The organism is Catenulispora sp. EB89, assembly GCF_041261445.1.
In the GTDB taxonomy this organism is placed as follows: domain Bacteria; phylum Actinomycetota; class Actinomycetes; order Streptomycetales; family Catenulisporaceae; genus Catenulispora.
Genome location: NZ_JBGCCU010000038.1, coordinates 1 through 96,078, shown reverse-complemented (window position 1 = coordinate 96,078; position 96,078 = coordinate 1). Strand labels below are relative to the sequence as shown.

The 96,078-nt window shown below is 70.3% G+C and carries 79 protein-coding genes; 33 read left to right on the top strand and 46 right to left on the bottom strand.

Going from position 1 to position 96,078, the window contains the following annotated elements:
* Positions 1–221: 221 nt before the first annotated feature.
* Complete coding sequence (locus tag ABH920_RS46090; RefSeq protein WP_370355702.1) at positions 222–1,439, top strand: low temperature requirement protein A; 1,218 nt, start codon at positions 222–224, stop codon at positions 1,437–1,439.
* Here the strand turns inward: ABH920_RS46090 and ABH920_RS46085 are convergent.
* Positions 1,436–1,966 (bottom strand): carboxymuconolactone decarboxylase family protein, encoded by a 531-nt coding sequence (locus ABH920_RS46085; protein WP_370355701.1) that lies wholly within the window; start codon positions 1,964–1,966, stop codon positions 1,436–1,438. The two genes, ABH920_RS46090 and ABH920_RS46085, sit on opposite strands and share 4 nt — an antisense overlap.
* Entirely contained in the window at positions 1,966–2,532 is a 567-nt protein-coding gene (locus tag ABH920_RS46080) for a peroxiredoxin (protein ID WP_370355700.1), read from the bottom strand. The genes ABH920_RS46085 and ABH920_RS46080 overlap by 1 nt, the downstream gene beginning before the upstream one ends.
* Positions 2,533–2,855: 323 nt before the next feature.
* Between ABH920_RS46080 and ABH920_RS46075 the strand changes: the two genes are divergently transcribed.
* Together ABH920_RS46075 and ABH920_RS46070 are read left to right on the top strand one after the other, a co-directional pair.
* Positions 2,856–3,905 carry a hypothetical protein gene (locus tag ABH920_RS46075; RefSeq protein ID WP_370355699.1) on the top strand — a complete coding sequence of 350 codons (1,050 nt, stop codon included), beginning with the start codon at positions 2,856–2,858 and terminating at the stop codon, positions 3,903–3,905.
* 368 nt (positions 3,906–4,273) lie between these two features.
* On the top strand, positions 4,274–7,231 hold the full coding sequence (locus ABH920_RS46070) for a BTAD domain-containing putative transcriptional regulator (RefSeq protein WP_370355698.1): 2,958 nt from the start codon (positions 4,274–4,276) through the stop codon (positions 7,229–7,231).
* A gap of 29 nt (positions 7,232–7,260) precedes the next feature.
* Here ABH920_RS46070 and ABH920_RS46065 read toward each other — a convergent pair whose 3' ends face one another.
* A complete protein-coding gene (locus ABH920_RS46065; RefSeq protein WP_370355697.1) occupies positions 7,261–7,875 on the bottom strand; it encodes a winged helix-turn-helix transcriptional regulator in 615 nt (204 codons plus the stop codon).
* A gap of 237 nt (positions 7,876–8,112) precedes the next feature.
* On the opposite strand from ABH920_RS46065, the gene ABH920_RS46060 reads away from it, so the two are divergent.
* From ABH920_RS46060 to ABH920_RS46050, 3 genes are all read left to right on the top strand, one after another.
* On the top strand, positions 8,113–9,339 hold the full coding sequence (locus tag ABH920_RS46060) for an MFS transporter (protein WP_370355696.1): 1,227 nt from the start codon (positions 8,113–8,115) through the stop codon (positions 9,337–9,339).
* 623 nt (positions 9,340–9,962) lie between these two features.
* Entirely contained in the window at positions 9,963–10,817 is an 855-nt protein-coding gene (locus ABH920_RS46055) for a helix-turn-helix domain-containing protein (protein WP_370355695.1), read from the top strand.
* Positions 10,818–11,123: 306 nt separating this feature from the next.
* Complete coding sequence (locus ABH920_RS46050; protein ID WP_370355694.1) at positions 11,124–11,474, top strand: hypothetical protein; 351 nt, start codon at positions 11,124–11,126, stop codon at positions 11,472–11,474.
* Positions 11,475–11,479: 5 nt separating this feature from the next.
* Here ABH920_RS46050 and ABH920_RS46045 read toward each other — a convergent pair whose 3' ends face one another.
* From ABH920_RS46045 to ABH920_RS46010, 8 genes are all read right to left on the bottom strand, one after another.
* Positions 11,480–11,794 (bottom strand): hypothetical protein, encoded by a 315-nt coding sequence (locus ABH920_RS46045; protein WP_370355693.1) that lies wholly within the window; start codon positions 11,792–11,794, stop codon positions 11,480–11,482.
* A gap of 166 nt (positions 11,795–11,960) precedes the next feature.
* Positions 11,961–12,185 carry a DUF397 domain-containing protein gene (locus ABH920_RS46040; protein WP_370355692.1) on the bottom strand — a complete coding sequence of 75 codons (225 nt, stop codon included), beginning with the start codon at positions 12,183–12,185 and terminating at the stop codon, positions 11,961–11,963.
* 482 nt (positions 12,186–12,667) lie between these two features.
* Positions 12,668–13,357, bottom strand: a complete 690-nt coding sequence (locus ABH920_RS46035; protein WP_370355691.1) for a hypothetical protein — start codon at positions 13,355–13,357, stop codon at positions 12,668–12,670.
* A 151-nt stretch (positions 13,358–13,508) separates the two neighbouring features.
* Positions 13,509–14,192, bottom strand: coding sequence for an SDR family oxidoreductase (locus tag ABH920_RS46030; RefSeq protein WP_370355690.1), 684 nt, complete (start codon positions 14,190–14,192; stop codon positions 13,509–13,511).
* A gap of 27 nt (positions 14,193–14,219) precedes the next feature.
* A complete protein-coding gene (locus ABH920_RS46025; RefSeq protein WP_370355689.1) occupies positions 14,220–15,281 on the bottom strand; it encodes an alpha/beta hydrolase family protein in 1,062 nt (353 codons plus the stop codon).
* A gap of 305 nt (positions 15,282–15,586) precedes the next feature.
* Positions 15,587–15,997, bottom strand: a complete 411-nt coding sequence (locus ABH920_RS46020; RefSeq protein ID WP_370355688.1) for a RidA family protein — start codon at positions 15,995–15,997, stop codon at positions 15,587–15,589.
* Positions 15,998–16,057: 60 nt separating this feature from the next.
* The gene (locus ABH920_RS46015) at positions 16,058–16,798 is read right to left on the bottom strand and encodes an IclR family transcriptional regulator (RefSeq protein WP_370355687.1); all 741 of its coding nucleotides are present in this window, start codon (positions 16,796–16,798) and stop codon (positions 16,058–16,060) included.
* Between the two features lie 76 nt (positions 16,799–16,874).
* The gene (locus ABH920_RS46010; protein ID WP_370355686.1) at positions 16,875–17,999 is read right to left on the bottom strand and encodes a sugar kinase; all 1,125 of its coding nucleotides are present in this window, start codon (positions 17,997–17,999) and stop codon (positions 16,875–16,877) included.
* Between the two features lie 163 nt (positions 18,000–18,162).
* On the opposite strand from ABH920_RS46010, the gene ABH920_RS46005 reads away from it, so the two are divergent.
* From ABH920_RS46005 to ABH920_RS45975, 7 genes are all read left to right on the top strand, one after another.
* Entirely contained in the window at positions 18,163–19,464 is a 1,302-nt protein-coding gene (locus ABH920_RS46005; RefSeq protein WP_370355685.1) for an amino acid deaminase, read from the top strand.
* The gene (locus ABH920_RS46000; RefSeq protein WP_370355684.1) at positions 19,464–21,089 is read left to right on the top strand and encodes an amidohydrolase family protein; all 1,626 of its coding nucleotides are present in this window, start codon (positions 19,464–19,466) and stop codon (positions 21,087–21,089) included. The genes ABH920_RS46005 and ABH920_RS46000 overlap by 1 nt, the downstream gene beginning before the upstream one ends.
* Positions 21,086–21,730 carry a bifunctional 4-hydroxy-2-oxoglutarate aldolase/2-dehydro-3-deoxy-phosphogluconate aldolase gene (locus ABH920_RS45995; RefSeq protein ID WP_370355683.1) on the top strand — a complete coding sequence of 215 codons (645 nt, stop codon included), beginning with the start codon at positions 21,086–21,088 and terminating at the stop codon, positions 21,728–21,730. Before ABH920_RS46000 ends, ABH920_RS45995 begins: the two co-directional genes overlap by 4 nt.
* 113 nt (positions 21,731–21,843) lie before the next feature.
* Positions 21,844–22,875 (top strand): LysR substrate-binding domain-containing protein, encoded by a 1,032-nt coding sequence (locus ABH920_RS45990; RefSeq protein ID WP_370355706.1) that lies wholly within the window; start codon positions 21,844–21,846, stop codon positions 22,873–22,875.
* A 202-nt stretch (positions 22,876–23,077) separates the two neighbouring features.
* The gene (locus tag ABH920_RS45985) at positions 23,078–23,803 is read left to right on the top strand and encodes a hypothetical protein (protein WP_370355682.1); all 726 of its coding nucleotides are present in this window, start codon (positions 23,078–23,080) and stop codon (positions 23,801–23,803) included.
* Between the two features lie 71 nt (positions 23,804–23,874).
* Positions 23,875–26,022, top strand: a complete 2,148-nt coding sequence (locus ABH920_RS45980; protein WP_370355681.1) for a hypothetical protein — start codon at positions 23,875–23,877, stop codon at positions 26,020–26,022.
* A gap of 128 nt (positions 26,023–26,150) precedes the next feature.
* On the top strand, positions 26,151–26,663 hold the full coding sequence (locus ABH920_RS45975) for a hypothetical protein (RefSeq protein WP_370355680.1): 513 nt from the start codon (positions 26,151–26,153) through the stop codon (positions 26,661–26,663).
* A gap of 253 nt (positions 26,664–26,916) precedes the next feature.
* Here ABH920_RS45975 and ABH920_RS45970 read toward each other — a convergent pair whose 3' ends face one another.
* Both ABH920_RS45970 and ABH920_RS45965 read right to left on the bottom strand, forming a co-directional pair.
* Complete coding sequence (locus tag ABH920_RS45970; protein ID WP_370355679.1) at positions 26,917–27,423, bottom strand: hypothetical protein; 507 nt, start codon at positions 27,421–27,423, stop codon at positions 26,917–26,919.
* A 29-nt stretch (positions 27,424–27,452) separates the two neighbouring features.
* Positions 27,453–29,105, bottom strand: coding sequence for a fumarate hydratase (locus tag ABH920_RS45965; RefSeq protein WP_370355678.1), 1,653 nt, complete (start codon positions 29,103–29,105; stop codon positions 27,453–27,455).
* Between the two features lie 113 nt (positions 29,106–29,218).
* Between ABH920_RS45965 and ABH920_RS45960 the strand changes: the two genes are divergently transcribed.
* From ABH920_RS45960 to ABH920_RS45950, 3 genes are read left to right on the top strand one after another with little or no spacing between them, the layout of a single operon-like run.
* The gene (locus ABH920_RS45960) at positions 29,219–30,586 is read left to right on the top strand and encodes a CynX/NimT family MFS transporter (RefSeq protein WP_370355677.1); all 1,368 of its coding nucleotides are present in this window, start codon (positions 29,219–29,221) and stop codon (positions 30,584–30,586) included.
* A gap of 13 nt (positions 30,587–30,599) precedes the next feature.
* The gene (locus tag ABH920_RS45955) at positions 30,600–31,304 is read left to right on the top strand and encodes a FadR/GntR family transcriptional regulator (RefSeq protein ID WP_370355676.1); all 705 of its coding nucleotides are present in this window, start codon (positions 30,600–30,602) and stop codon (positions 31,302–31,304) included.
* 36 nt (positions 31,305–31,340) lie between these two features.
* On the top strand, positions 31,341–31,991 hold the full coding sequence (locus ABH920_RS45950; protein ID WP_370355675.1) for a DUF1707 domain-containing protein: 651 nt from the start codon (positions 31,341–31,343) through the stop codon (positions 31,989–31,991).
* 8 nt (positions 31,992–31,999) lie between these two features.
* Here ABH920_RS45950 and ABH920_RS45945 read toward each other — a convergent pair whose 3' ends face one another.
* From ABH920_RS45945 to ABH920_RS45935, 3 genes are all read right to left on the bottom strand, one after another.
* Positions 32,000–32,368 (bottom strand): YbjQ family protein, encoded by a 369-nt coding sequence (locus ABH920_RS45945; RefSeq protein ID WP_370355674.1) that lies wholly within the window; start codon positions 32,366–32,368, stop codon positions 32,000–32,002.
* Between the two features lie 36 nt (positions 32,369–32,404).
* Positions 32,405–33,460 (bottom strand): NAD-dependent epimerase/dehydratase family protein, encoded by a 1,056-nt coding sequence (locus ABH920_RS45940; RefSeq protein WP_370355673.1) that lies wholly within the window; start codon positions 33,458–33,460, stop codon positions 32,405–32,407.
* Positions 33,461–33,545: 85 nt separating this feature from the next.
* Positions 33,546–34,106 carry a hypothetical protein gene (locus tag ABH920_RS45935; protein WP_370355672.1) on the bottom strand — a complete coding sequence of 187 codons (561 nt, stop codon included), beginning with the start codon at positions 34,104–34,106 and terminating at the stop codon, positions 33,546–33,548.
* A 674-nt stretch (positions 34,107–34,780) separates the two neighbouring features.
* Here ABH920_RS45935 and ABH920_RS45930 point away from each other — a divergent pair.
* Together ABH920_RS45930 and ABH920_RS45925 are read left to right on the top strand one after the other, a co-directional pair.
* Positions 34,781–35,281 carry a SigE family RNA polymerase sigma factor gene (locus ABH920_RS45930; protein ID WP_370355671.1) on the top strand — a complete coding sequence of 167 codons (501 nt, stop codon included), beginning with the start codon at positions 34,781–34,783 and terminating at the stop codon, positions 35,279–35,281.
* Positions 35,282–35,318: 37 nt separating this feature from the next.
* On the top strand, positions 35,319–36,257 hold the full coding sequence (locus ABH920_RS45925; RefSeq protein ID WP_370355670.1) for a hypothetical protein: 939 nt from the start codon (positions 35,319–35,321) through the stop codon (positions 36,255–36,257).
* Here ABH920_RS45925 and ABH920_RS45920 read toward each other — a convergent pair.
* On the bottom strand, positions 36,254–38,356 hold the full coding sequence (locus ABH920_RS45920) for a thioredoxin domain-containing protein (RefSeq protein WP_370355669.1): 2,103 nt from the start codon (positions 38,354–38,356) through the stop codon (positions 36,254–36,256). The genes ABH920_RS45925 and ABH920_RS45920 overlap by 4 nt on opposite strands.
* A 176-nt stretch (positions 38,357–38,532) precedes the next feature.
* Positions 38,533–38,979 (bottom strand): MarR family winged helix-turn-helix transcriptional regulator, encoded by a 447-nt coding sequence (locus tag ABH920_RS45915; RefSeq protein WP_370355668.1) that lies wholly within the window; start codon positions 38,977–38,979, stop codon positions 38,533–38,535.
* A gap of 139 nt (positions 38,980–39,118) precedes the next feature.
* Between ABH920_RS45915 and ABH920_RS45910 the strand changes: the two genes are divergently transcribed.
* The 3 genes from ABH920_RS45910 (at position 39,119) to ABH920_RS45900 (ending at position 41,081) form a co-directional block, all read left to right on the top strand.
* Positions 39,119–40,063 (top strand): alpha/beta hydrolase, encoded by a 945-nt coding sequence (locus ABH920_RS45910; RefSeq protein ID WP_370355667.1) that lies wholly within the window; start codon positions 39,119–39,121, stop codon positions 40,061–40,063.
* Positions 40,064–40,158: 95 nt separating this feature from the next.
* The gene (locus ABH920_RS45905) at positions 40,159–40,521 is read left to right on the top strand and encodes a DUF1304 domain-containing protein (RefSeq protein WP_370355666.1); all 363 of its coding nucleotides are present in this window, start codon (positions 40,159–40,161) and stop codon (positions 40,519–40,521) included.
* Entirely contained in the window at positions 40,518–41,081 is a 564-nt protein-coding gene (locus ABH920_RS45900) for a TetR/AcrR family transcriptional regulator (RefSeq protein ID WP_370355665.1), read from the top strand. The genes ABH920_RS45905 and ABH920_RS45900 overlap by 4 nt, the downstream gene beginning before the upstream one ends.
* 53 nt (positions 41,082–41,134) lie before the next feature.
* On the opposite strand, the gene ABH920_RS45895 is transcribed toward ABH920_RS45900, so the two are convergent.
* Both ABH920_RS45895 and ABH920_RS45890 read right to left on the bottom strand, forming a co-directional pair.
* Positions 41,135–41,458, bottom strand: coding sequence for a hypothetical protein (locus tag ABH920_RS45895; protein WP_370355664.1), 324 nt, complete (start codon positions 41,456–41,458; stop codon positions 41,135–41,137).
* Positions 41,459–41,610: 152 nt separating this feature from the next.
* On the bottom strand, positions 41,611–44,112 hold the full coding sequence (locus ABH920_RS45890) for an SdrD B-like domain-containing protein (protein ID WP_370355705.1): 2,502 nt from the start codon (positions 44,110–44,112) through the stop codon (positions 41,611–41,613).
* 435 nt (positions 44,113–44,547) lie between these two features.
* On the opposite strand from ABH920_RS45890, the gene ABH920_RS45885 reads away from it, so the two are divergent.
* Positions 44,548–45,288 (top strand): hypothetical protein, encoded by a 741-nt coding sequence (locus ABH920_RS45885; RefSeq protein WP_370355663.1) that lies wholly within the window; start codon positions 44,548–44,550, stop codon positions 45,286–45,288.
* On the opposite strand, the gene ABH920_RS45880 is transcribed toward ABH920_RS45885, so the two are convergent.
* On the bottom strand, positions 45,263–46,606 hold the full coding sequence (locus tag ABH920_RS45880) for a right-handed parallel beta-helix repeat-containing protein (protein WP_370355704.1): 1,344 nt from the start codon (positions 46,604–46,606) through the stop codon (positions 45,263–45,265). The genes ABH920_RS45885 and ABH920_RS45880 overlap by 26 nt on opposite strands.
* Positions 46,607–46,682: 76 nt before the next feature.
* Here ABH920_RS45880 and ABH920_RS45875 point away from each other — a divergent pair, with 76 nt between their 5' ends.
* Both ABH920_RS45875 and ABH920_RS45870 read left to right on the top strand, forming a co-directional pair.
* Positions 46,683–47,903, top strand: coding sequence for a Dyp-type peroxidase (locus ABH920_RS45875; protein WP_370355662.1), 1,221 nt, complete (start codon positions 46,683–46,685; stop codon positions 47,901–47,903).
* 121 nt (positions 47,904–48,024) lie between these two features.
* Complete coding sequence (locus ABH920_RS45870; RefSeq protein ID WP_370355661.1) at positions 48,025–49,011, top strand: phosphoribosylaminoimidazolesuccinocarboxamide synthase; 987 nt, start codon at positions 48,025–48,027, stop codon at positions 49,009–49,011.
* A 188-nt stretch (positions 49,012–49,199) separates the two neighbouring features.
* Here the strand turns inward: ABH920_RS45870 and ABH920_RS45865 are convergent, their stop codons facing one another.
* From ABH920_RS45865 to ABH920_RS45805, 13 genes are all read right to left on the bottom strand, one after another.
* Positions 49,200–51,218 carry a cell wall-binding repeat-containing protein gene (locus ABH920_RS45865; RefSeq protein WP_370355660.1) on the bottom strand — a complete coding sequence of 673 codons (2,019 nt, stop codon included), beginning with the start codon at positions 51,216–51,218 and terminating at the stop codon, positions 49,200–49,202.
* A 177-nt stretch (positions 51,219–51,395) separates the two neighbouring features.
* Complete coding sequence (locus ABH920_RS45860; protein ID WP_370355659.1) at positions 51,396–52,433, bottom strand: NAD(P)-dependent alcohol dehydrogenase; 1,038 nt, start codon at positions 52,431–52,433, stop codon at positions 51,396–51,398.
* Positions 52,434–52,437: 4 nt separating this feature from the next.
* Complete coding sequence (locus ABH920_RS45855; protein ID WP_370355658.1) at positions 52,438–54,630, bottom strand: alpha-galactosidase; 2,193 nt, start codon at positions 54,628–54,630, stop codon at positions 52,438–52,440.
* A gap of 9 nt (positions 54,631–54,639) precedes the next feature.
* Positions 54,640–55,437, bottom strand: coding sequence for a carbohydrate ABC transporter permease (locus tag ABH920_RS45850; RefSeq protein WP_370355703.1), 798 nt, complete (start codon positions 55,435–55,437; stop codon positions 54,640–54,642).
* 83 nt (positions 55,438–55,520) lie between these two features.
* Positions 55,521–56,468 carry a carbohydrate ABC transporter permease gene (locus tag ABH920_RS45845; protein ID WP_370355657.1) on the bottom strand — a complete coding sequence of 316 codons (948 nt, stop codon included), beginning with the start codon at positions 56,466–56,468 and terminating at the stop codon, positions 55,521–55,523.
* Positions 56,465–58,918 carry a glycoside hydrolase family 95-like protein gene (locus tag ABH920_RS45840; protein ID WP_370355656.1) on the bottom strand — a complete coding sequence of 818 codons (2,454 nt, stop codon included), beginning with the start codon at positions 58,916–58,918 and terminating at the stop codon, positions 56,465–56,467. The genes ABH920_RS45845 and ABH920_RS45840 overlap by 4 nt, the downstream gene beginning before the upstream one ends.
* A complete protein-coding gene (locus ABH920_RS45835) occupies positions 58,908–61,292 on the bottom strand; it encodes a hypothetical protein (protein ID WP_370355655.1) in 2,385 nt (794 codons plus the stop codon). The genes ABH920_RS45840 and ABH920_RS45835 overlap by 11 nt, the downstream gene beginning before the upstream one ends.
* Positions 61,293–61,325: 33 nt before the next feature.
* Complete coding sequence (locus ABH920_RS45830) at positions 61,326–62,375, bottom strand: Gfo/Idh/MocA family protein (protein WP_370355654.1); 1,050 nt, start codon at positions 62,373–62,375, stop codon at positions 61,326–61,328.
* Positions 62,372–63,124, bottom strand: a complete 753-nt coding sequence (locus ABH920_RS45825) for a ThuA domain-containing protein (protein ID WP_370355653.1) — start codon at positions 63,122–63,124, stop codon at positions 62,372–62,374. The genes ABH920_RS45830 and ABH920_RS45825 overlap by 4 nt, the downstream gene beginning before the upstream one ends.
* Complete coding sequence (locus tag ABH920_RS45820; RefSeq protein ID WP_370355651.1) at positions 63,100–64,413, bottom strand: ABC transporter substrate-binding protein; 1,314 nt, start codon at positions 64,411–64,413, stop codon at positions 63,100–63,102. The genes ABH920_RS45825 and ABH920_RS45820 overlap by 25 nt, the downstream gene beginning before the upstream one ends.
* A 160-nt stretch (positions 64,414–64,573) precedes the next feature.
* A complete protein-coding gene (locus ABH920_RS45815) occupies positions 64,574–65,572 on the bottom strand; it encodes a LacI family DNA-binding transcriptional regulator (RefSeq protein WP_370355650.1) in 999 nt (332 codons plus the stop codon).
* 197 nt (positions 65,573–65,769) lie between these two features.
* Entirely contained in the window at positions 65,770–66,621 is an 852-nt protein-coding gene (locus ABH920_RS45810; protein ID WP_370355649.1) for a hypothetical protein, read from the bottom strand.
* A gap of 94 nt (positions 66,622–66,715) precedes the next feature.
* Positions 66,716–67,084, bottom strand: a complete 369-nt coding sequence (locus ABH920_RS45805; RefSeq protein ID WP_370355648.1) for a MerR family transcriptional regulator — start codon at positions 67,082–67,084, stop codon at positions 66,716–66,718.
* A gap of 94 nt (positions 67,085–67,178) precedes the next feature.
* Between ABH920_RS45805 and ABH920_RS45800 the strand changes: the two genes are divergently transcribed.
* Positions 67,179–68,000: an SDR family oxidoreductase gene (locus tag ABH920_RS45800; protein WP_370355647.1), complete on the top strand. Its 822-nt coding sequence runs from the start codon at positions 67,179–67,181 to the stop codon at positions 67,998–68,000.
* 58 nt (positions 68,001–68,058) lie between these two features.
* Positions 68,059–70,008: a DNA helicase RecQ gene (recQ, locus tag ABH920_RS45795; RefSeq protein ID WP_370355646.1), complete on the top strand. Its 1,950-nt coding sequence runs from the start codon at positions 68,059–68,061 to the stop codon at positions 70,006–70,008.
* 43 nt (positions 70,009–70,051) lie between these two features.
* On the opposite strand, the gene ABH920_RS45790 is transcribed toward recQ, so the two are convergent.
* Both ABH920_RS45790 and ABH920_RS45785 read right to left on the bottom strand, forming a co-directional pair.
* Positions 70,052–71,551 carry a glycoside hydrolase gene (locus tag ABH920_RS45790; protein WP_370355645.1) on the bottom strand — a complete coding sequence of 500 codons (1,500 nt, stop codon included), beginning with the start codon at positions 71,549–71,551 and terminating at the stop codon, positions 70,052–70,054.
* Positions 71,552–71,607: 56 nt separating this feature from the next.
* Complete coding sequence (locus ABH920_RS45785; protein WP_370355644.1) at positions 71,608–72,117, bottom strand: hypothetical protein; 510 nt, start codon at positions 72,115–72,117, stop codon at positions 71,608–71,610.
* 291 nt (positions 72,118–72,408) lie between these two features.
* Between ABH920_RS45785 and ABH920_RS45780 the strand changes: the two genes are divergently transcribed.
* From ABH920_RS45780 to ABH920_RS45770, 3 genes are read left to right on the top strand one after another with little or no spacing between them, the layout of a single operon-like run.
* Positions 72,409–73,503, top strand: a complete 1,095-nt coding sequence (locus tag ABH920_RS45780; protein ID WP_370355643.1) for a hypothetical protein — start codon at positions 72,409–72,411, stop codon at positions 73,501–73,503.
* Between the two features lie 10 nt (positions 73,504–73,513).
* A complete protein-coding gene (locus tag ABH920_RS45775) occupies positions 73,514–75,394 on the top strand; it encodes an HSP90 family protein (RefSeq protein ID WP_370355642.1) in 1,881 nt (626 codons plus the stop codon).
* The gene (locus ABH920_RS45770; RefSeq protein ID WP_370355641.1) at positions 75,391–79,170 is read left to right on the top strand and encodes a hypothetical protein; all 3,780 of its coding nucleotides are present in this window, start codon (positions 75,391–75,393) and stop codon (positions 79,168–79,170) included. Before ABH920_RS45775 ends, ABH920_RS45770 begins: the two co-directional genes overlap by 4 nt.
* A gap of 61 nt (positions 79,171–79,231) precedes the next feature.
* Here the strand turns inward: ABH920_RS45770 and ABH920_RS45765 are convergent, their stop codons facing one another.
* A complete protein-coding gene (locus ABH920_RS45765; RefSeq protein WP_370355640.1) occupies positions 79,232–81,736 on the bottom strand; it encodes an FtsX-like permease family protein in 2,505 nt (834 codons plus the stop codon).
* Positions 81,736–82,491, bottom strand: coding sequence for an ABC transporter ATP-binding protein (locus tag ABH920_RS45760; protein WP_370355639.1), 756 nt, complete (start codon positions 82,489–82,491; stop codon positions 81,736–81,738). The genes ABH920_RS45765 and ABH920_RS45760 overlap by 1 nt, the downstream gene beginning before the upstream one ends.
* 86 nt (positions 82,492–82,577) lie before the next feature.
* On the opposite strand from ABH920_RS45760, the gene ABH920_RS45755 reads away from it, so the two are divergent.
* The gene (locus ABH920_RS45755) at positions 82,578–83,186 is read left to right on the top strand and encodes a DNA-binding response regulator (protein ID WP_370355638.1); all 609 of its coding nucleotides are present in this window, start codon (positions 82,578–82,580) and stop codon (positions 83,184–83,186) included.
* 9 nt (positions 83,187–83,195) lie between these two features.
* On the opposite strand, the gene ABH920_RS45750 is transcribed toward ABH920_RS45755, so the two are convergent.
* Positions 83,196–84,020, bottom strand: coding sequence for an LLM class F420-dependent oxidoreductase (locus ABH920_RS45750; RefSeq protein ID WP_370355637.1), 825 nt, complete (start codon positions 84,018–84,020; stop codon positions 83,196–83,198).
* 70 nt (positions 84,021–84,090) lie between these two features.
* The gene (locus tag ABH920_RS45745; protein WP_370355636.1) at positions 84,091–86,190 is read right to left on the bottom strand and encodes a histidine kinase; all 2,100 of its coding nucleotides are present in this window, start codon (positions 86,188–86,190) and stop codon (positions 84,091–84,093) included.
* A gap of 158 nt (positions 86,191–86,348) precedes the next feature.
* On the opposite strand from ABH920_RS45745, the gene ABH920_RS45740 reads away from it, so the two are divergent.
* Positions 86,349–87,611: an MFS transporter gene (locus ABH920_RS45740; protein WP_370355635.1), complete on the top strand. Its 1,263-nt coding sequence runs from the start codon at positions 86,349–86,351 to the stop codon at positions 87,609–87,611.
* Between the two features lie 140 nt (positions 87,612–87,751).
* Here the strand turns inward: ABH920_RS45740 and ABH920_RS45735 are convergent, their stop codons facing one another.
* The 6 genes from ABH920_RS45735 to ABH920_RS45710 form a co-directional block, all read right to left on the bottom strand.
* Positions 87,752–88,999: a hypothetical protein gene (locus ABH920_RS45735; RefSeq protein WP_370355634.1), complete on the bottom strand. Its 1,248-nt coding sequence runs from the start codon at positions 88,997–88,999 to the stop codon at positions 87,752–87,754.
* Positions 88,996–89,601 (bottom strand): RNA polymerase sigma factor, encoded by a 606-nt coding sequence (locus tag ABH920_RS45730; RefSeq protein WP_370355633.1) that lies wholly within the window; start codon positions 89,599–89,601, stop codon positions 88,996–88,998. Before ABH920_RS45730 ends, ABH920_RS45735 begins: the two co-directional genes overlap by 4 nt.
* 54 nt (positions 89,602–89,655) lie before the next feature.
* Positions 89,656–90,384 (bottom strand): HD domain-containing protein, encoded by a 729-nt coding sequence (locus tag ABH920_RS45725; RefSeq protein ID WP_370355632.1) that lies wholly within the window; start codon positions 90,382–90,384, stop codon positions 89,656–89,658.
* A 116-nt stretch (positions 90,385–90,500) separates the two neighbouring features.
* Positions 90,501–90,722 carry a 50S ribosomal protein L28 gene (gene rpmB / locus ABH920_RS45720; protein ID WP_370355631.1) on the bottom strand — a complete coding sequence of 74 codons (222 nt, stop codon included), beginning with the start codon at positions 90,720–90,722 and terminating at the stop codon, positions 90,501–90,503.
* 295 nt (positions 90,723–91,017) lie between these two features.
* Positions 91,018–91,368 carry a UBP-type zinc finger domain-containing protein gene (locus ABH920_RS45715; RefSeq protein WP_370355630.1) on the bottom strand — a complete coding sequence of 117 codons (351 nt, stop codon included), beginning with the start codon at positions 91,366–91,368 and terminating at the stop codon, positions 91,018–91,020.
* Positions 91,369–91,405: 37 nt separating this feature from the next.
* Entirely contained in the window at positions 91,406–92,143 is a 738-nt protein-coding gene (locus tag ABH920_RS45710; RefSeq protein WP_370355629.1) for a Type 1 glutamine amidotransferase-like domain-containing protein, read from the bottom strand.
* A gap of 62 nt (positions 92,144–92,205) precedes the next feature.
* On the opposite strand from ABH920_RS45710, the gene ABH920_RS45705 reads away from it, so the two are divergent.
* Positions 92,206–92,931, top strand: a complete 726-nt coding sequence (locus tag ABH920_RS45705) for a hypothetical protein (RefSeq protein WP_370355628.1) — start codon at positions 92,206–92,208, stop codon at positions 92,929–92,931.
* Between the two features lie 66 nt (positions 92,932–92,997).
* The gene (locus tag ABH920_RS45700; protein WP_370355627.1) at positions 92,998–95,493 is read left to right on the top strand and encodes an ATP-dependent Clp protease ATP-binding subunit; all 2,496 of its coding nucleotides are present in this window, start codon (positions 92,998–93,000) and stop codon (positions 95,491–95,493) included.
* Positions 95,494–96,078: the final 585 nt, after the last annotated feature.

Sequence of the window (96,078 nt, the reverse complement as noted above, 5' to 3'; positions counted from 1 at the left end):
GCTCACCAGTCCACTCACCCTGCATAACAGCAGTCTGACCCCGCCGACCAAACGACGAGGTCAGAACGCATGATTTTCATCGGCCTTCTAGGCCGACCGGCACTCGTTTGACAACGCGGCGCTGATGCAGCGCTGATCCGGCACGCCCAAAAACACCGGGCCCCGTCCATGTCGCAGGACAATTGCGACTGGACGGGGCTCCGGTGTTCTTTAATGCACCTATGCCGTCCACCCCCGTCGCCATCATCCGCCCGATCCGGCTCCGCGACCCCAACGAGGAGGGCCGCACCTCCACCACCCTGGAGCTGTTCTTCGACCTGGTCTTCGTGGTCACGATCAGCGCCATCGCGCAGCAGTGGCACCACGCCGTGACCACCGGGCACCTGGAGCACGGCGCCATCTCGTTCGTCGAGATGATGTTCGGCGTCTGGTGGGCGTGGATGGGCTTCACCTGGTTCGCGAACTTCTTCGACCCCGACGACGTGCCGTACCGCCTGATGGTGCTGGTCCAGCTGCTGGCCTCGCTGGGGCTGGCGACCGGCATCCCGTACGTGTTCCAGCACGACGACTTCCGCATCCTCGTGGGCTGCTACGTCGTGATCCGCCTGGTGATGTCGGCCCAGTGGTTCCGCGCCGCCCACGCCAACCCGCCGCTGCGCCAGTTCTGTAACCGCTGGGCCTACGGCATCCTCCTGGTCCAGATCGGCTGGATCGCATTCGGCTTCGGCCTGCGCCACCTGACCCCGGTGCAGACGATCCCGTTCTTCATCCTGGGCGGGGCCGTCGAACTCCTGATCCCCTGGTGGGCCCAGCGTGCCGAGGAACCGGCCGTCCCGCACTCCGAGCACGTCGAGGAGCGCTACGGGCTGTTCACGCTCATCATCCTCGGCGAGATGGTCCTGGTCGCCTCAGAGGCCTTCAACACGGCGCTGACGGACCACAAGCACCTGGCGACCCTGATGGTCGGCGCGATCAGCGCCGGAATCCTGGCGTTCTGCCTCTGGTGGCTCTACTTCGGCTTCCTCGGCGAGTACGACCTGACCCGCCTGCGCACATCGTTCATCTGGGGCTACGGCCACTACTTCATCTACGGAACCCTGACCGCCATCGGCGGCGCGATGGCCGCCCTGCTGGAGCAGGTGGCACGCGACGACGGCGCACTGGGCCGCACCGTCATGGCCCTGATGCTGGCGGCCCCGGTGGCGGGCTTCCTGGCCACCATCGCCTTCCTCCGCACAGTGAGCGAATGGGCCAACTGCACCCGCTGGCTCCTGGCCGCCGCAGCCATCCTCGCGATCGGCACCGCCGCGGGCGCCGCGTGGGGCGCGATGGCGACGCTGCTGGCCGTATGCGTCGCGACCGCCGCCTTCCTGGCTTCGGAGATCGTCACGAAGTGGAAAGCGGCGGTCAGACGCCGGCAAAACCAGGGTGCTGCTTAAGCCAGCGAGTCTTCCGCCTCCAGCGTCACGGAGACACTGTTGACGATGGCAGCAATCTTAACGGCTTCCTGGACCGTCTCGCGGGAGGCACCGGCCTTCACAAGAACTTGCTCATGCGACTCCAGACACCGCTGGCACCCGTTGATGGCGGAGACGGCGAGCGACCACAGCTCGAAGTCGAGCTTGTCGACCCCATGGTTCGCCATGAAGTTCATCCGCAAACCAGCACGCAGATTCTGGTACTCCGGATCGCCCAACAGGTGCATACCCCGGTAGTAGACGTTGTTCATGGCCATGATCGCCGCAGCACCCTTAGCCGCGACATAAGCGACGTCCGACAGGTGCCCCTTGGCCTCCGCCGACAGCTCAGCGATGACCTTGGCGTTCCGCGAGGCGATAGCCGTCCCGAGAATCGCACCCCACAACTGCTGCTCAGTCAGTTTTGAGGTATTGACCATCGAGCTGAGGTTCAGCTTGATGTCCTTCGCATACTCGGGCAGCTGCTCCTTCAGAACCTCGTACCCCATCAGGCGTTCAACAGCTCACGAACAACCAGCGTCTCATCGCCGGCCTTCCAGTTGCACGGGCACAGCTCATCAGTCTGCAGCGCATCAAGCACCCGCAGCACCTCGTCCACGTTCCGACCGACCGAGCCTGCGGTCACCATGACGAACTGAACCTCATTGTTCGGGTCAACGATGAACGTGGCCCGGTCCGCGACGCCATCGGCGTTCAGCACACCACACGCAGCGGACAGTTCCCGCTTCACGTCGGCCATCATCGGAAAGGGCAGCTCCCGCAGATCCTTGTGGTCCAGCCGCCAAGCCCGATGCACGAACTCGTTGTCCACCGAAACCCCCAACACCTGCGTGTCCCGGTCCTGGAACTCGCCGTTGAGCTTGCCGAAGGCGGCGATCTCGGTCGGACAGACGAAGGTGAAGTCCTTGGGCCAGAAGAAGACGACCCGCCACTTCCCCTCGTAGGACTTGTCCGTGATCTGAACGAACGCGTCCTCGGGATTGGCCTGGTCGATGTCCACGACCGACGTCAGGTCGTAGGACGGGAACTGGTCACCGATGGTCAGCACGGCCACGGGGGATCTCCTAGCGGTGAGGGGTTGCCTTTCGGGGCGCGCCGCAGGCCTGGCTTCATGAGCCGGCGCGGCACGTCGTGATCAAGGCTGTCAGACCGGGATTGATCAGTGAAATAGGCGCGAGCGCAAGTCGCGATAGGCAGACCCGATCAATCACAGTGCGCTGGCCGCACGGCAGGGGGCCGGTGTCCTGCGGAACGCCAGCCGTGTCACTCAAAGTCCGGCGCGCGACGAATCCGCTCCATTGAATGAGCCTCCGATCGCGCCACGTTCCACGCTAGTCTGCTGGCCGCTCACAACGAGCACGCCGAACAAGGAGCGCCGTGTCCATTTTCCGCAGAGCCAAGCCGACGGCAGTTGCCAGCCCGGCCGAACCGTTCGACGCGACCCGCTACGGAATGGTTGACTACCGGGACGTCGCGGTCAACGAGTCCCTGGGCGACGTAGCACTGGCCGGAGCGGCATACGCTGCGCGGTGCGGCGACTGGAAGCCGGCGGCTGAGGCCTTGGCCGGCACCGGCACCGACTGGGACCGCCGGATGCTGCGCGTCGCCGTCTTGTCCACGGTTTCCCTCCAGACTGACGCATGGCTCGAATCATGGCTCTCCGCCGAGCCCGATTCACCGCACGCCGCCGCCGTCCATGCCGCATCGCTGATGGGGCAGGCAGGCAGGGCCCGAGGAACCGCGCGCGCCAAGGCAACGTCGCGCGAACAGTTCGAAGGCTTCTTCAAGCTCGCGCGACAGAGCGACGAGGAAGCGCTAAGGGCCATCGATCTGTCGCCCGAGGACCCGACACCCTGGGTCTTCCGCATGCAGGCCGCTCTCGGTCGGCAAATACCGAACGACGAGTTCACCGTCCTGTGGAACGAGGCTTTCGCCCGCGCACCGATGCACCGGCGCGCGCATTCGTACGCCCACACCTACTGGCTGGCCAAGTGGTTCGGCTCTGAAGAGTGGTCCGCACAATTCGTCGAAGACGCGGTGGCTCGTGCGCCACGCACAGCCCTCGCCTTCGAGCTCAAGATCCACCGCCTCCAAGAAGCCTGGCTGACCGTGCGAGATGCGACTCCAAGCCCTGGTTCCGCTGCTGACTTCTACCGCGGGGCCGGCCGCCCGCTGCTCGATGAAGCCCTCGGCCAATGGGACGGCACAATGCCGACCGGCGGCGCGCTGGAGATAGTGGACCGGAATCTGCTGGCCTGGGCACTGACAATGGCTGAACGCTACGACGAAGCCTGCGACGTCTTCCAAGCAGTCGGCGCAGACGTCTGCATGGGATACCCATGGCTCTACTACCGCGACCCACGAAGGGGCTTCGGGAGCGTACGAAAAGAAGCGATCGAGAATTCATCCCGCCAGCCGACGCGCTGATCACACCTCGTCTGGGGCGCTATCGGTGAAGTCGCCGCCAGCTTCAGCCAGCCGCCGAATACGCGCACCGCTTGAGGCAGTTCGCGCGGCCTCCGAGATCCCCACGGACCCAGTCTCCCGGGTCGCATGGACGCGTCAGCGCGCCGCACCCAAGATCCCGACGGTCAAGGAAAGGATAAGAGCCCCAACCGAGCATCATCCCCAGCCCAGCTCCTCCAGCTCAACGGTCTGGTAGATTTCCGCAAGGTCCACAACCGGATCCAGGGTGCGCCGACGTGAGCCAGATCGCGGTCGCGCACGGCCCTGGATGCCATCGGCGGCCGGGCTCCGACCGCCCCCGCCGCCCGGGTCTTCGACGGGACACGTTCATGCGCTTCGACGTGCTGGGACCGCTGGCCGTCACCGACGACGCCGGTCGTCCGCTCCAGGTGACCGGCGCGTACCCGCGCGGCGTGCTCGCGGTGCTGCTCCTGAACGCCAACCAGCCGGTGTCCGTCGACCGGTTGAGCCATCTGCTGTGGGGCGACCGGCCGCCGAACTCCGTGGTGGCGACGCTTCGCAACCACGTCCTGCGGCTGCGCAAGGCTCTGCAGGACCCCGACGCCCTCCGCGTCCAGACCGACGCCGCCGCCTACCGCATCCGCGTGGAGCCCGGCGAGCTCGACGCCGACGACTTCGCCCGGTGGTGCGCCGAGGGGCACCGGGCCGTCGGCGAGCGCCGGTGGCCGGACGCCGCGGCTTCGCTGGCCCGCGCGCTGGAGTTGTGGCGCGGCGAGCCGCTGGCCGACCTCCCCGCGCTCAGCGGCCTGGAAGCCCATGTCCGCAAGCTCAGCGAAGACCGGCTGCTCGCCTACGAGGGACGGATCGAAGCGGACCTGCACCTGGGCCGGCACCGGAGCCTCACCACCGAACTGCGAGAGCTGACATCCGCGCACCCGCTCCACGAGACCTTCCACCGGCAGCTGATGCTCGCGCTCTACCGGTCGGGACGGCGCGCGGACGCCCTGGAGGCCTACCGGACGCTGCGCCGGATCCTGATCCACGAGCTGGGTGTCGAGCCGTCCGGCGACGTTCGGCGCCTCCAGCAGCGGATGCTCGATGTCGATCCCGCACTCGACCTCGAACCAGCCGATCCCGGCACGGCCACGATCACGGCCGCGACCACGACCGCTTCCACGACCACGACCGCGACCACGCCCGCAAGCCCGACCGCGCCCGCAACCGGGACCACCACCACCGCGACGACAGCCGCGCCCCCACCCACAGCCACGCCCACAACCACAGCCGCGCCCCCAACCACCCCAGCACCCGTACCCGTACCCGTCCCAGGAGTCTTCCGCCAACTCCCAGCCGACCTCTCCACCTTCACCGGCCGAGACAAAGAAGTCGAGCGCCTGATCGACGCCGCCACCGGAGCACACGAAGCGGCAACGAACGGCCCCCTCTCCCCGACCGTCATCGTCTCGGCGATCGGCGGAATGGCCGGCGTCGGCAAAACCCGCCTCGCCGTCCACACAGCGCACCGCCTGGTCCGAACAGGCCGCTTCGACGAGATCCAGCTCTACGCCAACCTGCACGGCTTCCACCCGGACCGTCCCCCGGCCGACCCCTCCGCCGTCCTGGACTCCTTCCTCCGCCAGCTCGAAGTACCAGCCCAGCAGATCCCGCTGTCCCTGGAAGAGCGCGCCGCGATGTTCCGCGACCGGCTGCACGGCCGGCGCTCGCTGATCCTGCTGGACAACGCCGTCGACGAGGAGCAAGTCCGAAGCCTGATACCGGCCGAGTCCCAGTGCCTGGTCCTGCTCACCAGCCGCCGGACCCTGGCCGGCCTGGACGGCGCCGAACTGCACCTGCTGGACGTCTTCGACCCCGCCGAGGCCGTCGAGCTGCTGGCCCGCATCGCCGGCCGCGACCGCGTCGCCGCCGAGCCCGACGTCGCCGCCGACATCGTCCAGGCCTGCGGCTACCTGCCCCTGGCGGTGTCCCTCGCAGCCAGCCGGCTGCGCGCCCGCCCGGCCTGGACGCTCGTCGACCTCGCCGCCCGCCTCGAGGACACCCTGACCGCCACCGGTGTCGGCGGACGCAGCCTGAGCGGCGTGTTCGAGCTCTCCTACCGCGGCCTGACGGAGAGCGCCGCGCGCGCGTTCCGCCTCCTCGGCGTGCAGCCCGGCCTGGATTTCACGGCTCCCGCACTGGCCGCGCTGATGGACGTCGCGGAGGCCGAGGCGGCGTCGATCCTGGAGTCCCTGCTCGACGAGAACCTTCTGCAACAGCGGACCGCGGGCCGTTACGAGTTCCACGACCTGATCCGCGCCTTCGCCCGGCAGCGCGGGCTGCGCGACGAACCCGCCGCCGAACGCGACGCGGCGTTCGGGCGCCTGATGCTGTGGTTCGCGCACTCGGCGAACAACTCCCTCGCGGCCATCTCGCCGTCGGCCGCCCGTCCGCCGCTGGACCCGACGTCGCACAGCCGCACCTTCCGCTCCCGCGACGAGGCCATGCAATGGTGCCGGCAGGAGCTGGCGAACATGCTCGCCTGCGTCACGGTGGCGGGGCAGAGCGGATGGCCGAAGCTCGCCTGGCAGACCGTGACCGGCTTCTGGGCCTACTTCCGGGTCGCGACGGACTGGGACGCCTGGCTGGACGCCTACACCGCCGGGCTGGCGGCGGCCGAGGCGTCGCACGACCTGGCGGGCCAGTCCACCATGTACGAGGGCCTCGGGACCCGGTGCATGCAGCTCGGGGACTTCGAGCAGGCGCTGCGGCACTTCCAGATGGAGTACGGCGTCAACATCGAGCGCGGCAACCCCAGGAGCCTGGCCGTCGCCCTCAACAACATCGGCAGCCTGTACTTCCACCTGGAGCAGTACGAGACGGCTCTGGACCACTTCACCCGCGCCCGAGCCATGAAGGCCGACGACGACATGGACAGCCTCCTCGCCATGAACATCGGCGAGACGCTCGGCCTGTTGGGCCGCACGGAGGAAGCGGTCCGAAGCCTGCACGAGGCCGAAGAATGGTTCCTCGCCAAGGACGACCAGTACCTCGCCGCCAGCACCTACGCGGCCCTCGGCCCGATCCACCTGCGCGCCGGCGAACCGGCGGAGGCCGAAGCCGCGCTTCGCCGGGCCATCGAGATCCGGACGACGATCGGCTACCGGCGCGGCGTCGCCTCCGCGCTCCTGGATCTGGGCGAGACATACCTGCAGACCGATCGGCGCGCCCTGGCTCGCGAAAGCTGGCAGCGCGCGTTGGCCGTCTTCACCGAGCTCGACGATCAGGCGGGCATGGCGCAGGCACGTGAGCGGCTGGATTCCGCCCTCTGAGCAGTGCGGCTCAGGAGATTTCGCTCAGTTCATCGCACAGCCAGTTCGTCGGACGGCCACGGATCGGCGACCGCGTACAGCAGCCTGCCGATGGCCGAGCGATCTCCCACGATCGCGGCTTCGCCTTCCGCACACACCGCATCGAGCGTTGCAGGATCGGCCAGAAGGCCGCTGAAGGTCTGCGGCATGACGCGGAGCGAGACGTCTGCCGTCGCCGTCTCACCGGGTTGCACCTGAACCCGCCCGGACACGAAGCGAACGGTCCAGACGCGTCCGTCGAGTTCGAGCCGGCACGTCGTGGGCGCCGCCGTAGGGTCGGCGCGAGCAGCGTCCTGCAGGAAGATCAGCACGGACGTCGCGCTGAGCGCGCTGGGCTCCGGGGGTTGCGGGGCGTCGATGCCCCAGACGCCCAGATCTCGCAGGATCGGCTCCAGCTTCCGACCCCGTTCGGTCAGCTCGTACGCCTGCTGCCCTGCCGCCGGTGCGGGTGCGCGGCGGATCACGCCGTTCTGCTCAAGTTCGCGGAGTCTGTCGGCGAGCACGTTCGAGCTGACGTTGGGCAGCGCATGCCGCAGCTCTGAGAAGCGCTGCGGCGTCAGGAGCAGTTCGCGGACGACGAGCAGGGACCATCGCTCCCCGACCACGTCGAGGGCACGCGCGATCCCGCATGAGTCCCGGTAGCTACGGCTGGTTGGCATGGCGACCCTCCTTGTTCCGCTCGATCTTAAACCACCACGACCTCAGCTTGCTATTCAAAACTCATATCACTTGTTTTTAACAACTAGACAGGACTAGCGTGTGCGCTCGACGGCCGCACCAGGCGGCGTCCAACAGGGCCCTGCGACAACTCGTCGCAGCGTAGCAAAAGGGGAAGAACGCCCATGAGTGCCCAAAAGACCGCACTGAGTCCAGGCAGAACCAACCTGGCCCTGGCCACACTGTTCTTGGGGATGTTCGTGCTCGGCAGCGGCGAACTACTCGTGGTCGGTGTGCTGAACCGGATCGCCACGGACTTCCACGTGTCCATCTCGTCAGCCGGCCACATGGTCACCGTGTACGCACTCGGACTCGCCATCGGCGGCCCGCTCCTGACCGCGGCGACGATCAGGCTGGAGAAGAAGCTCGTCCTCGTCGCCGCGGTCACGGTGTTCATCGCGTGCAACCTGCTCGCGGTACTGACCCACGCCTACGGCCTGTTCCTGGTGCTGCGCTTCGGCATCGGCGCACTGCAGGGCCTGTTCATCGCGGCTGCGTTCACGGCGGTCATGACTGTCGTCCCCCCGGAGCGCATCGGTCAGGCGATCGGGATCGTCATCTCCGGCGTCGCACTGTCGGGCGCACTCGGCCTGCCGCTGGGCACCCTGGTCGGCCAGACCCTCGGCTGGCGCGGCTCATTCCTGGCGATCGTGGTCGGGGCCGCGGTGGTGCTGATCGGCACGGTGGCACTGATCCCGACCACTCCCCCCACCACCGCCGGCGCCGCACACCAGGCCAGACACGCCTTCGCGCCCAGAGTCCTCGCCGTGCTGTTCCTGAACTTCATCGTGTTCTCCGCGGTTTTCGCACCGCTGACCTACCTCGTGCCCTTCCTGCAACACGTCACCGGCATCTCCGGAGCAATGCTGAGCGTCTTCCTCCTGGCCTACGGCGCGGCCACCGCAGTCGGCTCATTCGGCGGCGGCACATTCGCCGACCGGAACGCCAGCCGCACCCTGATCATCGGATCCGCCGGCATAGCAGCCTCCCTGCTGGCACTCTCCATCGTCGGCTCGATCCCCTGGCTGGTCCCGATCGCACTACTCGCCCTGGGCCTGTCCTTCTACAGCTGCGTACCCTCACTACAGGTGCGAGTCATCGCCCTGGCAGGCCCCGGCGGCGAGTTGGCCCAATCCCTGCCAGTCTCCGCAGCCAACATCGGCATCGCCTTCGGCTCCTTCGCCGGCGGCATCGCCATCACCAACCACAGCGCCTCCGCCACCGTGCTCACCGGCCTGCTTTTCGCGTTGGTGACGAGCGCGGTCGCTTGGGGAACCAGCTTTTTGCAGCCGCCGGCGCTGATTGAGGAGTCCTCGGCGGCGGTCGACCGATCCGTACACGAACTCGCATAGCACCGTCGGCCGAGTCGCTTCCGTCGCCGTCAACACCAGGACGGATACTCGACCCCGCTGAAACGATCTCCGCCGCGAGATCGGTGGCGCGCCAGGCGCGTGCCACCGCCTCCATCAGCGTTTCTTATGAAGGTTTGCCTTTCGAGGCACGAGCTTCTGACGCGTGCGCTGACGTCTGATCAGGCCGGTGTTGTGCGGCGGAGCCGTCCGCCATCGAGATATGTCGGTAGACGTCGATAGGCTCACAACGACGTGGGCTACCAGGCACCGCATTCAGGATCTTGATGCGACCGGGAACACACGTCGGCGCCGATTCGTTGTGGTGGTGGACGCGGCCATACCCGACCAAGGGGTGCGGTCGGCTTCTTGCATTTGGCAAACAAAGCGACAGGTGCGATCGGCTTCGCAGACCACCCACTGCGGAAAATCGAAGCCTTGCTGACGATCCGTCAGTTCCGCCACATGGCGTTTTGCTAGGTTGCGGATCGGCAGGTGCTATTCGCTCGGTCACATAGCAGACGGCACCTGACGCCGCTGATGTTAGGCTGACAACACGAGTGCCTGTGCGCACAACGGCTGCGCCAAGCCGAATCGAAGAATCACAGCGCCACGGAAGGGGTCACGTGAGCAGCACGGCGGTCAACCCGAACTACGACAAGCGCAAGCTGCGCCGTGAACTGAAGCGCATGCGCGAGGAAGCCGGGTTGCTCCAGCGCGAAGTGGCGGACGCGATGGACTGGTCCCCCACCAAGGTGATCCGTATCGAGTCCGGAGCCGTCAACATCTCGACGAACGACCTGAAGGCGCTGATGAACCTCTACGGGGTCACCGCCGCATCAAAGGTCGACGAGATCCTCGCCGCGTCTCGCGCCAGCCGACGCCCGCCGTGGTGGAGCGAGTACAGCGACTTCGTGAGTCCCAACTTCGCACAACGCCTTGGGTATGAAGCCTCCGCTGCGGAACTGTTCATCGCCCATCCTGCGGTGGTCCCAGCGCTGCTTCAGACCCCGGACTACGCAAGGAGCGTCATCACCAGCTTCTTCCAGGACGACGTCGACCGGCGAACCGAGCTCCGCATGCGGCGTCAGAGTATTTTCGAGCGCACCGAACCGCCCCAGGCCAACTTCGTGGTGGGCGAGGCCGCGCTCCACATTCAGGTCGGTGGCCGGCAGGTCATGCGGGCTCAGCTGGAGCGCCTACTTGAAGTCGCAGACCGTGATCACGTCAACCTCGGGATCATCCGGTTCGAGATGGGGTCTCACCCAGGGATGATCGGCCCCTTCGACGTCATGGCCTACGACGACGGCGACGGTGATGTCGTGTCCTTTGAGACACCGCTCGGCCTCACGCTCATCCGCGAAGAAGCCGGCATCGTCTCGAAGTACCGGAGGACCTTCAGCGACCTGAAGCGAATCGCGACATACGGCAATGAAGCAACGGATCTTATCAAGGGACTGATACGGAACACCGCCCGTTAAGGCGACGGCCGATCCGGCGACTGGCTCAGCATAGGTACCAGCTTCACCCGCGCATCATCCCTGTCTCGTTACCACAGGTAAGAGGTCATCCCGGTGTCAGGCAACTCCCAAACTGGACGTCGGACGGAAGGCGCTCCTTCGCAACCCACGTCCGCCGAAAGGCCGGGTACGCCTGCCCCCAAGCAGGGCTCGAACAGGGTCAAGTCGGCGCCGCCGACCAAAAAGACCGAGCGACATGCCAATGGATTTCGCCGCCCGACGACGGTCGACGCGGCCGAACGTCCCGAGACCCACGACCCTGTCAGCTTGAACATCAAGGCAAGGCTGATCGCGGGAATCGAAAGGATCAACCCTGGCGAAGACGTGACGATCCAAGGGCCGCGAGTTCGCCGATACCTGATGGTCATCGCGTGCTTCGAATGGCTGGGTCCGTACTTCGTACCGACCGTGACAGTCTTCGCCGGGCTGGCGTCAACCATAGTGGTCGGCCACCACGGGCTGCACGGCCTGGAAAGCGGAAAAGGCCTCGCCGTAGGTTTCATCGCCACCAGCGGCCTGATCCTCTGGACCGGACTGACCGCCGCGAAGAAGATCAAATCTTCTCGCCGCAAGGTGTCCGCCGCGCCGTCCGATGACAACTCGACAGCCGATCTTTGACTCGATCAGTCGACAAATCTGTCCGCCGACAGGCCGACAACAGTGCACAGCACGAAAGCAAGACCGATCCAGACCGGAACCGACCACGAATCCGGAACGATGAACGCCGCAAAGGCACTGACCAAGACCGCCAGCGATCCGCCTGTCGCGGCGTAGACCGGCAACGAGAGCGACGGCCAGCGTTCCCGACCGGGGACCTCCGTCGTGGCCAGCAAAATCCGCAGCCTGTTCGCCGGGCTCAGCGACGTCGGAAAATCGACCCTCGAAGCAGGGACTTCAACCGTCGACGACGGTTCGTCGCCAGTGGTGCTGTGAGCCACAGGAAGTCTCTCAACCTGGTCGCCGCGGTAACCGACACGATGCACTGTGTGTGCATGCGACCCAGCGTAGTCAACCTTGCGCGTTATGCCACTCATATCGAGACAACCACTCCGAACGTGTCCGTTTTAGTTTGCCATGTTCTGCATCTGCCTATGACGGCACAGCTCATGCGTCTGCCCCGCCTGAAAGCGGTGGGGCGTCGAACTCGTGGTTGCGAACTCCCAGCACGAAGGCTTCCCACTCATTGAAGTCAAACACCATCGGCTCTTGAGCGCGTCTTCTGGAGTTGCGGACGTATACCCGCCCAGCGCCAATCGCGACCTCTACGCAGCTGTCCTCACCACAGAACGAGGCGGTTCGCCACGTGAGCACAGGATCATGATCCGACATCTGTCCCTCCCCCTGCCGGCTCCTGCAACAGGCGCGACCAAGACGCGGCTCGCCGCCTGTCCCCGGAACGCAAAGCCATGGTGATCAAAGCGCACAAAGCTGCGCTCTGATCGTGCACGGTTACGCTGCGGCTACGCACAGAGTGTAAGTGGGCAAAACCGCGCCCGTCCATGGAATCGGGGACTCTTGGCAAAAAATCAGGGTCCTGTGATGACGCGCCAGCTTGAATAAACTACCTGACAAAACCTTGCTATTATTCGACCGCCGTAGACATAGAGAGCACCCTAACCTGTGCTTGAAATTGACCGAGAGCCCAAGAGGCTGTGCTTCGCCGACGCAAGCCAGATCTTGTCAGAGCGTAGTCAATTGGGGATGCATTCCGAAGGGTGCAGTTTGGTTCTACAGCCACCTGCTGAGCTGCACACTCGATCCACCCGACGCATCCGCTCCCAGGCTCAGGACACACGTACGACCGATACCGCCTAGCTCATCGAGTTCCAAGCCGTGTCCACCAAAGCCGCCGCCTGCTGCGGCGAGTGCATCAGGTCGCCGTCGCCGCCGAAGCGGAGGCGGATGGTCAGGTGGGCGGAGGTGCGCTCGCAGGTGACGGCGCTGCTGCTGCCTGGCTGCTCCTGTTGTCCTGCGGGGACGGGGGTGTTCGCGACGAGGCAGTTGACGTGGCCGAAGGTGTCGACCTCCTGCGTGGGCTTGTCCATGCCGATCGATGCGGCGTCCACGTACGGCAGGAACGGCGTGGGGCTCTGCGCGCGGACCGCTTCCAACTCGACGAAGTTCTCGAGGCCGGCGTCGGAGTACTGCTGCACTGTCGTCGCGGCTCCGCCGTAGGCGGCCGAGAGGTTCTTGGCGCTGATCGGGTCCGAGGTCTGGATGCGCTTGGCGGTCGCCGCGTCGGTCTTGGGGTTTTGCGCTAGGGGGACGTACGCGCCGATGGATGCCGGTGCCTTCAGAGCGCCGCTCTCCGCGCCGAAGGCCGTTCCGGAGCCGGACGTCGCCCACGGGATGCCCACCGCCAGTGCGCCGACCACCAGCCCGACGACGCCGACCGCTAGAGAGCGGGACGAAAGCGCAGGCTTGGAGGGCGGCACAGGCGGTACGGGCGGCGTCGAACCCATCGACGGATCCACAGGATTCGGGACGGTCGGGTCGGCCATGAAAGTCCTCCGTCGAGTCGACGACCGGTACAAAGCTACGTGTCTTTGGCCCCACACCGTAGCCAGCCCGACCCGGACAAAAGCCCCTCGCAACCGCCCCGAACCCAAACAGCAGTAACGAATTACGTGTTTCTACGCACCCCCGAGCGCATCAAGCCCCTGAGTCAGCAGCCAACGCCGCGAACTCCGCCGACCAATCCGGCACCGCATCGCCCGCGTCGTAAATCTCGAACGTCTTCCCCGCCGCATCCTGCGACACCAGCGCCGCGACGGCAGCCGCCGCCACCGAAGCCCGGCTGATCCGTCCGTCTCCGGCGTCGCCCTGCTCCAGCCGCACCCCGGACGCCGGCCCCGATGTCAGCCACGCCGGCCGCACGATCGTGTACGCCGCCCTGCTGGCCCGCAGCGCCTCCTCACCCCGGCCGCGGGCGGTGACGATCCCTGACATGTCCGGGTGCTCCGCGGCCCGGGTGATGTAGATCTGCGAGACCAGCACCACCCGTGCGCCGCTTCGGGCGGCGGCCTTGGCGACCGCCGCCACGCCGTGGTGCATCACCGCCTCGGCGCCGTGGTCGTCCGTCGGCGGTTCGACCGAGATCACCACTCCGTCGTAGCCGTCGAGCTGCGCCGCGTCGAAGCCGGACGCCAGGTCGACCACGACGGTGTCGGCAGTGCTAACGGTGCCAGCGGCGCCCGCGACGCCACGCGGACGCCGCCCCGCGACCGTCACCCGCGCACCCCGCTCCAGCAGCAGCGACGTCACGAGCGAGCCGGTCCGGCCCGAACCGCCGAGCACCAAGTACCTGCCATCAGCCACAGAATCACGAACCGTCATAAGGCCATTCTCCGATCAACGGCCCGTCTACGGCTGTTCCGCCACCTCCGGATACGCCGCCGAGTTGCCTGCCATCAGCGGCGACGACTCGCCCTTCAGAGTCTTGTCGAAGAACGCTGCGACGTAGTCCCGAGTGATCTGAATGCCGCGGATGCCGTCCAGGGTCTGCCCCGGGACCGGCATCCCCACCTCCTCCGCCAGCACCGCGATGTCGGTGAACGACGCGTGCGCCTCGCCCGAAACCGCGAACCACCGCTTGTAGCCGGTCAGATCGGCCCAGGTGGCGCCCCAGGTGGGATCCAGGTACGGCGCGTCCCCCTCGACGTGGTCGCTCTGCTTGCCGAACAGCATGAACGCCCGGTCGCCGAGCGCCCCGGCCGGAACCGCGGGCAGGAAGGTGCCGTCCAGGTTCACGCCGGCCTTGATCCGCGGGTCGGCCTCCATCGCCGCCGCAGCCGCCGCGCCGCCGGCCGAGTGCCCGGCCATGCCGATGCTGTGCTTGTCTATCAGGTGGCTGAGATCCCAGGCGTGACCCCGGGTCAGCTGGTCGACGACGAACTTCACGTCCACGCCACGGCTGGCGACCAACTGATCGTCACTGGCCGGATCGCTCCCGTTCTGGCTGCACCACAAGCACGGTGCGATACTCCCGTCCGCCAACTGCTCGCCGCTGTCCTCGTACGGATGCCCGACCAGCGCCACGACGTAGCCGCGGCTGGCCAGATCGGTCGCCACCGAGGTCAGAGTCGCCCGCGGGTTCTCCAACCCGGGCGACAGCACGACCAGCGGGAACTTGCCGTGCGCAGCGGAAGCGCCGGTGAAAGCGTGAGTCTGCAACGCCGCGACAGCATCAGCGGTGATGCCGAACCCCGGCGGCACCCGCTGAGCCACGAAGTTCTGCGCCTCGCCAGCGCTCATATAGGCCGCGGGCCGACCGGTGCCCTGACGCGCAGGGTAGAACATTGAGACAGTCAGTTGGCGATGGCCGGCCGAGGGGTTCCACGGGTCGAGGCGGCTGGTGTCGGTCAGGTGCAGAACGTCCTCGCCGACCGCGTAGCGACCGGTCGGCGCCGGCAGCGCGAGATGCACGGCGGCCGGAAGAGCGGCAGAGCCCGCAGACGCAGAAACCGAGGACGGTCGCGCAGCCAGAGCCGAAGCCGGAACCGAAGCCGAAGCGGCACCGGACCCGACAAAAGTGATAGCGGAGACAGACAGGGCAACGATCGCGGAGGCCGCCAGACGGCGTCGGTTGATTTCCATACCTCGACGTTATGAGCCACGCCCCTCATCGTGGATCAGCCCACAGATGGTACTTCCGCGCAGGTCATCCCCCAGATCCAGGGGCCTCATCCCGCAGGATGAAGCCCCTGTCATGAGCGACGCCGACCCGCAGGTCAGCCGACGACAGCCAGCGCGTCGATCTCCACCAGCATCGACGCCTTCGGCAGCTCCACGAAGATGGTCGTCCGGCCCGGCTTCACACCGTCCGCGCCGATGTTCGCCTCGATGAACTCCGCGTACGCCTCGTTCATCGCCGCGAAGTGGTCCCGCGTCGTGAGGTAGACGCGGAACATCACGACGTCGTCGACGGTGCCGCCGCCGGCCTCGACGATCGCCTTCACGTTCTCCAGCGTCCGCGCGGTCTGCGCCTTCACGTCGCCTGGCGCCACGTACTCACCGGTCGCCGGGTCCTCCCCGCCCTGACCGGACACCTGCAGGATGGGGCCCTTCCGCACACCCTGGGAGAACATCGGCATCGGGGCCGGGGCGCCGTCGGTACGGATCTCAGTCTTGGCGGAGGTCATCAGAGGGCTCACTTTCTTTCGGGGATGTCAAGGAGAGACAAACGAATCAGGATCCGAATTTCACGGCGCGCCGGCGTCCGCCGAAATCGCACGCACGGTATCCAGCAGCTGCGGCAACAGCTCCAGCACCTGCTCGTACGGAAGCACCACGTCCGGCACGGAGATCGACACCGCGGCCACCGCCCGCCCGGACGCGTCCCGCACCGGCGCCCCGACGCAGTTGATGAACGTCTCGTGCTCGGCGTGGTCCTGCGCCCACCCCTGCGCGGCCACCGCGTCGAGCTCCGCGAGCAGCTGGGGCGCGGAGGTGATGGTGTTCGGCGTGTGCGGCACGAACTCGATCCCCGCCACCACCCGCCGCCGCTCCGCCACCGGCAGGTCCGCGAGCAGCACCTTCGCCACCGCCGTGTTGTGCAGTCCGGCGCGCAGCCCGACGCGCGAGTACATGCGCACCTTGTGCCGCGAGTCGTACTTGTCGATGTAGACGACCTCGCCGCCCTCGTACGCGGCCAGGTGCACGGTCTGCCCGGTCGCGGCGTTCAGCGCGGCCAGATGCGGTGCCGCGATCCGGCGGACGCCGCGCTGCTCCATCGCCAGGTTCGCCAACGCGAACAGCCCGGCCCCGAGGTGGTAGCGGTAGTCGGCGTCCCGGTAGACGAACCGGTCCTCCTCCAGCGACTGGAGCAGCCGCAGCACGGTGGTCTTGTGCACGCCGACCACCTCGGCCAGCTGGTCGAGCGAGCGCTCGCCGTCGCCGAGCTCGGCGAGCAGGCGCAGGGCGCGGGTGACGGTCTGGCTCATGGCACCCTCACTTTCTCGCGGACGACGCCGCCGGCGCGACCCACGCTGCGGTGAACGGATGATGGCTGACGACGGATCACGGACGCACAGTCTCCGGTCCGCCGACCGCGATACCACCGACCACGACGCCGCCAGCCGAAATCCGCGTCGCCCGCCACTCCTCCGCCGAAGCGTCCAGCAGCGCGGCGATCGTCGCCGCCGACCACTGACCGTCGTGCTCAACAGCGACAGAACGGCCAGCACCATCGCCACGATCGGCAGCCAGCCGACTCAAGTCGCCCAACTCCCCCACATCCCCGTGCGCCACCAACGCCGAAGCAGCCGCCAAATGCCCGAGCCGCAACCGCCGCCGCTGATCGAACCCGTGCAGCGTCCCGGCCAGGTAGCCGGCCGCGAACGCGTCGCCGGCGCCAGTCGGCTCGACCACGTCCACCGTCAGCGCCGGCTCGGACACGGCACCGTCCGCCGTCAGCGCCGTGACCACCCGCTCGGCGTCCTTAACCACGATCGTCGACGGCCCGGGAAACAGTTCCCTGAGTTCGGCCGGAACGCCGGTACCGAATGCGGCCTCGGCCTCGTCGGCACCCAGCAGTGCGATGTCCGCCGCGTTCACGAACTCCTGCAGCACTTCCGCGTCGCGGTCCCGCCACAGCACCGGCCGCCAGTTCAGATCGAAGCTGACCAGCCGCTGCCCGCGCGGCGCGTCCAGCAACGCCCGCACCATCGCCAGGCACGTCTCCGACAACGCCGGCGTGATCCCCGTGAGATGCACCAGCCTCGCGCCCTCGACCAAACCCGCGACCGCCGGCTCGCTCAACGTCGCCGGCGACATCGCCGACGCGGCCGAACCCGCGCGGTAGTAATGCAGCCTGCTGCGACCCGCGCCGAGATCGCCGTCGCGATCGGATCCGCCGGTCTCCTTCAGGTACAACCCCGTCGGCCGCACGGAATCGACGGCCACGCCCGAGGTGTCCACGCCCCGCCGCGCCACCTCGCCGACCAGCCGGCGTCCGAACCCGTCGTCCCCGACGCGGCTCACCCAAGCGCTCGGCACCCCCAGCGCCCGCAGCGCGCACGCCACGTTCGACTCCGCGCCGCCGGTCGACACCGCGAACGACTCGACCCCGTCCAGCGGCCCGGGCCGGTCCGGCAGCAGCGCCGCCATCGACTCGCCGACACACACCGCCCACGGCGTCACCATGCGGCCTCCCCAGCCATCCGTCGTTCCCGTCCTCACCGCTTCGCCAGGCCCGCCACGAGTGCCGCAGCGTTGACCGCCCTTCGGCTCGAATGCTAGAACCGAAGCACAGCATATGCAACGAGCGTTGCACATAGTGCAACGCTCCAGGAAGCGGAGGTGCCGCATGGTCCACCAGACGTTCGGCAGCCGCACCGCGTCCACCGGCATCGACCGGGCGGCGGTCGCCGCGCTCGCCGAGGAGCGCCTGGACTGGCGGTTCAAGGCCCTGCCCCCGCAGGCCTGGGGACGGACCGCGCACGCCTGGCTCGCCTCGGCCCCGCACCTGTCCGACCTCGGCACCCCGCTCCTCACTCTCGACGCCGGCGCGCTGGACCACAACCTGCTCACGATGGCCGCCTGGTGCCGCGATGCCGGCGTCGCCCTCGCCCCGCACGGCAAGACCACGATGGCCCCGGAGCTGTGGCAGGCCCAACTGGACGCCGGCGCGGTCGGCATCACGCTCGCCAACCTCCCGCAGCTGCACGTCGCCCGGGCCTTCGGCGTCCAGCGCCTGATGCTCGCCAACGCCCTGCTCGACCCGGCCGGCCTGGCGTGGATCGCCGCCGAACTGGCCGCCGACCCGGACTTCGCGTTCGTCTCGTGGGTCGACTCCGTGGCCTCCGTGGCCCAGATGGACGCCGCCCTGCGCGCCGCGGGCGTCGGCAGCGGCGCCGATCCCGAGACGGACCGCCCGGTCGAGGTGCTCGTCGAGCTCGGCGGCACCGGCGGCCGGACCGGGGCGCGCAGCATCACAGAGGCCGAAGACATCGCGAACGCCGTCCGAGCGGCACCGACGCTGAGGCTCGCGGGTATCGCAGGGTACGAAGGCTGTCTGGCTCACGACGCCTCGCTCGAAAGCCTGAAGACAGTCCGCAGCTACCTTCGCGACCTCGCCGAGCTGCACCTCCGCCTCGCCGCCGCCTACGAGAGCGAGCACCCGATCGTCACCGCGGGCGGCAGCGCCTACTTCGACGACGTCGCCGAGATCCTGAAGCCGGCAGCCGTCGAATCAGGGGCCGAAGTCGTCCTGCGTTCCGGTGCCTACGTCATCCATGACGACGGGCACTACCGAGAGATCTCTCCGCTCTCTCGCGACGCCTCAAAGACCTCCTTCCGAGCAGCGATGCACGGCTGGGCCCGCGTCGTCTCCCACCCCGAGCCGCAGCTCTCGCTGCTGGACGCCGGCAAGCGCGACTTCCCCTTCGACGAAGGCCTGCCGATGCCGGCCGTCGGCACCGTCACCGCGCTGAACGACCAGCACACGTTCCTGCGCGACGCCGGCGAGACCGCTCCCGTCGGCACCGTGCTCCGCTTCGGCCTCTCGCATCCGTGCACGGCGTTCGACAAATGGACGCTCATCCCCGTCCTGGACGACGCCGACAGCGCCGACCCGCTGATCGTCGATCTGGTGAGGACGTTCTTCTGATGGCAGACCTGGTTTTCCGTGGCGCCACGATCATCGACGGCACCGGGGCCGACCGCTTCCGCGCCGATGTCACCGTCACGGACGGGGTGATCGCCGCCGTGGACAGCGAGCCGGGACGACCGCCCGCCGCCCGCACGACCGCCGCCCGCACCATCGACGCCGACGGCCTCGTCCTGGCCCCCGGCTTCATCGACATGCACGCGCACTCCGACCTGCGCACCCTCGTCGAACGCGACCACCCCTCGCGCGTCACCCAGGGCGTGACCTGCGAAGTCCTCGGCCAGGACGGCCTGTCCTACGCCCCGGTGGACGACACCACGCTGCCGGCCCTGCGCCGCCAGATCGCCGGCTGGAACGGCGACCCCGACGGCTTCGACTGGTCCTGGCGCACCGTCGGCGAATACCTCGACCGGCTGGATCAGGGTATTGCCGTCAACGCCTGCTACCTCGTCCCGCACGGCTCGGTCCGCATGCTCGCGATGGGCTGGGACAACCGCGAACCGGACCGCGCCGAGCTGAACCGCATGCGCGAGCTGGTCGCGCAGGGCATGCGCGAAGGCGCCGTCGGCATGTCCAGCGGACTGTCCTACACGCCGGGCATGTACGCCGGCACCGACGAGCTGATCGAACTCTGCGAAGTCGTCGCCGCGTTCGGCGGCTACCACTCCCCGCACCAGCGCTCCTACGGCGCCGGCGCCCTCGGCGGCTACGCCGAGATGATCGAGATCTCGCGCCGCTCCGGCTGCCCGCTGCACCTCGCGCACGCCACGATGAACTTCGGTGTCAACGCCGGCCGGGCCGCCGAGCTCCTGGAGCTGGTCGACGCCGGCCTGGCAGAGGGCTGCGACATCAGCCTGGACACCTACCCCTACCTGCCGGGCTCCACGACCCTGGCCGCCCTGCTGCCGAGCTGGTCGGCCGAGGGCGGCCCGGACGCGACGCTGGCCCGGCTCGCGGATCCGGCGTCCCGGGAACGGATCCGGCGCGACGTCGAGGACCGCGGCAGCGACGGCAACCACGGCATGGTCGTCGACTGGCAGACCATCCAGATCTCCGGCGTCCAGGATCCGTCGCTGGCCGACGCCGTCGGCCGCACCGTCGCCGAGATCGCCGCCGCGCGCGCCGTGACCGGCACCGAGGCGTTCGTCGACCTGCTGCGCACCGACCGCCTGGGGACCACGATCCTGCACCACGTCGGCAACGAGGAGAACGTGCGCGCCATCATGCGGCACCGCGCGCACACCGTCGGCAGCGACGGGCTGCTGGTCGGCGCGCGTCCGCATCCACGCGCCTGGGGCACGTTCCCGCGCTATCTCGGCCACTACAGCCGGGATCTCAAAGTCCTGACGCTGGAGGAGACGGTCGCGCGGATGACCGGACGGCCGGCCCGGCGCCTGCGCCTGGACCGGCGCGGCCTGGTCCGCGTCGGCCACCACGCCGATCTGGTGCTGTTCGATCCGCGGACCGTCACCGACACCGCGACCTTCGAGCAGCCCCGCCAGGCCGCCGACGGCATCGTCGAAGTGCTGGTCAACGGCGTTTCGGTACTAACCGACGGTACGCCCACCGGGGCCCTCCCGGGCCGGGCGCTGCGACGTACAGAGCAGGGGGTATCAGCCTTATGACGTTCGACCTTCCGCATCCGGACTTCCGCGCGGCACTGGCCGCCGAACCGGTGATAGCCGTGGTGCGCGCACCTTCGATCCCTGATTCGGCGGCGCTGTGCGCGGCGCTGGCCGCCGGCGGCATCACCTGCACCGAGCTCACGTTCAGCACGCCCGACGTGGTGCCGCACCTGCGGGCCGCCGTCGCCGCCGGGCACCGCATCGGCGCCGGGACGGTGATGAACGCGCAGCAGGCGAAGGACGCGATCGACGCCGGGGTCTCGTTCCTCGTCACCCCCGGGCTGCGGCCCGAGGTCGCCGCGGCCGCGCACGAGGCGGGCGTCCCGATCGTGCTGGGAGCGCTGACGCCGACCGAGGTCGCGCAGGCGGTGGATCTCGGCACGGCGGCCGTGAAGATCTTCCCCGCCAAGGCTTTCGGCCCCGGCTACTTCAAGGACCTCAACGGCCCGTACCCGGGTCTGCCGCTGGTCGCCTCCGGCGGCGTCAACGCCGGCAACGCCGCGGACTTCCTGGCGCAGGGAGCGCTCGCGGTGTGTGCGGGCACTGATGTGGTGCCGCCGGATGTCGTGGCGGCGGGAGACTGGCCCGAGATCACCCGGCGCGCCCGGGTGTTCATGGCGGCCTTCAAGCCATCGGCCTGACACCCGAGAGATCGATCACCTGGCATCACCTGGTAGCACGTGGCACCCGGCGTCTCCCATACGGCGATAAACTGGATCTATCACTAGCGAGCGCGCACGCCGGGAGCACCACCATCGCCACGTCCCTCCGTACCCCGACCATCGCGCAGCTCAAAGCCTTCGCCACGGTCGCCGAACATCTGCACTTCCGGGACTCGGCGGCGGTGCTCGGGATGAGTCAGCCGGCGCTGTCCGGGGCGATCGCGGCCCTGGAGGAGAGCCTCGGGACGCGGCTGGTCGAGCGCACCACGCGCAAGGTGCTGCTGACGTCGTCCGGCGAGCGGGTGGCGCGGCACGCACAGCGCGTCCTGGCGGCGATGGACGACCTGGTCCAGGAGGCCGCGGCGGCGCGGCAGCCGTTCACCGGGACGGTGAAGGTCGGCGTGATCCCGACGCTGGCCCCGTACCTGCTGCCGGCGTTGCTGCGGCCGTTGAAGAAGCGGTTCCCGGACCTGGACCTGTTCGTCCACGAGGAACAGACCGCGGTGCTGCTGGAGGGCATAGCGTCCGGACGGCTCGACCTCGGGCTGCTCGCGTTGCCGGCCGGCGCCCCGGGCGTCGACGAGCTGGCGCTGTATGACGAGGACTTCCTGGTCGTGGCACCCGAGCACACGCTCCCGGTCGGGACCGGCCCGGTCTCCCGGAAGGTGCTCAAGCAGCACGACATCCTGCTGCTGGAAGAGGGCCACTGCCTGCGGGACCAGGCGCTGGACGTCTGCGCCGAGGTGGGTGCCGCCGGCTCCGGGGCGACGCGCGCCGCGTCGCTGTCGACGCTGGTCCAGCTGGTCGCCGGCGGCATAGGGGTGACGTTGCTGCCAGAGACGGCGGTCGCCGTTGACGCGCGCGCCGGGTCGGGCCTGGAGGCTCGCAGGTTCGACGGGACGGCGCCGTCGCGGCGGATCGGGCTGGTGTACCGGTCGTCGTCGGCGCGGGCCGAAGAGTTCGGCGGCCTGGCGGCGGCGATGCGCGAGGCGGTCGCGGCGGCCCGGCTGCCGGTGCGGCTGGTCTCTCAGGCCCCACAGGTCCCGCAGGTCCCGGCGGTCCCGTTGGCCGCGCCGGTCCCACTGGCCCCGCTGGTCACGGCGCAGGCCGGTGACCGGAGCTGACTCTTCATCTGTCCCCGCCGCAGGTGAAGCGGCAGCTCCGGCCCACCAGCAAATCATGCTGAGAATTGAGTGAAACGCCAAGAGTTGTTGCCGATCGGTTATCAACTTTTGCTCGGTGATGACCGATTCGTGATGCTACCGCCACGTACCGCACAGTTGATCATCCGCTCCGCAGTCCCGGCCGCCCTGCTTCAATAGCGCCATGACGCCCCGTGAGACTCCCGTGCCGCCCGCAGTAGCCGCCCTGCCGCACGATCCGCGCGGCTACCCCATCCCCGCGATCACGCCGCGTGACGCCGAGGGACACCCGGCGTTCGCGATCACCGGCGCGGCCCGCACGCTGATCTGCGCGATCGAGCGCCGCTGCTCGATCTGCGGGACGCCGATGGCCGAAGGGCCGGTCTACCGCGTCATCGCGGCGGCCGAGACGGAGGCGCTGACCGCGGCACACAAGGCCGGACGGACCGCGACCAACAAGGCGCCGTCCCCCGAGCCGCCGGGGCACCGCGCCTGCATGCTCTTCGCCGCCTTCACCTGCCCCTTCCTGGCCCGCCCCAACGCGCGCCGGGGCCAAGACGCGGACGTGATGGGCTCGGCGCTGACCCGCGGCACGGCGCGGGGCAGTTCGACCGAGTCCGGAACCGAGATCGGCGGCGCGGTCGCGGGCTTCGCAGACTACGAATTCCGGTACACGCCGGGCGCCAACCAGGTGGCGTTCGTCTTCAGCGGTCTGACCGAGCTCCGGACGCATCAGCTTGGCGCGGACCAGATTCCCGAGCTCATCAATGCACTGACTGACGCCGAACCGCCTGTCGGGACGTGCCCGCCGTACCTGCTCGACGACGAGGAAGCCGCGACGGCGTACGCCCGCGCGCTGCTGGAGGAGGCGATGGCGCGGAGCCGGGGATCCGGCGTTACCGAAGCGTGATAATCGGCGGCAAACCCCGGGGCCGATGGGACGTCTACAGGGCGACACCGTTTCGGGGAAAGGACCTCATCGTGAGTCGCTCTTCTTCACGCCGCCTGCTCGTGAGTGCCGCTGCTGCGACCTCGGTCGCGCTGCTGGCTTCGGCCTGCGGCGGCTCGACGGAACATCCGAAGGTCGCGCCGGTCGCCGCGGGGGCGACCCGGACGGCTTCGGCGCCGCCGGCTTCGCAGCCTTCGCAGCCTTCGCAGCCTTCGACGTCCGCCACGCCGTCGGCCTCATCCTCGTCCGCACAGGGTTCGACCGGCTCGGCGCCGTCCGGGGCGGGTCCGCAGTACGCCGTCGGCACGCCGCTGATCTCCGACGGCTCCGCGACGGTGAACATCGGCGGGGCGCAAGTGCGGTTCCCGACGACGGTCTCCGAGGCGTCCTGGTCGCCGGACGGCAGCCGGATCGCGTTCATCGACGGCTCCGGGAACCTGGCCACCGCGCGGCCGGACGGCAGCGACGTGATCGTACTGGTGCAGCCGAGTCAGGGGTCGAAGTTGTCCGCGCCGTCATGGCAGGGCGGGACCGTGCTGTACACGGAGCTGAACGCGGCCGGGACACACGTCGTGGAGCAGGCGTCGGTCGCGGGGCAGCACAACCACGCCAGCAGCGAGCTGTACCTGATGGGCCCGAGCGGCACGCACGACGTGGCGGACACCTCGAACCCGGTCAGCGTCGAGAACCAGACCCTGTCCGGGACCTCGTCGGAGCTGGTCTTCCAGTCGCACGACGCCAACGGCCCGGACCTGTGGATCCACTGGCTGGACAGCAACGCGCGCGGCGGCGCCGACCCCGCCACACCGATGGGCCCGGGCAGCTGGCCGGCGTTGAGCCCGAGCGAGCAGCTGGCGTTCGTGGGGAGCAACGGCGGGATCGACGTCATCCCCGCGCACACGCCGTTCAAGAACGCCGCGACCACGCAGGAGGCGACGAAGGTCGCCGACGCGAGCGGCGCCACGCACCTGGCGTGGACGCCCGACGGCGCGTCGCTCGCCTACTCGACGCCGAACGGCATCATGGAGGTGGCGGTCGGCAAGCCGGGGGCCGGCCCGACTCAGCTTTCTGCGAAGCCCGGCGTCGTGTCCTTCCTGCCGAAGTCCGCGGACCAGGTCGTGACGCTGGCCGGAAACACGCCAAACGACCTGGTCGGCGCGTCCGTCGCGGTCTCGCGGCACCGCTGGGAGACGCAGACCGGCAGCACGCCGGCCCCCGCCGGCGGCGGCCCGCACGGCCCGTTCGCGATGTCGGTGACGATCGTCGCGGCCGACGACCCGGCGACCGCGCAGAAGGAGCTCGGGTGGGCCGGGCTGTACGGCCCGACGCTGCTCACCACCGGCGACAACCTCGACCCGCGCCTGGTCGCCGAGGCCAAGCGGGTCCTGGGCACGCCGAACACCCGCGACCCCTTCGACGGCATGGACACCGTCAACCTGGTCGGCGCCCCCGGCGCGATCCCGGCCGGCACCGACGCGGCGTTCACCAGGCTCGGCTACAAGGTGGTCCACATCACCGAAGCCCCGAAGCCGAACCCGGCCGACGCCGCCATGGCGGCGCACCCGACGATCGCGGTCGTCGACCCCACCGACACCGCGGCCCTGGCCGAGGCACAGGCGGAAGGCACGCACGTGCTACGGCTGACCGGCGGCAAGCTCTCGACCGCGGACGCCGCCTACCTGACCGGCCTGGACGCGAACTACGAAGTCGCCGCCCCGCAGATCGTGGCCTTCGGCGACCAGGCGTTCGCGGCCGCGACGGCGCTGACGTACAAGCGCCTCCCGGTGCCCACGGAGGCGCTGGGCACGACCCACGCGGACTGGCTCGCGGCCACCGCCATGGGCACGGCGACGAACACCCTGACCCTGGTCGCGGGCAACAGCCCGGCCGACGTCCTGCTCGCCGACCTCAGCAGCCCGCAGCAGGGCTACTTCGACTACACCACGTCGACGGTGACGATCGACCCCGCGCAGGGCATCTCGCCGACGCTCAAGGCACTACTGCAGGCCCGGTCGGCCGACATCAACGAGCTGGACGTCATCGACACCTCCGGCAAGCTCGCAACGGGGGCGCTGGACCAGCTCGGGACGCTGGTCAGCGGCCCGCTCGGGTTCCAGACGCAGGCGAATCAGACGGCTGACGCGCTGGCGAAGAGCCAGCCGGTGACGCGCGGGTGGTGACGGAGTAACGGGGGCGGCAGACAGGGGGACTGGTAACACCATTCGCACTGGTCACAGGCGTTTCAGGCGTACGGGACCGCTCCGGCGGAGCCGTAAACTGACCGCCCCCTAGTACGAAGGCCACATCCGTGAACGACGTGATCCGGTTCCACTACTCCGCCAGGCTGCGATACGGGTACACAGCAGCTGCCGCCCTCATTCTGGCGACGGGCCTGGTACTCACCGTCACCCATCACGCGATCAAGCACTATCCGGCCTGGTACTTCGTTCTGATGGGACTGATCGGCACCACGACGGCGGTGCGGATGTGCCTGGCACCCAGCGCGACCCTGACACCGCAGGGAATCGCCATCCGGACACGCAACTTCAAGACGACCCAGCTGGCCTGGCACGAGATCGCCGACGTCGAGATCAGGACGGTCGGCACGGGCCGCGACGAGCGGGAAGTCGCCGTGCTGGTTCTGGCGGACGGAACGAGGACGCCTCTGGTGACGGTGCAGAACCCGGTCCGCCCGCATTCGCCGCTCGTGCGCTACCTGGCTTGGCGCCCGAGCCGAGACAAAGCCTTCCCGACGAAGGTCGATGCCATCAGGACCCGGATCGAGGTCTACGGGCACGACACGGCCAAAGTCGGTACGTGAGCTGAAGCCCCGGCGCTCGATCGTGGGTGCCGGGGCTGGCAGGCATGATCGCTCTTGCCCCTACTGCGCCTCGTCTTTAGCGGTCTCCGGGCAACCAGAAGGCTCCGCAACAGCGCCGGCATGCTGTCGCAACCCGGGCCCAGAGCATTGGCCTGCGAAAAGTGGCGGATGACCCAATGCTCCGGCGGGCTCTTCATGGCTTGATCGTAGAGCTCGACGACTTACACGGCCGGCGGCTTACTCCCAATCCGCATCACCGGACCAGTCGAGTCCTGGAAGAAGCCATTCCCCTCCCCTCCACAATCTCGCTACGAGAAAATTCCAAGCGCGCCCGCAAGTCGCGAACTCGCGCACCCAGGTCGTCGTCCCGCCCCCACGACGCGTTCATCGGCGCGGGAAGCGCCCGCCGGCTTCCGGAACGAGTGACCAGCACGACTCGACTGACGTCGCCGTCTCCCGACTCCCTGTCCTCGAACGAATCAACGTCGCCCCAGCCCACGGTTCGCCGGCGCAGCGGACGCCACAGAGTGATGCCCACATCGCTGACGACCGTGCGGCCGAATGCGCTGTCACCGAGGACGACCGCGTTCACCAGCGCGACCACTCCCAGCAGCGGCACGGTGAATTGCGATCGTCCACCGTTGAAGACGTGCAGAAAGCTGAGGACGGCGCACACCGCCGCGGCGAGGACACACCCTGAGGCGCAGGCCAGGAGCCTCCTTCGCTGCCCTCGCCGCAACACCAAAACGAACGGCTCCATCGTCACGTCCTCAGACGTCGTCTCAACGTCTACGCCGTCGGCGGCTTACTCCCGATCCGCATCACCGGACCAGTCGTGTCTTGGAAGAAGTCATTCCCCTTGTCATCCACCACGATGAAAGCCGGGAAGTCCTCCACCTCGATCCGCCACACGGCCTCCATCCCCAGCTCGGCGTACTCCAGCACCTCGACCTTCTTGATGCAGTCCTGCGCCAGCCGCGCCGCGGGGCCGCCGATCGAGCCGAGGTAGAAGCCGCCGTGCTCCGCGCAGGCGTCGGTGACCTGCTTCGAGCGGTTGCCCTTGGCCAGCATCACCATCGAGCCGCCGGCGGCCTGGAACTGGGCGACGTAGGAGTCCATGCGGCCGGCGGTGGTCGGGCCGAAGGAGCCGGAGGCGTAGCCTTCGGGGGTCTTGGCCGGGCCCGCGTAGTAGACCGGGTGGTCCTTCATGTACTGCGGCATCGGTTCGCCCGCGTCGAGGCGCTCCTTGATCTTCGCGTGCGCGATGTCGCGGGCCACGACCAGGGTGCCGGTCAGGGCCAGGCGGGTCTTCACCGGGTACTTCGACAGTTCCGAGCGGATCTCGGTCATCGGGCGCGACAGGTCGACGCGCACGACGTCGTCGTCCAGGTGGTCGTCGGTGGTCTCTGGGAGGAAGTGGCCGGGTTCGAACTCCAGCTGCTCCAGGAAGACGCCGTCGCGGGTGATCTTGCCCAGGGCCTGGCGGTCCGCCGAGCAGGACACGGCCATCGCCACCGGGAGGGAGGCGCCGTGCCGGGGCAGGCGGATCACGCGGACGTCGTGGCAGAAGTACTTGCCGCCGAACTGCGCGCCGATGCCGATGCGGCGGGTCAGCTCCAGGACCTCGGCCTCCAGCTCCAGGTCGCGGAAGCCGTGGGCGGTGATCGAGCCCTGCTTCGGCATCGTGTCCAGGTAGCGCGCCGAGGCGTACTTGGCGGTCTTGAGCGCGAACTCCGCCGAGGTGCCGCCGATCACGATCGCCAGGTGGTACGGCGGGCAGGCCGCGGTGCCCAGGGAGCGGATCTTCTCCTCCAGGAACTTCAGCATCGCCTTGGGGTTCAGGATCGCCTTCGTCTCCTGATACAGGTACGACTTGTTCGCCGACCCGCCGCCCTTGGCCATGAACAGGAACTTGTACGCGTCCCCGTCCGTGGCATACAGCTCCACCTGCGCCGGCAGGTTCGAGCCGGTGTTCTTCTCGTCCCACATCGTCAGCGGTGCCATCTGCGAGTAGCGCAGGTTCAGCCGGGTGTAGGCGTCGTACACGCCGCGCGCGATGTGCGCCTCGTCGCCGCCGGCGGTCAGCACCTGCTGGCCGCGCTTGCCCATCACGATCGCGGTGCCGGTGTCCTGGCACATCGGCAGGATGCCGCCGGCCGAGATGTTGACGTTCTTCAGCAGGTCCAGCGCCACGAACCGGTCGTTCGGCGAGGCCTCCGGGTCGTCCAGGATGTTGCGCAGTTGCTGCAGGTGCCCAGGACGCAGGTAGTGCGCGATGTCGTGCATCGCGGTCTCGGTGAGCAGCCGCAGCGCCTCCGGCTCGACCTGCAGGAACGTGCGCCCGCCGGCCTCCACGGTGCTGACGCCCTCGCTGGTGAGCAGGCGGTTCGGGGTCTCGTCCGGCCCCGTCGGGAGGAGGTCGGCGTACTCGAAGTCAGGCATGCCGCCAGCGTACTCGCGAGCCGCGGAGGCCCCGGAAGCCCTGCTTGTGCGGTGTGCCACACCGGGTCCCGGGCACTTGAAACTCAAACATCATACGTCTTACCATCGGACGCATGACGATATCGCTCGACCGGCCCGGCAGCCGCGAAACGGACCTCCTGGAAACGGACCTCCTGGAACGCGTCGAGCGCCTCACCGAACCCAGCACGCCGGCCGAGCCCGAGGAACGCCGCCAGCAGCAGGTCGCCGGCGGCGCCCTGATCCTGGCCGGCATCATCCTGGTCGCGGCCAACCTGCGGCTCGGCGTCTCCTCCACCGGCCCGCTGCTCGACCAGCTGCGCGACCGCCTGCACCTCGGCGCCGGCGTGGTCACCCTGCTGCCCACGCTCTGGGTCGTGATCTTCGCCTTCGCCGGCCCGGCCGGCTCCTGGCTGGCGCGCCGGCACGGCGCCGGCTCGGTCCTGGCCGCGAGCCTGGCGGTCCTGGTCGCGGGCTCCGCGGTGCGCGGCATCCCGGACGTCCCCGGCCTGCTGGCCGGCTCGGTGCTGGCCGGTATCGGCATCGCGCTGGGCAACGTCCTGCTGCCGGTCGTGGTGCGCACCTACTTCCCGCACCGCATCGGCGCCATCACCGGCATCTACTCCACGATGATCGCCCTGGGCTCGACGGTCGCCGCGGGCATCGCGGTCCCGCTGTCCAACACCCTCGGCGGCCCCTCCGCCGGACTGGAGTTCTGGACCATCCCGGCCCTGGCCGGCCTCGCGCTGTGGCTGGTCAGCCACCCGCACCGGCGCCGCCACGACCGCGGCGTCGCGGCCGCGGCCGCCACCTCCGGCGTCGCGCAGCGGCCGCACATCCCGCTGAAGTCCCTGGCCAAGAACAAGCTCGCCTGGGCCATGACCTTCGCCTTCGGCCTGCAGAGCATGTCCGGGTACGTGGTCATGGGCTGGATCCCGACCGTCCTGCACGACCACGGCATGTCCGCCGCGGCCGCCGGCACCGTGCTGAGCGTGACGTTCGCGGTCAACGCGCCGCTGTCCTTCGTCGTGCCGCTGACCGCCGCGCGCCTGCGCAGCCAGCGCCTGCTGGCCATGGCCCTCGGCGTGGTCTTCGGGCTCGGCTTCGTCACCCTGATCATCGCCCCGGTCTCGCTGGCCTACCTGGCCGCGGTCCTGATCGGCGTCGGCATGGCCGCCTTCCCGCTGGTCCTGACGATGATCGGGCTGCGCGGCGGCACGCCGGAGGGCACCGCGGCCCTGTCCGCGTTCTCCCAGTCCGCCGGCTACCTGATCGCCGCGACGGGCCCGATCATGTTCGGCATCCTCGGCCACGCCCTGCACAGCTGGACCATCCCGCTGGGCATCATGGTCGCCGTGGTCCTGGCCCAGGGAGTCGTCGCTTCCTACGTGGGGTCACCCAAGCGCGGCACGTTGACAGCGTCTGGCGGGGACTCCGGCTCGGCCACCGCGGCCGCGAACTGAAAGACTGCCGTCTGTGGCGAACGGACTCACCGGCATCCAGCGCGGCTCACTGGTCGACGAAGTCATCGACAAGCTCCGCGAACAGATCAGCAGCGGCGCGTGGGCAGTGGACGCCCGCATCCCCACCGAGCCGGAGCTCGTCGAGGCTCTGAACGTGGGCCGCGGCACGGTCCGCGAGGCGGTGCGGGCCCTGGCCCACGCCGGCCTGCTGGAAGTGCGGCGCGGCGACGGGACGTACGTCCGGGCCCGCAGTGAGCTCTCCGGCGCGCTGCGGCGCGAGATCCTGGCGACGACGCACGACCACGTCCAGGAGGTCCGCCGCGCGATCGAGGTCGAGGCGGCCCGGCTGGCCGCCCGCCGGGCCACCCCCGCCGACCTCGAAGCGTGCGACGCCGCGCTGGCCGCCCGGGACGTCGCGGCGCGCAAGGTCGAGAAGGCCGATCCGAGCGACACGTCCTGGGTCGACGAGTGGGTCGAGGCCGACGCGCACTTCCACACCGCGATGGTCGCCGCCGCCGGCAACCCGCTGCTGCTCGACCTCTACCTGGAGATCGGCAGCGCACTGCGCACCGTGCTGACAGAGCGCGCGCTGCGCACCGACTTCGACCGGTTCCTGGTCGCCGGCCACAGCACCCTGCTGGACGCGGTGCGCGCCGGGGACCCCGAGGCTGCGGTACGCGAGGCCTCGCTGAACGTGGAGACCAGCGCGGAAGAGTAAGTCCCTCCCACGATCGCCGCGCGTATAGTGCACAAGGTGAGCGTGCCCGCAGCCTTTCCGGCCAACGACCCCCACAGCACCATGCGCGCTTCCGACGCCGACCGGGACCGTGTGGCGGACGCCCTGAGAGAGGCCTACGCGGAGGGCCGCCTCGACGTCGAAGAGCACAACGAGCGCATCGATCTCGCCTACAAGGCCAAGACCCTCGGCGAGCTGTCGCCGTTGCTGTCGGACCTGCCGCAGCGGCACGCCGCGACCCTGGCCGCCCCGGCCTCCCCGATTCCGCCGATGCCCGCGGACTACGCGCCGGGATCGAAAATCACAGCAGTTTTCGCCGAACAGAAGCGCGGCGGGCGCTGGGTCGTGCCGTCGCAGACCACCGCCGCGGCTGTCTTCGGCTCGGTCGTCATCGACCTGCGCGAGGCCGTGCTGACCCAGCGCGAGGTGGTCATCATCGCCAACGCGGTGTTCGGCTCGATCGAGATCAAGGTGCCGCACGGCGTCATCGTGCGCGACGAGGGCACCGCGGTGTTCGGCTCGCGCAGCGGTTCGGACCGGAACGCCGCCGGGGACGTGCCGATCACGCCGGACTCGCCGGTCGTGGTGGTGCGCGGGATGGCGCTGTTCGGCGAGGTGTCGGTGCGGTATCCCAAGCCGAAGAAGCTCGGCAAGTTCCTCGGGCGCTAGCGCCTCGGTTAACTCTGATTAAGCGGCGTCGCCACGCACGCCGTCCCGTAGGCGCAGATCTCCGTGCCGAGCTCGCCGGGCGACGTCTCGAACCGCATCGCCAGCACCGCGTTCCCGCCCCGCCGCGTCGCCTCCTCGGTCAGCCGGGCCATCGCCTCCATCCGGCTGTCGACGAGCATCTTCGTCTGGCCCTTCAGCTCGCCGCCCTTCAGCGACTTCATCGCCGACCCGAACGAGCTGCCGATGTTGCGCGCGCGGACCGTCAGTCCGAAGCACTCGCCCAACACGCGTTCGATGCGGAACCCCGGCAGGTCGTTCATCGTGCTCACCATCACGGTGTTCGCAGGATCCTGGCCGCCGCTGTAGTCAGTGCTCATACCGACAGCTTGGGCACCGCGAGCTCGATCGGCGCGCTACGTGAGCGAATGGGTTAGCGCGAACTCCGCCATCCCGTCGGCGAACTCCACGCGCGGCCGCCAGCCGAGCTCGTCGCGGATCCGGGCGCTGGAGGCGGTGATGTGCCGCACGTCCCCGAGGCGGTAGCCGCCGGTCACCACCGGCGGCGGGCCGTCCATCGCGCGCGCCAGTTCGGCGGCCATCTCGCCGACGGTGCGCGGGGTTCCGCTGCCGACGTTGTAGGCGCGCAGCTCGCCCGACTCGCGTCCGGCGGCACTGGCGGCATCGGTTGCACTGGCAGCGCCGGCGGCACCGGTAGCACCGGCGGCCCACTCCAGCGCGGCGACGTTCGCGGTCGCGATGTCGCGCACGTGCACGAAATCGCGCCGCTGGCCACCGTCCTCGAACACGGCCGGCGCCTCGCCGCGCATCAGCGCCGACCTGAACAGCGCCGCGACGCCCGCGTAGGGCGTGTCGCGCGGCAGCCGCGGGCCGTAGACGTTGTGGTAGCGCAGGGCCACGGCGCGGACGCCGTCGGCCAGCCGGGCCCACGAGCCGGCCAGGTGCTCGGTCATCAGCTTCGAGGCGGCGTAGACGTTGCGCGGATCCAGCGGCGCGTCCTCGCCGACCAGCCCCGGGGCCAACGGCTCCGCGCAGATCGGGCACGGGGGTTCGAAGGACCCTGAGATCAGGTCCGGCTCGCGTCGCGGACCGGGACGCACCCAGCCGTGCTCGGCACACTCGTACCGGCCCTCGCCGTAGACGACCATCGACGAGGCGAAGGCCAGCGCCCGCACCCCCGCCCCGGCCATCTCCGCCAGCAGGACCGACGTGCCGAAGTCGTTGTGCGACACGTAGTCCGGCGCGTCGGCGACCGTGCGGTCCAGGCCGACCTTCGCCGCCTGGTGACAGACGGCGTCCACCCCTCGCAGGGCCCTGCGAACGTCCGCGGCGTCCCGGACGTCGGCGCCGTCCACCAGGTCCAATCGCACGACCTCGTGCCCGGCGGCCTCCAGCGCCTCGACGACATGCGACCCGATGAACCCGGCGGAACCGGTGACGAGAACCCTCATGCCGCCGACGCTAGACGCCGACAGCGGCGCCGCACCCCAGGCGACGCCGCTGTTCAGCGAACCGTAATCAGTTCCGGTTCTCGTTCTAGCTCTCGTTCTCGTCCGCGCTCGCGCTTTCGCTCTCACGGTCGGGTCCGGCCTCCCGGACCTCCTCCACCTTGCGCATCGCGTCCCGCAGGTCGCCGACCCAGTCGCCGGCGTGCTTCTCGACGAGCCGCACGCACCAGGCCAGCGCCTCGCTCCGGCTGCGGGCGACGCCGCCGTCCACCAGCGTGTCCAGCAGCGCGCGCTCTGGCTGCTTCAGCCGAGTCATCACCGGCACGGACAGGTGCGTGAACAAACGCCCCTGGTCACCGCACCGCACGCCCCAGGAGACCTTGCGCCCGAACTTGTGCTCCGCGTCCCGGGCCACGGCCATGCGCGCGTCGCGCGTGCGCTCCCGGAACTCCTTGATCCGGCCCTCGACGGTCGCGGCCTTCTCGGCCTCCGAAGCGCCCTCGGTGTACGCCGGCTCCGGTATCCGTCCGACGACCGTGATCTCCTCGCGGTCGACCGTGACCTCCGGCGCGCCTTCGAACAGGTCCTCCGGCAGCCGTCCTGTGAACCATCCTCGTGTCTTCTCGATCAGCTCTTCACGTGTAGCCATGTATCCACGATTACACGATTACAACGTCTACGACAGCTTCGCGGGCGCACGAATAAAGGCGGGGCGTTCGCCTTGAGCGAACGCCCCGCCTCGCCCCCTGGTCCCCCCAGGGAGGTCTGCACGACCTGTCACCATCAACGCACGCTCACCGCGTGCGGTTCACCGCGATCTCCAGTCCTTCAACAGCCGTCGCTGGTACCGGCGCACGTCCACACAACGTGGTGCCGTTGACCCGCACGGCGACTTTGCCCTGTAACCGTCCCTGTGTCCGTCTCTCTTGTGAAATCTCTCGGGAAGTCTCTTCTGAAGTTGTGTCTGAAGTTGTGCAGCGTGCCGAACCGGGCCACACCCCGGGACCACACGGCGGAGTTCTTCTTGCGGTACGTACCTGAACGCGTTCGGCGGCTCCAGCTGCCTGTCTGGCGCCGGGCTTCAGCGTAGGCGCGAGGCGGCAGAAGCCTGATCCGTCAGGCGACGTAGAAATGCGCACCGAAGTGACTAGGGCGGCACCGGCGCCCACCGGGCCGAAGACGTAGGCTCGGCGTCGGATCCACAGATCGCGACGGCAGATCGCGACGGCAGATCGCGACGGCCGCCGGCACCGCGTCTGTAACACCGGCACCTGACCCCGCGTCGGTACGGGTGGAATGTTCGACGAAGGAAGCGCGGTGGCCATGGCGAAGCACGATGACGAGTTCTTGGAGTTCGCTTCAGCGCGGACCCAGCACCTGTTCCGTACCGCGTATCTGATGTGCGGGGACTGGCACCAAGCCGAGGACCTCGTCCAGGAGACGCTCGGCAAGGTCTACGCGGTCTGGGGACGCAAGCGGCGTATCGAGAACCCCGACGCCTATGCGCAGACCGTGCTGACACGGACGTTCATTTCGGCGCGGAGGAAGCGCAGCTCGCGGGAGCTGCCCTCCTCAAGCCTGCCCGAGGCCGAGTTCCACGAGGCGGACGCGTCCCTGCGCATGACCTTGCTGGAGGGCCTGGCGGCCCTGCCTGCGAAGGACCGCGCCGTGCTGGTTCTGCGGTTCTGGGAGGACCGCAGTGTCGAGGAGGTGGCGCACATCATGGGCGCCAGCTCGGGCGCGGTGCGGACGCGGACGAACCGGGCCCTGACCCGGCTGCGCGGCACGCTCGGGGATCTGCTTCCGGACCTCGCCCTCACCTGAACACCACACTGTGGATCCGACGAAGAAGGAAGCTGACATGCCCGACAACCTCAACGGTGTCATGCGGAGCGCGACGGAGAACCTGAACCCGAACATCGGCAAGCTCACCGCCGGCGGCATCGAGCGCGGCGTGCGCAAGCGCCGCAACCGGCGCGTCGCGCAGATCGCCGGCGCCGCGGCCAGCGTGACCGCGGTGTTCGGCGTGGTGGCGATGGTCGGCACGCCCGGCCACGGGAGCCCGGCGACCGTCTCGGCCGGCTCCAGCGGCACGCCCACCGCCCCGCACTCCACGACGGCCGCCGGCGCCACCGGCCCGGCCGCGACGCCGACGCCGACCACGAGCACGACCAACACCCCGGCCGTCCCGCCGGTGAGCGGCGACCAGATGGCCGGCTGGCTGGAGCAGGCGCTGGCGCCGTACCACTTCACCGGCGAGAAGGTGCTGTACTCGGAGGGCTCGGACGGGCCCGCCGGTCCGTACGCCACCCTGCGCATCGGCTACGACGGCCAGGCCGGCAGCGTCTCGCTGAACGTCGTCCGCGCTAGCTACCAGGACCAGGGCGGCGGCTCACTGCCGCCGTACTTCACGCAGCGGACCCTGCCGGACGGAAGCCACCTGCAGGTGTTCGACGGTCCGGAGTGGCCGGCCGGCAACGGCGACCCGTCCGCGAAGCGGATCGACATCGAGTGGTACCGCACGGACGGCATCGCGATCGAGATCCAGGTGCTCAACGCGGTGCAGGAGAAGGGCACCACCACCGCGAGCAAGCTCGGACTGACCACGGACCAGGCGACGGCGGTCGTGCAGTCGCCGGTGTGGGACAAGGCGATCCAGGCGGTGTGGGCCAAGCCGCTGCCGACCGCTCCGAAGGTTCCGAGCGGTGAGAAGTCGAAGCTGCTGCAGCAGAAGAACCCCGGTGGCAGCACCACGGGGTCCAGCTGGCCGTCGAGCCCGGCTTCCAGCCCGGCCGGCTAACGCAGCTGTGCTGTCAGCTCACTGATGTCAGTTGTAGGGGTCTGACAAACGAAGCCCCGGCAGACGTACGCGGCCGGTTCACCGGCGATGGTGGGCCGGTCGTGGAGGAGCTCGGGGAGGGTGGCGGGGGCCGTTCGGATCCCCGCCGCTTCTGCCGTTTCTGCTGCTGCCGTTTCTGCCGGCGGGGTCACGGCGATGACGAGACCGGGGGCGGTGCTGCGCAGGGCTGCTTGGTGGAGGGCTCGGAAGGCGTCCTCATCTCCGTCCATATCTCCTTCCATCGCCACCTCCCCGCTCCACTCGCCGACGATCGCCACTTCCCGCGGCCCGTCCGCTAGCGCCTCGGCCGCGGCCAGTCCCCAGCCCGCGAACCTCGGCGCCTTCTCGGCCAGCGCGCCGGTGAAGCGCAGCGCCTGCTCCGCGGCCTCGCGGTGGCGTCCCGAGCCGGTGAGCGCGGCGTAGGTGAGCAGGGCTCCGGCCGCCGCGGAGGTGCCGCCGGGGGTGGCGTTGTCGGTCGGATCGGCCGGGCGGAAGATCAGGGTCTCGGCGTCGTCGGCGGTGTCGTAGAAGAGGCCTGATTCATCGCGGAAGTGGTCGAGCACCACGTCCAACACCTTGCCCGCGAAGGCGAACCAGCGCGGCTCTCCGGTGACGGCGTACAGGGCCAGAAGACCCTCGGCGACGTCGGCGTAGTCCTCCAGGACGCCCGGATTCTGTGCGCCGGCGACACCGTCGCGCGAGGTGCGCGTCAGGCGCTTCGCCTTGTCGTCCCAGTGCACGCGCTCAAGCATCTCAGCGGTCTGACGCGCCGCCGTCACGAGCTCGGGACGTCCGGTCAGCGCCCCGGCCTCGGCCAGCGCCGCCACCGCCAGGCCGTTCCACGCCGCCACGGCCTTGTCGTCGCGGCCCGGGGCGGTGCGCTCGTCGCGGCGGGCATCGAACAGGCGGCCGCGTACGCGCGCGAAGCGCTCGGCGTCATCAGGGTCCTGCAACAGCTGGAGGACGGACAGCCCGTGCTCGAAGGTGCCTTCGGCGGTGACGGTGAAGACCGTCGCGGCCCAGGCGGCGTCCTCCTCCCCGAGGACGGCTTCGAGCTGGTCGGCGTCCCAGGCGTAGAACTTGCCCTCGACACCATCCGTGTCCGCGTCCAGCGACGAGGCGAACCCGCCGGCCCCGTCGAGCCACAGCTCGCGCAGCATCCAGTCGGCGGTCTCGTTGACGACGCGCAGCGCCAGGGTGTCCCCGGTCGCGCGCCACAGGTGCACGTAGTCGCGCAGGAGCAGCGCGTTGTCGTAGAGCATCTTCTCGAAGTGCGGCACCACCCACGCGTCATCGACGGAGTAGCGCGCAAAACCGCCGCCGAGCTGGTCGTACATACCACCGCGCGCCATCGCCTCGCACGTCTCCCGAACCATCACGAGCGCATCGGCGTCGCCAGTGCGCGCGTGGTGACGAAGCAGCTGCTCCAGCGTCATGGACGGCGGGAACTTCGGCGCACCACCGAACCCACCGCGCTCACCATCGAACTCCCGCCGCAAAGCGCCGACAGCAGCCCCCAACGCCGCAGCATCCGGCACCCCCTCGGCACCCGCGACAACCCGCGCATGATGCGCCAGCTCCGCAACCAGCCCATCCCCGGCCCGCAGCACGTCGTCCCGAATGTCCCCCCAGGCGCGATCAACGGCGACCAGCAACTGCTGAAAAGCCGGCAACCCATGCCGAGCCACCGGCGGGTAGTACGTCCCGGCCTGGAACGGCTTGCCATCCGGCGTGGCGAAGACCGTCATCGGCCACCCACCACCACCGGTCATGGCCTGCGTAGCCGCCATGTAGACGGCATCAACGTCAGGCCGCTCCTCCCGATCAACCTTCACGCAGACGTACTTCTCGTTCATGAGCGCGGCGGTCGCCTCGTCCTCGAAGCTCTCGTGCGCCATGACATGGCACCAGTGGCAGGCGGCGTAGCCGATGGAAATCAGAACCGGAACATCGCGGCGACGCGCTTCTTCGAAGGCTTCCTCGCCCCACTGCCACCAGTCGACCGGATTGTCGGCGTGCTGGAGGAGGTACGGGGAGGTCGCGCTGGCGAGGCGGTTCATGGCTTCATCCTCGCACGGCTACCTGCCGGGTTCCCGACATCGGCGTGACCGTTCACCCGGTTCGCCCGGTGCCATCCTGGGCGGCCCTCGATCGTGGCGTTCAACGCCGACGCCAGGCTCCAAGTTGCGATCCATGAGCCTCCCTCCCGAATTTACACAAAACGCCGCAACCCCGCTCACCCCGCCTGCCCATAAGACCCCGCCTCAAGACTCGCCCGCAGCGCGGCCAGGATCTCGGCGAGGCGCGTCAGGTCGGTGTCGGAGAGGGTCGCGGTCAGCGCCGCGAGTTCGTTCTCGACGACGGGGCGGGCTGCGGCCAGGGTCTTCTCGCCTTCGGGGGTGAGGCGGAGGACGGATGAGCGGCGGTCTTGGGGGTGGGGTTCGCGGGTGCACCAGCCGGCGGCTACCAGGCGGTCTACTGCTTTGCTGACCGCGCCTACGGTGATCGCCACTTCGTTGACGATGTCGATGACGCGGCAGGCGGGGATGCGGTCGATGATCTCCAGGAACTCGAATTGGCCGAGGCCTGTGCCGTGCTCGGTGCGGAGGGTGGTGGTGGCTGCGTTGTAGAGGCGGGTCTCGACGCGGACGAGGTCGGTGAAGGTGGGTGTGACGCGGCTCACGGTGGCTCCGATTGATTCCTTGGAATCATCTTCCTTGGAATGTGGTTAGCTGGATGCAGATGGATTCCTGGGAATCCATCTTGGCAGACCGAGTGCGGCGGCCGCAGCCGTCGTCCCCTTACCAGCCACGGAGGCGACCATGTCCCGACAGCAGCGTGAAGCCATCGACGCCCTGCTCCGCTCCGCTCCGCGGCCCGAGACGCCGCCGAGTGTCGAGGAGCAGCGCAGCGGCTTCGCGGCGGCCATCGCCCGGCACGCGCCGGAGGACGTCGCCATGCGCCGGACCGTGCTCGGCGGGCGGCCGGCGCTGGAGCTGACGCCGAAGGGCGCCGCCGGCCACGGGCACCTGCTCTACCTGCACGGCGGCGGTTACGTCATCGGCTCGCCGGACACGCACGCCGGGTTGGTCGGCGAGCTGGCGCGCCGAGCCGGGCTGCGCGCCACGTCCCTCGACTACCGCCTGGCGCCGGAGGACCCGTTCCCCGCGGCTGTCGAGGACGGGCTCGCCGCGTACCGGGAGCTGCTGGCGACCGGTGTTGACGCGCGGGGGCTCGTCGTGGCCGGGGACTCCGCCGGCGGCGGCCTGACCCTCGCCACGCTCCTCGCGGCCCGCGATGCCGGGCTGCCGCTGCCTGTTGCCGCGGCCGTCCTCTCGCCGTGGGTCGACCTCACGGCGAGCGGCGACAGCATGCGCAGCAAGCACGGCGCCGACCCGATCTTCGTCGAGGCCGACATCCACGCCTACGCAGACCTCTACATCAGCACGGGAGACCGCGCGCAGCCCCTGGCCAGCCCGCTGTTCGCGGACCTGACCGGCCTCCCGCCGCTGCTCATCCAGGTCGGGACGAACGAGCTCCTGCTCGACGACGCGGTCCGCCTGGCCGGCCGCGCGGGCGCCGCCAACCTGGAGGTGACGCTGGAGATCGGCAGCGACCTCCCGCACGTCTACCAGCACCACTACGGCCGGCTCGACGAAGCGGACGCCGCGCTCGACAGCGCCGCCCGGTTCTTCACGACGCGGATCAGTGCCGCGCACGCTGCGACGGACGCCGACGCCGACCATCTCGAAGCGGCAGCTCGGTGATGCGACGACACGCGCGACCAAGCAAGAGAAGCAGCAGACTAGCTTTCTAGACACTCGTCCATCTATTCTGGACACTCGTCTAGAAAGGTGGACCCGTGCAAACCACAGCGAACATCCTCACCGGCCTGGTCGCAGCCCTCCACGCCTACATCCTGATCCTGGAGATGTTCCTGTGGCAGAAGAAGCCGGGCCGCGAACTCTCCGGCTTCGACCCCGACATGGCCCGCGCCACCGCCCCGCTGGCCGCGAATCAGGGCCTCTACAACGGATTCCTGGCCGCCGGCCTGGTGTGGGGCCTCGTCGCCGACTCCCCCACGGCCTTCTCCGCGAAGGTGTTCTTCCTGAGCTGCGTCGTGATCGCGGGCCTCTACGGAGCGGCCACGGCGAACCGCCGCATCCTCGTGGCCCAGGCGCTGCCCGGAGCCCTGGCGTTGGCGGCAGTACTGTTGGCTCGGTGAGCGCCGTCCAAGATCCCCGCGCCGCACGGACCCGGGAGCGACTGCGTGCGGCGCTCTTCGAAGCCTGCGCCGAGCAGCCGCTGAGCGACGTCAGCGTCGCCGACGTGGTCCACCGCGCACACGTCGGCCGAGCCACGTTCTACCTGCACTACCAAGGGCTGGAGGAACTAGCCGTCGACGCCTGCGCGGACATCGTCCGCGAAGCGGTCGACGCGCTGCACGCCTGGCGCGGAATCCCGGATCCCGAGTCCCCGCCGCCGGCGCTTGAGGAGTTCTTCACCGGATTGGATCGGCACCGCACGGTCTACACCGCGCTCCTCACCCCGGGAGGTGGCGGCCCACTCGGCATGGTCCTGCACCGGGATCTCAGGGAACGAAGTCGCACAGAACGCGAGCTCGCGGGGGCACCGGAAGCGGAACTGGTCGCGGCAGCAGTGGCCGGGACGTTCACGGGAGTGCTGGCCGACTGGATGCACGGACTCGTGCCTGGCACGGCGCCCGAGGTGGCGGCGCGGATCTGGCGTCTGCTCATCGCGCTGCACCGCACGCGGCTCAGTTGAAGCCGGGCAAAGGCTCAGCTGTAGCACCTTGAGGGAGCGAAGCCGGCGCGGCATCAGGCCACAGCATCAGGCCACACCTCGGTTCGCATGGCCGACAACGCAGAACCCACGATCCCGGTCAACCGCCCCCGATCAACGCCGGCCGCGACCGCATCCGCGACCGCCCGCTGCGCCGCCGCCAGCACCTTCGCGCCTTCCGCAAGCGGATCGACATGCGTCTTGCACCGACCACCGCCGGTCGGCACCTGGCACTGCCGGCCGGACCACGTCGGCACTCCGCACTGGACCGCCGGATCGTGGACATGGCACAAGCCAGAGGGCCGCGCGTCGACCGGACACGGCTTGCCCGTCTTGGTCGTGGCTGAGCACTTGGTCATGACATCAGGGTATTCAGTCCCTCCGACAATCCCGGACGAAAAGACCAAGCGCCGCCCGCACAACCCTCGTGCGGACGGCGCCTGCCGATCCCATCAGCGGCTACCTGCCCCGAGCCTCACCCCCGGGCAAGCAGGTCGAGCTATCGCCTACCTCAGTGCCGCCCGGCGCGCCGGTGCCGGCTGCCCCAGGCGATCGCGCCGCCCGCGCTGAGCAGCAGCACGCTGATCATCGCCAACTCCGGCAGCGCCGAGGACATACCGGTGTGCGCCAGCCCGCCCGAGCCTGACGTCTCCGTCGTCGGCGGAGTGGTCGGCGGCGGGGTCGGGGTGGTGGACCGCGACGTCGACGGGGTCGTCGACGGCTTGCTCGTCGGCGTCGTCGTCGGAGTGGACGACGGCGAAGTCGGCGGCGGTGCCGGCGCCGGGATGTAGACCCCCGCGTCGATCGTGTGGTCCACGCCGCCAGGGTTGGCGGGCGCGGTGACCGGCGCGAACCCGTCGCACAACTGCCCGGTGGTGGGTGGCACCACGTTGGAGTCGTGCGTCCGGTCGGTGCCCACCAACGGCAACGTGAAGCGCAGCGCTGTCGCCGCCGGTTGGCTCGGCACGTTGTCCGTCTTCGCGGTGCACACGTTGAACTCCACGGTGTACTTAGCGCCCGGGGTCAGCTGGTACTTCGCCCCGACGCCGCCGAAGTAGTACTCCCCGGCCGCGTCGGTGGTGGTGCTGGCGACCTGCTTTCCGCCGGCGTCCAGCAGGTTCACCGTGGCGCCGGCGAGCGGGACCTCGTTGGTGCTGTGCGCGTCCTGGACGCCGTTGTGGTCGCCGTCGAACCAGACGTAGTTGCCGATCTGGATCGGGGCGTTGGCCGCGGTGTAGGCGATGTCGCCGAGCCCGCCGGCCTTGCCGAAGGCGTTGTCGCTCGGACTCACGAACTGGTAGCCGTTCGCCGGGTCGTCCTGGCCGGGACCGAGACCGGTCTTCACGTCGTAGTAGCCGAGACCGTCGGAGCTGACCTGCAGGGCCGGATCGAGCTCGGTGCTGACGACGAACTGCTGTTGCGGGACGTAAGCAGCAGAACCCTGCGACGCGTCCTCGTGCGCTCCCTGACCCGTGTGGCCCGGGTCGAAGAAGTCACCGGGGAAGTACTGCACCACGCCGGCCGGCTTGTGGCCGTCGTTGGCGTACGTGGCGTTGTTGGGGCAGTCGCCGGTGCCTTCCCAGTCGTAGGTGTTGCCCGGCGCGGAGCAGGCCATGTCGATGGCGCCGCCGGACATCCCCTGTTCCGGAGTGTTGTTCCCCGGACGCGGGTCGAGCCCGCCGGCGCCGATCACGTCCATGAACCGGTCGCGGAACCCGAGGATCATCGAGCCGTCACGGGTGAAGGCCAGGCTGGCCAGCTCCGGTTGCGGATCGATGTAGACGTCGGAGTATCCATAGCGCTGGTCCCACGTCGACAGACTGGTTTCCCAGGGGTTCCAGTGGTCAGACAACGGAGTGGTGACCCCGTTGATGACCCAGCCGCGCTGGTAGTCGAGCGGCTGCGACAGGATCTGCGTGAAGTTCTTGCCGTCGTACACGTAGACGACGGCTCGCAGGTCGCTGCGCTGGTTGGTGCTCTCCGCGTCGCACACGCCGCCCACGTACACCTTGGCGTCGTGGACCGTGACCGCGAAGGGCCGCCAGTCGCTGTCCGCCGCGCAGGCCGAACCGGCGGCGGTGGGGGCGGGGATCGTCACGGAGTCCTTGAACGCCCCCGTGCCGCCGGTCGCGTCGAACGTCGCCAGGGACCGGGTCGCCAGGTCCACCGCGTAGAGGGTCTTGCCGTCCTCGGACAGCGCGATACCGCCGACGCCCTCCTTGCCCGGCACATCCACGAAGTTCGGGTCCTTGCGCATGTCGACCAGCAGTCCGTGCCCGGTCGGCGCGGCGTCGAGGAGGTCCGCGAACAGCTTCGGCGCCGACGAACCGTCGGCCGGCGTGGTGTAGATCGCACCGCCGCCGGCAGGCCCGTAGGTGGTGTAGCGCTTTGCGAAAGCGCTTTGGAAGATCCGGTTCTGGTACTTGTCGTACGCCAGGCCCCACGTGGTCCCGACCTCACCTTGCGTGTTGAGCACGGTGGGGCAGTTCGTCGGCGGGGTGCAGGTACCGCGTGCGGCGGGATCGACGGCCACCAGCGCCCGGCCCTGGGGATCGGCGGGGGTGCCGCTGGTACTGACAGCCGGTGTCTGCACCGGGACGTAGTACTTGTGGTCCGGGTTCGTGTAGTCCGCCGGGTTCCACACACCGGTGATGACCGAGGCGTCCTTGCCCGCGGCCAGGTCCACGAACGACGTGAAGCTGTCGAAGTGGTTGGCCGCCGTCGAGGCCGGCGCGGCCTGCAGGTAGCCGGCGTACGCCGCCGGGACCGTCACGTCGACGCGGTACTGGCCGCCGGCGAGGACCGTCGAGGACGACATCACGAACTTGCCGGTCGCGTCGGTCACCCCCTGGACCTCGTGGCCCGCGGCGTCGCTCACGCCGACCGCCATGCCCTGCTGCGGGGTGTCCATGGTCGCGTTGATGACGCCGGTGCCGAAGAAGTCGCGCAGGACCTGGACGGTCAGTGTGCCGTCTCCGGCCGCCGCGTGCGCCGCCCCCGTCCCGCTCGCCATCGCTCCGGTGGCGCCACCCACCGCGAGCGCGGTCGCCAGTCCCACCCGGGCCAGCCGCCCGACTCTTCTCCCGGCTGGCCGTACCCGTTTTCTGCCGGCTTGGTTCATGCCGATTTCCTTTTGTCAGGGAACAGATACAGCGGTTCGAGGGGCGCCCGGAGCCGAGGCCGAGGAGGGCGTGCCGGGAGGCCGGCCGGGGTCACTGAACCGCCGCAGTGAATCAGAGCATTGTATCGTCGAACCCTGAAAAAGTGTTACGAACAGGTGTTTCATTCGCGAACCGGACGCCGCGGACACGCGGGGAGCCGTAAGGTACCAGCCATGCCGAAACCGCGTCAGCGCCCGTCGCGCGAAACGAGCCGCCGACCTCGGCCGCGCTCTCGGTGGATTATCGCAGGGTCCTGTGTTGTCGGGCTAGCCGGGGTCGGCGTCGCGGTGGCGGCGGCCGGCGGATCCGGCGGCGGGAGCGGTAGCAGAGCCCTGACCTCGGACGAGGCCAACCGGCTGGCCATCACGCGCTTTCGCAACTACGAGACCGGCGGCCGCGCGGTGACGATCACCGTGCCCGGCACCGGCGGCAGCCTGGTCATCACCGGATCCGTCGACTACCGCACGAGACTCGGCTACGGCGTCGTGCGCGGAACCGGCCGCGATACCTCAAGTGACGGTTTGATCGAGTGGACCGCTACATCAGTGCTCGTCGATCCGATGACGAACGCCCCGGCCGTCGCGCCGGCGGCGCCACCGACGTCCGGCTGGTACAGCCGCACGCTCCAGAAGACCGGCAGCACGCTGGACAGCTCCCTGGCCATCGCGCTCGCCCTGGGCAGCGACCGACCGGACAACGCACAGCTGCTGCCGCAGGACGGCGCCGCCTGGGTCGGCAAGGACCAGGTGGCCGGGCACCAGGTGGACGTCATGACCGGACCGGCCGCCCTGAGCGCCGGTGTCGGTGCCGGTTCCGGTGCCGGATCCGAAGCCACGTCCGGAGCCGCGCCTGGCTCCGGATCGGGACCCGCAGGAACCGTCCGCTACTGGATCGGCGCGGACGGCGCCATGTACCGAGTCCAGGCCGCGGTCGCCTCGGAGACTCAGCCCACTGTCATCGACTTCGACACGCACCAGTACACGCCGGTCCCCTCAGCGGCCGTCACGACGTCTGCACCAGGGCAGTAGCCGCCAGCAGCGAAGCCGTCGGCACCTGGACGCCCGCCGTGTCCGGCACCGCCGGCACGGCCGGGACCACGGTGGCCGGCGCCCCCGCGGCGTTCGGGAACTGCGGCTGCACCGGCGGCACGGCCACGGTGCTGAACGGGATCCCGGCTGGCGGGGTCGGCGCGGTCCACGTCCCGGACGGCGACGCCGTCTGGTGCGCGGCCGGGCAGGCCGCGCTCGCGCCGAGGCCGCTGGGGACCGTGCGCAGGCCCGCGCCGCGCACGCAGTTGCCGTGGCCGGCGGTCGCGTTCGGGAACGTCCAGCCGAGGTCGATCCCGTTGCCGGAGAAGGTGTTGTCCAGGATCTGGTTGTCGTCCGGCGGGATGTCCTGGGTCGCGGTGATCACCACGCCGGCGTCGGTGTTGCCGGTGACGCGGTTGTGGACGAACTGGTTGGAGCTGCCGCCGTCGATGCCGATGCCGATGCCCCAGCCGCCGTCGGCCTGTTCCGGCGTCGCAGACTGCTGATTGGCCGCGACCAGGTTGCCGGCCACGACCGCGCCCTGCTGCGGCAGCAGCTTCTCCTGGTGGTCGGAGTCCGTGGTCAGGCCGACCCGGTTGCCGACCAGGCGGTTGCCGACGACGTACATGTCGGTGCTGGCGTTGGTGCCCTCGTAGCCGACCGCGTTGAGCTCGGCGATGTCGTCCCGCACCACGATGTGGCACGGCTTGCACTGCCCGACGTAGATTCCCGAGTCGGCGCCGCCGGAGGTATATGAGTGCTCGATGACGCCGTTCTGCGCCGAGAACGCGTAGATGCCGTAGAGGCCGTTGCGGGTCGAGGTAACGTAGGAAACGAGGAACGAGTCGAGGAACGTGACCGGCTCGCTGCCGGTGTCGTAGTCGCCGCCCGACCCGGTCTGGCCGGCGGCGGCCTTCGCCGAGCCGGTGACCAGGATCCCGTTCTGGGTGTTGTCCTGCACCGTCAGGTTCTCCACCGCCACGCCCGGCGCGGTGACCACGACGCCGTCGGGCTGCTGCAACCGGCCGTCGATGACCACCTTGTCCCGCGATTCGCCGCGCAGCGTGATCCGGGGCGTCTTGATCTTCACCATCTCGTGGTAGACACCCGGGGCGACCAGCACGAGATCGCCAGGTTTCGCCAGGGCCACGGCGTCCGAGATGGTCGGGGCGTCGGCGGGAACGTGGATTGTCACGGAGGTTCCAGCCGGGCGTTTGCCTTGACTGGACGAGTGGCTCGAACCGCCACTGCTGCAACCAGCTATTGGCAACGTCAGGACACCCAGTATCGCGCACACGCGAGAACCCAAATGCGGCATGGCACAGTTTGACATGTACGGGTGATTCAGGACTCGGATTCACTAAAGGGCGTCACCTTGTGGCACTCTCTACGATGTGCGCCGAGCCGACCCGCAGCCGACCCGCCGCGTGTTCCTCGGTACAGCCGGCGCCGTGATGGCCGCCGGTGGCGCCGCGGGATGCGATTCGCATTCCGAGCAGGCGTCTGAGCAGCCACGGAGCGCGGCGGCCGCGACTTCGACGGCAACGTCGACCGGGACCTCGACCGGGGCTGCGGCCGACACCCCGGTGCCGCCGACCGGACGGTACCAGGCGGGCGTCATCATTCCGCAGCCCGCGCAGCCCAACCTGCTGGCGGTCGTCGCAGACATCGACGATACGGCCGCGCCGGGCCCGCTGCTCGCCGAACTCGGCCAGATCGTGCTCGCCCTCACGGCGGGAACCGAGCCGCGATTGCTGGGACTTCCGCCGGGCGACCTGACGATCACGATCGGCATCGGGCCTCGCATCGTGCAGAAGACACCGGCGGCGAAGACGGCCGGCGTCACACTGCCCGGCACAACCGACCTCCCGCAGTTCTCCCGCGAGCAGATCGCACCGCAGGCACGCGGCGGAGACCTGCTGATCCAGCTCTGCGCGAGCGACGCGTTGGTCCTGCCGGTCGCCGCCGCCGCGCTGTTGGACCAGGCCGGTGCACGCGTCACCGAACGCTGGCGGCAGTCCGCGCGCCGCGGACCGAACACTCCGGTGGCTCCGGGGCGGACCGCGCCGCGGAACCTGCTCGGCTTCCTCGACGGCATCATCGGCCCGACCACGACCCCGGAGCAGCACAACGATCTGTGGCTGGCCGCTCCGGCGCAGGTCCTCGGCGGCACCATCGCGGTCGTCCGGCGAATGGAACTGGATCTGCAGAAGTTCGCCAAGCTGTCCGTCCCGGACCAGGAAGCGGTCTTCGGCCGACAACGCGCCACCGGCGTCCCACTCTCCGGCGGCACCATCGCGACGAACCCCGACCTCGGCGCCAAGACCCCCGACGGCCGCTACCTCATCCCGGCCGACGCGCACGCGCGCCGCGCGCACGCCGACGTGGTCGGCGTCGGGCTCATGCTGCGGCGCTCGTACAGCATCGACGATCCGAGCCCCGGCCTGCTGTTCATCAGCTTCCAGAACGACCTGCGGACGTTCACCGCCACGCTCACGCACATGGACGCCTCCGACGCGCTGCTGGCGTTCACCACGACCACCGCGAGCGCGACGTTCCTGATCCTGCCGGGCTTCGACCGGACGCATCCGCTGGCGTCGACGCTGTTCGGCTAGGGCAGAACGCGGCTATTGGCCTTGGCGGGTCGGTATGCGACGTCGATCAGGCGCCTTCAACGAAAAAGGCGTCAGTAGCATGATCGGCAGTCCGACAGACCGCCTACCCGAAGGCAGCCCGATGGCAGACTCCACCGACAACGCCCGCATGATCGCTCACTGCTTGACAGATGCCGAGTTCGAAGGCGTGCCCGGGTTCTATCGCAACAAGGTTCGTGATGCCTACCAGTTGCCCGGCCGACGCCGACTGCTGATCTCGACCGACCGGCAGTCCGCGTTCGACCACGTTCTGGCCGCGATCCCGCACAAGGGCCAGGTGCTCACCCAGACCGCGCGGTACTGGTTCGACGTCACCGCGGACGTGTGTCCCAACCACGTGCTGTCCTACCCCGACCCCAATGTGGTCCTGGTGAAGGACCTCCACATGCTGCCCGTGGAGATGGTGGTGCGCGCCTACCTCACGGGGTCCACCAACACCAGCCCCTGGCCGATGTACGCCCGCGGCGAGCGAGGGCTCTACGGTCACCGCTTCCCCGAGGGGATGAAGAAGAACCAACCCCTCCCCGAGCCGGTCATCACCCCGACGACGAAGTCGTCCCAGGGCGGTCACGACGTGCCGACCACCGAGGCCGAGATCCTCAGCGCCCAGCTCGTCACCACCGAGCAGTGGCACGAGATGGCGCGCAAGAGCCTGGCGCTGTTCGCCCGCGGCCGGCAGGTCGCAGCGGAGAAGGGCCTGATCCTGGTGGACACCAAGTACGAGTTCGGTCTCGATGAGGACGGAATCGTGGTCGTCGCCGACGAGATCCACACCCCTGACTCCAGCCGCTACTGGATCGCAGACTCCTACGAGGATCGGTTCGCAGCCGGCGAGGAGCCGGACAGCCTCGACAAGGAATTCCTCCGGCTCTGGATCACCAGCCGATGCGACCCCTACACCGAGCCGATCCCGCCGATCCCGGACGACACCGTCATCGAGTTCAGCAACAAGTACATCGCGCTCTTTGAACGGGTGACCGGCCAGACCTTCGAGCGCCCGGACCCGGCGCTCTCGGTCCGCGCCCGCATCCGCGAGGCGCTGGCCCGGGAGTCCCCCGAGCTCTTCTAGGCGCCGTGGCTCGCAGCCGGGGACGCATTCGGCGAAGAGGCTTCGTCACCTGAACAGGCCTCACCTTCGAACCACAACAGCCCTGACATCGACCCGCGACGCGCAGCACGCGCCACGCCGGAACCATCCCGGCGTGGCGCGACCATCACAGCAGTCTGTCAAAGCGGCCTGTCACAGCCGCCCTCTCCCTACTGCAGGGCGTTCGTCCAAGCAGCGCCCCAGGCGTCCGAAGCCACGCCCTTCGCGGCGCTGCCCGGCACCGCGTTGACGCCGCCGAAGACCGTCAGGCCGGTCAGCTGCGCGCCGTGGGCCTTCGCCCACGCCGCCACGCCGGGCGGCACGTTCGGGCCGTCGACCAGCAGCAGCGGGCCGTGCTCGGTGGCGATGAACGCGCCGCCGGACAGGGCGTCGGGCCAGGTGCGGCCGGTGGCCACGCCGATTGCGGTGACCTTCGGGAACAGGGTGGTGTTCGAGGCCACCGCGAGGTCGGTCGCGTAGCGGTCGCCGCCGGCCAGCGGGGTGACGTGCGCGGCCAGGGACGGCAGGGTCTTCAGGGCCGCGACGCCCTGGCGGCCCACGCCGTAGAGCGCGGTGGTGGCCGGGTTCACGGTGGCCAGGTAGGCCTTGGTCGCCGCCGGCAGGACGCCGTCCTGCGACAGCAGCACCACGCCGCCGGCCGGGTCCTGCGCCGCGGCCGCGCCGGCGGCCAGGGCGTCGGGGGCGTTCAGGCCGGTCGCGACCAGCACGGTGTGCGGGTGCGCCGACACCGCCTTGGCCACCGCGACCGAGGTGTCGAAGCGGGTCGGGCCGGACAGCCGGGAGACCGAGTAGTGCAGCGCCGTCAGGTCCTTCACGACCTGCGGGCTCAGCGCGGCCTCGCCGCCGAGGACGTACACCGGCGAGCCGGCGGGCAGGATCTTCTTCAGCTCGCCGGCGACCCGGGTGTCCAGGCCCGTGGTGCCGGTCAGCAGCAGCGGTCCGCCCTTCTGCGCGGCCAGCGCGTTGCCGGACAAGGCGTCCGCGTAGTTGTCGTCCCGCGACAGCACGGCGACCTTCGCCTTGTTCAGCGACTTGCTCTGCGGGCCGTAGGCGGCGTCCGCGACCGCGATCGCGGTGCCGACCCGGTCCGCGCCGCCGAGGCGGGTGGCGACCGGCCAGGCCGCGGGCGGCGGCGTGGTGACCGGGACCGGGATCAGCGCGCCGTTCTGCCAGGAGATGGTGTTCATCGGGTCGGTGACGACGCTGCTCGCCGCCGCGCCGGCGGTCGGGGCCTGCACGTGCAGGGTCATCGGCGTCGCCTGGCCGGTGATCGGCAGGTCCACGGCGCCGGTCGAGTAGGCGATCTTCGTGCCGTCCGGCGACCAGGTCGGGGCGAGCCACGGCGAGACGTTGCCCGCCGCGGTGATCTTCGTCAGCTTCCAGCCGGAGGCCGAGTCGGCGATGTAGAGGTCGGTGGGGACCATCCCGCTCTTCGGGTCCGCGGGGCCGCTGTCCATCACCACGGCCAGCTTGGTCCCGTCCGGGGACAGGACCCCGGAGGCCTGCTCGCCGAAGGTGGTGCCGTCGATCGTGGTCAGCGTGTGGCCGGTGGAGTCCGCGACGATCTCACTCGTCCCGGTCAGGTAGGCCAGGTCGCCGTTCGACGCGATGCTGACGTAGGTTCCGGACAGGCCGGCGAACGGCGCCTCCGAACCGGGCGCGGCGGACACCTGGACCGACTCGATGGCATAGGTCAGCGGCGTGACAGTGTCGTCCTCGCGGGAGAAGTACACGGTCTTGCCGTCCGGGGACCATGCCGGGCCCTTGTCCGTCCAGGTGCTGCGGCCGTCCTTGCCCTTCGGCGCGGCGGCGGTCAGCGGGTGCACGTCGGTGCCGTCGGCATTGGCCTCGTAGATCCGGCCGTCCTGGCTGTCGAAGGCCAGCTTGCTCCCGTCCGGGCTGACGCGCACGGTACCCATCGCCGAGGTATTCGGGTCGTACCCGGTGCCGGTCAGCTTCACCGCGTGCCGGCCGGTGCCGTCGGGGTTGACCGCGTACAGCGTGCCTTGCCAGCTCATCGTCTGGAAGGACTTGTAGAAGATCGGACCGTCCTGCACCGTCGAGACGGCGGCGTGCGCCGTGACGGCGGTGAGGCCGCCGGACAGCACCGCGGCGGCGGCCAGACCCGCGCCAGCTATCCGCCGGGCCCCCGTGAACACAGACCTCATTGGTTCCCCTCCATGCGCACCGTCGCCCCGGCGCGGTGGACGGCCGAAGGACTAGCGACGTGCAGGCTGAGATTAGGTCTCAGGACCCTCCTTTAAGATCCGCCGACACGAGTAGTGCGGGCTACGCCGATCATGGGACTGACCTCAGTGGATGCACGACTATTGGCGTATTTCCGTCTAGGCTCCCGGCACCAGGACCGCCCGGCCGCCGACGCGTCCGGCGGCCACCGCCGCCATCGCCTCGGCCGCCGCCTCCAACGGGAACGTCTCCGTGCCCAGCGTCACGCGTCCGGCGGCGGCCAGGGCCATCAGCTCGCCGAGTTCCGCGTGCGTGCCGATCTGGTTGCCAAGGATGGTCAGCTCCCTGTTGATCATGTCCAGGTGCTCGATGCGCGCACCGCCGCCGTAGCCGACGATCGAGTAGACGGCGCCCTTCGCGAGCATCCGCAGTGCCTGCTGCGGAACGTCGCCCTCGCCGACCAGGTCGAGCACCGCCTGGGCACCGCGGCCGGCGGTCAGGTCGAGGACGGCGTCGGCGGCTGCTTCGGCGGGGAGGGCGATGACTTGGTCGGCTCCCAGTTCGCGGGCGGTCTGAGCGCGCGCCTCGTCCGGCTCCACGACGACCACGCGGGCCGGCGTCAGGATCCTCAACAGCTGCACCGCGATCTGCCCCACGCCGCCGGAGCCGAGACAGACCACTGTCGTCCCGACGCCGGCGAACGGCATCAGCCGCTGCACCGCGTGCATCGCCGTCAGCCCCGCGTCGGCGAACGGCGCCAGGCAGGCCGGGGACGCCTCGGGTGCCAGCTTCACCACCGCGCGCGCCGAGGTGCGCATCAGCTCCGCGTAGCCGCCGGGCCAGCCGTCGACGCCGGGGAAGCGCCAGGTCGCGCAGTGCATGTCGGCGCCGCGGCGGCAGGCGTCGCAGAACCCGCAGGTGACCGCCGGGTGCACGATCACCGGGTCGCCGACCGCCAGGTGCGACACCCCGCCGCCGACGGCCTCGACCCAGCCCGCGTTCTCGTGCCCCAAGGTCAGCGGCAACCGCTGCCGGAAGGCCGCTTCCAGGCCGCCCTCGACGATGTGCAGGTCGGTCCGGCAGATCCCCGCCCCCGCGATGCGGACGACCACGTCCTGCGGCCCTTCGACCACGGGCTCCGGCCGGTCGACGACCTCGACCGGCCGCCCGAATCCGACCACTTGTACCGCGCGCATCCCCTCATCCCTCCCGCACCAGGTGCACCATCGTGCTGACCGGATCCCCGCCGCCGAGCGCCATCGGCAGTCCCCGGCTCAGCAACACCGCGCCGTGGTGGACGATCCCGCTGCCGACGTCGCGGTACCGCCCGGCGGCGTCGACGCCGCGCAGCACCACCGGCCGCTCCATCTGCGCGAAGCGCCGCTCGCGCCGGTAGACGAACACCACCGCCTCCGAACGGTCCGCGGCCACGTACTCGGCGCCGCTCAGGTCCCCGGAAGCGTTGCCGTGCGCGTATCGCACGCCGTGCTGCACGACGGGACGGATCCGCTTGTAGGCGGCCACCATCTCGCGCGCTGTGGCCAGTTCCTCCTCGCTCCACTCCGCGAGGTCGCCGCCGATCCCCAGCACGCCGGACATCGCGACGTGGAACCGGAACTCCAACGGGATCCGCCGGCCGGTGTGCGGGTTCGGCGAGTCCGTCACCCACGCCGACATCACCCGCGCCGGGTACACCTGCGCGAAGCCCTCCTGGATCGCCAGCCGGTCCAGCGCGTCGGTGTTGTCCGACGTCCAGACCTGGTCGACGCGCGCCAGCATCCCGGCGTCGAGCCGTCCGCCGCCGCCGCTGCACGACTCGATCCGCAGGGCCGGGTGGTCGGCGCGCAGCTTGTCCAGCAAGGCGTACAGGTTCTCGACGTACCTCCGCCAGACGAGATCGCCGCCGCCGGCGCCGGCCTCAGGCCATCCGACCTCCGTGAACGGCCGGTTCATGTCCCACTTCAGGAACCCGATGTCGTTCTCGGCGACCAGCCGGTCCAGCCATTCGTGGACCCAGGCGGCCACGTCCGGCCGCGCCAGGTTCAGCACCAGCTGGTTGCGGTGCTCGCTGCGCTGCCGAAAGGGCTGGTGCAGCACCCAGTCGGGATGCTCGCGGTACAGATCGGAGTCCGGATTCACCATCTCCGGCTCGACCCACAGCCCGAAGTCCATCCCGAGTTCGCGGACACCCTTGACGAGCGGCGCGAGGCCGTCGGGGAAGCGGTCCGGATTGGGCCACCAGTCCCCCAGGCCGGTCCGGTCCGAGGTCCGGGAGCCGAACCAGCCGTCGTCCATGACGAACAGCTCGACGCCGATCTCCGCGGCCTGCCGGGCCAGCGCCAGCTGTCCCTCCAGGGAGACGTCGAATCCCGTCGCCTCCCACGAGTTGTAGACGACCGGCCGCAGCTCTTCCGGATGCGGCAGCACGTGGTCCAGCACGTACGTGTGCCAGGCCTGCGAGGCCGCGTCGAAGCCGCCGTCGGTCCAGATCCCCGCGCTGACCGGCGTGGTCAGCGCCGCGCCGGGGGCCAGCGGCCACACCGCGCCGTCGGGCCCGAAGCCCGCCGCGACGACGGTCCGGTCGGCGGAGGTGCGCTCGACCGTGAGCTGCCAGCTGCCGCTCCAGGCCAGCGCGCATCCGAAGACCTGGCCGTGTGTCGCGCCGGCGGTGCCGTCGTCGACCATGACCCAGGGGTTCGCGTGGTGGCCGGTGATGCCGCGACGGCTGGTGAGCAGCGTTTCGCCGAACGGAGGCGAGGACCGGTGCAGCCGGGTTTCGGCGGCCCACCGGCCGCGCACCTGGCTCAGCCGGTAGTCGGCCAGCGGCGGCAGCGTCCACGACGCGGAGTCGGCTCTCAGGATGCTGATGGGCTCCTCACCCGCCGATCCCGTGTGCCGCAGGACCAGCCGCCGCTCGATCACCGGGCTGCCCCTGCGAACCCGGTGCCGGCTTTCCACAGCCAGTGGATAGTGACGGTCGGCGAAGCTCAGGACGAGCTCGGCCGTGTCCTCGGTATCAGGGGTATCAGAGTTCTCAATGAGCGCCGAGACGAACTCCAACTCCAGTTCCCGCGTCCCGTCCGCGAAACGTACCGCCAGCTGAGCGTGCCCGAACTGGAACGCCGCGCCGACCGCCAGTTCCAGCGGTCCCTCCACGTCCTCCTCGAAGGGCCAGGCGCCGCCGTGCCCGACGGCCCCGAACCCGGGCGCCGCCGCGCCGGCGGGCACCGGAACCGAGACCCCGACCAACGCCGCGGCCTGCTCCAGCCCCAACTCGCGTCCCCAATGCGCCGACAGCAGCCGGTCGCGGTCGTCCAACCGCAGCACCGCGCACGACCGGCCGGCGGTCACCACCCAGGCCCGAGCCCCGGGAATCGACCGAATGAGCGTCATGATTCCCTTTCAGCCCTTGACCGCGCCGCCGGTCAGGCCCTTGACGAAGTGCTTCTGCAACAGGAAGTAGAAGACGACCACCGGCAGCGCCGCCAGGAACATCAGGCCGAACAGCTGGCCGTAGTTCGACTGGTGCTCGCCGAGGGCCCGGTAGACGCCGACGGTGACCGTGGTCCCGCCGACCGGCCCGAGGATGATCAGCGGATCCAGGAAGTCGTTCCAGATCCACACCCCGAGGAAGATCAGCACGCTCGCCGTCGCCGGCCGCAGCAGCGGGAAGACGACGGTCCAGAACGTGCGCCAGCGTCCGGCGCCGTCCAGCGCGGCGGCCTCCTCCAGCTCGATCGGGATCGAGCGGATGAAGCCGGCGAACACGAACACGCCGAAGGGGATGTAGTACCCGACGTTGAACGCGACCATCCCGGTCAGCGTCGTCATCAGGTGGGTCAGCCGCAGGATCCGCACCACCGGGACCAGGATCACCTGCGGCGGGACCATCAGCCCGGCCAGCAGCACCAGCAGTGTCACGCGGGCGAACCGGCTCCGGGTGCGGGCCAGGTAGTGGCCGAGCATCGCGGACAGGACGGCGAGCACGACGATCGAGACCGTGGTGATCTCGGCGCTGTTGACCAGGCCGTCCCAGTAGAGGTTGTCCGGCCGGTCCAGCGCCGCCTTCAGGTTGTCCAGGGTCGGCGGCCACGGCACCGACGCCGGGGAGCCGGTGATGTGGCCGCCGGGCTTGAACACGTTCACCACGACCAGGTACAGCGGCACCGCGAACACCGCCGTGACGACCAGCGCGACCAGCGGCCGCACCCACGGCGCGCGGGACTCGTCGCGGCGGGCGGAGGCCTCCCGCACAGTGCGCTCTGCTTTCTCGACCACCGCCGTCACAGCTCCACCTCCCGACGTTGCAGAAGCCGCAGCGCCACGCTCGACACCACCGCGACGACGAGCAGCATCAGCACCGCCATCGCCGAGGCCATCCCGGTCTTGTTCTCGGTGAACCCGGTCTGGATCACGCCGTACGCGACCGTCGCCGTGGTCCCGGTCCCGGGGCCGCCGTGCGTGATCACCTGGATGTAGTCGTAGGTCTTGAAGCCGGTGATCAGCAGCATCACGGTATTGATGGTCAGGGCCGGCGCCAGCATCGGCCAGGTGACCCGCCGGAACCGGGTCCAGCGGCCGGCCCCGTCGATCGCCGCCGCCTCCAGCAGTTCGTCCGGCACGCCTTGCAGCCCGGCGAGGTACACGACGGTGCAGAAGCCCAGCAGCTGCCAGCTCGCGATCGACCCCACCGAGTACAGCGCGATCGACGGGTCGGACAGCCAGCCCGGCGGATGCTGGACCCCCATCGAGCCCAGCACCGTGTCGAGCAGCCCGCCGTCGGTGAGCATGGCCTGCCACACCACCGACACCACCACGGAGCTCAGCACGACCGGTACGAAGAACACCGTCCGCAGCGCGCGGTAGAGCCGGCCGTTGCGGTTCAGCAGCACGGCGATCGCCAGGCCCGCGACGTTCGGCACGATCACGATGATCAGCGTCAGGATCGTGGTGACCCGCAGCTGCATCCGGAAGTCCGGATCGCCGAGCAGCTTCACGTAGTTGTGCAGGCCGGTGAACTTCGTGTGGGGCAGGAACGCGTCGGCGTTGGTGAAGCTGTAGCCGACGCTCAGCACCAGTGGCGCGAACACGAAGCACGCGTAGAACAGGAGCCCCGGCGCGCCGAACCCGAGGAAGTACCCCAGGTTCGCGCGCCGGTTCCGTGCGGACTTCCGTGCAGACTGCGGCGAACCGTGCGGTGTGCCTGGTAACGAGCCTTGCAGTGCTGTCATGGGGTGACCTTGTACGTGGTGCCCGCCGTGGTGGCGAATGTGGCCCGACCACCGGAGACCGTGACGGGGACAGAGGATCCGTTCGCGGTGACGGTCGCCGAGCCGGTGTTCCACGGAAGCACCAGCGTCGCGCTCCCGCCGGTCTGGCTGGTGATGCCGACCGAGGCCACCGTGCCGCCGCTGATCGCGCTGCTCACCAGGAACGCGCCCTTGGCCAGCAGCGTGAACGACGCGTCGCGCGCGGTCGGCCAGCACGGGAAGACCCGGATCGCGCCGGCCTCGCTCTGCATCAGCATCGAGTTCAGCGTCTCGATCGTCCCGGACGTCTCGATGCCGCCGCCGCCCTGGAAGTCGGTGTCGTTGCTCGACCGCCACAGGTGCGCGATCGAGGCCTTGACCTTCTGCACCAGGTCCTCGGCCGGCCAGCCGACGCGGGCCGCGATGGTGAACTCCTTGCAGAAGCCGTTGTTGGAGTTGCCTCCCGACGTGACGCCCCAGGAGTTCATCTGGGTCAGGGAATTGATCGCGTACTGCAGGAGGGTGGCGTCCCCGCCGATCGAGCACTGCTCGCCGGGGAAGATCACGCCTTCCATGTTGATCGGCTGGTTCCCGGGTTCGAACTTGTCCGGCAGGCTCGGGTTGTTGATGACCTCGGCGGTGTAGAAGACCGTGACGCCGTTGTAGGTCCCGGTCGGATAGGCGCTGAGCTTGGCCAGGAAGCTCTGCCAGGTGGACTGCATGTTCGCGTCCACGCCGAGGATCGCCGAGGTCTCCAGCAGGGTGTTGATGACCTTGCGCGCGAACCCGAGGTCCAGGTTCGGGTTGGTGTCGTCGCCGCCTTCGTGGGCCGACGAGTGCTGGAACACGTAGCGCTTGCCGTCGAAGACCGCGAAGTCGCGCCAGAACGCGTCCAGCTCCTTCAGCAGCGGATACAGCTGGGTCTGGAGGTAGGTGGTGTCGCGGGTGTACTCCCAGTGCCAGATCAGCGGCAACGCCGCGAAGGTGCCGTTGGACTTCTGGTCGGCGGGCAGCTTCGTGTAGTCCTTCTTGGACGCGACCGGGACTGTCGAGGGCTGGGTCTCGTACAGGTGGAACGGAGTCATGCTGCGTTGGAACGCCGTGCCCTGATATCCCGCGCCGTGCGTCGTGTTCCGCTGCCAGGGGACTTCGTTGTAGATCAGGCGGCGGTAGGGCTCGGAGAGTTCGGCGTGGTTCGAGGAGAAGGCGCCGTAGTACAGGGCTTCCTGGTTGTAGTTCAGGAAGTAGCGGCCACCCCAGCTCGGGGTGTCGTTGGTGAGCCACTGGGCCCAGAGCGACGGCGGGTTGTGCACGCCGGATCGGGTCGCGCTGCCCAGGACGTACTGCGCGTTGAAATAGAAGGCTTCCAGCTGCGAATCGCCGACGACGATGCTGGAACGTGTCCAGAAGTCCTGCCAGAACGCCGCGTGCGTGCTCGCGGCGCCGGTGATCCACGTCGCGTCGATGGCCGTGGAGGCGGTGACCGCTTGGTCGCGCAGCTGCGTCGGCGTCGGCGCGGTGGACGAGTCGGAGACGTCCTGCGCGTGCGAGCGGAAGGCGGTCACGAGCGTGGCCGTCGCTCCGCCGGCGAGGGTGAAGGTGCCGGTCGCAGAGGTCTGCGAGGACGTCTTCGAGGTGCTGGTCTTGGTGAACTTGGCACCCACGAGCTGCGTCGCGGAGGCCGCGGTGGCCTGCATGCTGACGTTGCCGTTGCCGGAGGTGTTGTTCTGCCGGGTCAGCCACAGCTGGGTGCCGTTGAGCGCGCCCGCGCCGGACGGAAAGGCCGAGTCGACCGGCAGCGTGACGGTCGCCGTCAGGCTGACCGACGAGCTGCCCGCCTTGGACGACAGCTGGGTGATCAGGACGTTGTCGTTGTCGGCGGTCCACGACTTCAGCGTGACCGTGGCGTTCGACAGCGCGAGCACGCTCGTGACCGTCGCCCCGGCCAGATCCGTGGTCATCGAGTAGCCGCTGGACGCCGCGCTCGCGCCGGACGCCGCCACGGTCAGCTTCCCGACCGGCAGGATCGACGGCTGCCAGACGAGCGGGCTCGTCGTCTTGCGGTCGCTGCCCCAGAAGTCGCTCTTGCCGAAGGAGAAGGTCTGCTGGGTCGCCGAGGAGTCGCCGACGACCACGCCGAGATCACCGTTGCCCAGCAGCATGCCCGGCGTGTACTTGCTCGTGACGACGCCCGATATCGGCTTGGTGACGTGCGGGTTCACGGCGGCGAGCTGGGCCTGGACGGCGGGCCAGCTGATGCCGGTGGCGGTCGCGGCGGCCGTGGCGGCCGTGGCGGCGGCCTCGGCGCCGGCGCGAGAGCCGGTCGCGCGCGCCACTTCGGCGCCGGCCCCGACCAGGACCGCGCCGACTCCGGCCGCCGCACCCCCGAGCACCGCGCGCCGACCGACGAGCGGGTACTTGTCACTGCGCATCTTCGTCCCACCTTCCCTTCGGAGTGATGTTGTAGGTGCGGCCGGCAACGGTGCGGAACGTGACCCGTCCGCCCGATCCGGACTTCCACGGCAGCTGGAGCGTGACGTCGCCGCCGGCCTGGCTGTGCAGCCGGATGTGCTCGACCACTCCCCCGCGCTGCTCGGCACTGACCAGGAACCCGCCCTTGGCCAACAGCGTGAACGACGCGTCGCGGGCCGCGGGCCAGCACGGGAAGACCCGGATCACGCCGTCCTCGCTCTGCAGCAGCATCGAGTTCAGCGCCTCGGTGGTGCCGGTGGTCTCGATCCCGCCGCCGCCCTGGAAGACCGTGTTGTTGGTGGGCCGCCACAGGTAGGCGATGGACGCCTTGAGCTTCTGCAGCAGGTCCTCGACCGGCCAGCCGACGCGCGCGGCGATGACGAACTCCTTGCAGAAGCCGTTGTTGGAGTTGCCGCCGGGGGTCACGCCCCAGGAGTTCATCTGTGTCAGGGAATTGACGGCGTACTGGAGCAGCATCGGGTCGCCGCCGATGGAGCACTGCTCGCCGGGGAAGATGACGCCTTCCATGTTGATCGGCTGGTTGCCGGGCTCGAACGTGTCCGGCACGCCCGGGTTGTTGATGACCTCGCCGGTGTAGAAGACCGTGACGCCGTTGTACGTGCCGGTCGGGTAGGCGCTCAGTTTGGCGAGGAAGTCCCGCCAGACCGGACGCAGGTCGGCATCGACGCCGAGGACGACGGAGGTGTCCAGCAGGGTGTTGACGACCTTGCGCGCGAAGCCGAGGTCCAGGTTGGGGTTGGTGTCGTCGCCGCCTTCATGCGCGGAGGTGTGCTGGAAGACCCAACGCGTGCCGTCCCACACCGCGAAGTCGCGCCAGAACGCGTCGAGTTCCTTCAGCAGCGGGTAGAGCTCGTCGCGGAGGTAGGCCCGGTCGCGGGTGTACTCCCAGTGCCAGATCAGCGGGAGCGCGCCGAACGTGCCGTTGGACTTCTGGTCGGCGGGGAGCTTCTTGTAGTCCTTGGCCGCCGCGACCGGGACCGGCGCCGGAGGCGTCTGGTAGAGGTGGAACGGCGGCAGGCTGCGCTGGAACGCTGTGCCCTGATACCCGGCGCCGTGAGTCGTGTTCCGCTGCCAGGCGACCTCGTTGAGGATCATCCGCCGGTAGGGCTCGGACAGGTCGGCGTGGTTCGAGGAGAAGGCGCCGTAGTAGAGGGCTTCCTCGTTGTAGTTCAGGAAGTAGCGGCCGCCCCAGTTCGGGGTGTCGTTGGTGGTCCAGGCGGCCCACAGCGACGGCGGGTTGTGGACGCCGACTCGGGTGGCGCTGCCCAGGACGTACTGCGCGTTGAAATAGAAGGCTTCCAGCTGCGAGTCGCCGAGCACGACGCTGGAACGGGTCCAGAAGTCGGTCCAGAAAGCATGGTGCTCGGCGCGTACTTCGCGCAGCCGGCGTTCGCTGATCGCCGTCGCGGCTGCTATCGCCTGGTCGCGGAGGTCGTCCGGGGTCGGCGCGGGGCTCGGGTCGGAGAGGTCCTGGCCGTGCGAGCGGAATGCGGTCAGCAGGACCGCTTTGCCGCCGCCGGGAAGGACGAAGGTGCCGTTCGCGGTCGTGGTCGTGGTCGTCGAGCTGGTGGCAGCGAACGAGCGGTTCATGACGACCGTGGCCGAGGCGACTGACGCCTTGTAGCTGACGTCGCCGTAGCCGACCGCGTTGTTCTGCCGCGTCAGCCACAGGGCGTTTCCCGTGGCGCCGGCCGCCGAGGGGTAGGCCGGATCGTCCGGCAGCACCACGCCGGCGCTCAGCGTCAGGTCGGGGTCGCCGTGCGCCGAGGAGATCTCGGTGATCAGGACGTTGTCGTCGTCGGCGGTCCAGGAGGTGAGGGTCAGCGTGCCGTTCGTGAGCGGCAGCACCGACGTGACCTGCGCGGTGGCGATGTCGGTGACCATCAAGTAGCCGGTGGCCGCCGCGGCGGCGCCGGGCACCGAGACGGTGAGCGCGCCGACCGGCAGGATCGAGTTCTGCCAGACGAGCGGGCTCGTGGTCTTGCGGTTGTTGCCCCAGAAGTCGCTCTTGCCGAAGTGGAAGGTCTGCTGCGCGGCCGAGGAGTCGCCGACGACCACGCCGATGTCGCCGTTGCCCAGCAGCATGCCCGGCGAGTACTTGTTCGTGACGACCTTCTGGATCGGCGCGCTCACCCGCGGGTTCACCGCGGCCAGTTGGCGCTGCACGTCCGGCCAGCGGACTCCGGTCCCGGAGGTCCCGGGCCGGCAGTCGGCGGCTGCGGAAGCAGGAGAGGCGAAGGTGACGCCGGCGATGGTGGACGCACCGGCCCCGGCGGTAGCGGCGAGCACGGCGCGTCGGCTGATGGAGGTCATGGCTGTTCTCCCTTCAAAGCGCGTTGCGGGATCTCAGTTCTCGACGACGACGGGTTGGGCGAACTGCGAGGAGGCGACGGCCGCCTCGACCATGGCCAGGCTGCGCAGGTTGTCGTGGCACTCGCCGTCCGGGGCCTCGCCGGTGCGCAGGGCGTGGACGAATCCGGCGAGCACCTCGGCCAGGCCGGGGAACTCAGGGGACTGCGGTTCGACCGGCAGCGTCTCGGAGGCGGGCTCGGGCTCCCCCTCGTCGCGCGCCGGGGTGAGCACCGGCGCGCCGAGACCGTCCCAGCTCGCCGAGCCGCCGGCGCCTTCCAGGTACCAGCGGCCGGTCCAGGACGTGAAGTCCGAGCGCGCGGTCCAGCAGCCGGTGAAGGCGAAGTGCAGGCCGTCGTCCATCTGGAACAGGGCCTCGGCGGAGTCGTTGCCGGGGTACCAGGACCACGGCGTGCGGTAGGCGGTGCAGAACACCGATCGCGCGTCGGCGCCGGTGACGGCGCGCGCCGCGTCGAACAGGTGGATGGCCATCTCGCGTAGCAGCGGCTCGTCCCACAGATGGACGTAGGGGCCGGCGCGGTGCGGGAGACGGAAGTCGATTTCGAGGCGGGTGAGCGGGGCCAGGCGGCGGGCCGCGTCCTTCAGCGCGCGGGTGCCGGAGAGCTGGCGCCGGTCCTGGGTCACGGCGAGCAGCCGGCCGGTGCGTTCCGAGACGGCGACCAGCTGGCGGGCCTCGGCGAGCGTCATGGCCATCGGCTTCTCGGACAGGACCGCGCAGCCGTGTTCGAGGGCTGATGTGGTGACCGTGCGGTGCGCGGCCGGCGGGGCGCTGTTGAAGACGATGTCCGGGGCGAGTCCGGTGAGCATCGCGACCAGATCGGTGCCGGTCGCGATGCTGCCGGCGGCTTCCGGACCGGCTTCCTTCACCGCCTCGGCCAGCGCCGCCGGGTCCAGGTCGACCCAGCCGACGAGCTCGGTGTCGGGCTGCCGGGCGATCTCGCGGGCCCAGTTCCGGCCCATGAAGCCGGCGCCGACGATGACCGCGCGCAGCGGTCCGGGCGTGCTGACCGTGGCGAACCCGCTCACCGCTCCCACCACCCGACCGGCGAGGGCGCGTCCACGAAGTGCCCGCCGATCGGGCCGGTCGGGGCCGCCCAGCGCACGGCGTTGGCGATCACGTCCTGGACCTCCTTCTGGTGGTAGACCGGGCATTCCTGGTCGCCGGCACCGAAGTAGAAGATCCGGCCGGCGCCGCGGGTGAAGCAGGCGCCGCTGCGGAACACCTCGCCGCCGCTGAAGGAGGACACGAAGACCAGTTCGTCCGGATCGGGGATGTCGAAGGGTTCGCCGTACATCTCGTCGTGCGGGATCACCAGCGGCTGCGGGATGCCGGCCGCGACCGGGTGGCCGGGCTTGACCGTCCACACCAGGTGCCGGTCCTCGCCGTGCCGCCAGCGGCGGTCGCAGCTGGTGCCCATGAGCGACGTGAACAGCTTCGAGCCGGCGCCGGAGTGCAGGACCACCAGGCCCATGCCGTCCAGGACGCCGCGGCGGACGCGGTCGATCGTCTCGTCGTCCATCTCGGCGTGCAGCAGGTGGCTCCACCAGATGAGGACGTCGGTGTCCTCGACGGCCGCCGGCGTCAGGCCGTAGCCGGGCTGGTCCTGGGTCGCGGTGGTGATGTCGGCCGCGGGGCCCAGACGGTCTTCGAGCGCGGCGGCGACGGTGCCGTGGATGCCGAGCGGGTAGCGTTCGGCGATCTCGGGGCGGGTGAGTTCGTGGTGGTTCTCGTTGAAGACCAGGACGCGCATCAGCTCGACGCCTGCTTCGCCCACTCGGAGTCCAGGTACGACGCGGCGTCCTTGGCGGACTTCCGGCCGAGCATCACGTCCTCGACGGCGCCGTAGACGACGTCGACCATGCCGGGCAGCAGCGCGTCGTCGCCGGACTCCCAGCTGAAGGCCTTCACGACCGTGCCGGTCTGCTGCGCCTGCTGGTAGAGCTGGTAGGACTCGTTGAACACCGGGCCGGTCGTGGTCGGCGGGGTGTAGCCCTTGATCGCCGGGAAGAGCGCGTCGCTGAGCACGTTGTTGTCCAGGTTCGCCTTGTCCAGCTGGAAGGCCAGGGCGAACTTCTTGGCCAGGTCCAGGTTCTTGGCGTGCGCGCTGACCTCCAGGCCGCCGCCGGTGTAGGCGGGCATGACGACCTTGCCGTCGTCGGTGGGCCAGGCGAACACGCCGATGTCGTCCTTGATCGGGCTGGCGTCGGCGGCCGAGGCGAACCAGATGCCCATCGGGTACATCGCGCCGCTGCCGTCCAGGAACGCCTTCTGGCTGTCGGCATAGTTGCGGGACAGGCCCGCGCGGTCGATGTAGCCCTTGGACGCCAGGTCGCCGACCCGCTGCAGGGCGTCGACGAAGTCCGGGTCGGAGAACTTCACCTTGCCGGTGTGCCGGTCGACGAGCCAGTTCGGGTCCTGGCGGTAGACCTGGGTGGCCACGGTGGCGGACAGCGGCAGGACCGCGGCGAAGGCGTCGGAGCCGCCGCCGACCTGGAACGGCAGCAGGCCCGCCGTCTTGAGCTTGGCCGAGTCGTCCAGGAGCTGCTGGTAGGTGGTCGGCGTGCCGGTGATGCCGGCCTTGGCGAACATCGACTTGCGGTAGTAGACCATCGGGATGGTCTGCGTGTTCGCAGGGAGCTGATAGACCTTGCCGCCGATGGCGCCGCCGTCGGGCACCTCGAAGCTGCCGAGTTCGCTGGGCTGCCAGGCGTAGAGGTCGCCGGCCTGCGCGAAGCCGGTGGGGGTGACCGCGATCATCACGTCGGGGAACTGGCCGGAGGCCTTGAGCTGCTTGGCGTAGCTGGTGCGGTCGGCGGTCGGGGAGACGAGGCGCTTGACCTTCATGCCCGGGTACTGGTCGGTGACGCGCTTGATGGCCGCGTCCCAATAGGCCGGGGTGAGGTTCGGGGTCTCGAAGGTCAGGAACGTGATGGTGTTGCTGTCGCCGCCGCCGGAGCTGGAGGCGGAGTTGCCGCCGGCCGCGGAACAGGCGGACAGCGCCAGCACCGTCAGAGCGACCAGTGCCTTTGCAGAAGACGGTGCTCGGAGTCGACGTAGGAACATCCGCTGCCTCCCGGACTGGGGGATGAGGGGTCCGTGAGCGCTCACGGGAGCGCTCACGGGAAGTAGAGTGGTCCAGCTCACACGGTCTCGTCAAGACCCGTTACCGGATTACTGTTACTTGTCCGTCATCGGAAGGCCCGATGACTGATTCACGCCGAGTTCACGCCGAGCCGCGCACCCGCAACTCGGGAACGACGACCACGGGCTCCGGCGTGCGGCCGGCCAGGAGTTCCGCGGCGGCGGCCACGGCCAGTTCGCCCATGCGGCGGATGTCGACGTGGACGGAGGTGATCGGCGGTTCGACCAACTCCCCCAGCGGCAGACCGTCGAAGCCGATCACCGCGAAGTCCTCGGGCACCCTCAGTCCGGCGGCCTTCAGCCCACGGACCGCGCCGACCGCCAGCACGTCGTTGTAGGCGAACGCGGCGGTGATGTCCGGCCTGCGCGCCAGCAGCGCTCGCACCGCGTCCGCCCCGCCTTCGACCGTCCGGGGCGCGCTTTCGACGTCGTCCTCGCCGACGTCCAGTCCGAGTTCCTTCGCGATGGCCAGGAAGCTGGTCCGCCGCTTGTCGCGTGGATCGGCGGCACCGTCGATCATGCCGATGCGCCGGTGGCCGGCCGCGGCCAGGTGCTCCACGGCGAGCCGGACGCCGCCGGCGATGTCGATGCCGACGCCCGGCGCGGCACCGGCGTCCCAGCCGGGGTCCAGGACGGCGAAGGGCACGCCGAGCTTCACGGCGTGCGCGAACACCGCCGGCGAGGTGAGGAAGCCGGCGCCGACGTCGGCCTGGTCGGCGAGCGTCGACAGCGCCAGCACCTCGCGCTCCGGGTCCTCGCCGGTGTCGTAGAGCACGACCTGCCAGTCCCGCGCCTGCGCGGCCCGCAACACCCCGGAAGCAAGCTCGGGGAAGAACGGGTTCCCGATGTCGGAGATGATCAGCCCGAGCGTGGTGGTGTCCTGCCGGATCAGCCCGCGCGCGAACCGGCTGGGCCGGTAGTTCAGGCTCCGCGCGGCGTCCAGCACCCGCCGCTTGGTCTCGGCGTCGATCTCCGCCTTGTCGTTGACCGCGCGCGAAACCGTCTGCCGCGACACCCCGGCCAGCCTCGCCACGTCCTCGATGGTCGCGCGCTTGACCCGGGACTCCGGGGAAACGTTCAAGAAGGTCGCCTCCTGCCGCCAGCGGAACTCCACGTCCGAACCACCGGCACCGGCCGCCCGCTCCGGACGCGAAGGAACGGCGCCCCCGAAGCGGGGACGCCGAGTGCACGTGATCGGGGCGCCGCCGCCCCACCTTCACCGTACTCGATGCGGAGGCCGGTTCGGTGGAGCGGCGGGACGGGAGGGACGAGGACGGATCAGTTGTGGATGACGCACCCGTTGGCGTTGTTGCTCCAGATCGGCTGCATCGGGAACGTGCCGGTGGACAGCGTCACGTTCTGGAAGTTGGCCTCACACTGGTCGCCGATCTCCTCGCCGTTCGGCGCGACCCAGCCGTTGCCGGCCTGCGGGTCGGTGATCGACTCGGCGTACTCGTGCCCCTCGACGATGCTGAACGCGCTCAGCTTGTTGCCCAGCAGGTTGTTCGGGCACCGGCTGCCGGCCGGGGCGTCGAGCTGGTAGGGCATGTTGGTGTAGGAGACGGAGCCGGAGTAGTCGTGGTAGGCGCAGAAACCGGAGCTCGGCCAGCCGTCGGGGTGCGTGCCGTGCGCGCTGAGCACGACGATCTGCGCGTCACCGTTGCCGGACACCCCGAAGTGCGAGGCGCCCCGGTTCCCCTCGTTCGCCACGGCGTTGGCGCTGGGGTTGGTCGGCTCGGCCTTGGCGTTGTCCATCCACACGCCGCCCAGGACCGCACCGCTGAACGTCGGACCCTGCCCGCTGGAGTCGGTGTACTGCGAGGTGATGGTGGACCAGTTGTCCGAACTGGTCCCGAGCCCGTCGAACACCTTGGTCAGGTAGGCCGGTATCCCGTTGGTGTCGCTCTTCCACTGCGATCCCCAGAACACCAGGTACACCACGGGATGCAGCTGCACGGGCCCGCCGCCGTACTCCATGTTCTCGCCGGCCTGAGCCGCCCTGGCGGCCGTGTACGTCCCCGCGCGCTGCGAGCCGGCCGAGGCCGCTCCGGTGCTCGCGGTGGCGCCGACCAGGCCCGCGGCCATGAGGACGGCTGCGGCTGCGATTCGCCCGTTCCTGTTCATGCGCATGCTGAATTGCTCCCAACTCAGTGTTTTGGCATGGATGTGCGGTCATGGTGAGGTTAACCGCGGGAAAGGGGTTCGCATACCCTTGATATGACCCTTAACCATCCCGTGCGTCACGTGCCTGGAGCTGCGCGATCTTCGCGGCGAGCGCCCTACGGGCCGCGTTGACCTCGCGGGCCTGGCGGTCCAGGCGCGCGAGCTTGTCCCGGAGGAACTCCAGCTGCCGCTCCGGAGTGAGGCTGCCGTCGTCGAAAGCGGCGGCCAGCGTCCGCGTTTCGGCGATCGTCATGCCAGTGGCGCGGGCTTGGAGCAGGAGACGGAGGCGCTGCACGGCGGCGTCGCCGTACGTGCGGTAGCCGTTCGGGGCGCGGGTGACGTGGCGGTCGTCGAGCAGCCCTTCGCGCTCGTAGTAGCGCACGGTGTCAGTGCTGACGCCGACCAGCGCGGCGATGTCGCGGATCAGCATGGCGGCGTGCGCCGCTGTCCGGCTTGACCTTGGAGCACGCTCCAAAGTCTACGCTCGCGACGCAGAGCTCGGATACGCGGACGTGGGAGGACATATGACGCAGACAGTGCTGGTCACAGGTGCGAGCGGAGGCGTCGGCCGCGCGGTCGCGCAGCGGTTCCGAGCCGGCGGTGCGACCGTCCTGGCCGGCTATCGCGACCCCGCGGCGGTGGACGCGCTCGTCGCGATGGGATGCCGGCCGGTGCGGCTGGATATCACGAGCGAATCAGAGCTCGCCGACGCGATCGGGGGCGCCGCCGACGTCTCCGCCGACATCGACATCGTGGTCAACGCCGCGGGGATCTCCCAGGGCGGCCCGATGGAAGAGCTGCCGTTGGCGGCGCTGCGCCGGCAGTTCGAGGTCAACGTGCTCGGCGCGCTCCGGGTCGCGCAACTGGTCGCGCCTGGCATGCGGCGCCGAGGACGCGGCCGGATCGTCAACGTCAGCTCGGTCGCGGGGCTCGTCACGTTTCCCGGCATGGGCGCCTACGCCATGAGCAAGCACGCGCTGGAGTCGATGAGCCAGGCGCTGCGGCAGGAGCTGAAGCCGTTCGGCATCGGCGTGAGCGTGATCCAGCCCGGCGGAATCGACACGGCGTTCGCGGAGGCCGAGCGCCGCACCTTCCTGCACGGCCGGCCGGAAGGCCCCTACGCGGCGTTCACCGCCGAGGTCGTCGATCGGCTGAGCCGCAATCCGATGCCGCTGGCTCCGGACAAGGTCGCGCGCATCATCGTGCGGGCCGCCACCGCACGCCGTCCGCGAGCGCGGTACCGCGTCGGCACCGTCGCGCACGTGATGCTCGGGCTGCACGATCTGCTGCCGGACCGGATGTGGGATCGGCTGTTGCCCGTGATGGCGCCGACGCCGGAGCCCTGACCTGGCAAAACGCCCAACCTCCCGACCGGGCCCCGGTCCACCTCCGTAGACTCTTGGCATGGCTCCTCCCGAAACGACGCACACGGTGACCGACGCGGACGACGTCCTGCGGCGCGTCTTCGGCTACGACTCGTTCCGCGGGGCGCAGCAGGAGATCGTGGAGCACGTCATCGGCGGCGGCGACGCGCTGGTGCTGATGGCCACCGGCGGCGGGAAGTCGCTGTGCTACCAGATCCCGGCGCTGGTGCGGCCGGGGGTCGGGGTGGTCGTCTCGCCGCTGATCGCGCTGATGCAGGACCAGGTCGACGCGCTCACCGCGGTGGGGGTGCGCGCGGGGTTCCTGAACTCCACGCAGGATCCCGACCAGCGGCGGTTCGTGGAGCAGATGTTCCTGGCCGGCGAGCTGGACCTGCTCTACCTGGCGCCGGAGCGGCTGCGGTCGGAGTCCACGCTGCAGCTGCTGGACCGGGGCAAGATCTCGCTGTTCGCGATCGACGAGGCGCACTGCGTCTCGCAGTGGGGCCACGACTTCCGGCCCGACTACCTGAACCTGTCGATGCTGCACGAGCGCTGGCCGGACGTGCCGCGCATCGCGCTCACCGCCACCGCCACGCAGGCCACGCACCAGGAGATCGCCGAGCGCCTGAACCTGGGCGGTGCCAAGCACTTCGTCGCCGGGTTCGACCGGCCGAACATCCAGTACCGCATCGTGCCGAAGGCCGAGCCGAACAAGCAGTTGCTGGAGCTGCTGCGCAGCGAGCACCAGGGCGACGCCGGCATCGTCTACTGCATGTCGCGCGCCTCGACGGAGAAGACCGCGCAGTTCCTGACGAACAACGGCATCTCCGCGCTCGCCTACCACGCGGGCCTGGACGCCGGGACCCGCGAGCGGGCGCAGTCGCGCTTCCTGCGCGAGGACGGCCTGGTCATCGTCGCCACCATCGCCTTCGGCATGGGCATCGACAAGCCCGACGTCCGCTTCGTGGCGCATCTGGACCTGCCGAAGTCGGTCGAGGGCTACTACCAGGAGACCGGCCGCGCCGGCCGGGACGGGCTGCCGTCGACGGCGTGGCTGGCGTACGGCCTGCAGGACGTGGTCCAGCAGCGCAAGATGATCGCCTCCTCGGACGGCGACGACAACTACCGCCGCCAGCTCACCGCGCACCTGGACGCCATGCTCGCGCTCTGCGAGACCATCGAGTGCCGCCGGGTCCAGCTGCTCAACTACTTCGGCCAGGCCGGCGAGCCCTGCGGCAACTGCGACACCTGCCTGAACCCGCCGGAGTCCTGGGACGGCACCGTCGCCGCGCAGAAGCTGCTGTCCACGGTCTTCCGGCTCAAGAGCGAGCGTCGGCAGCGGTTCGGGGCCGGCCAGTCCATCGACATCCTGCTCGGCAAGCAGACGCCGAAGATCTCGCAGTTCAGCCACGACCAGCTCAGCGTCTTCGGCATCGGCACGGAGCTGTCCGAGGGCGAGTGGCGCGGCGTGGTGCGGCAGCTGTTGGCGCAGGGCATGCTGATGGTCGAGGGCGACTACAGCACGCTGGCGCTGACGCCGGAGAGCGGAGCGGTGCTGCGCGGGGATCGCAAGGTGCTGATGCGGCGGGAGCCGGCGAAGGCGGCGCGGCCGCCGAAGCAGTCGCGGACGGCGGCGGCCGCGGTCGAGGAGCTGAGCGAGGAGGCCAAGCCGGTCTTCGAGAAGCTGCGCGCGTGGCGCGGGCAGTCGGCGAAGGAGCAGGGCGTTCCGGCGTACGTCATCTTCCACGACGCGACGCTGCGGCAGATCGCCGCACTGGCGCCGACCTCGCTCCAGCAGCTCGGGACGATCAGCGGGGTCGGCGAGAACAAGCTGGCCAAGTACGGGCAGCAGATCCTGGACACGCTCACCGAGGCGCTCGACCGGCCCGGCCGGGCGGCGCCGGACGAGCCGCCCGCCGAGCTCGAGTTCGAGGAGCCTCCGGAGGATTACGCCGAGGAGGAGCCCGGGGACTACTTCCCTCCGGAGTGAGGTTGAGGTCCCTGTCTGCCTGTAGTCGGCTACACGTAGTCCGCTAGAGGTAGACCCCGTCGATCTCGAACGACTGGACCGTGTTCGTGGTGAACCACGACCAGAACACCTTCCCGTGCAGGAACGTGTCGGCGTGGTACGTGTACGCGTCCCCGCCGGCGGTCTGCGTGGCCCAGCGTCCGACCAGGCCGTTGCCGCCGGAGCCGGTGACGGTGGTGAACTTCGACAGGTCGAAGTTGATCCACTGCGCGGTCCCGTAGTTGGTGCAGACGATCACCAGCTTGTGGTTCACCGGGTCGTAGGCGGCCACCGAGTTGTGGTCGCCGCTGTCGATGAGCCGCATGCCGGGGCGGATGTGCCGGGTGAACTGCGCCAGGACGTAGTACTTGGGGTTGACGGCGCCGGTGGTGCCGGCGGCCTCGTCGCACTGGATGGCGCCCCAGCCGCCGCCGTCGAGGACCTGCCAGTAGACCCAGGCGGTCGGGTGCAGCCAGGTGAGGTCGAGGTTCAGGTTGCTCGCCAGGGACATGCCCGAGGCGTCGCCCTCGCCGTACTCGGAGTTCCACAGGACCTTGCCGGCCGACTTCGCGGCGTCGTAGAGGAGGTCGCGGCGGCCGCCGCCGTACTGGTAGCCGTGGGTGTTGATCTTCCCGACGTTGCCCTGCGCGGTGCCGCCCAGGCCCTGGAACGTCGCGGTGGCCTCGTCGTAGGTGTTCTCGTCGGAGGACGCGACCGGCGTCCCGGTGAGGCCGCGGCTGTTGAGCTCGGCGCGGAGATAGTTGATGACGGTCGCCTGCGTCGAGACGTTGAAGTGGCAGCCCTCCTGCGAGGAACTGTCGGCCTTCCACCAGCCGGAGACGGGCTCGTTGAACGCCTCGACGGAGGTGAACTGGAAACCCCAGTTGTCGTGCGCGTACTTGGCGATCGTCGCGAGGTACACGGCGTGCTGCTGGTAGTTCCACGACTGGAGGTTGTCCGAGGTCCCGTCGGCGGAGCCGGAGGGGTTGTGGTTGTAGCACATCCACCACATCGGCGAGTTGGAGAAGAGCTCGAAGTGGTTGACGCCGCGATCGCGCGCCTTCCAAAGCATGTTGCGCTGCGGGGCGTCGACGTACCAGTTCCAGCTGGCGGAGGCCGGGTCCTGGGAGTACCAGTCGAGCCAGTAGCCCTCCATCTGCCGCGTGGACTGCACGGCGGCGCCCTGCACCATCGTCGTACCGCCGATGGAGTTCCAGCTACAGGCGCCGGCGTTGTAGCGCACGATGGTCAGCCCGAGGCCCGGCAGCGTGCCGCCGTTGTAGGGCGCGGAGTTGAGCGTGAAGAAGATGTCCGCGATGTCGTCCCGATTCCCGAAGGCCTTGGCCCACCAGGCGAGCGACGTGCCCCAGCCCTCCCAGGTCCCCCACGAAGTACCGGGATCGACGGTCGTGGTGTAGTCGGCGTTCGCGGCGGACACCCCGAGGGTGCTGAACGCGGCGGCGGAGGCGGCGGTCGTTGCGGAGGCGGCTAGGAGAGTGCGACGGCGCATGCTGTTTTCGGCCACGGGGGTCAGGCTACAGATTCGGCGGATTTGTGGAAGAGATGCAGCGCGGTCGGTTTCTACATGCCCGAGGGGCGTTTCGACAGCCAGTCGGCGTGGCGCTCGCGCAAGGCGTCGCGCTCCGCGGTGTCGACAGCCAGCACGTCGGCGCCGCCGTCGTAAGGGTGGTACATGCGGAGGAGCCGGCGGTCGGCGATCACGGCGTTGGCGGTCCGGTCTTCGGCGACCGCGCTCAGCAGTCGGTCCAGGCTCCCGACCGACCAGCTGGTCCACGAGACGTAGACGTGGGTGTGGACGACGAAGTCGGGGTCCGGGTCGTCTTCGGACAGGAACGACCACCACAGCGCGCTTCCCGGGTTGACCCGCAGATCGAGCCGCGATCTCCGCTCCGGTTCCACGGTGTTCGACCAGGTGGAAGTCATGATGTAGACGTCCCGGCCACCGAAAAGCTCGTCGAGAACCGTGTAGTGCCGGTCCAGGATCGTCCGCCGCTCCGCGTCGTTCGTCGCGTAGCGCTGCGACTCCGGCAGGCTGTGGAATCGCACCCAGCGCTCACGATGCTCGGTCACGTACTGATGGGCCAGCGGCGTCCGATCACCCATCCGCTCGCGCCAAACCTCTGTCAGCCCCTTGAGAACTCCTCCGCCCGCAGCCACCCCGCCAGCCTAACGGCCGCGATCCGCACACCAGTTCCTCAAGCGCCCCGAACCGTCCCATCCCCAACCCCAGGACGGATAGCTGACCTGCGGCGCAGCGACGGAACCGGTTACCGCAGTGACGGTCCGTTCGGCTACGGTAGCCGTGCCGGGCCGTGAACCGCGCCGGACCGGGACAACGGAGGGGATCGAGGGGACCACACTTTGACGTCGAGTATCCCGGCCATAGCGATTGGTGCTGTAGCCGCCGCCTCCGTCATCCGCGAGGTGTCTACGAAGTACGGCGCGCGGCGGGGGAGCCGGACTGCGGGGCGTCCCGGGCAGCCCGGGCGGCCCGCGCGCGCCGCGGAGACGCCCGCCGTGAAGCCGGTGCCGATCGACCGGTCGCACGGTGATCCCGAGCTCGCGGTGTTGCGGCAGGCCGCGCGGGTGGCCGACTGGCCGGGCATGGAGGCGATCCTGCGGCCGGTGCGGGAGTGCGGCGACTTCGAGCGGCTCACCTTCCTCATCGCCAACGTCGAGGACCTCGGCGGCGACTTCCTGCTCAAGCTGCCCGAGCAGCTGCCCGGCGACCCGCTCGCGCTGAGCGTGGCAGGCGCCCGGCACTCGGCGTGGGCCTGGGAGGCACGCACCGGCTACCGCGCCACGCAGGTGTCGGAGGAGCAGTTCCGGGTCTTCCACGAGCGGCTGCGGGTCGCCGAGGAGTACCTGTACACCGCGGTCGAGCTCGATCCGGCCGGCGCCGCGCCCTGGTACACGTTGTGCGTCACCAGCCGCGGGCTGGAGCACGGCGTCGGGATCACCCGCCGCCGGTTCCAGGCCGGGATCAAGCGCGCCCCGGAGCACGTCGGTCTGCACCGCCAGATGCTCCAGCAGCTGTGCGCGAAGTGGGGCGGCTCGCACGAGGAGATGCACGCGTTCGCCACCCGGACCTTCGACGCCGCCCCGCCCGGCAGCGGCCTCGGCGAACTCGTCGCGCAGGCCCACCTGGAGCACTGGCTGGACCTGGAGCAGGGCCCCGACGACGTCTACATCCGGGACGCGGCGGTGCTCAAGGAACTGCACCAGGCCGCGGAGGCCTCGGTGTTCCACCCGGCCTTCGCCCCGACGTCCTCCCCGTACATCGCACTGAACACCTTCGCGATGGCCTTCTGGCTCGCGGACGACAAGGAGACCGCGGGCCGACTGTTCGAGCGGATCGGGGACCACGCCACCAAGGCCCCGTGGCGGTATCGCGGCGACCCCGAGCGGGTGTTCGCGGTGGCACGGCAGGACTGCGTCAAGAAGCGGAAGAAGTAGGGGACACCACGTGAGCACCGAGCCCGACCACACCTTCCAAGTCGACCTGCGCGGACTGGTCGACCTGCTCTCGCACCACCTCTACTCCTCCCCCAAGGTGTATCTGCGGGAACTGATGCAGAACGCCGTGGACGCCATCACGGCGCGCCGGATGCTCGACCCCTCCGCCCCGGCGCAGATCCGGATCCGGACCGGCGTCGACGGCGGCATCCAGGTCGAGGACTCCGGCGTCGGGCTGACCGAGGCCGACGTGCACACCTTCCTGGCCACCATCGGCCGCTCCTCCAAGCGCGCCGAGGACGGCGGCCTGGACCTGTCCGCGGCCCGCCAGGACTTCATCGGCCAGTTCGGCATCGGCCTGCTCGCCTGCTTCGTGGTGGCCGACGAGATCACCGTGGTCTCGCGCAGCGCCCGCGACACCGCCGCGCCGGCCGTGGAGTGGCGCGGCCGCAGCGACGGCACGTACCAGATCAGGACCCTGCCGGCGGACCAGGCGGTCGCGCCGGGCACCACGGTCACCCTGGTGCCGCGCGCCGACGGCAGCGAGTGGCTGGAGCCGAACCGGGTGCTGCGGCTGGCCCGGCACTTCGGCTCACTGCTGCGCTACGACGTGGAGATCGTCGACCGGTTCGGCGACGTCAGCAAGGTCAACGACACGCCGCCGGTGTGGGACCGGCACTACGGCTCGCCGCTGGCCCGGCGCGAGGCGCTGGCCGGGTACGCGAAGTCGACGTTCGACTTCACCCCGCTGGACACCATCGACCTGGACCTGCCGCTGGTCGGGCTCAGGGGCGTGGCGTTCGTGCTGCCCACGCCGGTGCACCCGACGAAGCGCTCGGGCCACCGCGTCCACCTCAAGGGCATGCTGCTGTCGGACTCCGCGCAGGAACTGGTGCCGGACTGGGCCTTCTTCGTGTCCTGTGTCGTGGACACCACCGGCCTGCGGCCCACGGCCTCGCGCGAGTCCCTGTACGAGGACGAGACGCTGGCCGCGGTGCGCGACGCGATCGGCGAGCGGATCCGCGAGTGGCTGGTGGGGCTGGCGGCCTCGGACCTGACGCTGCTGCGGCGCTTCATCGACGTGCACCACCTGGCGGTCAAGGCGCTGGCCCGCTACGACGACCGGCTGCTGGCGCTGCTGCTGCCGTGGCTGCCGTTCGAGACCACGGACGGCAACGTCAGCCTGGACGAGTTCGCCCGCGCGCACCCGGTGGTGCTGGTGACGTCCAGCGTCGAGGAGTTCCGGCAGGTCGCGCCGATCGCGGCCTCGGCCGGGCTGGGCGTCGTCAACGGCGGCTACGTGTACGACCGGGAGCTGGTGCACCGGCTGCCGGAGGTGCGGCCCGGGGTCACGGTCGCGGACCTGGACCCGGAGACGGTCAGCGCGCACCTGGACACCGTGGACCCGGCGGCGGAGCTGGCCGCGGCGGCGTTCCTGGCGCGGGCCCGCGCGGTGTGCGACAAGTTCGACACCGACGTCGCGCTGCGCTCGTTCCAGCCGGTCGGCGTGCCGGCGATGCTGGTCGACAACCGCGAGGCCCGGCACGAGCGGCGGCGCGCGGAGCTGTCGGCCGACGCCGACGAGCTGTGGGCCGGGATCCTGGGGTCGCTGGGGTCCTCGGCGCCGCGCGCGCAGCTGATCGTCAACCATCTCAACCCCCTGATCCGCAAGATCGCGGACATCCCGGACGCGGGGCTGTCGGAGACCGCGATCGAGGCGCTGTACGGGCAGGCGCTGCTGTTGTCGCGGCGTCCGCTGCGGCCGACGGACCACGCGCTGCTGAACCGGTCGTTCATCGGGCTGCTGGAGTTCGCGGCGGCCGCGGCCGGCTCCGGCGAAGGCCGCGGCTCCGCGGCGGACAAGGCCTCCGACACGCTGGGGGACGCGTGAGCGGGTTCGGCACGAAGGAGGAGTTCTTCGGCGCCCTGCGCGAGAACCGCGACCGGGCCGACGGCCGGGCCAAGGCGGCGATCGCCGAGGAGATCGCGGACGAGGCCGAGGCGTTCGGCGACGACGAGGTCACCGCGACCGCGCTGGTCGAGCTGATGAGCGCCTACCGCGGCAGCGGCGAGCGGGTGAAGTACCCGGTGGTGTTCGCGCGGCTGCTGAGGCTGTGGGACCGGAACCCGAAGGCGTTCGACGACTGGGAGGCGCACCGCGTCTTCTGGTACTTCAAGTGGGTCGGCTCCGGGCTGCTCGGGACCCCGGACGTGCCGCTGGCCGCGATCCGCGGCTGGATCGCCGAGATGCGCAAGCGCTACGAGGCGGCCGACTACGGCCTGCAGCCGGTGTACGGGCAGCTGCACTTCCTCGCGCAGCACATCGGCGAGGGCGAGGAGCAGGCCTACGAGCTGTGGGCCACCCGCGGCCGGACGCGGATGAGCGACTGCGAGGCCTGCGAGGCCCGGGCGCGTGCCGAGTACCACTTCGGGCGCGGCGAGGACGAGATCGGGATGGCCGAGCTGGAGGCCACCCTGAACGGCCGCAGCACCTGCGACGAGGAGCCGCACGCGAGCCAGTCCTCGGCGCTGCTGCCGCTGGTCCGGCTGGGGCGCACGGACGAGGCGCGCGGGGCGCACCTGAGCGCGTACCGGGCGGTGCGGGGGCGCGAGGCGTACCTGGCCGAGGTCGGGCGGCACCTGGAGTTCTGCGCGCTGACCGGCAACGAGGCGCGCGGGCTGGAGCTGCTGGCGCAGAACCGGGCGCTGTTCGGCTTCACGGCGGCGCCGCTGGGCCGGCTGGACTTCCTGACGCGCGTCGAGGTGCTGCTGCGCCGGCTGGCGGCGGTCGGGCACGGCGACACGCCGTGCGGCGGGCCACTGGGCCGGGAGTGGACGGTCGCGGAGCTGCTGGCGTCGGCCGCGGCCGACGCGGACGCGCTCGCGGCGCGGTTCGACGCCCGGAACGGGAACGCATCGGTGTCGGAGCGGCGGGCCGCGCAGCTGGCGCTGGAACCGCTGGTCGCCGAACTGAACCTGGGAGTGCGCGCGGCGGCGTTGGAGGGTTCGGAGGGTACTGCGACGCCGCTGGCGGTACCCGCGGCCGGGTCGGCCGTACTGCTCTCGGCATCGGCATCGCAGGTGCCTGAGACGCCGGTCCCAGACGACTTCGGGGCGCTGGTGGCCGAGGCGCTGCTGCTGGACCGGCAGTTCCACCCGGATTCCCGGCGGCTGTGGGACGTGCTGCTGGAGCGGGCGGCGGGGCCGGACGCGGACAAGGTCGACGACGTGCTGCGCGCCGAGATCGCAACGGAGCGGGCGTCGCGTGCGCACCAGGAGCGGGACTGGGACGCAGTCAACAGGTACTTCACGGAGGCCGCGGAGTACTACGAGCGCGCGGGGCGTCCGGACCGCGCGATCGCGTCGGCGGCACGCGTGCAGTGGAGCAAGGCGACGCGCGGGGATCAGGACACTGACGCTTCGGCCGTCGTCGAGGAGACATGGCCGGAGCTGAACGCGCTCCTGCAACGAATCGACGCGCTGCTGGCCGACGGCGACCTCGGCCCGAACCTCGCGGACGCGCAGGTGCAGAAGCTGGTCGTGCACCAGAGCCGGGTGTTCGCGGCACGCAACGCGGCGATGCGCGCCGCCGACCCGGCGGACGCGGAGCGCTGGCTGGGCGTCTTCCGCGCGGAGACGGACCGGATGGTCCGCGAAGGCAGCGGCTTCGACGCACCGCAGCGCCTGGCGCTGGTTCTGGAGGCGGTCGCGGAATACGACGCCACGCACGACGACCCGAAGGCCGCGGAACCACTGGCGCGGCACGCACTGCTGATCTTCACGGACCTGGGCTGGCCATGGCGTCTGCACCGCTCGCGCATGCTGGTGGGCCTCGCACTGGCCGGCCAGGACCGACACGCCGAGGCGATGCAGGTCCTGCAGACAGGCATCGCCGAAGCGCACCCGGCAGTCGACGCCGACGAGCTGACGCCCCTGTACCGACTCCTCGCGGAAACGGCACTGCAGGGCGGCGAACCGGCGACGGCGGTCCGCGCCTTCGCGGAGGCGGCGGTCCGCCTCGACCGCGAGGGCGACGCGTTCGGCGCGGTGGAGTCGCGCTGGCGGATGAGCAACGCGCTCGCGGCGCAGGGGCAGACGGCGGATGCGGTCGCGGTGCTGGAGACGCTGGTGGAGACGCCGCTTCGGGAGGATGGGGGGTATGCGGGGCGGGGCGCGGATGCCGGGCTGAGTGTTACGACCGCGGGCGCCGAAGCTGTCGGAGGTCCGGCCGACGCGAGCGGCGGGGTCGCTGGCGACCCAGCTGGTTTGGCCGATGCAAGCCAGCTCGGCGCCGAGCCGAGTGCCGCGACTGCGGACGCCGAAGCTCTCGCAGCTCCGGCCGACATGAGCCAGCCCGGCACTGAGCCGAGCACCGCGACTACGGGCGCCGAAACTCTCGCTGCTCCGGCTGCTTTGGCCGATGCGAGCCAGTCCGGCACCGAGCCAAGTGCCGCGACCGCGAACGCCGAGGCAATCGGCACTCCGGCTGCCGCCGACGCGAGCCAGCCCGGCACTGAGCCGAGCACCGCGACTACGGGCGCCGAAACTCTCGCTGCTCCGGCTGCTTTGGCCGATGCGAGCCAGTCCGGCACCGAGCCAAGTGCCGCGACCGCGAACGCCGAGGCAATCGGCACTCCGGCTGCCGCCGACGCGAGCCAGCCCGGCACTGAGCCGAGCACCGCGACTACGGGCGCCGAAGCTCTCGCTGCTCCGGCCGACATGAGCCAGCGCGGCGCCGAACTGGGTACCGCGGCCGCGAGCACCGATGCGCTTGGTGGCCCGGCTGCTGCGGGCGCGAGCGGCGAGGTCGCTGATGCCCAAGCTGCTTCGGCCGATGCAAGCCAGCGCGGCGTCGAACCGGGCACCGCGGCCGCGAGCACCGCTGCGGGCACGAGCGGCGGAACGGTCGGCGATCAGGCGGCGCATGCCGCACCGGCCCCGTCGCCGAAGCCCTTCAAGCACCCCACGCGCGCCGACATGCTCATGGTGCAGGTGCGGGCCGATCTCGCCAGGGGGCTGCTCGCGTTGGATGAGCCGCGGGCGGCGGCGGTGGAGTTTCTGCATGTCGCGGATGCTGTTGATGGGTGGCCGGATGCCAGTCGGTTGACTGCGGCGGCGGCTGAGGCGGCGGGGGCTTTGGCTTTGGCTCGGAATTGGGAGGGGGCGCGGGCTGCTTGGGCGCGGGCTGTGGCGTCGAATGTGGTGGCGCCTCGGATTCCGGATATGACCGAGGCGTTGCGCGATATGGCTGGGGAGACCATGAATGCGTTCGGGGCTGAGGGTGCTGATGATGCGCTCGGGTATCTCGCGGAGGCCGATCGAATGCGGGTCGACTTCGCCGAGCAGTCGCGGACGCAGTTCCTGAGTGTCGAGGTCGACGAGGCTCAGACCTGCTACACGCGGGGGTGGGTGCTCAACGCCGCCGGGCGGCCGGAGGAGGCGATCGCGCAGTTGGAGCGTGCCTCGATGTTGTACGACCGGCCCGGGTTCTCGGGGATTCCGCCACGGTTCGACGCGATACGGCAGGCCGCGGTCATCGAGTACCGGTCCCTGGATCGGGAGGACGCTGCGAAGGCCCGGCTCGACAAGGCCATCGCAGATGCTGAGCTCGCGGGGCACTCCGACGGTGTCGCGACCCTGCGCAGACTCCGCGACGCGCTGAGATAGAAAGACGGAGAAGGCTTCCTCCGGTCTTCCGACCGAAGGCAGCCCCTCGCGGGCCGAACCCTCACCCCTCCCCTGAGCCCGAGCCCAGCCCGGACCCCGCGCCCAAAGCCGCGCGGGCCGGCAGCCACGTCGCCAGCGCCGCGAGCACCGCGCCGGCGCCGACCACGGCGGCCAGCGTGCCCGGCGGCATCGACACGCCGCCGGTGCCGCGCGTCATGCCGCTGGCGTAGGTTGTCAGGACGGCCGTCGCGACCGCCAGTCCCAGCGCCGTGGCCACCGCCACCGCTGTCGCCGTCTCCCAGCCCAGCATCCGGTGCACCTGGCGGCGGGTCGCGCCGGTCAGGCGCAGCGCGGCGAACTCGCGGCGGCGGTCGCTGATGCTCATCGCCAGGGTGTTGACCACGGCGATCGCCGTGAACGCCACGATCAGGCCGAGCGTCACGTAGCCGATCTTCGCCCCCGCGTCGTTGCTCGACGCCTGCGCCTGCACCCGGTCCCGGATCCCGAGCCCCGGCTCGCCTTTCAGCGCGGCGACCAGTGCGGCACGCCCCACCCCCGGCGCCTTCACCAGCAGTTCGTCGTCGAGCGGCACGTCCACGTGCGGCGCCAGCAGCGCATGCGCCAGCACCAGGTCGCCGAAGCCCAGCTGCCGCGCGTAGAGCGCGACGATCGTCACCCGCGCGGGCGTCCCGTCCGGGAGTGTCATCGAGACCTGAGACCCGATGCGGTACCCCTGCCCGAGCGCGGCCGCCGCCGTGTCCGGCCCGGTGAGCGAGCCGATGCTGCCGGCCGTGATCCCCAGGTCCAGCGTGTCGCCGAGCCCCGTGGGCGTCACGCCGAGCACGTTCCGGTCGTTCAGGCCGGTCCGCACCGTCGCGTGCAGCACCTGCGTCACGGTCCGCACCCCCGGCACCGCCGCCACCTCCGCCGCCGCGCCCGCCGGCACCTTGCTCCCCACCACGTAGTCGGCGACGTTCCCCGCCGCGCGCTGCGCCGTCGCCGCGTCCGCGACGCTCGACTGCGAGAACAGGATCGTGCACGCCATCGCCAGCATCAGCGTCAGCGGCGTGATCACCGACGCCAGCCGCGGTGCGGCGGCCCGCAGGTTGTTCGCGGCCAGATACCCCCCGACCCGCGACAGCCGCAGCGGCACTCCCAGCACCGCCACCGCCGACCGCGCCACCCACGGCCCCAGCAGCGCCAGCGCGATGCACCACAGCAGCACCGCGTTGAAGCAGACCGGCGTCGCGGCCCCGTCGCTGTGCAGCACGGTCAGCAGCGCCGTCAGCACCGTCGCCCCGGCGATCGCCAGCACCCCGAACAGGGCCCTGACAACCGACACCCGCGGCGGCTTCAGCTCCGCCTCCCCCAGCGCCTCCACCGGACGGATCCGCGTGGCCCGCCGCGCCGAGATCCGCGCCGCGGCCCAGCCGGCGCCGACCGTGGCCAGCACCGAGGCGAACACCGGGAACACCGACAGGACCACCGGGACGTTCGCCGGGATGATGTCCAACGCCACGAACTCCCCGTGCAGCCAGGCCCCGAGCGGCAGCCCCGCGAACGCCCCCGCCACCCCGGCGGCCGATCCCACCGCCAACGCCTCGCCGCCGATCATCTTGCGCACCTGCTTGCCGGTCGCCGCCACCGCCCGCAGCACCGCGATCTCCCGCTGCCGCTGCTGGATCGACAACGCGAACGTCCCCACGACCACCAGCACCGCGACGATCAGCGACGTCCCGCCGAGCACCGCTCCCATACTGATCAGCCGCACCGAGGCGTTCGCGGAGTCCGGGAACTCGGCGGCGCCCCGGGAATCCCCGGTGTGGACGACCGGCGCGGGGACCGTCCCGGCGTCAGCCGATGAAAGCAGGCTCCTGACATCGTTGGCGGTGACATCGGGATCCCCTGCGGGGAACACGCCGATCGCGTCGACCAACCCGTCGTGCCCCGCCAACGTGCGCGCCTCGGCCGTGTCGAAGTAGATCGCGGCCTGGCTCGCAAAGCCCTGCGACGTGACGCCGACGACGCGCACCGGCATCGTCCCGCCGGCCGTGCGCAACGGCGCCGTCGATCCGACGCGGAGGTGCGTCGCAGCCGCGGTGGACGCGTCCAGCACCACCTCGTCCGGGGCCGAAGGCGCACGCCCCGAAGCCAGCGTCAAGCTGGACAGGGAGGCGGATTCCCAACCGTGGCCGAAGGAATCGGTGGTCGGACCACCCGGCAGATACGCCGCGAACAGCACCTCGGTGGCGACCGCCTTCACCGAAGGCAGAGCCTTGATTCGGTCGGCCAACCCCGCGGACACCCACACGTGATCGCTGACCGGCTTGGCCTTGTTCTTGACCTTGCCGTTGCCCTTGACCTCCGTGGCGTGCACGTTCTGGTCGCCGCTGACGACGATCGGCGCGGCCGCGAAGCGTTCGGGCTTGACGGTCCCGAGGATCCCGGTGACCAGTAGCGTGCCGCAGCCGGTGACCAGCGCGGCGGCACAGAACAGGGCGACCAGCGCCCCGACGAATCCGCCCTTGCGATGGCGCAGAGTGGCGATGGCGATGGGGAGCATCATCAGGCCCACGCCCCCAGCCGGATCATGCGGTCGGCGACGCCGGCGGCGGTCGGGGCGGGCATGGAGTCGGCGATGCGGCCGTCGGCCAGGAACAGGACCGTGTCCGCGTAGGCGGCGGCGACCGGGTCGTGGGTGACCATGACGATGGTCTGGCCCATCGTGTCGACCGTCTCGCGCAGCAGCACCAGCACCTCGCGCGCGGTCATGGTGTCCAGCGCGCCGGTGGGCTCGTCGGCGAAGATCACCTCCGGGTCGGCGATCAGCGCCCGGGCGATCGCCACCCGCTGCTGCTGCCCGCCGGAGAGCTGGCCGGGCCGGTGGTGCGTGCGCTCGGTGAGTCCCACGCGCTTGAGCACCTCGGCCAGCCGCGCGCCGTCGGCCCGGCGGCCGGCCAGGCGCAGCGGCAGCGTGATGTTCTGGCTCACGGTCAGCGACGACACCAGGTTGAAGGCCTGGAAGACGAAGCCGGCGCGCTCCCTGCGCAGCTCGGTCAGCTTGGTCTCGCTCAGGCCCGACAGGTCGGTGCCGCCGAGCCGGACGGTGCCCGCGCTCGGCCGGTCCAGGCCGGCGGCGCAGTGCAGGAAGGTGCTCTTGCCGGAGCCGGAGGGGCCCATGATGGCCGTGAAGCCGCCCTTGGGCAGCCCGACGGACACCTCGCGCAGGGCCGCGACCGCGCCGCGGCCCTTGCCGTAGACCTTGCTGACGGCCTGCAGGGTGATGGCCTCTGAGACCGTCTGAGTGATCGCCTCGTTCATGCTTACCAGCGTGCCGAGCTGCGCGTTCGTTCCCCAGAGAGGCTGTCATCGATCACCCGTGACATCGTCACGGGTATCGTCGTGACGTGATCCGACTGCTGTTGGCCGAGGACCAGCTCGTGGTGCGCGGCGCCCTGGCCGCCCTGCTGGCGCTGGAGCCGGACCTGGAGGTCGTGGCGCAGACCGCGACCGGCGACGAGGTGGTGCCGCAGGCGCTGGTGTACGCGCCGGACGTGGCGGTGCTGGACATCGACATGCCCGGCGGCATCGACGGCCTGGAGGCGGCGGCGCTGCTGAAGCAGAAGATGCCGACGTGCCGGACGCTGATGCTGACGTCCAACGGCCGCCCCGGCATGCTGCGCCGCGCGCTGGAGGCGAAGGTCGACGGCTTCCTGCTGAAGACCGCGCCGCCGGAGGAGCTGACCGCCGCGATCCGGACGATCGCCGGCGGCGGCCGGGTGCTGGACCCGGCGCTCGCCGTCACGGCCTGGGACCTCGCGGAGAACCCGCTGACGCCCCGCGAGCGGGACGTGCTGCGGGAGCTGGCCGCCGGCGCGGAGCCGCCGGAGATCGCCGCCGCACTGCACCTGTCAACGGGGACGGTGCGGAACGTGCTGACGGCGATCGTGGGGAAGCTGAACGCGCGGAATCGGACGGATGCGGTGCGGATCGCGCGCGAAGCCGGTTGGGTCTAAGAGCCCTGATCAGGGCAGCTGCGACACCGGCACGTCCCGGTCGTGGTCATCCCGGTTGTGCTCGTCCCGCCACGCGAGCCAGTCCCGCAGTTCGCCGAAATCGAAGTCCGGCCCCGGATTCCGGACCACGAACAGACTCACGCCGAGCTCCAGCTCCCGCTCGCACTCCGCGGGATCGCCGCCGACCAGCACCGAGCGCTGGATCTCCGCCGGGTCCCGGCCGACCGCGGCGCAGTGTTCCTCCAGGACCTTCAGCTTGTGCGCCAGCTCGTCGCCGCCGGCGAAGCTGTGCCAGATGTCAGCGTGCTGAGCCACGACGCGCAGCATCTTCTTCTCGCCGCCGCCGCCGATCAGCAGCGGGATCTTGCGCGTCGGGGGCGGATCGAGCTGCGTGAAGCGGTGCTCGATGCGCGGCAGGGAGCGGGCCAGGTCGTCGATGCGGCTGCCGGGCGTGCCGAACTCGTAGCCGTACTCGACGTACTCGCGCTCCTTGAAGCCGGCGCCGAGGCCCAGGATGAGGCGGCCGCCGCTGATGTGGTCGACGGTGCGCGCCATGTCGGCGAGCAGGTCGGGGTTGCGGTAGCTGTTGCAGGTGACCAGCGGGCCGATCTCGACCCGCGAGGTGGCCTCGGCCCACGCGCCGAGCATGGTCCAGCACTCGAAGTGCTTGCCGTCGGCCACCTTGCCGAGCGGGAAGAAGTGGTCCCAGTTGAACAGGACGTCCACGCCGAGTTCCTCGGCCTGCGCGGCGGCGCGGCGGATGACGGGGTAGTCGACGTGCTGCGGCGCCAGTTGGATGCCGACACGGATCTTCGACGAGGGCTGAGCGATCATGGGGCGCAGCTTACGCCCGGGACGATGCCGAGGTCGGCGAGTCGTCGGCATGATCAGCCGGCTATGGCGGCTATCGCGGCAACTCGGCGTGGAGCAGGTACCAGCCGTCGTCCGGTCCGGCGGCCAGGGTTCCGCCGTACTCGGCGAGGCGGAGCGTCAGGCCGCCGACGCCCGAGCCGGGTGCTTTGGATGCTCCGATGCCCGATGCCACGCCGTCGTTCTCCACGTCGAGGCGCACCGTTCCCTCGGTCATGGTGACGGCGATCCGCGCATGACGCGCCACGCTGTGCCGCAGGACGTTCGTCACCGCCTCGCGCAGCACGGCACCGAGCACCGCCCCCGCCTCCGCCGGCACCGCCAGCTCGTCACCCTCAACCTCCACCGCTACCTCGGCCGCGGCCAGCACCGCCGCCGCGGACGCCAACTCATCGCCGAACGACAACTCGCGCGTGCCGCCTGTCAGAGCCCGTAGTTCACGCTCGCCCTGTGCGGCCAGGCGTTCGACGTCGCGGATCTCGGTCAGGCAGCGGACCGGATCGGTCGTACGCAGCCGGCGCGCCAGCTCCGCCTTGAGCAGGATCGCCGCGAGCCCGTGACCGAGCAGGTCGTGCAGATCGCGCGCCGCACGCAGACGCTCGCCCACGATCGCGGCCCGGGCCAGGCCGTCGTTGGCCTGTTGCAGCTCGCGGACGAGACGCGCCAAGCGCAGCATCCCGTACACGACCAGACAGGTCACCAGAGCGTTCAGGATCGCCGATACCGCGCTGGTGCCGTCGGCGGACGCCATGAGGCCGCCGACCCCGAGCGCCGCCGCGACCACCGGCACGGCCAGCGGCAGGGGCAGCGCGATCAGGAGGGAGCCGGTCAGGAGACCGAGGGAGGCGATCCAGTTCTGACCGAAAGAGTGCATCGGGGCGTAGGTCAGCGCGGCGAACAGGACGATCGCCGCCTCGCTGTGGCGCTTCTCGTCGCGGACCGAGTACACGACTTGCAACGTGCAGAGCACGGCCAGGACCAGAAGCGCCGGCGCGATCAAGGCGGCTGGGACGTATAGCAGGGTTCGCACACAGAACGCCGCGAGCAGCAGGTAGTACAGAAAGGTCGCGCGCCGAAGCTCCGGCGCGTCCACCGGTTCCGCCGCCGAGGGCGTCGCCGGCACCGACGCCTCAACGGCGAAGCGGCCGTCGGCCTCCAGCCCGGCGGCCAGCCGTCCGCCGCTGGCCCGGACTCGTTGCGCCAAGCCGTCCAAGACATCGGCGCCGAGGGCCGCGGTGCGCACGCCGTCGCTGGTCACCCGAAGCGTGACCTGACCGGCAGCCTCGCCGGTGACGATCTGGCAGTGGCGCGCGTCGCCGACCCGGACCACTGCGGTCACGGCCTCGCGCAGGACGGTCGCCAGCACGGTCCCGGCCGGCCCGAGCGGTTCGGTGTGGCCGGTGACGACGTCCGCCTCGATCCCCGCCGACTGGAGCAGGGCCCTGGCGCTCGCGGACTCCGGTGCCAGCGACAGGCTGCGGAGGTCGGCGGCGGTCGCGCGGGTGGCGGCCAGGGTCGTGCGCGCGTCGGCCAGCAGACCGTCGAGGACGTCGGGGTCCTGTTTCGCCGCCAGATCCCGGATGCGGGTCAGGCCCGAGGACAGGTCGGCGTCCAGACCTTCCGCGATGCGCAGACGCTCGGCGGTCACGGCGGCCGCGGCGAGCGTCAGCCGCGTCCCGTGGACGCGTGCGGCCAGCGCGGCGAGGGTCGTGACGGCGTAGAGGACCATCCCGCCGAGCAGGATCGTGACGCACATGTCGACGGTGTCGCGCGCGCTGTCGGTCCGCACCGCCTGGACCCACGCCGCCGCGCCGAGCACCGGGACGACCAGCGGCCACAACCCTTGCAGGAACACCGCACCGACCGGCACCGCCAGCAGCCCGATCGACGCGCCGGCCGGCAGCACGGCCACGAAGCCGCATGCCAGCTGCGCCACGACGCGCGGCCACCTCGCCGGCCGGAACTCGAGCAGCAGGATCGCCAGGCAGGCGGCGATGATCGTCAGCCCGGCCGCCGGATCGCCGGGGACGCGGCCCGCCGCCTTGATGACGTGCACCGACACCAGCGCCGCCGCGACCGCGAAGACCAGGCCGCGCGCCAGGCGCGGCGCGCTGTCGCTCCCGGTGATCCCCACCCGGTCATCGTAGAGCCGGCAGCCTGCTTTGCGGCGGGTTGTGCGGTAAGGGGCTCATCGCCGTCCCACCGGCAGACCGCAAAGTGACCACCTGACGAAATACCTCGCGGAGCGGCCACCTCGCCGGAGTAGGGTCTTGCCCGGCTCTGGGAGGGACCTTGTCTGCGACCATCGAAGCGGGCGTCGACGCCGAAGACATCCATGACGGCAAAGACGTCCGCAAGGACACCGTGTTCGGGCGCATCGGCGGCGCTCTTCGGGAACGCGACTTCCGGTGGTGGTTCGCCGGGCAGATCACGTCGGCGTCGGGGGTGATGGCGCAGGGCGTCGCGCTGTCGTGGTGGATGCTGCAGACGACCGGCGACGCGGTGTGGCTCAGCGTCCTGACACTCTGCACCATGGGCCCGACCCTGGTCGGCGGCGCGTGGGCGGGCGCGCTGGTCGACCGTTCCGACCGGCGGCGGCTGCTGATCGTCACGCAGTCGGCCTTGATGGGGATCGCGGCGGCGCTGACCGTGCTGGCCGCGACCGGCACGCTCGCCGTGTGGAACGTGCTGGTCGCGTCGGTGCTCGCGGGCACGGCGATGGCGGTCGACTCGCCCGCACGCCAGGTCTACGTGGTGGACCTGGTCGGAGCGGACGGCGTCGCCAGCGCGGTGGGCCTGTGGGAGGTGGCGCTGAACGCGTCGCGGGTCGTGGGGCCCGGCTTGGGCGGGGCGTTGCTGGCCGGGCCGGGGGCGACCGCCTGCTTCGGGGTGAATGCGTTCTCTTACTTGGCACCGTTGATCGTGCTGCTGCGGATGAAGCCGCACGCCGGCGCGGCTCCCAGGACGAAGCAGCCGCGAGTACGGGGCGCGGCGCGCGACGGCATACGCTACGCGTTCCGCTCGCCGGTGATCCGCGCGCTGCTGCCGATGTCGGCGGCGTCCGGCCTCATCTTCGGCATGGGTGTGGCACTGCCGCCGCTGGTCTCGCGCGCGCTGCATCAGGGCGGCGGCGGGTACGGCGCGATGATGGCGGCGTTCGGCGTCGGCGGGCTACCCGGGGCGCTGTTGGCCGCCGCGCAGCCGGAACCGACGGGGCGCCGCGTGCGCTGGCTCGCGCTGGCCACGGCGGCGACCGTGATCGGCATCGCGGTGTCCCCGACCATGCCGATCGCGCTGGTGGCGATGGCCGCGCTCGGCGTGACCTCGATCTGGTTCATCGCCTCGGCCAACACCCTGGCCCAGTTGCGGTGCGCGCCGGACATGCGCGGGCGCGTGATGAGCCTGTGGGGCGTGGCGATGACGGGGACGTCGCCGATCACGGGGTTCGGGGTCGCGGCGGTGGTGGAGTTCGTGGGGCCTCGGGAGGGGTTCTCGGTGGCGGGGATCGTGTTGGGGGCCGCGGCCTTGGCCGGGTGGCGGGCTTTGCGGGAGTAGAGACCAAGCAGTAACGGTAGGGCTGTTCCGTCCGCACCCGGCGCAGGTGGGGTGGGGTGGGTAGGGCACGCCGGATGCGGACGGACCAGACGGATCCAAGGGATCAGACGGTCGGACCGTGGAGAATCAGCGTCCGGATATCAGTGCTGCGAGCCGCCGATGCTGCCGGACGCCGTGGGGGCGCCGGGGTGGATCGGGTCGACCGGGTTCTGCGGTCCGCCGTCGATCGGCCAGCCGCTCGGCCAGGTGGGCGCGCCGGACGGCAGGTGGGTCGGCAGGCCGGTCGGCAGGTGCGTGGGCAGGCCGCTGGGCAGATGCGTGGGCAGCCCGGTCGGCAGGCCGCTCGGCAGGTGCGTCGGTAAGGTGGTCGGCCACGTGGTGGGCCAGCCGTCGCCGGGGTGCGGCGTCGGGATCGGGAAGGTCGGCGCGTGGCCGTCGCGGACGTCCTTCTCCGCCTGCGCCAGCCGGTCGCAGAAGTCCTGCATCCGCTTCTGGGCCTCGGTACGCTCCGCGTCCAGGGCGGACTGGAGCTTGGCGATGTCGGCGGCCGGCACGTTCGCGGCCTTGGCCAGCTTCTGCAGCTCGGCGGCGGTCAGGTCGTGGCCCTGGTCGTCGCGGTCGCCGTCCTCGGCGGCCTTGCACAGCCGGAAGCTGTCGTCGCCGAGCAGCTTCGCGCCGGCCGCGTCGAGGGCGGCCTGGTCGGTGCGCGGCGGCGCCGCCTTCGTGGGCGCGCCGGTCGGGGTCGGGACGTCCGGGCCCTTGCCCTCGGCGCCCACGGGGGTGGTCTTCAGGTCCGTACCGCCGAGGCGGGCGGGCTTCGGAGCCGGGAAGCCGAGCGAGTGGGCCTTGGACTGCAGGCCGGACGGGAGGGAGTTGGTCGCGGCGGCGGCGGACACGCCGACGACCGACACGCCGCAGACGGCGACGACGATCTTCACCGTCACGGTCTTGGCGAGGAGGGCTTTGCTGAACACGCGTCTCTCCTTGGAGGGTGTCGCGGAGGCGGAGTGATGCGCGGAGAACACGGCACGGGCCGCGTCCTCGCCCGAGAGCTCGGCGGTCAGGGCCGGTCCGGCGGCCGCGTCGAGCAGCCGCGCCAGAGCCGTCAGATCAGGGGCGACTTCGAGTCCTGATCCCGCCGGCGGGGATCCCGCGACGGCGCCCGCAGCGCCGGCGGCGTTCGCGGCGTTCGCGACGTCGCCGAGGGTGGCAACGTTCGCAGCGCCCGCGACGCCTGCGGCACCCGGCACCGCGCCTGCGGCATCCGGGCCGCCGGCGTGGTCGAGCAGTTCCTCGGCGGCTCGGCGACCCGGTCGCCGGCTTCCGAGGATCCGCGGGGAGTTCCCTGTTTTACGCATCGTGCCCGAAGGAGCGATCCTGCGCCTCATCGTGTTACACCCGCCCTCGAACCCGTCCGCGCCATCCCTTTGAGCTGCGCCTTCTCCGGCTCGGCCGCCTTGTCGAGCCGCTTCTTCAGCGTGCGCAGACCGCGCATCGCCGCCACCCGCACCGCGCCGGAGCGCTTGCCGACGACCGAGCCGGCCTGCTCGGCGCTCAGGCCGGCGACGGCCCGCAGCAGCACCGCTTCGGCTTGGTCGCGCGGCAGCTCCGCGATCGCCGCCAGCGCCCGACGCGTGGCCATCGCGGCCAGCGCGGCCTCGGCGGTGTCGTCGCCGGACCGCTGTTCCGGCAGCGCGGCGACCGGATCGGCCAGCTGGCGCTGGCTCCGGCGGCCCTCGTCGATCGCGCGGTTGCGGGCTATCCGGAACAGCCACACCTGGAACTGCTTGGCGTCCCCGGTGAAGCCGCCGAGGTCGCGCGAGGCCTGCAACCAGGTCTCGGAGGCGACGTCCTCGCAGGCGGCGGGGATCAGGACTCGGAGATACCGCAGCAACGGCGGGTTCAGGGCGCGCCAGAGCACGACGAAGGACGCCTCGTCACCGCGCACGGCGCCGGCGAGAGCGTCCGCTATGTCTTGCCCATCCAGCATTGGGGTCCTTGATGCGAAGGTCTTGGACCCACCCCGCCGGGCAGCCTACCCGAGCTACCCCAGAATGGAGCGGAATCGTTCGGCGGCCTGGTCGAGCTGTCCGGCGATCAGTTCCTTCACCTCGTCGCTCAACGGGGTGTCGGCGCGCAGCGCGAACTCGCGGAGCTGCGGGACCAGCGGCGCGTACTTCGCCGAGGCCTTGCGGACCTTCGGGCCGGTGGTGTGGATGATCCCGACACCGTTGTCGGTGAAGTCGGAGAGCTTGATGACCCGCGCCCACGGATCGACTTCCAGGCTCTCCACCACATGCTCGCGGTACTGCTCCCCGCGGTCGCGCGCCGGGTCGTAGTCGGGGTTGGTGACGGCGGCGATGAGGTTGGCGACCCGCGGCGTGAAGGCGCGGGCCAGGACGGCCAGGGCCGCGTACCGCTCCCCCGAGGCGCGTTCGCCGTCGCTCGCCAAATCGGCGAGATCGACGGGGTGGTCCTCGACCGCGTCGTGCAGCAGCGCGGCGACGATTACCTCGGCGTCGTGGACCTGGTAGTGGCGGATGATGCGGATCGCGACCCGAAGCAGGTGATTGACATAGGGCTCGCGGACGCGCTTGTCCCCGGCGTGCAGCCGGGAGGCGACGCGTTCGGCGCGCTTCAGGGTGGCGCGCTCGGCGTGGGGGAACGCCTCGATCTCGACGTCGAACAGCGCGTGCAGGCCGGCCTCGCCGTAGACCTCGGTCACGGCGTGGATGGGCATGACTCTCAACTGGCCCCGCTCGATCGCGTCCATGGCGGCGAATGTAGCGGGACCGGGTGACGTGGCTCCAGTCAGGGGCAGGGCCCGCCGGCGCGGGCCCTGCCTGTACTGCCTGTACTGCCTGTATTACCTGGAATGCCGGCGGAGTACTACGAAGTGCGGCGCTGGACCTTCCCGGCCCTCAGGCACGACGTGCAGACCTTGAGCCGCACCGGCCGGCCGTCCACGGTCGCCTTCACGGGCTGGATGTTCGGGCGGAACATCCGCGCCGAGCGCCCGAGCACCCGCCGGCGCTGGGCGTTGTGCCCCAGCCTGGCGACCTGGTTGCCGAAGCTCGGCTCCTTGCCGCACACGTCGCAGCGTTTTGACATCAGCATTCTCCTCGGAGAGTTCACGATGGCATGCCGACCGCCCATCGCGATGTCGATCGAGAAGGGAGAAGTACCGCTGCGGAAGCGGTGGTCGGCGGCATGGGAAACACGGCAGGACTCAAGCGCGCAGCGTCGGGGAATCGACCGCTGTCGCCTGCCTGATGGGGTGTCTCGACCTGTGCCGCCTTTAGAACATGTGGCTGACCGTAGCGACGTGCTCCAGCACGTTCAAATGGTTTACGACCCGCGTAGCCGGAGCCGGCTGCGCGGGTCCGTTCTCACGTCTCACGTGCCCTCAGGCGTTCAGCTTGCTCTGCCAGTCCGCCGGGACGCGGCCCTTCGGTCCGGGCACCGGCTGATCGGCCGGGTGACTGTCCGGGGGCGCCAGGGCCGGGCCGGACTCGTAGAAGTTGTCGTTGCTGAAGTCGTAGAACCAGTCCTCGCCGGGCTCGAAGCTGGTGATCATGGTGTGGCCGCTGCTCGCGGCGTGCTTGCGGCCGTGCTGCTCGGGCGAGTTGTCGCAGCAGCCGATGTGGCCGCACTGCGTACAACGGCGCAGGTGCACCCACCAACCGCCGTTCTCGTCGCACTCCACACAACCGGTGCCGCTCGGCGGGACGCTGGGGTCGACTCCTGGGATGGACATGCTCCAGACGCTACCCGGCTCGGGGCGCGAGCGCCTGTCATGTGCTCGGGATGTGGCCCGCGTCCTGCGATCCGGAGCCGAGGAGCTGTACCGGGAGCCGGGTCTCGGCGATCATCCCGTCGACGACGTCGATGCGCAGCGCTCCGGCGGCCGGCGAGGAACTGAAGGCGCCGACGAACTCGGTGCCGTGGAAGTAGATCCCGACAAGGTCGTCGATGCCGTAGCCGCCGGGCAGGGCGCCGGAGAGCAGGGCGTCGCGGTACACCGGACGCCGGGAGTCCTCGCCGTCGTAGTGCGGGCAGACGCTGCCGGCGAGGAAGCCCAGGCCGTCGGCGAGCGCCTGGTAGGGCAGGCCGAAGGAGTCGGTGGTGCCGCCCTGGAACCAGCACAGCGCGCCGGCGCTGCCGCCGGTGAGGACGGCGCCGTTCTCCCACGCCTCGCGCAGGATCACGTCCAGACCCTGGCGGCGCCAGACGTCGAGCATGTTCGCGGTGTTGCCGCCGCCGACGGTGATGAGGTCCATGGACAGCACGAACGCGCGCAGGTCGGCGACGGTGCGGGTGAACAGGCGCAGGTGGAACGGCTGGCAGCGGTCGGCGGTGTAGGTCTCGTAGAAGGAGACGATGTACGCCGGGTCGTCGCCGGTGGCGGTCGGCAGGAAGAGGACGCGGGGGCGTTCCTTGCCGGTGAGGCCGAGGACGAACTCGTGGTAGGGGTCGGTGCGGCGCTCCATGAGAGCCCGTCCTGCGCCGGTCGCGACGATGTGGCCTGCCATGATCGGCAGCCTAGCGGGACAGTTCGGCGGGCGCCGAAGCGAACCGGCCGTACGGTCGGGGCATGGTGACTCTGACTTCTCGTGCCGACATCGAGGCGGCGCTGGCCGATCCGCTGCTCGTTCCGCTGCCTGTCGAGTCCGGGCCTGAGGGTTCGATGGCGTGGCTGCGGGCGACGGTCGCGCGGTTCGCTCATGGTGCGGTGCATGCGCGGCGGCGTGCTTATGTCGAGGCGGAATTGGCGCGGGTTGATGTTGAGGGGCTGCGGCGCCTGGCTGCCGGGTTTGAAGACGCCAGCGACGATCGGGCACGGGTCCTGCGGGCTCTCGCGCTGGCGATGGGACTGCCGGCGCTGGACGACGCGGCGGTCGCGGCGTTGGGCGTCGTCGCCGACAACTACTTCGGCGGGGACGATCCGGCTGCGGACGAGGCTGTGCGATTGCTTCTGCCGCTGATGCAGACGTCCGATCCCGAGCAGGCTGCGAACCGGGTGGGGATCCTCGTCCAGGCATGCGACGCCACCGCGGCCTTGATCGCAAGCGCTCGGGGCGGTTCTGGGGACGTGCACGCCACGATTCGCAGTACGCCGCCGGTCCAGGTGATGCGGCGCGTCGCCGTCGCCGCTACGCGTGTCGGCGGCACCGAGATCGCGGAAGGCGAATCGGTGCTGCTGGAGGTGGGGCCGGTGGGGTTGACGTTCGGTAGCGGTCCGCGGGTGTGTCCGGGCCGTCTGCTGGCCCTGGCCCTGGCCGAGGGCGCGGTGGAGAAAACCTCAGCGTCGGCGCGGTAAGGAGCGCCTACCCGCTCGGCGCAGTCTCGCCGTGCGGTTCCCCCATATGGGGTGTTGTCTGGATTCATGTCCATGAGCTCCTTCGGCGGCTTCTTCGACCGCTCCGACGATCCCTTCAACGACCTGCTCAATCGGTTCTTCGGGATGTCCCCGGAGTTCTCGCCGCCGCGGGTCCAGCGTGTGCCGCTCGGTCAGCTGCTGACCGAGTCGGCCCGGGAGCTGATCTCCACGGCCTCGCACCGCGCGACCCAGGACGGCAGCTCCGACCTCGACACCGAGCACCTGTTGTGGGCGGCCACGCAGGTGGAGCCGACGCGCGGCATCCTGGCCGCGGCGAACGTCGACCCGGACCGGCTGGCGCAGACGATCGAGAAGTCGCTGCCGGCCTCCGGGGGGACGCCGTCGTCGGAGCCGGGGCTGACGCCCTCGGCGAAGCGCGTGCTGATGCGGGCGCACGAGCTGTCGCAGGCGTCCGGTTCGACGTACGTCGGGCCGCAGCACATCCTCGCGGCGTTGACCGAGGACCCGGACTCCGCGGCCGGGCACGTGCTGAACAACACCCAGGTCGACGCCAAGGACCTGGGCAAGCGCATCACGAAGGCGTCGCGCGCCGAAGGCATGCCGGCCGGGCCGGAGCAGCCGTCGGACACCCCGACGCTGGACGAGTACGGCCGGGACATGACCGAGGACGCCAAGGCCGGGAAGCTCGATCCGGTGGTGGGGCGGGCCGACGAGATCGAGCAGACCGTCGAGGTGCTGTCCCGGCGGACGAAGAACAACCCGGTGCTGATCGGGGATCCGGGCGTCGGCAAGACCGCGATCGTCGAGGGGCTGGCGCAGCGGATCGTGTCCGGGGACATACCCAAGACGCTGGAGGGCAAGCGGGTCGTGATGCTGGACCTGGCGGGACTGGTCGCCGGGTCGAAGTACCGCGGGGAGTTCGAGGAGCGGCTGAAGAACGTGATCGACGAGGTGGGCAAGGCCTCGGACTCGACGATCCTGTTCATCGACGAGCTGCACACCGTCGTCGGCGCGGGATCCGGCGGCGACAGCTCGATGGACGCGGGCAACATCATGAAGCCGGCGCTGTCGCGCGGGGAGCTGAACGTCATCGGCGCCACGACGATCGACGAGTACCGGAAGAACATCGAGAAGGACGCGGCGCTGGAGCGGCGGTTCCAGCCGGTGCTGATCGCGGAGCCCACGGTCGAGGAGACGATCCAGATCCTGGAGGGACTGCGCGACCGGTACGAGGCGCACCACGGCGTGAAGTTCACGGACGAGGCGCTGGCGGCCGCGGCACTGATGTCGGACCGCTACATCTCGGACCGCTTCCTGCCGGACAAGGCGATCGACCTGATCGACCAGGCCGGCGCGCGGATCCGCCTGCGCAACCTCGGCAAGTCGACCGAGGCGATCGAGCGCGAGGACAAGCTGGCGAAGCTGACGCGCGAGCGCGACGAGGCGGTCTCGTCGGAGAACTACGACCGCGCGAAGGACCTGAAGGCGCGAATCGACGAGCTCAACGACGAGGTCGCGACCATCGAGGAGCGGCGCGAGGGCACGCTGAAGGTGACGGAGAACGACATCGCGGAGGTCGTCTCGCGGCGCACAGGGATCCCGGTCGCGCAGCTGAACGAGGACGAGAAGACGCGGCTGCTGAAGCTGGAGGAGGCGCTGCACGACCGGGTGGTCGGCCAGGACGAGGCGGTGACGGCGATCGCCGAGGCGGTGCGCCGCTCGCGGGCCGGGATGGGCGACCCGAACCGGCCGACCGGCTCGTTCCTGTTCCTCGGACCCACCGGCGTCGGCAAGACGGAACTCGCCAAGGCCCTGGCCGAGCTGCTGTTCGGCGACGAGGACCGACTCCTGCGCTTCGACATGAGTGAGTTCCAGGAGAAGCACACGGTCTCGCGGCTGCTCGGATCGCCGCCCGGATACGTCGGCTACGAGGAGGCGGGGCAGCTGACGGAGAAGGTACGGCGCAAGCCCTACTCGGTGATCCTCTTCGACGAGGTCGAGAAGGCGCACCCGGACATCTTCAACACCCTGCTCCAGGTCCTGGACGACGGCCGCCTGACCGACGCCCAAGGGCGCACGGTCGACTTCAGGCACACCGTGGTCATCATGACGTCGAACATCGGCAGCCAGCTGATCCTCGCGCACCACGGCGACACCGACGAGATCCGCGACCAGCTGATGGACCAGGTCCGCGGCTTCTTCCCGCCGGAGTTCATCAACCGCCTCGACGAAGTGGTGATCTTCCACAGCCTCGGCAAGGGCGAGATGGGCAACATCGTCGACCTGATGCTGGACGGCTCCCGCCGCCGCCTGAAGGCCCAGAACCTGAGCCTGGAGGTCACGGAGAAGGCGAAGGGCTGGCTGGTCGAGCGCGGGTACAAGCCGGAGTTCGGCGCCCGGCCGCTACGCCGCACGATCCAGGCGGAGCTGGACAACAAGGTGGCCACACTGCTGCTGTCCGGGGACACGAACCCGGGCGACACGATTGTGGCGGATGAGGCGGACGATCACTTGGTGTGCAGTGTGCGGCACGGGAAGTGAGGCGGGCGTGGCCGGCTGACGCGGCACATGGTGCCGACCGGGACGGTGCCGCCTCGGGATTCGGCACTGGAGTGAGGCGGTTGCGGCGGCAGTAAGGCGCTGGCCGCTCGGGATGGAGCGGGGTCGCGGGCTTTGGCTCGCGGCCCTGCTGCCTTGCGGGAGCGGCGGCGAGCAGGCGGGCGGCGGCTGCGAGGCGCTGGCCGCTCGGGGATGGAGCGGGGTCACGGGCTTCGGCTCGCCACCCTGCTGCCTTGCGGGGAGCGGCGGCGAGCTGGCAGGCGGCTGCGAGCGGGCGGCGGGAGAGCAGGCAGCTGCGGCCGCGGGGCAGGCAGCAGGCTGGATGCGATGGAGTCGCGGGCTTGGAGCTCGGACCCTGGTGCTTTGAGGCGGGCGGCTGCGGCAGGAAGCTACGGCAAGCGGCTGCGGCAAGCGAGCGGCGAGCAGGCGAGCGGCGCGGCTGCGGCGAGCGAGCGGCGCGGAGGCAGCCACCGGGGAGACAGCCAGGCGGCCGAGCTCGGGGCGGCGAGCGGCGCGGCTGCGAGCGGCTAGCGGGCGGCGGGCGGCGGGCGGCGGGCGGCGGGCGGC

Excerpts from the sequence above, each read along its gene's own strand:
- ABH920_RS46090 (WP_370355702.1), top strand. The coding sequence starts at position 222 with ATGCCGTCCACCCCCGTCGCCATCATCCGCCCGATCCGGCTCCGCGAC.
- ABH920_RS46085 (WP_370355701.1), bottom strand. The coding sequence starts at position 1,966 with ATGGGGTACGAGGTTCTGAAGGAGCAGCTGCCCGAGTATGCGAAGGAC.
- ABH920_RS46070 (WP_370355698.1), top strand. The coding sequence starts at position 4,274 with ATGCGCTTCGACGTGCTGGGACCGCTGGCCGTCACCGACGACGCCGGT.
- ABH920_RS46060 (WP_370355696.1), top strand. The coding sequence starts at position 8,113 with ATGAGTGCCCAAAAGACCGCACTGAGTCCAGGCAGAACCAACCTGGCC.
- ABH920_RS46040 (WP_370355692.1), bottom strand. The coding sequence starts at position 12,185 with ATGTCGGATCATGATCCTGTGCTCACGTGGCGAACCGCCTCGTTCTGT.
- ABH920_RS46035 (WP_370355691.1), bottom strand. The coding sequence starts at position 13,357 with ATGGCCGACCCGACCGTCCCGAATCCTGTGGATCCGTCGATGGGTTCG.
- ABH920_RS46030 (WP_370355690.1), bottom strand. The coding sequence starts at position 14,192 with ATGACGGTTCGTGATTCTGTGGCTGATGGCAGGTACTTGGTGCTCGGC.
- ABH920_RS46020 (WP_370355688.1), bottom strand. The coding sequence starts at position 15,997 with ATGACCTCCGCCAAGACTGAGATCCGTACCGACGGCGCCCCGGCCCCG.
- ABH920_RS46015 (WP_370355687.1), bottom strand. The coding sequence starts at position 16,798 with ATGAGCCAGACCGTCACCCGCGCCCTGCGCCTGCTCGCCGAGCTCGGC.
- ABH920_RS46010 (WP_370355686.1), bottom strand. The coding sequence starts at position 17,999 with ATGGTGACGCCGTGGGCGGTGTGTGTCGGCGAGTCGATGGCGGCGCTG.
- ABH920_RS46005 (WP_370355685.1), top strand. The coding sequence starts at position 18,163 with ATGGTCCACCAGACGTTCGGCAGCCGCACCGCGTCCACCGGCATCGAC.
- ABH920_RS46000 (WP_370355684.1), top strand. The coding sequence starts at position 19,464 with ATGGCAGACCTGGTTTTCCGTGGCGCCACGATCATCGACGGCACCGGG.
- ABH920_RS45995 (WP_370355683.1), top strand. The coding sequence starts at position 21,086 with ATGACGTTCGACCTTCCGCATCCGGACTTCCGCGCGGCACTGGCCGCC.
- ABH920_RS45985 (WP_370355682.1), top strand. The coding sequence starts at position 23,078 with ATGACGCCCCGTGAGACTCCCGTGCCGCCCGCAGTAGCCGCCCTGCCG.
- ABH920_RS45970 (WP_370355679.1), bottom strand. The coding sequence starts at position 27,423 with ATGGAGCCGTTCGTTTTGGTGTTGCGGCGAGGGCAGCGAAGGAGGCTC.
- ABH920_RS45965 (WP_370355678.1), bottom strand. The coding sequence starts at position 29,105 with ATGCCTGACTTCGAGTACGCCGACCTCCTCCCGACGGGGCCGGACGAG.
- ABH920_RS45960 (WP_370355677.1), top strand. The coding sequence starts at position 29,219 with ATGACGATATCGCTCGACCGGCCCGGCAGCCGCGAAACGGACCTCCTG.
- ABH920_RS45945 (WP_370355674.1), bottom strand. The coding sequence starts at position 32,368 with ATGAGCACTGACTACAGCGGCGGCCAGGATCCTGCGAACACCGTGATG.
- ABH920_RS45940 (WP_370355673.1), bottom strand. The coding sequence starts at position 33,460 with ATGAGGGTTCTCGTCACCGGTTCCGCCGGGTTCATCGGGTCGCATGTC.
- ABH920_RS45935 (WP_370355672.1), bottom strand. The coding sequence starts at position 34,106 with ATGGCTACACGTGAAGAGCTGATCGAGAAGACACGAGGATGGTTCACA.
- ABH920_RS45930 (WP_370355671.1), top strand. The coding sequence starts at position 34,781 with ATGGCGAAGCACGATGACGAGTTCTTGGAGTTCGCTTCAGCGCGGACC.
- ABH920_RS45925 (WP_370355670.1), top strand. The coding sequence starts at position 35,319 with ATGCCCGACAACCTCAACGGTGTCATGCGGAGCGCGACGGAGAACCTG.
- ABH920_RS45920 (WP_370355669.1), bottom strand. The coding sequence starts at position 38,356 with ATGAACCGCCTCGCCAGCGCGACCTCCCCGTACCTCCTCCAGCACGCC.
- ABH920_RS45910 (WP_370355667.1), top strand. The coding sequence starts at position 39,119 with ATGTCCCGACAGCAGCGTGAAGCCATCGACGCCCTGCTCCGCTCCGCT.
- ABH920_RS45895 (WP_370355664.1), bottom strand. The coding sequence starts at position 41,458 with ATGACCAAGTGCTCAGCCACGACCAAGACGGGCAAGCCGTGTCCGGTC.
- ABH920_RS45890 (WP_370355705.1), bottom strand. The coding sequence starts at position 44,112 with ATGGCGAGCGGGACGGGGGCGGCGCACGCGGCGGCCGGAGACGGCACA.
- ABH920_RS45880 (WP_370355704.1), bottom strand. The coding sequence starts at position 46,606 with ATGCCGCATTTGGGTTCTCGCGTGTGCGCGATACTGGGTGTCCTGACG.
- ABH920_RS45870 (WP_370355661.1), top strand. The coding sequence starts at position 48,025 with ATGGCAGACTCCACCGACAACGCCCGCATGATCGCTCACTGCTTGACA.
- ABH920_RS45865 (WP_370355660.1), bottom strand. The coding sequence starts at position 51,218 with ATGAGGTCTGTGTTCACGGGGGCCCGGCGGATAGCTGGCGCGGGTCTG.
- ABH920_RS45860 (WP_370355659.1), bottom strand. The coding sequence starts at position 52,433 with ATGCGCGCGGTACAAGTGGTCGGATTCGGGCGGCCGGTCGAGGTCGTC.
- ABH920_RS45855 (WP_370355658.1), bottom strand. The coding sequence starts at position 54,630 with ATGACGCTCATTCGGTCGATTCCCGGGGCTCGGGCCTGGGTGGTGACC.
- ABH920_RS45845 (WP_370355657.1), bottom strand. The coding sequence starts at position 56,468 with ATGACAGCACTGCAAGGCTCGTTACCAGGCACACCGCACGGTTCGCCG.
- ABH920_RS45840 (WP_370355656.1), bottom strand. The coding sequence starts at position 58,918 with ATGCGCAGTGACAAGTACCCGCTCGTCGGTCGGCGCGCGGTGCTCGGG.
- ABH920_RS45835 (WP_370355655.1), bottom strand. The coding sequence starts at position 61,292 with ATGACCTCCATCAGCCGACGCGCCGTGCTCGCCGCTACCGCCGGGGCC.
- ABH920_RS45820 (WP_370355651.1), bottom strand. The coding sequence starts at position 64,413 with ATGTTCCTACGTCGACTCCGAGCACCGTCTTCTGCAAAGGCACTGGTC.
- ABH920_RS45810 (WP_370355649.1), bottom strand. The coding sequence starts at position 66,621 with ATGCGCATGAACAGGAACGGGCGAATCGCAGCCGCAGCCGTCCTCATG.
- ABH920_RS45805 (WP_370355648.1), bottom strand. The coding sequence starts at position 67,084 with ATGCTGATCCGCGACATCGCCGCGCTGGTCGGCGTCAGCACTGACACC.
- ABH920_RS45800 (WP_370355647.1), top strand. The coding sequence starts at position 67,179 with ATGACGCAGACAGTGCTGGTCACAGGTGCGAGCGGAGGCGTCGGCCGC.
- recQ (WP_370355646.1), top strand. The coding sequence starts at position 68,059 with ATGGCTCCTCCCGAAACGACGCACACGGTGACCGACGCGGACGACGTC.
- ABH920_RS45765 (WP_370355640.1), bottom strand. The coding sequence starts at position 81,736 with ATGATGCTCCCCATCGCCATCGCCACTCTGCGCCATCGCAAGGGCGGA.
- ABH920_RS45760 (WP_370355639.1), bottom strand. The coding sequence starts at position 82,491 with ATGAACGAGGCGATCACTCAGACGGTCTCAGAGGCCATCACCCTGCAG.
- ABH920_RS45750 (WP_370355637.1), bottom strand. The coding sequence starts at position 84,020 with ATGATCGCTCAGCCCTCGTCGAAGATCCGTGTCGGCATCCAACTGGCG.
- ABH920_RS45735 (WP_370355634.1), bottom strand. The coding sequence starts at position 88,999 with ATGAGGCGCAGGATCGCTCCTTCGGGCACGATGCGTAAAACAGGGAAC.
- ABH920_RS45730 (WP_370355633.1), bottom strand. The coding sequence starts at position 89,601 with ATGCTGGATGGGCAAGACATAGCGGACGCTCTCGCCGGCGCCGTGCGC.
- ABH920_RS45725 (WP_370355632.1), bottom strand. The coding sequence starts at position 90,384 with ATGGACGCGATCGAGCGGGGCCAGTTGAGAGTCATGCCCATCCACGCC.
- rpmB (WP_370355631.1), bottom strand. The coding sequence starts at position 90,722 with ATGTCAAAACGCTGCGACGTGTGCGGCAAGGAGCCGAGCTTCGGCAAC.
- ABH920_RS45715 (WP_370355630.1), bottom strand. The coding sequence starts at position 91,368 with ATGTCCATCCCAGGAGTCGACCCCAGCGTCCCGCCGAGCGGCACCGGT.
- ABH920_RS45710 (WP_370355629.1), bottom strand. The coding sequence starts at position 92,143 with ATGGCAGGCCACATCGTCGCGACCGGCGCAGGACGGGCTCTCATGGAG.
- ABH920_RS45705 (WP_370355628.1), top strand. The coding sequence starts at position 92,206 with ATGGTGACTCTGACTTCTCGTGCCGACATCGAGGCGGCGCTGGCCGAT.
- ABH920_RS45700 (WP_370355627.1), top strand. The coding sequence starts at position 92,998 with ATGTCCATGAGCTCCTTCGGCGGCTTCTTCGACCGCTCCGACGATCCC.